This is a genomic window from Brachybacterium sp. B718/18, from assembly GCF_055454375.1.
This window is the reverse complement of record NZ_JBVDDO010000010.1, coordinates 1-112364: the sequence shown is the minus strand read 5'-3', so window position 1 is coordinate 112364 and position 112364 is coordinate 1. Positions and strand designations below refer to the sequence as shown.

89 protein-coding genes, 1 tRNA gene, 1 pseudogene and 1 riboswitch are annotated in these 112364 nt (G+C 71.8%); of the genes and pseudogenes, 46 read left to right on the top strand and 45 right to left on the bottom strand.

The genetic code is table 11. The features are described from left to right. From ACZCAH_RS13695 to ACZCAH_RS13680, 4 genes and pseudogenes are all read left to right on the top strand, one after another. Positions 1-122: pseudogene (locus ACZCAH_RS13695) on the top strand (aminotransferase DegT); the annotation flags it as partial. A gap of 2 nt (positions 123-124) precedes the next feature. After that, the gene (locus ACZCAH_RS13690) at positions 125-1126 is read left to right on the top strand and encodes a Gfo/Idh/MocA family protein (RefSeq protein ID WP_464341606.1); all 1002 of its coding nucleotides are present in this window, start codon (positions 125-127) and stop codon (positions 1124-1126) included. 101 nt (positions 1127-1227) lie between these two features. Continuing rightward, positions 1228-2226, top strand: coding sequence for a hypothetical protein (locus ACZCAH_RS13685; protein ID WP_464341605.1), 999 nt, complete (start codon positions 1228-1230; stop codon positions 2224-2226). Between the two features lie 45 nt (positions 2227-2271). Next, the gene (locus ACZCAH_RS13680) at positions 2272-3087 is read left to right on the top strand and encodes an alpha/beta fold hydrolase (RefSeq protein WP_464341604.1); all 816 of its coding nucleotides are present in this window, start codon (positions 2272-2274) and stop codon (positions 3085-3087) included. Between the two features lie 3 nt (positions 3088-3090). On the opposite strand, the gene ACZCAH_RS13675 is transcribed toward ACZCAH_RS13680, so the two are convergent. The 6 genes from ACZCAH_RS13675 to ACZCAH_RS13650 form a co-directional block, all read right to left on the bottom strand. Then, positions 3091-4599 carry a hypothetical protein gene (locus ACZCAH_RS13675; protein ID WP_464341603.1) on the bottom strand — a complete coding sequence of 503 codons (1509 nt, stop codon included), beginning with the start codon at positions 4597-4599 and terminating at the stop codon, positions 3091-3093. Between the two features lie 47 nt (positions 4600-4646). Beyond that, positions 4647-6260 (bottom strand): hypothetical protein, encoded by a 1614-nt coding sequence (locus ACZCAH_RS13670; RefSeq protein WP_464341602.1) that lies wholly within the window; start codon positions 6258-6260, stop codon positions 4647-4649. A 60-nt stretch (positions 6261-6320) separates the two neighbouring features. Continuing rightward, positions 6321-8459 carry a glycosyltransferase gene (locus ACZCAH_RS13665; protein WP_464341601.1) on the bottom strand — a complete coding sequence of 713 codons (2139 nt, stop codon included), beginning with the start codon at positions 8457-8459 and terminating at the stop codon, positions 6321-6323. Beyond that, positions 8456-9709, bottom strand: coding sequence for a UDP-N-acetyl-D-mannosamine dehydrogenase (gene wecC, locus ACZCAH_RS13660; RefSeq protein WP_464341600.1), 1254 nt, complete (start codon positions 9707-9709; stop codon positions 8456-8458). The genes ACZCAH_RS13665 and wecC overlap by 4 nt, the downstream gene beginning before the upstream one ends. Before the next feature lie 182 nt (positions 9710-9891). Then, the gene (locus ACZCAH_RS13655; RefSeq protein WP_464341599.1) at positions 9892-11349 is read right to left on the bottom strand and encodes a glycoside hydrolase 5 family protein; all 1458 of its coding nucleotides are present in this window, start codon (positions 11347-11349) and stop codon (positions 9892-9894) included. 285 nt (positions 11350-11634) lie between these two features. Then, the gene (locus ACZCAH_RS13650) at positions 11635-13554 is read right to left on the bottom strand and encodes a glycosyltransferase family protein (protein WP_464341598.1); all 1920 of its coding nucleotides are present in this window, start codon (positions 13552-13554) and stop codon (positions 11635-11637) included. A 197-nt stretch (positions 13555-13751) separates the two neighbouring features. Between ACZCAH_RS13650 and ACZCAH_RS13645 the strand changes: the two genes are divergently transcribed. Continuing rightward, on the top strand, positions 13752-14513 hold the full coding sequence (locus tag ACZCAH_RS13645) for a DUF6270 domain-containing protein (RefSeq protein WP_464341597.1): 762 nt from the start codon (positions 13752-13754) through the stop codon (positions 14511-14513). Positions 14514-14562: 49 nt separating this feature from the next. On the opposite strand, the gene ACZCAH_RS13640 is transcribed toward ACZCAH_RS13645, so the two are convergent. The 3 genes from ACZCAH_RS13640 to ACZCAH_RS13630 form a co-directional block, all read right to left on the bottom strand. Next, complete coding sequence (locus ACZCAH_RS13640) at positions 14563-16212, bottom strand: sensor histidine kinase (protein WP_464341596.1); 1650 nt, start codon at positions 16210-16212, stop codon at positions 14563-14565. Positions 16213-16328: 116 nt separating this feature from the next. Beyond that, positions 16329-16661, bottom strand: a complete 333-nt coding sequence (locus ACZCAH_RS13635) for a hypothetical protein (RefSeq protein WP_464341595.1) — start codon at positions 16659-16661, stop codon at positions 16329-16331. Continuing rightward, on the bottom strand, positions 16658-17959 hold the full coding sequence (locus ACZCAH_RS13630) for an ATP/GTP-binding protein (RefSeq protein ID WP_464341594.1): 1302 nt from the start codon (positions 17957-17959) through the stop codon (positions 16658-16660). Before ACZCAH_RS13630 ends, ACZCAH_RS13635 begins: the two co-directional genes overlap by 4 nt. A 229-nt stretch (positions 17960-18188) precedes the next feature. Between ACZCAH_RS13630 and ACZCAH_RS13625 the strand changes: the two genes are divergently transcribed. Continuing rightward, entirely contained in the window at positions 18189-18605 is a 417-nt protein-coding gene (locus tag ACZCAH_RS13625) for a response regulator transcription factor (RefSeq protein ID WP_464341593.1), read from the top strand. 74 nt (positions 18606-18679) lie between these two features. On the opposite strand, the gene ACZCAH_RS13620 is transcribed toward ACZCAH_RS13625, so the two are convergent. Continuing rightward, the gene (locus ACZCAH_RS13620; protein WP_464341592.1) at positions 18680-21463 is read right to left on the bottom strand and encodes a glycosyltransferase family 2 protein; all 2784 of its coding nucleotides are present in this window, start codon (positions 21461-21463) and stop codon (positions 18680-18682) included. 166 nt (positions 21464-21629) lie between these two features. Between ACZCAH_RS13620 and ACZCAH_RS13615 the strand changes: the two genes are divergently transcribed. Continuing rightward, a complete protein-coding gene (locus tag ACZCAH_RS13615; RefSeq protein ID WP_464341591.1) occupies positions 21630-23195 on the top strand; it encodes a chitinase in 1566 nt (521 codons plus the stop codon). 211 nt (positions 23196-23406) lie between these two features. Here ACZCAH_RS13615 and ACZCAH_RS13610 read toward each other — a convergent pair whose 3' ends face one another. The 4 genes from ACZCAH_RS13610 to ACZCAH_RS13595 all read right to left on the bottom strand — a co-directional run bounded on the left by ACZCAH_RS13610 (position 23407) and on the right by ACZCAH_RS13595 (position 26524). Further along, positions 23407-23691, bottom strand: coding sequence for a GlsB/YeaQ/YmgE family stress response membrane protein (locus ACZCAH_RS13610; RefSeq protein WP_464341590.1), 285 nt, complete (start codon positions 23689-23691; stop codon positions 23407-23409). 89 nt (positions 23692-23780) lie between these two features. Next, entirely contained in the window at positions 23781-24869 is a 1089-nt protein-coding gene (locus ACZCAH_RS13605; RefSeq protein WP_464341589.1) for a hypothetical protein, read from the bottom strand. A gap of 136 nt (positions 24870-25005) precedes the next feature. Further along, the gene (locus tag ACZCAH_RS13600; protein WP_464341588.1) at positions 25006-25509 is read right to left on the bottom strand and encodes a pyridoxamine 5'-phosphate oxidase family protein; all 504 of its coding nucleotides are present in this window, start codon (positions 25507-25509) and stop codon (positions 25006-25008) included. Between the two features lie 487 nt (positions 25510-25996). Next, on the bottom strand, positions 25997-26524 hold the full coding sequence (locus tag ACZCAH_RS13595) for a Dps family protein (protein WP_464341587.1): 528 nt from the start codon (positions 26522-26524) through the stop codon (positions 25997-25999). 228 nt (positions 26525-26752) lie between these two features. On the opposite strand from ACZCAH_RS13595, the gene sbnA reads away from it, so the two are divergent. Genes sbnA through ACZCAH_RS13580 form a run of 3 tightly spaced genes read left to right on the top strand, consistent with a single transcriptional unit; the run spans position 26753 to position 31192 of the window. Further along, on the top strand, positions 26753-27853 hold the full coding sequence (gene sbnA / locus ACZCAH_RS13590; protein WP_464341586.1) for a 2,3-diaminopropionate biosynthesis protein SbnA: 1101 nt from the start codon (positions 26753-26755) through the stop codon (positions 27851-27853). Next, a complete protein-coding gene (locus tag ACZCAH_RS13585) occupies positions 27846-29672 on the top strand; it encodes an FAD/NAD(P)-binding protein (protein WP_464341585.1) in 1827 nt (608 codons plus the stop codon). The genes sbnA and ACZCAH_RS13585 overlap by 8 nt, the downstream gene beginning before the upstream one ends. Continuing rightward, complete coding sequence (locus ACZCAH_RS13580) at positions 29669-31192, top strand: type III PLP-dependent enzyme domain-containing protein (protein ID WP_464341584.1); 1524 nt, start codon at positions 29669-29671, stop codon at positions 31190-31192. Before ACZCAH_RS13585 ends, ACZCAH_RS13580 begins: the two co-directional genes overlap by 4 nt. A 58-nt stretch (positions 31193-31250) precedes the next feature. Here the strand turns inward: ACZCAH_RS13580 and ACZCAH_RS13575 are convergent, their stop codons facing one another. Then, positions 31251-31850 carry a TetR/AcrR family transcriptional regulator gene (locus ACZCAH_RS13575; RefSeq protein ID WP_464341583.1) on the bottom strand — a complete coding sequence of 200 codons (600 nt, stop codon included), beginning with the start codon at positions 31848-31850 and terminating at the stop codon, positions 31251-31253. 60 nt (positions 31851-31910) lie between these two features. Here ACZCAH_RS13575 and ACZCAH_RS13570 point away from each other — a divergent pair, with 60 nt between their 5' ends. Beyond that, the gene (locus tag ACZCAH_RS13570; RefSeq protein ID WP_464341582.1) at positions 31911-32822 is read left to right on the top strand and encodes an oxidoreductase; all 912 of its coding nucleotides are present in this window, start codon (positions 31911-31913) and stop codon (positions 32820-32822) included. 22 nt (positions 32823-32844) lie between these two features. On the opposite strand, the gene ACZCAH_RS13565 is transcribed toward ACZCAH_RS13570, so the two are convergent. Continuing rightward, entirely contained in the window at positions 32845-34554 is a 1710-nt protein-coding gene (locus ACZCAH_RS13565; protein ID WP_464341581.1) for a sensor histidine kinase, read from the bottom strand. A 61-nt stretch (positions 34555-34615) separates the two neighbouring features. Beyond that, positions 34616-35755, bottom strand: coding sequence for a hypothetical protein (locus tag ACZCAH_RS13560; RefSeq protein ID WP_464341580.1), 1140 nt, complete (start codon positions 35753-35755; stop codon positions 34616-34618). A gap of 133 nt (positions 35756-35888) precedes the next feature. Between ACZCAH_RS13560 and ACZCAH_RS13555 the strand changes: the two genes are divergently transcribed. The 3 genes from ACZCAH_RS13555 to ACZCAH_RS13545 are packed head-to-tail and all read left to right on the top strand — an operon-like array spanning position 35889 to position 40908. Continuing rightward, positions 35889-36977 carry an AAA family ATPase gene (locus ACZCAH_RS13555; protein WP_464341579.1) on the top strand — a complete coding sequence of 363 codons (1089 nt, stop codon included), beginning with the start codon at positions 35889-35891 and terminating at the stop codon, positions 36975-36977. Further along, a complete protein-coding gene (locus tag ACZCAH_RS13550) occupies positions 36974-38245 on the top strand; it encodes a DUF58 domain-containing protein (protein ID WP_464341578.1) in 1272 nt (423 codons plus the stop codon). Before ACZCAH_RS13555 ends, ACZCAH_RS13550 begins: the two co-directional genes overlap by 4 nt. After that, entirely contained in the window at positions 38242-40908 is a 2667-nt protein-coding gene (locus ACZCAH_RS13545; protein ID WP_464341577.1) for a transglutaminase TgpA family protein, read from the top strand. The genes ACZCAH_RS13550 and ACZCAH_RS13545 overlap by 4 nt, the downstream gene beginning before the upstream one ends. Before the next feature lie 229 nt (positions 40909-41137). Here ACZCAH_RS13545 and ACZCAH_RS13540 read toward each other — a convergent pair whose 3' ends face one another. The 3 genes from ACZCAH_RS13540 to ACZCAH_RS13530 are packed head-to-tail and all read right to left on the bottom strand — an operon-like array spanning position 41138 to position 45172. Beyond that, the gene (locus tag ACZCAH_RS13540; RefSeq protein ID WP_464341576.1) at positions 41138-42658 is read right to left on the bottom strand and encodes a sulfatase family protein; all 1521 of its coding nucleotides are present in this window, start codon (positions 42656-42658) and stop codon (positions 41138-41140) included. 22 nt (positions 42659-42680) lie between these two features. Continuing rightward, positions 42681-43745: a LacI family DNA-binding transcriptional regulator gene (locus ACZCAH_RS13535; RefSeq protein ID WP_464341575.1), complete on the bottom strand. Its 1065-nt coding sequence runs from the start codon at positions 43743-43745 to the stop codon at positions 42681-42683. Between the two features lie 5 nt (positions 43746-43750). After that, complete coding sequence (locus ACZCAH_RS13530) at positions 43751-45172, bottom strand: MFS transporter (RefSeq protein ID WP_464341574.1); 1422 nt, start codon at positions 45170-45172, stop codon at positions 43751-43753. 608 nt (positions 45173-45780) lie between these two features. Here ACZCAH_RS13530 and ACZCAH_RS13525 point away from each other — a divergent pair. The 8 genes from ACZCAH_RS13525 to ACZCAH_RS13490 all read left to right on the top strand — a co-directional run bounded on the left by ACZCAH_RS13525 (position 45781) and on the right by ACZCAH_RS13490 (position 56955). After that, positions 45781-46233: a YidH family protein gene (locus ACZCAH_RS13525; RefSeq protein WP_464341573.1), complete on the top strand. Its 453-nt coding sequence runs from the start codon at positions 45781-45783 to the stop codon at positions 46231-46233. After that, positions 46230-46640: a DUF202 domain-containing protein gene (locus tag ACZCAH_RS13520; RefSeq protein ID WP_464341572.1), complete on the top strand. Its 411-nt coding sequence runs from the start codon at positions 46230-46232 to the stop codon at positions 46638-46640. The genes ACZCAH_RS13525 and ACZCAH_RS13520 overlap by 4 nt, the downstream gene beginning before the upstream one ends. Before the next feature lie 285 nt (positions 46641-46925). Continuing rightward, the gene (locus tag ACZCAH_RS13515) at positions 46926-48299 is read left to right on the top strand and encodes an NAD(P)/FAD-dependent oxidoreductase (RefSeq protein WP_464341571.1); all 1374 of its coding nucleotides are present in this window, start codon (positions 46926-46928) and stop codon (positions 48297-48299) included. Positions 48300-48557: 258 nt separating this feature from the next. After that, positions 48558-50957, top strand: a complete 2400-nt coding sequence (locus ACZCAH_RS13510) for a 5'-nucleotidase C-terminal domain-containing protein (protein WP_464341570.1) — start codon at positions 48558-48560, stop codon at positions 50955-50957. Positions 50958-51076: 119 nt separating this feature from the next. Next, positions 51077-53875, top strand: a complete 2799-nt coding sequence (locus tag ACZCAH_RS13505) for an ExeM/NucH family extracellular endonuclease (protein ID WP_464341569.1) — start codon at positions 51077-51079, stop codon at positions 53873-53875. 169 nt (positions 53876-54044) lie between these two features. After that, on the top strand, positions 54045-55436 hold the full coding sequence (locus tag ACZCAH_RS13500) for an APC family permease (RefSeq protein WP_464341568.1): 1392 nt from the start codon (positions 54045-54047) through the stop codon (positions 55434-55436). A gap of 316 nt (positions 55437-55752) precedes the next feature. Then, positions 55753-56169 (top strand): ArsR/SmtB family transcription factor, encoded by a 417-nt coding sequence (locus tag ACZCAH_RS13495; RefSeq protein ID WP_464341567.1) that lies wholly within the window; start codon positions 55753-55755, stop codon positions 56167-56169. 120 nt (positions 56170-56289) lie between these two features. Next, positions 56290-56955, top strand: coding sequence for an SRPBCC domain-containing protein (locus tag ACZCAH_RS13490; RefSeq protein WP_464341566.1), 666 nt, complete (start codon positions 56290-56292; stop codon positions 56953-56955). A 13-nt stretch (positions 56956-56968) separates the two neighbouring features. Here the strand turns inward: ACZCAH_RS13490 and ACZCAH_RS13485 are convergent, their stop codons facing one another. The 7 genes from ACZCAH_RS13485 to ACZCAH_RS13455 all read right to left on the bottom strand — a co-directional run bounded on the left by ACZCAH_RS13485 (position 56969) and on the right by ACZCAH_RS13455 (position 64461). After that, entirely contained in the window at positions 56969-57703 is a 735-nt protein-coding gene (locus ACZCAH_RS13485; protein ID WP_464341565.1) for a class I SAM-dependent methyltransferase, read from the bottom strand. A gap of 10 nt (positions 57704-57713) precedes the next feature. Continuing rightward, a complete protein-coding gene (locus ACZCAH_RS13480; RefSeq protein ID WP_464341564.1) occupies positions 57714-58409 on the bottom strand; it encodes a P-loop NTPase family protein in 696 nt (231 codons plus the stop codon). A gap of 95 nt (positions 58410-58504) precedes the next feature. Then, positions 58505-59935 (bottom strand): dihydrolipoyl dehydrogenase family protein, encoded by a 1431-nt coding sequence (locus ACZCAH_RS13475; protein ID WP_464341563.1) that lies wholly within the window; start codon positions 59933-59935, stop codon positions 58505-58507. Between the two features lie 9 nt (positions 59936-59944). Then, positions 59945-60592, bottom strand: a complete 648-nt coding sequence (locus ACZCAH_RS13470) for a thiamine phosphate synthase (protein ID WP_464341562.1) — start codon at positions 60590-60592, stop codon at positions 59945-59947. Position 60593: 1 nt separating this feature from the next. Continuing rightward, on the bottom strand, positions 60594-61379 hold the full coding sequence (thiM, locus tag ACZCAH_RS13465; RefSeq protein ID WP_464341561.1) for a hydroxyethylthiazole kinase: 786 nt from the start codon (positions 61377-61379) through the stop codon (positions 60594-60596). Then, positions 61376-62728 (bottom strand): MFS transporter, encoded by a 1353-nt coding sequence (locus ACZCAH_RS13460; RefSeq protein ID WP_464341560.1) that lies wholly within the window; start codon positions 62726-62728, stop codon positions 61376-61378. Before ACZCAH_RS13460 ends, thiM begins: the two co-directional genes overlap by 4 nt. After that, the gene (locus ACZCAH_RS13455) at positions 62725-64461 is read right to left on the bottom strand and encodes a bifunctional hydroxymethylpyrimidine kinase/phosphomethylpyrimidine kinase (protein ID WP_464341559.1); all 1737 of its coding nucleotides are present in this window, start codon (positions 64459-64461) and stop codon (positions 62725-62727) included. Before ACZCAH_RS13455 ends, ACZCAH_RS13460 begins: the two co-directional genes overlap by 4 nt. Next, positions 64452-64544: riboswitch (TPP riboswitch) on the bottom strand. Its footprint overlaps the gene before it by 10 nt. A 304-nt stretch (positions 64545-64848) precedes the next feature. On the opposite strand from ACZCAH_RS13455, the gene ACZCAH_RS13450 reads away from it, so the two are divergent. The 3 genes from ACZCAH_RS13450 to ACZCAH_RS13440 are packed head-to-tail and all read left to right on the top strand — an operon-like array spanning position 64849 to position 70916. After that, positions 64849-66642: an HNH endonuclease signature motif containing protein gene (locus tag ACZCAH_RS13450; RefSeq protein ID WP_464341558.1), complete on the top strand. Its 1794-nt coding sequence runs from the start codon at positions 64849-64851 to the stop codon at positions 66640-66642. A 60-nt stretch (positions 66643-66702) separates the two neighbouring features. After that, positions 66703-67866, top strand: coding sequence for an exonuclease SbcCD subunit D (locus tag ACZCAH_RS13445; RefSeq protein ID WP_464341557.1), 1164 nt, complete (start codon positions 66703-66705; stop codon positions 67864-67866). Then, a complete protein-coding gene (locus tag ACZCAH_RS13440) occupies positions 67863-70916 on the top strand; it encodes an AAA family ATPase (RefSeq protein ID WP_464341556.1) in 3054 nt (1017 codons plus the stop codon). Before ACZCAH_RS13445 ends, ACZCAH_RS13440 begins: the two co-directional genes overlap by 4 nt. 3 nt (positions 70917-70919) lie before the next feature. On the opposite strand, the gene ACZCAH_RS13435 is transcribed toward ACZCAH_RS13440, so the two are convergent. Further along, the gene (locus ACZCAH_RS13435) at positions 70920-71552 is read right to left on the bottom strand and encodes a VanZ family protein (protein ID WP_464341555.1); all 633 of its coding nucleotides are present in this window, start codon (positions 71550-71552) and stop codon (positions 70920-70922) included. Between the two features lie 42 nt (positions 71553-71594). Here ACZCAH_RS13435 and ACZCAH_RS13430 point away from each other — a divergent pair, with 42 nt between their 5' ends. From ACZCAH_RS13430 to ACZCAH_RS13405, 6 genes are all read left to right on the top strand, one after another. Continuing rightward, positions 71595-72572 carry a beta-ketoacyl-ACP synthase III gene (locus tag ACZCAH_RS13430; RefSeq protein ID WP_464341554.1) on the top strand — a complete coding sequence of 326 codons (978 nt, stop codon included), beginning with the start codon at positions 71595-71597 and terminating at the stop codon, positions 72570-72572. Positions 72573-72617: 45 nt separating this feature from the next. Then, a complete protein-coding gene (locus tag ACZCAH_RS13425) occupies positions 72618-73007 on the top strand; it encodes a tautomerase family protein (protein WP_464341553.1) in 390 nt (129 codons plus the stop codon). A gap of 192 nt (positions 73008-73199) precedes the next feature. Then, positions 73200-73712 (top strand): DUF456 domain-containing protein, encoded by a 513-nt coding sequence (locus ACZCAH_RS13420; RefSeq protein ID WP_464341552.1) that lies wholly within the window; start codon positions 73200-73202, stop codon positions 73710-73712. Further along, positions 73709-75694, top strand: coding sequence for an ABC transporter ATP-binding protein (locus ACZCAH_RS13415; RefSeq protein WP_464341551.1), 1986 nt, complete (start codon positions 73709-73711; stop codon positions 75692-75694). The genes ACZCAH_RS13420 and ACZCAH_RS13415 overlap by 4 nt, the downstream gene beginning before the upstream one ends. Continuing rightward, positions 75691-77565 carry an ABC transporter ATP-binding protein gene (locus ACZCAH_RS13410; RefSeq protein ID WP_464341550.1) on the top strand — a complete coding sequence of 625 codons (1875 nt, stop codon included), beginning with the start codon at positions 75691-75693 and terminating at the stop codon, positions 77563-77565. The genes ACZCAH_RS13415 and ACZCAH_RS13410 overlap by 4 nt, the downstream gene beginning before the upstream one ends. A 17-nt stretch (positions 77566-77582) precedes the next feature. Next, positions 77583-78389, top strand: coding sequence for a class I SAM-dependent methyltransferase (locus ACZCAH_RS13405; RefSeq protein ID WP_464341549.1), 807 nt, complete (start codon positions 77583-77585; stop codon positions 78387-78389). Positions 78390-78399: 10 nt separating this feature from the next. On the opposite strand, the gene ACZCAH_RS13400 is transcribed toward ACZCAH_RS13405, so the two are convergent. Next, positions 78400-79029, bottom strand: coding sequence for a DUF6318 family protein (locus ACZCAH_RS13400; RefSeq protein WP_464341548.1), 630 nt, complete (start codon positions 79027-79029; stop codon positions 78400-78402). Between the two features lie 119 nt (positions 79030-79148). Here ACZCAH_RS13400 and ACZCAH_RS13395 point away from each other — a divergent pair, with 119 nt between their 5' ends. From ACZCAH_RS13395 to ACZCAH_RS13375, 5 genes are all read left to right on the top strand, one after another. Further along, positions 79149-80885 (top strand): ABC transporter ATP-binding protein, encoded by a 1737-nt coding sequence (locus tag ACZCAH_RS13395; RefSeq protein ID WP_464341547.1) that lies wholly within the window; start codon positions 79149-79151, stop codon positions 80883-80885. After that, the gene (locus tag ACZCAH_RS13390) at positions 80885-82912 is read left to right on the top strand and encodes an ABC transporter ATP-binding protein (protein WP_464341546.1); all 2028 of its coding nucleotides are present in this window, start codon (positions 80885-80887) and stop codon (positions 82910-82912) included. The genes ACZCAH_RS13395 and ACZCAH_RS13390 overlap by 1 nt, the downstream gene beginning before the upstream one ends. Before the next feature lie 83 nt (positions 82913-82995). Beyond that, complete coding sequence (locus tag ACZCAH_RS13385) at positions 82996-83928, top strand: ABC transporter substrate-binding protein (RefSeq protein ID WP_464341545.1); 933 nt, start codon at positions 82996-82998, stop codon at positions 83926-83928. After that, positions 83925-84902 (top strand): amino acid ABC transporter permease, encoded by a 978-nt coding sequence (locus tag ACZCAH_RS13380; RefSeq protein ID WP_464341544.1) that lies wholly within the window; start codon positions 83925-83927, stop codon positions 84900-84902. The genes ACZCAH_RS13385 and ACZCAH_RS13380 overlap by 4 nt, the downstream gene beginning before the upstream one ends. Continuing rightward, positions 84902-85705 (top strand): amino acid ABC transporter ATP-binding protein, encoded by an 804-nt coding sequence (locus ACZCAH_RS13375; RefSeq protein WP_464341543.1) that lies wholly within the window; start codon positions 84902-84904, stop codon positions 85703-85705. The genes ACZCAH_RS13380 and ACZCAH_RS13375 overlap by 1 nt, the downstream gene beginning before the upstream one ends. 255 nt (positions 85706-85960) lie before the next feature. Here the strand turns inward: ACZCAH_RS13375 and ACZCAH_RS13370 are convergent, their stop codons facing one another. The 3 genes from ACZCAH_RS13370 to ACZCAH_RS13360 form a co-directional block, all read right to left on the bottom strand. Further along, entirely contained in the window at positions 85961-86932 is a 972-nt protein-coding gene (locus ACZCAH_RS13370; RefSeq protein WP_464341542.1) for a hypothetical protein, read from the bottom strand. 260 nt (positions 86933-87192) lie between these two features. Continuing rightward, on the bottom strand, positions 87193-87903 hold the full coding sequence (locus ACZCAH_RS13365; protein ID WP_464341541.1) for a hypothetical protein: 711 nt from the start codon (positions 87901-87903) through the stop codon (positions 87193-87195). Positions 87904-88167: 264 nt separating this feature from the next. Continuing rightward, on the bottom strand, positions 88168-90477 hold the full coding sequence (locus tag ACZCAH_RS13360) for an HAD-IB family hydrolase (RefSeq protein ID WP_464341540.1): 2310 nt from the start codon (positions 90475-90477) through the stop codon (positions 88168-88170). 147 nt (positions 90478-90624) lie between these two features. Between ACZCAH_RS13360 and ACZCAH_RS13355 the strand changes: the two genes are divergently transcribed. From ACZCAH_RS13355 to ACZCAH_RS13325, 7 genes are all read left to right on the top strand, one after another. Continuing rightward, positions 90625-91401 carry an SDR family NAD(P)-dependent oxidoreductase gene (locus tag ACZCAH_RS13355; protein ID WP_329748767.1) on the top strand — a complete coding sequence of 259 codons (777 nt, stop codon included), beginning with the start codon at positions 90625-90627 and terminating at the stop codon, positions 91399-91401. Between the two features lie 4 nt (positions 91402-91405). Next, complete coding sequence (locus ACZCAH_RS13350) at positions 91406-92194, top strand: lysophospholipid acyltransferase family protein (protein ID WP_464341539.1); 789 nt, start codon at positions 91406-91408, stop codon at positions 92192-92194. Then, a complete protein-coding gene (locus tag ACZCAH_RS13345) occupies positions 92191-93900 on the top strand; it encodes an FAD-binding oxidoreductase (RefSeq protein WP_464341538.1) in 1710 nt (569 codons plus the stop codon). Before ACZCAH_RS13350 ends, ACZCAH_RS13345 begins: the two co-directional genes overlap by 4 nt. A gap of 7 nt (positions 93901-93907) precedes the next feature. Continuing rightward, positions 93908-94513, top strand: coding sequence for a histidine phosphatase family protein (locus ACZCAH_RS13340; RefSeq protein WP_464341537.1), 606 nt, complete (start codon positions 93908-93910; stop codon positions 94511-94513). Continuing rightward, positions 94510-94899, top strand: coding sequence for a hypothetical protein (locus tag ACZCAH_RS13335; protein WP_464341536.1), 390 nt, complete (start codon positions 94510-94512; stop codon positions 94897-94899). The genes ACZCAH_RS13340 and ACZCAH_RS13335 overlap by 4 nt, the downstream gene beginning before the upstream one ends. 255 nt (positions 94900-95154) lie before the next feature. Further along, a complete protein-coding gene (locus ACZCAH_RS13330) occupies positions 95155-95946 on the top strand; it encodes a ThuA domain-containing protein (protein WP_464341535.1) in 792 nt (263 codons plus the stop codon). Further along, on the top strand, positions 95936-97150 hold the full coding sequence (locus ACZCAH_RS13325; protein ID WP_464341534.1) for a Gfo/Idh/MocA family protein: 1215 nt from the start codon (positions 95936-95938) through the stop codon (positions 97148-97150). The genes ACZCAH_RS13330 and ACZCAH_RS13325 overlap by 11 nt, the downstream gene beginning before the upstream one ends. Positions 97151-97164: 14 nt before the next feature. Here the strand turns inward: ACZCAH_RS13325 and ACZCAH_RS13320 are convergent, their stop codons facing one another. The 5 genes from ACZCAH_RS13320 to ACZCAH_RS13300 form a co-directional block, all read right to left on the bottom strand. Next, a complete protein-coding gene (locus tag ACZCAH_RS13320) occupies positions 97165-98103 on the bottom strand; it encodes a sulfite exporter TauE/SafE family protein (RefSeq protein WP_464341533.1) in 939 nt (312 codons plus the stop codon). A 127-nt stretch (positions 98104-98230) separates the two neighbouring features. Further along, positions 98231-98689 (bottom strand): RrF2 family transcriptional regulator, encoded by a 459-nt coding sequence (locus ACZCAH_RS13315; RefSeq protein ID WP_464341532.1) that lies wholly within the window; start codon positions 98687-98689, stop codon positions 98231-98233. A gap of 100 nt (positions 98690-98789) precedes the next feature. After that, positions 98790-98865, bottom strand: a tRNA-Arg gene (locus ACZCAH_RS13310). 116 nt (positions 98866-98981) lie between these two features. Then, entirely contained in the window at positions 98982-99956 is a 975-nt protein-coding gene (locus ACZCAH_RS13305) for an LppM family (lipo)protein (protein WP_464341531.1), read from the bottom strand. A gap of 147 nt (positions 99957-100103) precedes the next feature. Next, entirely contained in the window at positions 100104-100742 is a 639-nt protein-coding gene (locus ACZCAH_RS13300) for a cell division protein CrgA (RefSeq protein ID WP_464341530.1), read from the bottom strand. Between the two features lie 115 nt (positions 100743-100857). Here ACZCAH_RS13300 and ACZCAH_RS13295 point away from each other — a divergent pair, with 115 nt between their 5' ends. Genes ACZCAH_RS13295 through ACZCAH_RS13285 form a run of 3 tightly spaced genes read left to right on the top strand, consistent with a single transcriptional unit; the run spans position 100858 to position 102509 of the window. Next, positions 100858-101604: a DUF881 domain-containing protein gene (locus tag ACZCAH_RS13295; RefSeq protein ID WP_464341529.1), complete on the top strand. Its 747-nt coding sequence runs from the start codon at positions 100858-100860 to the stop codon at positions 101602-101604. Beyond that, positions 101605-102339, top strand: a complete 735-nt coding sequence (locus ACZCAH_RS13290) for a class E sortase (RefSeq protein WP_464341528.1) — start codon at positions 101605-101607, stop codon at positions 102337-102339. Then, positions 102339-102509, top strand: a complete 171-nt coding sequence (locus ACZCAH_RS13285) for a hypothetical protein (protein ID WP_464341527.1) — start codon at positions 102339-102341, stop codon at positions 102507-102509. The genes ACZCAH_RS13290 and ACZCAH_RS13285 overlap by 1 nt, the downstream gene beginning before the upstream one ends. Positions 102510-102518: 9 nt before the next feature. On the opposite strand, the gene ACZCAH_RS13280 is transcribed toward ACZCAH_RS13285, so the two are convergent. The 8 genes from ACZCAH_RS13280 to ACZCAH_RS13245 are packed head-to-tail and all read right to left on the bottom strand — an operon-like array spanning position 102519 to position 112196. After that, the gene (locus ACZCAH_RS13280; protein WP_464341526.1) at positions 102519-103181 is read right to left on the bottom strand and encodes an anthranilate synthase component II; all 663 of its coding nucleotides are present in this window, start codon (positions 103179-103181) and stop codon (positions 102519-102521) included. Next, entirely contained in the window at positions 103171-105348 is a 2178-nt protein-coding gene (gene pknB, locus ACZCAH_RS13275; protein WP_464341525.1) for a Stk1 family PASTA domain-containing Ser/Thr kinase, read from the bottom strand. The genes ACZCAH_RS13280 and pknB overlap by 11 nt, the downstream gene beginning before the upstream one ends. Continuing rightward, positions 105345-106823 (bottom strand): serine/threonine-protein kinase, encoded by a 1479-nt coding sequence (locus tag ACZCAH_RS13270; protein WP_464341524.1) that lies wholly within the window; start codon positions 106821-106823, stop codon positions 105345-105347. Before ACZCAH_RS13270 ends, pknB begins: the two co-directional genes overlap by 4 nt. Then, positions 106820-108265 carry a peptidoglycan D,D-transpeptidase FtsI family protein gene (locus tag ACZCAH_RS13265; protein WP_464341523.1) on the bottom strand — a complete coding sequence of 482 codons (1446 nt, stop codon included), beginning with the start codon at positions 108263-108265 and terminating at the stop codon, positions 106820-106822. Before ACZCAH_RS13265 ends, ACZCAH_RS13270 begins: the two co-directional genes overlap by 4 nt. Next, positions 108262-109650 (bottom strand): FtsW/RodA/SpoVE family cell cycle protein, encoded by a 1389-nt coding sequence (locus ACZCAH_RS13260; RefSeq protein ID WP_464341522.1) that lies wholly within the window; start codon positions 109648-109650, stop codon positions 108262-108264. The genes ACZCAH_RS13265 and ACZCAH_RS13260 overlap by 4 nt, the downstream gene beginning before the upstream one ends. Beyond that, positions 109650-110954: a PP2C family protein-serine/threonine phosphatase gene (locus tag ACZCAH_RS13255; RefSeq protein WP_464341521.1), complete on the bottom strand. Its 1305-nt coding sequence runs from the start codon at positions 110952-110954 to the stop codon at positions 109650-109652. The genes ACZCAH_RS13260 and ACZCAH_RS13255 overlap by 1 nt, the downstream gene beginning before the upstream one ends. Then, entirely contained in the window at positions 110951-111475 is a 525-nt protein-coding gene (locus tag ACZCAH_RS13250) for an FHA domain-containing protein FhaB/FipA (RefSeq protein ID WP_464341520.1), read from the bottom strand. The genes ACZCAH_RS13255 and ACZCAH_RS13250 overlap by 4 nt, the downstream gene beginning before the upstream one ends. Positions 111476-111482: 7 nt before the next feature. Further along, entirely contained in the window at positions 111483-112196 is a 714-nt protein-coding gene (locus ACZCAH_RS13245; protein WP_464341519.1) for an FhaA domain-containing protein, read from the bottom strand. Positions 112197-112364: the final 168 nt, after the last annotated feature.

Sequence of the window (112364 nt, the reverse complement as noted above, 5' to 3'; positions counted from 1 at the left end):
TCCCGGTCACCGAGATGCTGGCCCGCGAGGTGCTGTCCCTCCCGGTGCATCCGAGCGTGTCCGATGCGGACCGCGACCGGATTGTCGCCGCCGTCAACACCGTCGCCGCCGCAGGAGTGTGAGCATGAGTGAGAAGAGGCCCCTGCGGGCCGGACTGATCGGCCTGGGCATGATGGGACGCCACCACGCCCGCAACCTCCGCGCCCTCGAGGGCGTCGAGCTGGTCGCGGTCGCCGACGCCTACGGCGATCCGCACGGCGCCGCCCCCGGCCTCGAGGTGCTGCCCGACGTGGACGCGCTGATCGCCGCGGGTATCGACTACGCGGTCGTGGCCGTGCCCACCCAGTTCCACAAGGATGTCGCCCTCTCCCTCGCGGCGGCCGGGGTGCACACCCTGGTGGAGAAGCCCCTGGCCTTCGACATCGGGGAGGCGGAGGAGATCACCGCCGCCTTCGAGTCGGCGGGCCTGGTCGGAGCGGTCGGCTACATCGAGCGCTTCAACCCCGCGCTGCAGGAGATGCGGCGCCGGATCGCCGACGGGCAGCTCGGTGAGATCTACCAGATCGCGACTCGGCGACAAGGAGCATTCCCTGCGCGGATCCGCGATGTGGGCGTGGTCAAGGACCTCGCGACCCACGACCTGGACCTCACCGCCTGGGCCGCGCAGTCTACGTACTCCGAGCTCGCGGCGCACTCGACTCGCCGGTCCGGGCGCGAGGACGAGGACATGGTCTCTATCAGCGGAATTCTTGCAGATGGCACGATCACGAACCACCTCGTGAACTGGCTGTCCCCATTCAAGGAGCGGGTGACGATCGTGACGGGGGAGAAGGGCGCCCTGGTCGCCGACACGGTCACTGCCGATCTCTCCTTCCACAGCAATGCAGACGCCGAGGCGAACGTCTGGGACACGATGGCGTCCTTCCGTGGGGTCAGCGAAGGGGACAGGGTGCGCTACGCGCTGCGCCGCAAGGAGCCACTCGCTGCGGAGCACGAGGCGTTCCGTGACGCGGTGAACGGGAACGGCACCAACATCGTCACGATGCGGGAAGGCCTGCACACGGTGCGCGCGGTCGAAGGAGTGCTGGAGTCCGCGAAGACCGGGACTGCGTACCGCCTGGTCTGAGGAAGGCATGAGGGGATCCAGTGACCGTCGTTCTGGCCTTTCTGTGTTCGGGTCACCCGGTGGCCCCAACCTCCTGATCCACGGGACTTAGGCTGGCGAGCGTGAAGAACGGGAAGAACCTGCTCATCGCGGCACTGGCCGTGGTGTCCGTCGCCGTGCTCGGGTTCCACTTCGTGACCGTCCAGGATGCGGGTCCAGACCAGGCAGATCTGCCTTCTGGAGCTTCTCCTGACGCCGGCAATATGCGCTCGGAGCAGTCCGGCACGCTGGAGATCCCGGGCAGAGTCGCTCTTGCTCCGACAGCATTGCCGGTTCTCGACGCCGACCGAAAGTATCTCGTCGAACTCACGATTCGGGCGGAGAAACCCGAGGATTCTCCGGGGAGGGCGACCTACTTCGGCTACAACCTCAACTGCAAACTGGGGGACGGCGAGAGCCAGACGGTCAGCGTCGGTGGTACTGAGAATCTCGTGAACGGAAAGGAGGTGACGCTCAGCGCCGCGGCTCTGCTCCCAGCAGCGGAACATGCCGAGTACTCCTGCCGCGTCCAGGTCGCCAACGAATATGAAGGGGTGGCATCCGTAGGGTCGAAGGTGCCGTTCACTGCCCTGTGGACCGCTACTCCTGTCCTTGCAGACAGCGAAAGGGTCAACGTGGACGAGGTGCTGCCGGCGGTTGTCGAGCCGCGGAATTCTGTCGACCTCCACCGCGAGCAGATCTCTATGTCGGAGGGCGGTCTCGACGAGATGTCGGTGATTGCGAACATCCACGCCACGACCTGCACGACTGTGAGCGGATCCAGCGAAGACGGGCGAACCTGGTGCGACGAGGAGTCGCTTGACGACGGAGGGAGCGAGGCCGAGTTCCGGATCAATCTCGAACGGGACGGGGACTCAACCACGTGCTCCTCGGAGGCGCGCCACATCGCTCATATCGATGGCTTGGTGCATCACTACGTAGCGTCAATCGGTCAGGATCTGGCGCGTGACCCTCGGTGCCATGGTGACATCGACCTGCGCGTCTCTGTGTTGAACGACGGGCCGGCGCCATTGGTGCTCCACCGACAGAACACCGAGATACTGATCGTGCATCACGGCTGAGCGAGGGCCCGTACCCGCACTCGCAGCAGCGTGTAGCATCGGCGGATGCGAGAGCGGTGCATCAACGAGTCGAATCAGACGATCTATGGCTCGTTGGCAAAGTTCTTGGAGTCACCTGGCCACCCCAGCGGCGTCCTGACTGTCATGTACGGCGGCATCCCTATCGACATCAAGTATGAGCCGCGCGGTTTCGGGACCACCACAGTCTTCTTCCACCCGGCCGTAGTGCGCGCGAAGTTTCCGGTCTTCATTGGCGGTGGAGTCAGCGAACAGCTCGCCACCAACCGCATTTTCATCAGTGATCCGAGCCTCTACTTGTCCGAAGATCTTCGCTTGGCGTGGTATGCGGGTAATCATCGGCAGGGCAAGCTGCAGTGGGCATTGCGAGGAATCCTGAAAGCACTCATCCCGAGCTCACAGCGAGTCGTGATGTTCGGCGCGTCAGGTGGGGGCTTTGCTGCGCTTTACTTTGCGGCAAACTACCCGGGGGCGGTGGCCGTCCCGATCAATCCCCAGACGAACCTAGCGGAGTACACCCGTAGCGCGGTAGACAACTATGGGCGCATCGGGTGGCAGCTTTCCGGCAACGGCCTGGCCTCCCAGATTCCTGCTACGACCGATCTGGTCGGCCTCTATCGGCAGTTGCGCGACGTCTCGGTGTTCTATCTCCAGAATCGTAACGATCTGACTCATATGAGCGGTCACTTCGAGCCCTTCATGGACGCCTTGCAGGACGGGCATCGTGTACGACCGCTACTTATCGATGGGCCACAGGGCCATCACCCTCCGCCCAAGGACATCACCAAGGCCGTGCTGTCCGCCGCCGTGCTCGGCGAGGAACCACCTCAGGTGTCACCGTAATCATCACTGCGGCCAAGGTCGCGACTCTCCCCGCGAGACGTGGGTCCGGTACAGATCGGCGATCTCGTTGATCCCGATGAACGTGAGAAAGGGATTGCCTCGGTAGATGAGCTCGCGTTGCATCAGCCCTGCCTTCCGGTCGGTGGGGTGGAGCGCGAGAAAGGAGTCGATGATTCGACGCGTGTTGAATGGGGTGAAGGTGTCGAAGGCGACATCGGTCTCGTTGAGTAGCTGTGCGTACCAGCGTGCGAGGCGGTTCTCCCAATACCACACGTCGGTTAGCTCGTAGTCTGGATGAACAGCGTCATACTGCGTCTGCACAGGTGCGGAGTCGTGAATCTGCAGCGCGAGGGAGCTCAGGTCGCCCCCCGCTTTAGAGCGGCTCACGATGAGCCTGCGGAGCCGGCCTGGCGGATCTTGGAGAGTGGAGGGGTTCGCCAGCACCAGCCGTCCCAGTCCAACGATGTTCCCCCGGTAGTGAAAGGTGTTTCGGGATGGGAACAACTCCAAGTAGCTCGGAAGCAGCCACTGTCCGTGGGTACCTTCCGAGTTGCGGCGGAGGGTTGCGGCGTGAGCGGCTCGCCAGGAGTCACGGGGATCATCTGGCTTGGTGATGAAAGTGTGCCGGGTCGGCAGGAACGGGCGTAGCCGCTGCACGATGTTGTAATCCATCTCCATGGACTTGTCCCATGCGGTCTTCGGTGCTGCCCCGGACTCAGCTCCTGAGTACGTGTACGTGAACGAGTCGAGTCGGTCGCGATGTGTGCCCGCGAGTGCCAGGAGGAGCCGCGAGTCGATTCCGCCGGTCATGGAGAACGCGACCTCGTCCGCCTGGCCGAGTGCACTGGCGAGCTGTGACTCCCATGCCCCGATCACGTTGTGGAGAGACGTCTCGAAGTCGAGCGCTCGCGCGCGGTTCGGACCAGACAGGTGAAAGCGCTCTTGGACCATCGATTTCGCATGAAGGCGATGGTTCGGAAGGAGGCACTCGATCTCAGTGTGGGCGGTGTACCGGTTGCGAAGATCGAGCCGAAGCTTTCCCACGGTCGCGGTGTGCTCGTCAGGGCGGTGATTGAGACTCGCCAACATGTCGTAGTGGGAGCCAACATTACCGTTCGACGTGTCGTAATAGATTGCTCGCGAACCGGCTGCATCGTGGTAGATCCAGGTGTCCCGGCCGTCCGAGGCGATCACCGCGTAGCGGCCACCGAGGTCGTAGAGCTCGTCTTCCAACGCTTTCAGTCCACGATCATGAAACGCATGCCACAACTCTTCTGCGACATCGGTCTGGGGGCGTGACCCGGAGGTTGTATTCGACGGGAGTGTCGTGCCGATCGTTGCGAGCGATCCCTCCGGTGTGTGGAAGACGTCGAGTCGATTCGCGACATCGAGGTACAGGAGCGCATCGCCGAGAGTCGTCGACGTGTAGTGATCCAAGTTCTCCAGCAGGGGCTGCACGGACCGCGAGAGAAGGAAGCCACGGGGGTACAGCAAGGGCGCGGGGGTCGGCATGTCGTTCTCCAGGTCTCGATGGCGCCGGGGGTGGTTCGGCAGAGACTTCACACGGAAGGGCGAGTGATGCTACCGGCGATGAGGCCAGCGAGGATGACGTGCTGGACCCCGACGGAGTGCTTCGGGTGAGAGAGCTTGCCGTCGGCTTCGACGGATCGCCACGCCTCATCAGCGTGACTCAAGGTCTCCGGCGGGAGCGGCATCTCCCGAGCTGCGGGCACCGCGGCCTGGAACAGGTCCGCTAGACGCGACCATGGCTGCGGCATCGACGGCGGCCGTGGGGACTTCCGTGCTGAGGCGCCGAAGAGGTCGCCACGCAGAGGATAGATGGGCTCGGCATAGCAGAGCTCGCGGAGGACTGTGTCGTTCGGCTCCTTGGCGACCTTGTCGAATGGCTGCCGAAGAAGGCCCGGTGCGGAGTTCCCGATCACGTCGTAGAGGAACTGTCCTCGCTCGAGGGCATCTGGCGAGAGCAGTGTCGTCGCCATGTAGCTCGTATTGCTCGAGAGTGGCTGCAGGCGAACAGAGTTCTGTGCGTGGAGGCCGCTGTGGATGCGGTCCCGGAATTCTCTGTAATGGGCGACCGTCCGCGGCACTCCCGGGTAGGCGGCATCCAGGAGCTCCCTGGTGCGGTCGAAGGCAGCGCCCATGGCGCGCCTTCCGGGTGCTGCAGCGTACTGCTTCTCGAGCTCCTCGAGCTTCCGGTGGGGGGAGTCGATCTGCCAGTAGGAACGGTGACCCTCGCCGCCGTGGCCTCCCACGGTGAATTGCCCCACCGTGCTGCTCCGGGGGGCGAAGTAGATCGGCGTGTAGGCGCCGAGGGAAATGTCCCACCATCTGGCGACGGGGTCGTAGAACTCCACGCCGAGCTCTCCTCGAGGAGGAGTCTTATTCAGGTTCAATCGGTACACGTTGCATAGGCGTGTCGCGACCTTGAAATCGTCATCCTGAGATGGATTAGACTTCATGAAGAGTTGCCGTGAGAAGTCGGTGGGAAAATGCTGTCGAAGGCTGAGCAGCAGTGAAAGTACTACTCTCGAGTCCAGTCCACCGGTGATCTCCGCGGAAAGGAGATTCTCCGAATGTCGAATTGTGGTGCCGAGGCGCCCGATCCATAGCCTCTGGAAGTTCGCGAGGGCCTCGTCGTATTCATCCGTAAACGCTGCGTCACTGGGGTGAGGGTTGGGCCGAGTGGTGAGCGCGCCTTCGGCTGAAATGTCGATCAGGTGGGTTCGAGGCAGGAGAGTAATCTCCTTGACCGAGGTCTCGAAAGTGGCGTGCTGCTGCCAGAAGGCTCCCGGCAGTGAGTGGGTGTAGAAGATATGCTCGTTGAGTGTGACCTTCCATCTCTTCGAGTGCGCAAACTCCACGAGAGTGCTGAAAGAATTGGACACCGCCCATCGCTGGCCGCTCTCGTAAATATAGAGCTTGCAGTACCCCTTGTAGTCGCCACCGATGCGGTAGCCGTCGCTGGCGGGCAGGCCGAGGATGTAACAGCCGTCTTGGTGGAAGTCGAGTTCGACCCGCCTTGACTGTGCCCACGCGGCATGACCTTGAGTGCTGATGATCAGGTCCTGCCCGCTGAATGCGTAGCCAGAGAACCTGGTCTCGTTGAAGTCTGACGCGTTGTGTATGACCAGGGGCTCCAGATGCGACAGCACGCGTGCCTCCCCTCCGAGGATGAGTAGATTCGGTGATCGGGCGGCGGACCGCTCTGCGGGTCAGGCCAGTTCCCGGTAGGTATCCGCGATGATAGCCGCGAGCTGCTTCCAGTCCCGGTTCGCGACCACCCAGTCGCGGGCCTGGAGGCCGATGGCCCGAGTGTGCTCGGCGTCGTCCAGAAGCTTCGTGAGCTGCTCGATGAGCGACTCCACGCTGCCCTTCTCGTGCAGGTATCCGTTCAGTCCCGGCGTCACGATCTCCTTGAGCGCAGCGACGTCGGAGGCGATCACGGCCTTGCCCATCGCCATTGCCTCGAAGGGCTTCAGCGGGGAGACCATCTCGCACACGGGCAGGGGCAGACGGGGGAACGGCGTGATGTCCACGAGCGAGTAGTAGCGCTCGACGTACTCGTGCGGCACGCGCCCGGTGAAGGTGACGACGTGGTCGAGGGAGTTCTCCTCGACATGGTTCTGGAACCGTTCGAGCTCGGCGCCGTCCCCGACGATGAGCACGTGGAAGTCCTCGCGGGTGCGGTCGAGGACCTCGGCGGCCTGGAGGATTAGCTCGATCCCTTCGTAGTCGAGCACCGAGCCCACGTAGCCGATGACTGTCTTGCCGGCGACGCCCAGCTCGGAGGCGAGCTCCTCGTCCCGGGGGATGGGAGTGAAGCGTTCGGTGTCGACCCCGTTGGGGACCACGCTGATCTTCTCCCCGTCCACGCCGCGGCGGATCATCTCCTCGCGCAGCGCCTCCGTGATCGCGAAGACGCGCGTGGCGCCCTTCGCAGCGTCGGCCTCCATCCGGGCGATGTACTGGAACATGTTGCTCTTCGCCCACTCGGGGCTCCGAGACCCACGAGTGACCTCCCACAGGCCGCGCACCTCGTAGATCGAGGGGAGGCCCAGCTGCCGGGCGGTCTTGACGGCCGTGAGCCCGTTCCAGTGGTTCGAGGCGGCGTGGATGATCGCGGGGCGCTCCTCCTGCGCGAGCGCCAGCAGGGCGCGGGAGTATCGCTCGGTGTAGTCGAAGAGCGGGTTCTTCTTCTCGATCTCGCGGCCTTTGAGTAGCCGCCGGTAGTCGACCTCGCCCACGAGCTCGTGGCGCGGGACATCGGGGAGATCGCCCTTACCGGGCATGTCGTAGGGGTAGCCCAGGCGGGTCACCCCGTCGACGTCCCAGCCGATCCGGTTCAGCTCGGAGAGCAGGCCGTGGGTGCGGGTCGCGTAGCCGGCGGAGTTGTGCGGGAGCGAGTTGTGCAGGAGGTAGAAGACGTGGTCCTTGCGCGGCTCATAGACCGGGGAGCTCTTCGCCTTTGGGAACGGGAAGCCCGTCTTGCCGAGCTGGTAGTTGCTGACCGCGTTCCGATGGACCTCATTCTGCAGCTTCTTCGCCCAGCCATCCTGGGGATCGAACTTCAGATACGTCTCGAGGTAGAGCAGGAGCTGCTTCTGCTTGCCGGCTGCCCGTGCCCGGCGGATCGCGCGGCGCAGCGCATTGAGCGGGACGGACTTCGGATCGGCGTCCTTCAGCAGCTCGGCCGCGACGCTCCGGTTCCCTCGCGCGAGGACGACGGTCAGGTGCGCGCGGCGGCTGTCGTTCTCGCCGAGACCCGAGGTGGCGTCGGCGAGCAGCTCCTCGGAGACCGTCTTGCAGATGTAGGCGCGATTGATCGTCACGATCGCACGGTTGACCGCATCGGGGCCCCTGCCGATCACGTCGAGGGCGTGGGTCAGACGATGGGGGATCGCGTAGTCGAGGGCACCGCGCTGCTCCTTCGGATGCGACTCGATATCGGCCTCGAGCCGCCCCAGCGCCCAGGAGTTCCGGTTGGTGGGAAGCTCGAGCTCGCGCACGAGCTCGAGGTAGAGCTCCAGCGCGTCGATCTGCGCGCCGTTGTGCGCGAGCGAGAGAGCGAGGAGCTCCTCGGCCGCGGTTCCGTACGAGCGCGCGATGAGGTGTCGAGCGTACTCGAGTGCGAGGCCGCCATCGCGCGGTGCCGCAGCGACGGCTTCGCGGTACAGCGCGCGAGCCTCCTCGGATCTCTCCCCGGTCGCTGCCGCAGCGCGAGCGGCCTCTCGCAGCGTCGCCGCATGGCTCTGATGGTCGGCGCTGTGCCCTCCGGCGAGTGTGGATCGGCTGGTTGGCGAGCTGCCGAGCAATCGACGGAAGATGGACGACGAGCTGTTGTTCTGCGTCACCGCCAAAGCCCCTTGCTGTCGATGACGACCTTCTCCTGGAGCCTCGTGCGGTCGAGCTCCTTGAAGGGGTCGTGGTCGACCATGACCAGCACGATGTCGGCGCGCTCCACGGCATCCTCGAGGGTGGCGAACTCGACGTTGGTCCTGCCCGCGAACTCCTTCGGGAGCTCGTCGATGTTCGGCTCGACCACGAGCACCTGGCCCTCCGGCAGACGATCGGCGAGGGCGACGGCGATGTCCTTGGAGGGGGACTCGCGCAGGTCGTCGATGTTGGCCTTGAAGGCGATGCCGAGCGCCGCGACCACGGGGGTCTTGAACTTGTCCGCCTTCGCCAGGACCTTCTCGAGGACCAGCTCGGGTTTGGAGTCGTTGACCTCGCGGGCGGTGCGGATCAGGTTCGAGAACTCGCGGTCCGCGGAGACGATGAACCAGGGGTCCACGGCGATGCAGTGGCCGCCCACGCCCGGGCCGGGCTGGAGGATGTTCACGCGCGGGTGGTGGTTGGCGAGCTCGATTAGCTCCCACACGTCGATGCCCTGGCGCTCGGAGATGATCGACAGCTCGTTCGCGAAGGCGATGTTCACATCGCGGAAGGCGTTCTCGGTCAGCTTCGCCATCTCGGCGGTGCGGGCATCGGTGAGCAGCAGCTCGCCCTTGCAGAAGCTCGCGTAGAGGTCGCGGTTCAGCTGCGCAGCCTCGGGGGAGAGGCCGCCGATGATCCGGTCGTTGTCGACCATCTCGATCATGATGCGGCCGGGCAGCACCCGCTCCGGGGCGTGCGAGAAGTACACCGAGTTCGGGAGGTTCGGCTCCTTGGTGAACTCGGGGCGCAGCTCGAGGATCACATCGGCCATGTGCTCGGTCGCGCCGGGGGGCGAGGTCGACTCGAGCACCACCAGCTCACCGCCGGTCAGCTTCGGGGCGATGCCGCGAGCGGCCGCCTCGATGTAGGAGAGATCTGCATCGTGGTCGCCCTTGAAGGGCGTGGGGACGGAGACGATGTAGGCGTCGGCCTCGGGAGTCTCCGTCTGCGCGGAGAGCTTGCCCTGGGCGACGGTGCCCGCGACTACGGTCTCGAGACCCTCCTCGACGAACGGCACCTTGCCGGCGTTGATCGCATCGACGTTGCTCTGCTTGATGTCCACGCCGATCACCGTCTTGCCCGCTTGGGCGAGCACGGCGGCCGTGGGGAGGCCGATGTATCCGAGGCCGATCACGGCAACGGTGTCGAGGGGGACGTTCGGGCTCACGGAGACTCCTGGGAAGCGAGGGGCGACCAGTCGGTCAGAGATTCTCGACCACCGTAGTCGGTGATGGGCATGACCGGCCACGGGAGCCCACTGGTTTCCGCGCCACGAAGCGCCGAAATTGTCACATGTCTCAGAAAGCCGTAGTTCGCGCATCGGTCGTTCGCCGGACCGTCACGCGGCGTTCATCCGCCATTGCTCACGGCCGTTGCCGGCTCCAGGCGGAGCAACAGCGACTCGCCGGGAGAGCTGGGCACCGTGAGCGGAGCGCCGGGCCCCAGTCTCGCCCCCGCGAATGTCCCGGTGATCGGTCCGGGGGCGGTCAATGTGCTCGTCGTGGAGTCGAGCGAACCAGACGAGAGCAGGGAGCCGGTGGAGAGCACCCACTCTTTCGACGCGCTCGCCCCGAGGCCACTAGGGGCGCCGATCTGGACTACCTGATCGTTAGTCTCCGTCGATGGATCGCGGAAGTCGACGACGACGAGAGTCAGGCTGCCATCGTCTCCCAGCACGCCGTGCACAGCGATGGAGCCGTCACCGTCGAGGGTGCTTTCGAGTACCTCCCCCTGAGCGATCTGGCCCAGCTGGATCAGGGCGAGGTAACTCGTCCTGCCCTGGACGGTGGAGCCTGGTTCCTCGAGGGTTCCCCGTGAACAAATCGGACTCATCGGAGCTCCACCGCGGCAGGACTGCAGCGTCGAGTGAAAGGCGATTCTCGAAACCCCCTCCTCCATCGCGGTCAAGGCGTAGTCCACAGTCCACAGCGCTTGCGCGTGGGTTCGGGACGTCGCGTTGCTGCCAGGACAAGACGTCGGGCCCGTCTCCTCTAACCAGAGGGGGAGGCCGTGCTCGTCAGCGATGTCCCGGCCCATCCCGATGATCTTCCGAGCCCGCGACCGGAGCGCCGGCGAGCTGAGGTCCTCGACGGTCGGGTTGGCGATCGAGGTCGCGGGACCTGAACAGTCCCACAGCGGGTACCAATGCATGGTGAGCGCGGCCGGGTCACGGATATCGGATTCGGCGAAGGCACGCCACCAAGTCGCGTCGTACGCACCAGGACCCGAGACCTTCACACCGGGAGCGGCATCGTCGATCGCTGAGGAATACTCACGAAGTGAAACCTGATAGGCCTGGGGACCCCACGAGGCGTCGCGCACGGCGAGCTGCGGCTGGTTCTCGTGGTGATACCCGTTGGGCTCATTGCCGATCGAGACGGCGAGCAGGCGGTCACCGAAGGCACTCTGCGCCGCGGCGGCCATGTCCGCTGCACGTTCGGGATCATCGTGCCCAAGATCGAGTGTGATGGTCACGCTCGCGTCGACTGACTCGGCCGTGCGGGCGACAGCTTCCAGCGAGTCGGGCGTCACCGTCGCTTCCGCCCACGCGGGTGCTGGCTCCCCGGAGGACGTCCACCACATCCTCCGGTCCACGCCGTTGCCCCCGAAACGGAGTACGGGTCGGTCCAGCTGCTGCAACGTGAGCGTCAGGTTTGAGTCCGAGGCACCCCACTGGCTGTTCGCTAGTTCTGTCGCGTCGAAGCTGAGCCCCACGGCGCCGCCGGTTTGCACCCTGTGGACGGGCAGCTGGAGGGTCGCGATTACTGGCTCCACGTCTCCTGCGTCGAGCCCCAGCTCCAGTGACATCGGTGCGGGAGAGTAGCCGGCGAGGAAGACAGTCTCCTCGGGCGGCCGCGCTGAGTCAGCCGTGGTCGACGGGACAGGTGGATCGTCAGGGGCCCGCCAGTGCACCGGGACGAGAACGACGACCGCCACCAATGCGGTGATCGCTGCTGCTGCTGCAGCAGCAGCGGACAGGAGCCGTCGTCGTGCCCGATGTCCAGAGCCGTCCGGTTCAGGCCTCACGCCGCCCGCACCCGTCTGCAATCCTCGTCGGTGCCCAGTTGCCGCTGTGGCGTGACATTAGCGTGCTCACCGGAGGACCTGTGTGTCGTTGCGGCCGAACCAGGCAACGTCGGCGCTGGCGAGGAGTTCGCGGTCGCTCGCGGACCAGGCGTGGTTCCCGGCGAGACCGTTCCGCATCTGTGTGAAGCCGAAGCGGTCCGCGGAGTAGACCGTGCCTCCTGCCTGGACGACATCGGCCAGGAATGTCGTGTCCTCGCCCCGGGAGCGGTCGCTGAACGGGTGGCTCGAGAACACATCCCGAGCGGCGGTGATCGTGGGTCCCATGACGCGGTCGCTGAAGCGGTGCTCCATCCACGGGAACCGAAGAAGGGTTGTGTCGGTGCCGGCCAGATACATGTAGTGCGCGTGCTTCCCGACGACGTCGGCGCCGGAGAAACCTCGGGCGTGGAGGAGGTCCTGAAGGTAAAGGGGGCCGTACAGGTCGTCGTCATCCATCTTCGAGCACACATCACCGTCGGCACGGCCTACAGCTTCGTTGAGACACGCGCCCAGTGACCAGCCAGCGGGGGCTTCGTGTATCACGAGGTTCTCGATTCCGAGCTCGCGGGACAGCGTGCGGATGGTGGCGTCGGCTTCGAAACCGTGAGTGGTCACGATGAGCTGCTTCTGCACGCCGCTCTGGGAGGCGACCTGCTGCAGCAGGTGCTCGATCTGCGCGGGCCGGTTCGTGACGGCGAGGATGGAGATTGTCGGCAGTCCGGCCGCCCCACGTAGTCCGTGCCGGCCTGCGCGGTCGCCGAGCCCCACGGCGTCGAGAACCGCGCGGGCCCGATGGGTGTAGGTGTGCTCGCTCCAGATCCGACGCTGCGCCTGGTGGACGGTCCGGTCACGGAGCTCGGGCGAACGCACGAGCGCGCGCACGAGGTGCGCGGCGTCCTCACGATCTGTGGCGACGAGGACCTCGTCGGGCGGGAAGAAGTTCTCGAGTGCGGGGGATGGGGCGGAGACGACCGGCGTGCCGGAGGCCGTGATCTCGAAGATTCGGCGGGCGCACATCGAGGGGCTGGTGACGACGGAGTTCACGTTGAGGAACACCTTGTACGCCTGGTACGCGGTGAGCATTCGGTCGTAGCTGAGCGATCCGACGACGCGCTCGCTGAGCTCGCCGGGGAACTGATAGCGCTGGTCGTCCCCGAGGAATCGGGAGAAGATCTCCAGCCCGTTCCCCATCGCGCGCGAAGCGTCCAGGGCGCCTCCCAGGAGGAAGTCCATCTGCTCTCTTCGCTCCGGGAACTTGTGGGCGAAGTACATGCCGGCGAAGGCGACGTCACGGGCCTGATGGCCGTGGCGAGGCCGGACTGGATTGTGTACGGCGGGCTGGGCTGCGAAGGGCAGCACGGACACCCGATCATGACCGAGCTCCTCGCGATATCGCGGAAGCAGGGTCACGTCCGTCGTGAACACCTGGTCGAAGAGCCGGGCTGTGTCGAGGAAGTCCTCGAAGTGAGGGGGGTCCTCCTTGTTCCAGAAGACGCAGGGAACACCGAGGTCACGGCAGTTATCGACGAGGTCACGCAGAGCCGCGCTCGGGGCCTGGGAGCCGGTGAGCTGGTACTGCCACGCGTCCTGATTCCCGTGCCAGGCGGATTCGACGAGGAGGAGATCCACGGGTTCCTTGTCGAGCTGCTCCCGCCACTTCCCCGGGGTGACGGCGACAGTCGAGAACTCGCGCGACCACGCGAGCATCGAGAAGTCGTCGAGGATCACGGCTGCACGGAGACCGGGCAGGTGCGGTGGGCCGTGCAGTAGCTTCTTGGGCGGGAAGCTGAGTTGGCCGTCCGCGCCACGGCTACCGAGTCCATCGCCGACACCGGGACGGTTGATCCTGCGGCGACTATTCCACGTGCGGAGCTCGGAAAGTCCGCCGTTGCGCAGGTGCCACAGGCCCGTGCGGAAGGTCCGAAGGATGGTGTCGGTCTGCGGCATCGACGTCTCCAGAAGGCGGGGGAGGGGGCCGTCTCATCGTAGGGGCTCGCGCGTGTGAGTCCCGCCGCGGCGGAGGATCGCCTGGTCTGTCAGGATGACCACCACTTCACCTCGGTGGCGCGGGTGCCACGATAAAGTGATCGGCGGTCTCCACTTGCGAGGCCCTGCCAGCATCGAACACCTCTGGAGGACTGCCCGTGGCCGAAGAGCCGACCCGTGCTGCGCCTCTGCGCGTCACGGTCTACGGAAGCTGTGTCGCCCGGGACACCATCGATCTTGCGGGCGGACAGGACGTGAAGGTCGTCGACTACGTCGCCCGGCAGTCACTCCTCTCGTCCGGACTCGATGCCTCGGCGCACTTTCCAGAGGATGCAGAGGTTGCGCACCGCTTCCAGCGGAGGATGCTCGAGGCAGATTTTCGCGGCGATCTTGAGGATCGGCTGCGCCGATCTGCCTCAGCTACGGATGTCCTGCTCTGGGACCTCACCGACGAGCGGCACGGCGTGCACTCACTCGACGATGGCACGATCATCACCCGTAGCATCGATCTGCTCGCAGTACCCGAAGCACTGGCGGCCATCGAAGACGCTGAGCTTCTGACTTTCGGCTCGGATGAGCACTTTGACGCTTGGTCGCAGCGTGCTCGGGCTTTCCAAGCTGTCCTCACGAAGCTGGGACTTTTCGAGAAGACTCTCGTCATCAGGCTGCCGTGGGCTTCGGAGAGTTACAGCGGTGAGCCGACCCCGCTCAGCATGGGCGTCTCCGCCGAGGAGGCGAACGCGAAGTTCGAGAGGTACTACGTTCTGCTCGAGGGGCTGGGATTCGAACTGATCGAGATCGATGAGGGGTCAGTGGTGGCCGATCCGCGACATCGCTGGGGCTTTGCTCCGTTCCATTACACGCAGAGCGTTTACGACCAGATCATGAAGCAGGTTCTTGCGAATGTCTTGCACGGTTGATCGTCCCGTAGGTGTTTGCTCCGCGCTGCTCGTCGGCTCCTGAGGCGCCCTACTCCGCCGCGAGGCGGATCCAGAAGGTCGAGCCCTCCCCGGGCTGGGAGCGCACGCTGATCTGCCCGTTGTGGGAGACGACGATCCGCCGCGTGAGCGAAAGGCCGATGCCGTGACCGGGGATGTCGCTGTTGCGGGCGGTCTCGGTGCGGTAAAAGTCGGTGAACAGGTTGGTCTGCTCCTGCGCGGTCATGCCGATCCCGGTGTCGGTGACCCGCAGCTCCGCGTGCCCCTCGAGCATCTCGGTGGCGACCGTGACGGTGCCGCCGCGGCGCGTGTACTTCACGGCGTTGGAGAGCAGGTTGTCGACCGCCTGCCGCATGCGGGCGGCGTCGAGGGGCCGCTCCGCGGTCTCGCGCAGCTCGCGCACCAGGGTGATCCCCGCCTCCTGCGCGCGCAGCGCGAAGGCGTCGGCGGACTCCGCGGCGATGTCGGAGAGGCGAGCGGGCCGCAGCACCAGCTTCTCCGCGCCGGAGCGGCTCACCTGGTCCTGGAGCAGGTCCTCCACGATCACCAGCAGCTGCTCGGCATTGCGCTGCGCGACCTGCAGGTAGCTCGCCGTTTCCTTGGACAGGTCCAGGTCGTCCTGGGTCAGCTCCAGATAGCCGATGACGGAGGTGAGCGGCGTGCGCAGCTCATGGGACACCGAGGCGACGAACTGCTCCTGCGAGCGGACCATCTCGAGGTACGAGGTGACGTCGGAGAACACCACCACCGCCCCGGCCCGTTCGCCGTTCCGGTCCAGGATCTGCCGCGCCGAGGCGGAGAAGGCGGTGCCGTCCTCTCCGAGAGGCCCCATCGCCACCAGGTAGTTGCTGAAGGACTCCTGCAGCACCGCGCGGCGCACCGGCCGCTCTTCCGCCGGGATCGGCAGGGCGGTGCCCGGGTAGCGCAGCAGCAGCTCCGCCTCGTTCGGGTCCGGGTTGTCCGGCGGGGTGGCGAGGGAGTGGATCTGTCGTTGCCGGGCGTTCATGAGCACGTCGTGGCCGTCCGCGTCGACGACGACGATGCCGACGTCCACCGTGTCCAGGATGCTCTGCAGCAGCTGCGCGGACGCGTCGATCTCGTCGATCACCGTCTCCCGCTCCGTGACGGTCTCCTGCAGCCGCTCGTTGCGCCGATCTAGCAGGCTCAACGCCCCCACGGTGAGCAGACCGATCTGCAGCACGGTGAGGGGCAGCAGCAGCGCGTGCGCGAGGATCATCGAGTCCAGCTCCCCGCCGCGCACGAGCGAGGGCACCGTAATCGCCAGGGTGACCGCGAACAGCGAGATCAGCACGCCCGTCCGGCGCAGCCGGCCGGACAGCCACATCACCGGGATTAGCGCGAGCAGCGACGGGGACATCGACACCTCGCGCATGTGGTCGCGCAGCAGGGCGACCGCCGCGATGTCCAGCAACGGGATCAGCGCCGCCCAGGCCAGCGGACGACTGTCCCAGCGCACCGTGAGGGTCAGCACCGTGGTCACCGCGATCAGTCCCAGCGCCGCGAGGAACTGCGGCTGCACCACCATCTCCAGGGCCGAGGCCGCCACCAGAAGCGTGTAGCCGAGCACCAGCCCCGCGAAGTACAGCTGCTTCGGCCGCGTGCCCGAAGACGGGGCGACGACGGCCGCCAGCGGCGCGGTGGGGTGAGGTCGATCGGCCACGACGTGCTTCCTTCTCAGCGGGCGGGGACTCGGGGAAGCGTCCGGACCGGGACATTATCGGCAAGTCCGGGGAGCAGGGGGAGTCCCCCGGGGCGATAGATGCCGCTCACATCACATCATGCGGGGGAGGGGTGATCCCAGATCGCCGCGTACTCCTCCCCGACCAGGGGCCACAGCCGCTCCCGGGCGCCCTCGAGGCTGTCGACCCCGTCGGCGTCCGGCCCGTCGGCCACGAACTCGTGGGGGATCGGCCGACCGGACCGGTCGCTGCGGCCCTCAGGGTCGAGGAGGCGGAGGGCGATCATGCCGCCCTCGCGGCGGAATCCCTCCGCGGCGTCGCCGAGCGCGGCGAGCGCCGGGCTGTAGGTGCGCAACGGATCACCGGGGAAGGTGCAGCGCAGGACGCGGAATCCCCAGGTGTGGCCGCGGGTCGCCCAGAGCAAACTCATCGCGGGCTCCGCACCAGGGTGCCGTCCCGCTCGCCCCGCTCGAGGTCCAGCAGGAAGCCGGTGAGCACCTCGGAGAGGCGGTCCTTCCGCGCCATCGCCCGACGGTTCGCCGCGACCAGATCGTCCCCGACGAGGTCCAGCAGCTGCACGACAGCGCCGGCGGAGACCGCGACCGAGGCGCCCTTGAGCACCGTCCGGATCTGCGGGGGCAGCGGGGCGCGGGCCGCCACGCCGAGCCCGGTCGCGAGGACCGGCAGCACGGCCTTCACCCCGTCCGCGCCGCTGAGCAGGTCATCGACCACCCTGCGCGGCATCTCCAGCGTGCGGGCCCAGCGCAGGTGCCGCTGCATCGGCAGCATCGCCGCGACCGGCAGCAGCAGATCCAGCCCCACCCGGGTGCTCACGTCGATCGTGCCCGGCTCGAAGCGGGCGGAGGACAGCCGCAGGAAGTCCTCGCCCACGGCGAGGGCGTCCCCGGCCCGCACGAAGCTGCGCAGGGTCTCGCGCAGCAGGCCCAGCTCGTCGGCCGCCTTCTCGATCACCAGCTCCTGGAAGTCGCGGGTGCTCATCTCCGGCAGCAGGTCCGCCTTCGACAGCGCGAGCATCCAGATCCGCGGCGCATCGACGAGCGGCTCCCCCTTCGGGAGGATCTCGGTGCGCAAGCTGAGCAGGCCGTTCTGGATCCCGGTGAACAGGGGGCGGAGGTAGCGCTCCTCCTCGCCGCGGTGCTCGAGCAGCCGCTGCCCGTCGATGAGCAGCACCGCCACATCGGAGACCAGCAGGGAGCGGAAGGTCGCGATGCGGCGGGCGGCCTCCTCGGGGCCGCTCACGTCCTGCTCGAACCATTCGCCCGGGTAGTCGTGCCACACGATCCGGGCCAGCGGCGTCCCGGCCGGGGCGCTCTTGCCGGCCTTCGGTGGCTTGGCCGGCTTGGGTGCCTTGGCCGTCGTGGCGGACGAAGACGACTCGGGCGCCATCGGGGCGGCGACGCCGGGGCTCCCGGCCGCGGGCTGCGCCGAGCCGTCGGCGTCCAGCCCCGGCCGCAGCCGCAGGGAGAAGGCGTAGCTGCTCGCGTCGAAGCGGGTGGCGGCGGGCAGCTGCGTGGCCCGCTTCATCCCGTAGTAATTCTTCAGCAGCCGCTGCCCCTGCCCGATGTCGTCCGCGACCACGTGGAAGGGGCTGGCGGACTGGAACGCCGCCTCCTGGTACGCGCCGTAGAACGAGGAGAGCAGGACCGTCTTGCCGCTGCCCGACTCGCCGAAGACCGCGATGTGCTGTTCCCTGAGGGGTTTCGCCATGCTCGCGAGTGTAGGGGCGGGTGCCGACGACTCCCCGTCGATCGGCGGTTTCGACGCCCTGGGAAGTGACACTTTCGTGTTACCCGTAAGTACCCCGAAACGGATGTGTCGGACATCTCTGCGTAGGCGTCGAGAGGGGACCTTCACCCCCTGGGCGGGGACGAATATGGACAGTAGTCTGGCCCGGCGAGCGTGCGGAGAGACCGCGCGCACGGCGTGAGGAGGCCTCGTGAGAACCGCACTGGTGGTCGAGGACGATGACGACATCCGCATGCTCCTGCGGGTCATCCTCACGCAGGACGACTACAGCGTGACGGTCGTGGAGAACGGCCAGGCGGGCATCGATGCCGCCCTCTCGCTCCGCCCCGACCTCTGCGTCGTCGACGTGGGCCTGCCCGATATGGAGGGCTACCAGGTCGTCGCCGAGCTGACCGGCATCGTCGCCGGCCACATCGTGATGCTCTCCGCCCGCTCCACCGAGGACGACGCCCGCAAGGGCCTCGAGGCCGGCGCCGACGACTACCTCACCAAGCCCTTCCGCCCCCGCATGCTCCGCGAGCAGCTGCAGGCGATCGTCGCCCGCCCCGCCCGCGCCGCCGCGGAGTCGGATGTCCCGGCCGCCGACGCGGAGTCCGAGGCCAGCTGAGCTCAGCAGAGGCCAGCTGAGCTCAGCAGAGGCCAGCTGAGCTCAGCAGAGGCCGGCGGAGCCCGGCCGGGAGCTCAGCTCCCGTCGGCCGCCCGCGCCTCCTCGGCCGCATGCCGGCCGTGCGCGCCGGACTCCTCGCGGAAGAACTCCGCGCGCATCGCGCGCACCGTCGCCTCGCCCACCTCGACCAGCTCGGCCAGCGGTTGGCGCGCCGCCGCCGGGCCCTCCGTCTCCGCCTCCACGAGCAGGTGATCGGCCGCGCTCTCCAGCCGATCGGCACCGATCATCATCGCGGAGACGCGCACCGAGCCGGCCGCATCCCGGATCGCCGGGAGGTCCTCGGCGACGACCGCCTCGCGGAGGTTGTGCAGCCGCTTCGGCCACATCGACACGAAGGCCGCCGCGAACTCGACCGCGACGTCCTCGAAGCCCTCCAGCTCCGATCCCAGCTCCGTGATCTCGGCGCTGCGCACCAGCGGTGCCGCGCCCGGCGTCGAGGCGTAGCGGTGGATCGGCCGGTCCCAGGTGCGGGAGCGGCTCGAGGCTCGCCGCTGACGCTCCAGGTGCGCGGTGGGCCGCGGCATGTCCGGGGTGCCGTCGCCGTGGTAGAGCAGCGCCCGCCAGTCCAGCTCCGGCTCCGCTGCGGCCCCCGCCTCCGCCCGCTTACCGTGCGCCGGACGCTTGCGCACGGGGACGAACATCCAGTCGACCAGGCCCAGCACCACGTCCACGACCGAGTTGCGCAGGCCGATGTAGGAGAGGATCGCGAGCAGGCACAGCGTCGCGTTCAGGGTCGCGAAGGCGGCGTTGCCCCAGTTCTGCGCGTTCACGTCGCGGTAGATCGTCACCACGGAGAACACCACGATCGCCCACGGCACCAGGATGTAGAGGGCCGGGGCCGCGGTGCGATCGGCGACCTTCGGGGTGCGGGCGAAGGGGATCTTCTCCCCGGAGAGCATCTGCTGCAGCGACTTCAGCACGCCCGCGAGGTTCACGGCGAGCAGCACCAGGTTGAAGCCGTAGATCCGGAAGATGTCGCTGAAGCGGTAGCCGGAGTAGCGCAGGTCCGCGCCCATGCAGCAGAAGTACGGCACCGCCGCGAGGAACACCCACACGCTCAGCAGCCGCGAGTCGTACGGGTAGGCCAGCAGGAACAGTAGGCCGAAGCTGGCCCAGGTGATCGAGGCCATGTAGTTCGTGCGCAGCAGCACCTCGCGCAGCAGCACCGGCTCCCGGCGTCGGCGCCGCTCCGCGACGAGCGAGGCGAGCTTGGGCCAGATGATCAGGCCGCCGTTCGCCCAGCGGCGCCGCTGCACCACGAGCGAGCCGAAGTCCGGCGGGGTCGCCGAGTAGGAGAGCCGCTCCGGGTAGTTCTCGAGCGTCCAGCCGTGCGCGCCGATGTCGATCGAGGACTCGGTGTCCTCGATGACCGTGCGGTCCTGGATGTAGGTGGTGATCGGGAAGCCGCCCACGGTCTCGGTGTGCGCGATGTCCTCGAGCGCCTCGGTGCGGATCACCGCGTTCGCCCCCACCCAGAACGTCGCCCCGTAGTAGGTCATGCCCTGGTGCTGGATGTGCTGGATGTCCGTGGTCGCCCCGGCCAGCCGCTCGATCCGGGTCGGCGCCCCGCGGTACGAGGAGTACGGGGTCTGGGTGACCGCGACCCGCTCGTTGCCGGGCTGCTCGAGGAACTCGACCAGGCGCAGGCAGTAGTCGCGCAGCAGCATCGAGTCCGCGTCGAGGGTGAGCAGGTACTGGCTCGGCGGGACCGAGAGGGCCACCTCGTCGCCGGGCTCCGCGGGGCGCAGGGCCGGCCCGTCGGCCGTGTCCTCCTGCCGCCAGTCCCGGCCGATCAGCGAGATGTACGAGTTCACGTTCATCGCCTTGTTCGCCTCGTGGGAGAGGGAGGCGTAGGCCTTCCGCTCGAAGGAGGTGACCTCCGCGGTGAAGATCCGCACCAGCCGGTCGTACAGCTGGCCCAGCCGCTCGCGGCTCGGCGACTCGCTCTGGGCGGCGGCGGTGCGCAGCGCCAGCTCGGTGATCCCGAGGTCCGCGGCGAGGCCCCGCAGCACCTCGTCCACGAAGAAGTTGTCGGTGTGGTCCTCGATCCGCTCCGCGGCGGCCATCTCCTCGAGCCACTGCGCGGCGTACTGGTACTGCTCCGCCAGACGGGCGGCCTCCGCGGGGCCGTCGGTCCGCGCGGGGTCCTCCCTCTCGGCGAAGGCCGCGGCGGCCTGGGCGAGGCGCTGGCGCGGCTCCTGCAGCGCCGCCTCGATCTCGGGGCCCAGCAGACGGGTCGCCTCGAGGGAGGCGATCCGCTCGGGCGCCGTGGGGTGGGGCGGGTCGTCCACCAGCAGCACCACCCGCAGCCGCGGGAACTCCTGCAGCGCCGCGGACCACAGCGTCTTGCGGACCACGCCCACCTCCTCCACGTAGGAGGGGATGAGCACCGTGACCAGCTTGTCGTAGCCGTCGCTGAAGTGGCGGTCGAGCTCCTCCCGCGGCGTGCGCAGATGATCCCGGAAGCGGTACAGCGCTCCCTGTCGCGCGAGCATGTACATGAGCGCCGAGAAGGTCAGGAAGGTGACGGTGACCAGGTAGGAGACCAGCTCGAGGGTGAGTCGCAGGTCGAAGTCGTCGTTCTCCACCAGCTGGCGCAGCACCGTGGTGATCACGTAGATCGCCCAGCACATCACCGTGGCCAGGATCGCGAGCCGGCCCAGCGTGATCGTGGAGGAGCGCGGGCGGCGGTGCAGGATCGGCAGCGGCCGGGTGGACCGCTCGGCGCCCCACTGGTGGGCGCGGACGCGGGTCGGGGCCTCTTCCGCCTGCACGGACTGGTCCTGAAGCGCGGTCATGGCACTCCTCGGGTCGATCGCCGCCGTCCGGGGCGCTCGCGCACGCGCGCGAAGAGCCGAGGACCGCAGGGAGATGAGAGCGCTGGACGCGCCCGGTGCGCTGCTGCGCTGTCGCTACTATAGGCATCTGTCCGACTTGGACGAATTCGTGTCGGATGGAGGCGAGATGAGCGGTCGTTTCGAGGGGCGTCGGCTGTCGGTTCCGCGACTGGTCGCGGTGCTGGTGGTGTTCGCCGTGGTGATCACTGCGGGGTGGATCTTCGTGCGGAACGAGCGGGACGCGGCGCAGGCCCGATCCCACGGCTCGCCCTGGTTCGCCGGCTACGTCGACGTCACCGCGACCCCCACCTACGCCTTCGAGGCGGAGACCGGCGAGGGCAGCGAGTCGGCCGTCCTCTCCTTCATCGTCGCCGCGGACCCGCAGAGCTGCACCCCCACCTGGGGCACCGCCTACACCCTCGACCAGGCCGGCACCGATCTCGATCTCGACCGCCGCATCGAGCGGCTGCGCGATCAGGACCGGGACGTGGTGGTCAGCTTCGGCGGCCTGCTCAACACCGAGCTGGGCGACGCCTGCACCGATGTTGAGCAGCTCGCCGCCGCCTACGAGCAGGTCATCGACCGCTACACGCTCACCACCATCGACCTCGACCTCGAGGGTGAGGCGCTCAAGGACCCCGCGGCGATGGCCCGCCGCGCCGAGGCCGTCGCCCAGCTGCAGACCGAGAAGCGGGCCGACGGCGAGGAGCTCGCCGTCTGGCTGACCCTCCCGATCGCCACCACCGGCCTCACCGAGGACGGCACGAACACGGTCGCCGCCTTCCTCGACGCGGGCGTGGACCTCGCCGGCATCAACGCCATGACGATGAACCTCGATGCCGAGGACGATCTCGCCGCGGCGGCCGAGGAGTCCCTCACCTCCCTGCACCGCCAGCTCGGCATCCTCTACGACGCGGCCGGCATGCACCAGGGCCCCGCCTCGCTGTGGACCAAGATCGGTGCGACCCCGATGATCGGCCAGAACGACCTCCCGCAGGACGTCCTCAGCCTCGAGGACGCCCGCCGCCTCAACGCCTTCGCCCGCGAGAACGGAGTGGGGCGGATGTCGATGTGGTCGATGAACCGTGACCGCACCTGCGGTGCGAACTACCCGGACACGAGCGTCGTCTCCGATTCGTGCAGCGGCGTGGACCAGGGCGACGCGAGCTACGCCGAGCTCCTCTCCGCCGGGTTCACGGGCACCCCCGACGACTCCGCCGCCGCCCGCACCCGGGAGGAGGCCGCGGAGGCGGTGGTCGAGGACGATCCGGAGACCAGCCCCTATCCGGTCTGGAACGAGGACTCGCCGTACACCGCGGGCTCCAAGGTGGTGTGGCACGGCAACGTCTACATCGCGAAGTGGTGGAACCAGGGCGAGGCCCCGGACAATCCCGTGCTGCAGGACTTCGAGGCCCCGTGGACCCTCGTGGGCCCGGTCATGCCGGGGGAGACCCCCGCCCCGAAGGTCGAGATCCCCGCGGGCACCGCCCCCGCGTGGGACGGCGAGACAGTCTACGAGGCCGGGTCGATGGTCCTCTTCGACGGGACCCTCTACGTCGCCCGCTGGTGGACCCAGGGCGACAGCCCTGAGGGCGCCTACGCCAACGCCGACTCCTCGCCCTGGCGGGCCCTCGACCAGGACGAGGTGCGCACGGTGCTCGCCGGCGGCTCGCCGTCCGACGGCGGAGCCTGAGAGTCGGACGGGGAGCGCCCGCCGGCCGGCTGCGGGATCCGCGTCGCCGGCATCGGCCGCCCGAGCAGGAGACCGAGAACCTGCATCGCTCCGCCGTCCACCTCTCACCGACGAACCGTCCGGGATGAGGCGCTGTCTGCAGACGCAGGCTCAGACGACGCCGCGCCCCCGTCCCGGAAGGGACGGGGCGCGGCGAGGAGTGCTTGACCGCTCAGCGGCGACGGCCCGTGGCCAGGCCGTAGACGACCATGACGATCAGTGCGCCGATGACGGAGAGCACGATCGTCCACACGCTCCACGGGTCCGAGAAGACGCCGCTGACGCCCTTGGGTCCGAAGAGCCCGCCGATGAACCCGCCGACCAGAGCGCCCACGACGCCGAGAAGGATGGTGCTGCCGATGCCCATGTGCTGCTTGCCGGGCATGATCGCGCGGGCGATCAGACCGACGACCGCGCCGATGATGAGCCACGAGATGAGAGCTCCGATGAAGCCCATGATGATCACTCCTGTAGGGGTGGGGAAAGGAGGGGACGTCTCTGCCGCCCGCTCCGGGACCTGTCGACCCTACGGCATCCGGAGCAGGATCACGACGTTTGATGGGTTGACCCGGGCTCGCTCTCCTCGGTGTATCGGCGCTGGCGCTCACGCTGACCGTGTGTGAGGGAGCGGAGATTCGTCTCGCGGTCGAAGCTCGAACCGAGGGCACCGGCGACGACACCCATGGCCGCGCTGAGCCACGCGATGTCCAGGTAGGTCGTGAAGGTCGGTTCCTGACCGATGATCTCGGTCATGTACTCCGGCGAGATCACGATCAGTCCACCTATCAGGATGAGGAGGACGAGAGCCAGGTAGAGGGCGGCCACGCAGACCAGCAGCGTCATGACCGTGGAGAGGTTGTACAGCAGCACGACTCGGGCCAGAGAGCTCCGTTTCGGCGAATCCCATAACACGTTGCTGAGGATCAGCCAGAGGATCATCGCACCGATCGCGAGGGCCCCGATGCTGAGCAGGCGAGGTGTGGAGAGGAACGTGGACATCGCCCAGATCGAGCTGTAGAAGATCCCGAAGGCCCCCGTGGCGGAGGCCGCTGCCAGGGCGCTCGAGAGTCGCGGAGCGGTCTTGAGGGGCTCATTGCCGGCGACCATCCCGAGGACCATCCTGACGCCGCCGAGCGCCATGCCGGCGTGGAGAGTCGAGTGGGCTCCCGCGTCGTCGGCGTCGTTCCAGTGACGCCATGATCGACCGAACCGCGACGGACCCCTCGGGCCAGCCGGATGAGTCATCCTGAGGATGCAGTCCATGAGGGCGTCCAGGATCCGTCGCCGGGTCGCGAACGCTCCCAGCGTCGGACACGAGATCACCGCGACGTTCTCCTCAGGGAAGATCTCCGCGATCAGAGGTCGTCCATCCGTGAGCCGGGGAAGCTCCGTCAACAGCAGCACGACGTCCGGGTGCCCGAACTCCCGCGCGATCTGCACGGCATCATCGAGGTCGAGGGAGTCATCGGGCCTCAGGCGGAGCATCGCCGTGCGCGTATGCACCTCCACCGGTGGGCGGAATTCCTCCGTCAGATACTTCTCCAGGTCATCCCTGAGCGCGTGTGCGCGTCGGGTCGGGAGCCCCGGATCCGACACCAGGAGAACGCGCACACCATGGGGCGTGTCATCTGCCATCGCTGATCTCCACCTCCCGCGGACACTCGCCCCCAGTCTCTCAGGTGCTGTCGGAGGTGCTTTCCCCTGACTCCGGCGCGACGAGTTCCGGGAACGAGCGAGACGGGGGCAGCGTCGACTTCGGCGGTCGTGCGGCTCAGAGTTCCGTCGTGCCGGTCCCGCCCGGCGCGCGCTCCTTCGTGACCATCGCCTTGACCATGTGGACCGCGCCGGCGATCCGACCACCCGGCAGGCCCCAGAACTGCGCGGACTCGGTCCTGACGAGGAGCAGGCCCAGCGTCGGATCGGTGGGGCCCTCGGGGAAGTAGCCCTCGGCGGAGTCGTCCCACAGCTCCTGCACCTTCGCCCGGTCGTCCACGAATTCGGCCGTCCCGGCGACCGACAGCCAGGACCCGGAGCGCGCTACCGAGATGTTCACCGCGTTCCCGCCCGAGAGCGCCTTCGCCTGGTCCCCCTCGAGTCCGACGAAGAACCAGACGTCCGCGTCGTCGGTGACACCCTGGATGGTCATCGGGTGGGAGACGAGCTTGTCTCCGCCCGCGGAGGTCGTCAGCATGACGACCCGAGAGTCCCGCAGCGTGGCGGCGACGTCGTGACGGGTGAGTTCCTGCGTTCGCGAGCTGTCCTCGTTGCTGGTCATGCTCGTCTCCTTCGTCCGTTGGCGGAATCCACTGGTGGTCTGATCATGGCGGTGAGGGGAGGGGGCGTGCTCCCTGTCAGAGGGCATCGAACTTCTTCCGCCCCGCCCAAGCGCGTCCGGGATCGCCGCCCCACGCATCCCACGCGACACGTCCGGGCGACGGGTAGCCCTCCTCCCCCCGGCGAAAGCCCTGCGCCTCCGAGTCATGCTGGTGACGGGAGAAGTATCGCTTCATCTTCCCGACCTCTTGGTCGGTCAGGCCATCGCGAGCCGCGAGCTGGCGAGCGCGGTGGTCCCCGGTGTCCGTGAAACCTCTCCCGGCTCTTCCCTCGGAGATCCACCGGACCGCTCGCTGAGCGGCGGCGGCGACGTCTCGAGGAGGCACGTGCGTGTTCAAGGTCGCTGTCCTTTCCATCCGGCACGGGACCGACCGGGCCCCGGTCGATGCGAGCCCGCCCTCGAGGGGCGAGTGTCGCCGTGAGCGGCGTCAGGAGCTCGGCGTACGCGTCTCGGCGCTGATGAACCAGGCCTGCTGCTCGAGCTTCTCGATGACGCCGTGGAGGATGTCGGCCGAGGTCGGATCGGCCTCGTCGACCTCGTCGTGGACGTCGCGCATGCTGGCCACGGTCGCCTCGATCGCCGAGGTCACCAGATCGATCGCGTCGTGCGTGAGCACCTCTCCCTGCGGAAACTCGGGCAGGGAGCTCTGTTCCGCCACGACCGCTGGGCGACCGTCGGGCGTGGCATGAAGTGCGCGCATCCGCTCGGCCACGTCATCCGCGGCTTCCCGCGCGATGTCCACGACCTCATCGAGGTTGAGGTGCAGGTCGCGGAAGTTGGGACCCACGATGTTCCAGTGGGCCTGCTTGCCCACGAGGTGCAGGGCGGTGAGCTCCACGAGCACCCGCTGCAGGTTCTTGGCCAGGGCGTCGGACGCGAGGAAACCGCCCTCCGCGTTCTCGGGCCGCGTTCGCTTAGCTCCCGACGGATTCGGGACGTCAACGGTCTTGTTCATCGCACAGCTCCTTCGTCTCGATCTAGCCTCTGCGGGGACCACGGATGCCGTCCTGGGTGGCGCAGACCACAGCACGTTATCACCGGCGCATCGGCGCCCACTACGAGGTGAGGCGCCGGGCCCGCGTGGTCCGCCCGAAGCACCGGGCGCTCCGGTTGCTGACTGTAGGGTGAGCGGACGCGACGAATCTCCCCTGTTCGCCGCGCTCTTCGCGAGGGAGATGTTTCGATGACCGAACGTGATCAGCCCGTCGTGGCGCGGGCTGAGTCTGGCGACTTCGCCCCTGTCGGTCCCGATCGATCCCCGACGCCACCCCGCACCATCGTGGAGGGAATCGGCGGAGCGATCGGGGGGACGCCGCTCGTGCGGCTCAGGTCGCTGTTCCCCGAGTCGGGCGTCGAGATCCTGGCGAAGCTCGAGTCCGTCAATCCCGGCGGTTCCACGAAGGATCGTCCCGCCCTGGGCATGGTCCGCGAGGCGCTGCAGTCGGGCCGCCTGTCGCCGGGCGGCACGGTGGTGGAATCCTCGTCCGGGAATCTGGGCGTCGCGCTGGCACGTGCCTGCCGCGCCCATGACCTGCGTTTCGTGTGCGTCCTCGATGCCCGGACCAACGCGACCACGGTGCGCACCATCGAGGCCCTCGGCGGAGAGGTCTCCATGGTCTCGGAGCCCGATCCGGAGACCGGGGACCTGCTCACGGCGCGCTTCCACCGGGTCGAGCAGCTCCTCGAGGAGATCCCCGGCGCGGTCAACCTGTACCAGTACGGCAATCCTGCGAACCCGCGCGCCCACTACGAGGGGACCATGCGGGAGATCGCGGAGGCCACCGGCGGAGACCTGGACGTGCTGATGGCGGCCGTCTCCACGACGGGCACGATCGGCGGCTGCTCCGCCTACATCCGGGACCATTCCCTGGCGACGCGCACCGTCGCGGTCGATGCGGTGGGGTCCGTGCTCTTCGGGGGGAAGGCGGCCCCGCGCCCCCTGCCCGGTATGGGTGCGGGACTGGTCACCGATCTCTCGAGGCAGGTCGAGCCCGACCAGGTCATCCGCGTCTCCGCTTTCGAGAGCGTGGTCGGGGCTCGGCATCTGGCACGCAGCGAGGGCATCCTCGCGGGCGCATCGACCGGGGGGATCGTCCACGCCCTCGGCGGCCTGGTGCCCACGCTCGAGGTCGGATCCCGCGTCGTCCTCATCGTGCACGACGGCGGCGTCCCCTATCTCGACACGGTCTACGACGATGCCTGGACGCTGAAGACTCTGGAGGCCGACGGACAGCGGATCCGCCGGGGGATCGACGACCTGCGCAGGACCGCACGACGTGACTGACGGGCGTCGGCTCGCCGAGCCCCGGCACGCCCTGCGGATCGCCGTGGTAGGCGCCGGGCCGAAGGCGCTCTACGCCCTGGAGGAGCTCACCGCGCAGCTGGCGTCCGCGGCAGGCCCCGAGGTCGCGGCGCCGGGCGGCCTGGAGGTGACGGTGATCGATGACGTGCGCATCCCCGGGACGGGCTCGGCCTACGACCCCCGGCAGCCCCACCATCTGCGGCTGAACGTCACGGCCGCGATCCTGGACGAGCCGGCGACCGAAGACTTCCCGGCGTTCAGCGACTGGGTCGCCGGCCCCTATCCGGACCTGGCCTCGGACCCCTTCCCCCCGCGTGCGGTGGTGGGCGAGTACCTGGCCCAGCGATGGCAGCGCATGGAGCGCGGCCTCTCCCGGCACGCGGGTCTGCACCGGATACCGGCGCGCGTCAGCGACCTCGAGCGTGGTGAGGCCGGATGGCATCTCGTGGCCGGGGTGGAACACGTCGACGAGGTGGACGAGGTGCTGCTGGCCACCGGGCATGCCACCGATCACCCGGGGGCGCTGAGTCGGAGCTGGAGCTCCCGCACCCCGTTGATCCCCGCCGTGCTCCCGACCGAGGAGATGCTCTCGCTCGACCGCGTTCCGCCCGGATCCCGCGTGGCCGTGAGAGGAGCGGCGCTGACCTTCCTCGACGCCTGCCTGTCCCTCACGGAGGCGCGGGGCACGGTCTTCACGGAGGTCGGCGGGCGAGCACCGCGGCTCGCGATGGCGCGCGGGGGGCGGGAGCCGGCCGTGATCCGCCCCGTCTCCCGGGAGGGGTTGCTGCTGGACTCGAAGCCGGACCCGGGCTCGCCTCTCCCCGCCGGCGCGGAGCGAGCGGCCGCCCGCGCCCGCGCCCGACTCGCCTCCGCACAGGGGCGAGGACCCGGCGCCGGCACGGACACCGGCAGGCCCGAGGCTCCCGGACGCGCCGGGATCGGCCCGGATGACGTGCTGGAGATCGTGGTCGACGCCGCGACCGCCATGCTCGGCGACGGTGCTCGCGACGAGGTCGAGCACACCCTGCTCACCGGAGCGGAACCCGATCTCCCGCGAGGGAGCGGCCGGGCCGTGACCGCTCTGCGTCGCAGCGTCGAGATCGCCCAGGGAACCCGGCCCCCTGGACCCGCGTGGGCGCTGGGCCGAATGTGGCAGACCCTCTATCCGGAGATCTCGCGCCGTCTGCGGGGCACCGAGGCGCCCGAGGACGAATGGCGGCGCCTTCACCGCTCCGCGCGGACGCTCGAACGGTTCGCCTTCGGGCCGCCGCTCGTCTCCGCGCGCAAGCTCCTGGCCCTGATCGATGGCGGCCTGGTGGACCTCAGCTGGATGGATGCCGGCACCCGCATCGACGGCGGCGGGGTGCATGACTCACCGCACGGACCTGAGCAGTGCACCGCGAAGTGCGTGGAGCGGGGGAGGGAGGTCGACGTGGTGATCGATGCGGTGCTCGCGCCGCCCGGGGTCACGCAGGTGGACGATGAGCTGATCACCGCACTGCGGCGCCGCGGGCTGGTGCGGACGCGCCCCGGTCGACGGGGTGCACGGACCGACGAGGCCGGATCCGTCGAGGCCTCCGTCTCCGCCACCGGGGCCCCCACGAGCGCGTCACCGGGGCTGGCGCTCATCGGACGCCCCACCGAGGACCACGTGATCGGCAATGACACGCTCAACCGGCACCTGCACGACGACGCGCAGCGCTGGGCGCTGCGGATCATGGAGAGACTCCGCGCCCCCGGTCCGCGAGACCCCCTCCCGGGTCTCCGGGCCGTCGCTGACAACCGGAAGGACCCTGCGTGAACCACGAGACCGCCCTGCGGAGCGCCTGCCACGGCGATCCGCCGCTCTCCGCCCGGCTCGAGCCCTGGATGCTCGAGCTGCTGGCTGACCCCGCCGCGTGCACGGAGCTCCTCGAGGAGTTCGGGAGCCCGCTGAACGTCCACGACTTCACCGCGCTCCCGCGCAATGCCCGGGACCTCACGTCCGTGGCGGAGGCGCAGGGCGTGGACCTCCGCATCTTCGTCGCCCGCAAGGCGAACAAGACGCTCGGCCTCGTGCGAGCGGCCCATCGCGCCGGACTGGGCCTGGACGTCGGCAGCGAGCGTGAGCTGAGCCAGGTGCTGGACGCCGGGGTGCCGCCGCAGGACGTCGTGGTCACGGCCGCCATCAAGCCCGATCCGCTGCTGCGCCTCGTGCTGGAGTCGCGCTCCCTGCTCGTCCTGGACAACCTCGACGAGGTCATCGCCGCGCGCCGCCTCGCGGACGAGCTCGCGGCAGATGCTCAGGACGGTGCGGGCGGGGGAGCGGTCGATCCCTTCCCCGTCGCGCTGCGCCTGGCGCCCCGTCCCAGTGACCTGATCCCGGCCACGCGGTTCGGGGAATCCGCCGAGACCTGGCTGCGCCTCATCGATGCGGGCGGGATCGGCGATCGGTTCGAGGTCCAGGGCGTGCACTTCCATCTGCACGGCTACGACCCGGCTGCTCGAGCCGAGGCGCTCGGGGAGGCGCTGGAGTTGATCGACAGCCTTCGTCATCGCGGGCTGGCCACGCACGACGCCTTCGTCGACATCGGCGGCGGCGTGCCCATGAGCTATCTCGAGTCCGCTGAGGAGTGGGAGGCATTCTGGACCGCACACGACGCGGTCACGGCGGCGCCGGTTCCTCCGTCGGCGCCCGCTCCGCACGCGCTGGACAGCAGCGGGGAACCGCGCGAGTCGCCGGTGTGGAGGGGCGAGCCGTTGCGCCAGGTGTACCCGTACCATCAGCGCATACTCCGCGGCGGCTGGTTGGAGGCCCTGCTGGTTCAGGAGATCCGCCCCGGCACGACGGCCCGACGCGCGCTGCGGGATCGGCGGGTGCAGCTGCGCTGCGAGCCCGGCAGGTCCATGCTGGACGGCTGCGGACTCACGCTCGCCCGCGTCATCCAGCGCACCAGCACCAGCGATGACGTCCCGCTGGTGGGGCTCGAGATGAACCGCACCCAGTGCCGGTCCACCTCCGATGACTTCCTCGTGGACCCGGTGCTGGTCCGAGCCGGCATCGACCGATCAGAACCCCTCGCGGGCTACCTCGTGGGTGCCTACTGCATCGAGGCGGAGCTGATCCTGCGCAGGCGGCTCGTGTTCCCCCAGGGTGTGGCCGTGGGGGATGTGATCGCTCTGCCCAACACCGCCGGTTACCTGATGCACATCCTCGAGAGCGCCTCCCACCAGATCCCTCTGGCCTCCAACGTCGAGCGCGTGCCCGACGAGGTGCGCGGCGTCGTCCGCGACGAGATCGACCTCGTCTCTCCCACGCGGCCGTGGCGGGTGGGTCCCTGAACGCTGGGCCGCCGTGCGCGGCGTGGAGACGTGGCGTCTCCTCGGAAGGGGTGCGCGTTCAGCCCGCCGCGCACCCGAGCAGGAACTGCTCCACCGCCTGATCGGTGAGCTCCTCGAGCAGCTCGGGCTCGACCATGCCGCCGTTGATCATCGTCGCGATGCCCTGCAGCGAGGCGACCAGCACGATGCCGCCGCGGGCACGGTCGGTGAGGTCCAGGGCGCCGGTCTCCCGGCCCTGCTCGATGACCTCGTCGAGCGAGGAGAAGGCGTGGCGCGCTGAGGCCCGCACCTCCTCGGCGCCCTCGCGGTGCTTGCTCGAGAACATCAGCTCGAGCAGCGCGGCGTCCCGCGTCGCGAAGCGCACGAAGGCGTGGGCGAGGGCGCGCAGGCGGGAGGGGAAGTCCGCGTCGGCCCGCTCGACGGCGGCGGTGACCTGCGCGCCGAGCCGCTCGAAACCGGTGATCGCGAGGGCGTCCAGGAGGGCCTGGCGGTCGGCGAAATGCCGCCTCGGCGCCGCATGGCTCACCCCGGCCTTGCGGGCGAGCTCCCGCAGGGACAGCTCCTCCTGGCCCTGCGCGCGCAGGGTCTCCTCGGCGGCGCGGAGCAGGGTGTCGCGCAGGCTGCCGTGGTGGTAGGGGCGGTCGGCGGTGTCGGTCACGTCTGGATCCTACCCATGTTTTCGTTGACAACACTGTTGACGCTGTCTACATTGTGGTCCATGGCAACATTCACCGCCGATTCGCTCCCCGATCTGACCGGACGCACCGCCATCGTCACCGGGGCCAACACCGGCCTCGGCAAGTCCACTGCCCACCAGCTCGCCGCCCACGGCGCGCACGTGATCCTCGCCGTCCGCGACGTGCGCAAGGGGATCTTCGCCGCCTCGACCATGTCCGGCGACGTCGAGGTGCGCCGCCTCGACCTCGCCGACCTCGCCTCGATCGAGATCTTCGCCGACGGCGTCGACCGCCCCGTCGACCTGCTCCTCAACAACGCCGGGCTGATGACCCCGCCACTCGGCCGCACCGCCGATGGCTTCGAGCTGCAGTTCGGCACCAACCACCTGGGCCACTTCGCGCTCACCGGCCGCCTGCTCCCGCAGATCACCGGGCGCGTGGTCACGGTGTCCTCGATCGCGCACCGTTCCGGGGCGATCAACCTCCACGACCCCAACTGGGAGCGGCGCGAGTACCGCCCCTTCCCCGCCTACGCCCAGTCCAAGCTCGCGAACCTGCTGTTCACCGCCGAGCTGCAGCGTCGGCTGGCGGAGGCCGGCTCCCCGGTGCTCTCGATGGCCGCGCATCCCGGCCTCGCCGGCACCGAGCTGCTGCGCCGCGACCGACGCGGCGGGATCGTCTCCGCCGTGGAGCAGCGGCTGATCTCCCTCGTCGGTCAGGACGCCGACGCCGGGGCGCTGCCCACCCTCCGCGCCGCCGTCGACCCGGACCTGCCGGGTGACAGCTTCGTGGGGCCGACGGGCCGCTTCGGCACCCGCGGCGCTCCCGGTCTCGTCGAGCGCTCCGACCGCGCCCGCGACACCGAGATGGCCCGGCTGCTCTGGGAGGCCTCCGAGGAGCTGACCGGAGTGCGCTTCGACGTGCGGGCTCCTGCCGCGGCGGCCTCCGCCTGAGCCGCGGCCCGCGCACCGGTGCTCAGCCCCCGAGCTCCATCGCGCCGGTGCGCGTGCCCGGCTCGGGGGGCTGCTCGAGCATGATCCCCTCCTCGAAGGGGATCCACAGCGTGAACGACGAGCCCTCGTCGACCTTCGAGCGGACCGACAGCTGGCCGCCGTGGTCGAGCACGATCTGCCGCGTGTGCGCGAGCCCGATGCCGTGCCCCGGGATGTGCTGCTCCCTCGAGGTGCCCGTGCGGTAGTACCGGGTGAACAGCTTGGACTGCTCCGAGGGCGTCATCCCGATGCCGGTGTCCCGCACGGAGACCGCCACCGCTCCGTCCACGTCGCGGGCCCGCACCGTGATCGTCCCGCCGCGCGGGGTGTACTTCACCGCGTTGGAGAGCAGGTTGTTCAGCGCCTGCACCATCAGGTCCCGGTTCATCGGCACCGGCCGCGTCTCCTGCACGTGCCGCTCCAAGGTCAGTCCCGCCCCCGCGATCGCGGGACCGAGCGAGTCGCAGGCCTCGTCCACCAGATCGCTGAGCCGCAGCGGCGTGCGCTCGATCGGGGCGCGGGCTGTGCGCTGCACATGCGTGAACAGCAGCGTCTCCACCAGCTGCTGCAGCTGGTCGGCGTTGCGACTCGCGATCTGGAGGTAGTGGGCGGTGTCCTCCGCGAGGGCCTCGTCATCCTGGGCCAGCTCGAGGAAGCCGATTACCGAGGTCAGCGGGGTGCGGAGCTCGTGGGACACGGTCGCCACGAACTGCTCCTGTGCCGAGACGGTTTCGTACAGCTCGGTGACGTCGGAGAACACCACCACCGCGCCGTCGGAGTGGCCGAGATGGTCGGTGATCTGCCGGGCCGAGGCCGAGAGCTTGAGGCTGTCCCCGTCGGGACCCACGGCGACGATGTAGTTCGAGAAGCTCTCCCCGGCGATGGCCCGCGCCACCGGCCGACGGTCCAGCGGGATCTCCCGCGTGGTCCCCGGGAAGCGCAGCAGCAGGTCCCGCTCCTGGGTGCTCGCTGCGCCGGACAGCTGCTGCGCGCGGAGGCCTTGTTCGATCATCGCCGGGTTCTGCGTCTCGAAGGTTCCGTCGCGGTCGACCACCACGACGGCCAGGTCGATGCTGTGCAGGACGGCTTCGAGCTGCGACTCCTGCGCCGCGCTGGCCTCGAGCAGCTGGGTCTGGATGGTCAGCGCGTGCCGGGCCCGTGCGGACTCGCGGTCGATCGAGGTCAGCGCGCCCAGCACCAGCAGGCCCATCCCCAGCACGGTCGTCGGCAGCAGCAGCGAGCTGACCACCGCGAGCGACCCGTCGAGCGGCACGTTCCGCACCATCGCCGGGACCGAGAACAGCAGCGTCACCAGGAGCGTGGACAGCCACACCCCGCGGGCGCGCAACGTGCCGACGAGCCACAGGGTCGGCACGAACACCAGCAGCGAGAACGCGATGGTCACGTCGCGCATGCTGTCCCGCAGCAGCGCCACCAGCACCACGTCCAGCAGCGGCACCGCCGCGACCGCCGTCGCGGGCAGTCGATCCCAGGGCACGCAGACCGCGAGCACGGTCGTCCCCAGCAGCATCGCGAGGCCCGCCAGGAACTCGTACAGGACCAGCTGCTCCGCGGCAGAGAGCCACACGGTCACCGAGAAGAGCAGGGTGAAGGTGCCGAAGAACAGCTGCTTCCACGTCGCGCCGCCCGTCGGCCGCACGATGAGGGCGAGGACGTCCTGCACACGGGTCATGGGCACAGTGTGGGTCCTGCAGGGGCGTCCGTGCGCGATTGGACGAACATCGCGCGGCGGATCAGCGGCTCAGACGGGCCCGAACCCACAGTGCCGCCCCTCCGGCGCCCAGGGCGAGCAGCGCGGCGGCCGCGACGGGGCCGACGGGGAAGCCGGTGGCGGCGAGATCCTCGCGCGGGGCGTCCTGCTGCGCGTCGTCGGAGCTCTCGGGGGAGGTGGAGGGGATCGCGGGGGAGGGCCCCTCGAGGACGATGTCCTCGCCGTCGGCGGTGCCGTCCCCGGTGCTGTCGGATTCCTCGGCGGACTCGTCCTCGGTCGTGCCGTCCGCGGACGCGCCGTCCTCGGCGGACGCGCCGTCCTCGGCGGAGTCGTCGGCGGAGTCGGAGCCGTCCTCGGTCGTGCCGTCCTCGTCGGCGCCGGCCTCGGCCGAGCCGTCCTGGTCGGCCAGTCCGGAATCGGCGCCGGCGTCGGACCCGTCCGCGCCGCTCTCGTCCGTGCCGTTCCCGGCCTCGTCCGTGCCGTCGCCGCCCTCGGCGGAGGTGTCCCCGCCCTGCGGGTCCTCCTCGCCCGGCGCGGGAACGGCCGAACCGTCGTCGGTGCCGGAGTCGTCGGCGCCGTCATCGCCCGGGGTCTCCCCGTCCGACGGTGCGTCCTCGTCCGAAGGCGGCTCCACCGGATCGGTGGGCTCGGCAGGATCAGCGGGGTCCGCCGGATCACTGGGCTCCGCAGGCTGCTCCGGCTCCGAGCCGCCGTCCGTCCCGTCGCCGCCGTCGCCGCCGTCCGTCCCGTCGCCCTCGTCCTCCCCGGGCGTGGCCACGAACTGGGCCGTCTCCTGGACCCCGTCCACCTCGACCATCACCGTGTACTCCCCGGCGGAGCTCGCGGTCACGGAGGCGACCACCGTCCCCGACTCGTCACTGGTCACGGCCTGAGTGGTGTTGCCGTCGGGGCCGATCAGGGTGAGCTGGCCCGTGCCGCGCGGCGTGAAGCACACGCCCTCCACGGCGAGGGTCTGCCCCACCTCGGCGGTGGATGCGCTCACGCTCAGCTGCGCGCCCTGGCACACCGCCGGCGGTGCGGCCGGTGCGGGACCCTCCGCCGACGCCGGTGCGGCCACCCCGGTCAGGGCGGCGACGGCGCAGGTCAGCGAGAGGGTGAGGCCTGCGCCGAGACGAACGGCGGGCAGGCGGCGGGCTGTCACAGGAAGACTCCTCGGAAAGCAGAAAGGACCAGTCATACTCTAGGGGAGCCCAGCGCGCCGGGGGTCCGACGCCGTTCATGGTCGGGCAAAGCCTTCGTGCGCACCTCGCGGCGGAGAACCGGAGGAGCACGCGATGACCCAGCCCACCCCGTCGGACCCCATCCCGTCGGCCGCCGGGGCGCCCTCGACCGAATCCCCCGCCGACCCGACCGCCGCTCCGACCGCCCGCCGCCGCGCCGGCGGCCCGTCGGCGGCCCTCTCCGAGGCGGACGTCCGCGAGATCGCCACCACTGCCCAGGCGGTCATGGACGAGATCGCGACCGTCGTGGAGGGCAAGCCCGAGGTCACGCGCCTGGCGCTGCTGGTGCTGCTGGCCGGGGGCCACCTCCTCGTCGAGGACATCCCCGGCGTCGGCAAGACGATGCTCGCCAAGTCCCTCGCCGCGGCCCTCGGCGCCGAACGGCACCGCATCCAGTTCACCCCCGACCTCCTCCCCGGCGATGTCACCGGCGCGAGCGTCTTCAACCAGGCCACCAGCCAGTTCGAGTTCCGGCCCGGCGCTGTCTTCACCCAGGTGCTGCTGGCCGACGAGATCAACCGCGCCTCCCCGAAGACCCAGTCCGCCCTCCTCGAGGCTATGGAGGAGCGGCAGGTCAGCGTCGACGGCACCACCTACGCGCTGGCCGAGCCGTTCATGGTGGTCGCGACCGCGAACCCCGTGGAGATGGAGGGCACCTACCGCCTGCCCGAGGCGCAGCGCGACCGCTTCCTGGCGCAGACCTCCATGGGCTATCCGCTGCGCTCCGCCGAGACCCGCATGCTCGGCGTCCAGGCCGGGCCCGTGCCCGACGGCGATCGCGAGGTGATCGACGCGCTGCGCGCCCGCACCAGCCCCGAGGTGATCGCCGCCCACGTCCGGGCCGTCCGCCGGATCCACGCCGCCCCGCCGCTGCTCGAGTACGTGGTCCGCCTCGCCGACGCCACCCGCCGCCACCCCCAGGTCACCCTCGGCGCCTCGCCCCGCGCCGCGGTGCACCTGGTCCGCGCCGCGAAGGCCAACGCCGCCCTCGACGGCCGGGTCTTCGTCGAGCCGGCTGACGTCCGCTCGGTGATCTTCCCCGTCTGGCGCCACCGCCTCCACCTGACCCCGCAGGCCCTGTCCCGCGGCGCGAGCGCCGGGGAGCTGCTCGACCAGGTCCTCTCCGACACCCCGCAGTCGTGAGCGCCCGGCCGGGGACAGTGCTGCGCCCCACCGCCCGGGGCACACTCCTCGCCGTCCTCGCCGTCGTCTGCTGGATCCTCGCCGACCTCACGAGCCTCGTGCCGCTGCGCTCGGTCGCCGCGGCGCTGCTCCTGCTGCTCGTGCTCGGCGCCGTCGCGATCCTCCTGGCGGGGACCGGGCTGCGGGTCCGCCGACGGGTGCTGGACGACGCCGTCGCCGTCGGCGGTCGCGCCCGAGTGCAGATCGAGCTGACCGGTCGGCCGCTGCTGCCGCTGGGCCGCGGGGTCCTCCGCCAGCACCTCCCCGAGGCGCTCGGCGGAGAGCAGGACCTGCCGCTGCAGACCCGCATGCCGCACGCCCTCACCGTCGGCCGTCGCGGCGCGCACCGCCTCGGCCCCTGCTCGCTGCTGCTCCGCGACCTCTTCGGCCTCTTCCAGCTCCGCCGCACGACGGTCGACGCCCAGCGCATCACCGGCGTCCCCGTCATCACCGCGCTCACGCCCCTCGCCGCGCGGACCGCCGGCCTGGGCGGCCGCGCCGACCAGGGCGCCGGGATCGGCATCGGCGAAATCGGCCCGATCGCCCGCCCCTACGTCGCCGGGGACGACATCCGCCGCATCCACTGGCGGGCCAGCGCCCGCTCCGGCCAGCTGATGACCCGCGAGGACGAGCCCGTCAGCGGCCGCAGCGCCATGGTCGTCCTGGACACCACCTCGCGGCCCGGCATGACGCCCGCGGTCGAGGACCGTCTCATCTCCCACGCCGCGACGCTCCTGGACGTGCTCTGCGCGCACGGCTGGGAGGTGCGGATCCTCGACGCCTCGGGCGACGAGATCACCCGCACCGGCCGCCGCCGCGGGCTCGAGTCCGCCTCGCCGCTCGGCGGGGAGGCCGACGCCCTCGAGCTGCGCGCGGGCCTGCTCGCGCTCGCCGAGGTCGACTTCGACGACGAGCCGGCCCGTGTGGGCCACGACCACGCCGCGGGCCTGACGTCGCTTGCCCTGGCCCTCGGCCTCGACGACGGCGAACCCTTCGCGGGCCTCGACCTCGACCGCTTCGCGGGCCGCTCGAGCCACCGCACCGCGCTCGCCCTGCGGCCCGAGCCCGCGGCGCCGGGGGGAGGGACCGCGCCGGAGACCGCGCTGGGATCCGAGCCCCCGTCGGCCCCCACCCGGCGCCGGCTCGGCGCCTGGACGCTCGTGACCGGCACCCTCGCACACAGCCTCGACGACCTCCTCACCGCGCCCGAGGCGGGAGGCCCCGCATGAGTCCCCTCATCGGCCGCCCCGTCCCGACCGGCGGGCACCTCGTGACCCGCTCCCTGCTCCTCCTCGCCGCCGTGCTGCTCGCCTCGACCCCGCTGTCCCTGCTGCTGGACGGCAGCGCCTGGCTGCAGCTGACCGCGGCGGCCGCAGGCATCGTCATCGTCTCCGGCATGGTGCTGCGGATGCTCTTGCCCCGGCCCGCGCTCGTGCCGGTGCTGCAGCTGGCGGTGGTGGCGCTGCTGGTGCTCGCGATGGAGCTCAGCCAGGGGCTCGTGAGCCTCGCCGACCTGCCGCTGCGGATCTTCACCGCCCAGGTCGACATCCTCCCCGCCGCGGCCGCGGACCTCACCGCCTCGATGGCCCCGGTGGTGCTCGGCGCCCGCGCCACCGTGCTGGTGGTGCTGCTGCTGGCCCTCGGCGCGCTCGTGCTCGACCTGGTCTACGTGGACCTCGGCTGGCACACCCCGGTGGGCCTCGCGCTGCTCGGCACGATCCTGCTGCCCGCACTGCAGGTCCCCGCCGGCGGCGGCTGGCTCACCGTCGCCGGGCCGGTCCTCGCCGCCGCCCTCATCCTCGGCACCCGCACGCTCCACCCCGATCCGGTGCCCCCTCGTGCGCCCGGCTCCGACCCTGCGGCCGACGCCGGCCCCCGCGCCGCAGCGGCCCCGCGCCCGCCGGGCGCGCTGACCGCCCCCGTCGGCCCCGGCGCGGTGACCGCGATCGCCGCCGTGCTCGTCGCGGCCCTCGCCCTGCCGCTCGGCGCGGCCCTCCCGCAGCTCGTCGCCCCGCGCATGGCGCTGTCGATGGACCTCGTCAACCAGTGGCAGAACCGGGACCTGCCGCAGCTCGGCCCCGTGATGATCGACGACGACGTCTCCGTGCGCCGCACCCTGCTCGACCAGGGCAACACCGAGGTGCTGCGCTACACCACCGACGCCGCCCCGCCCGGCTACCTGCGGGTGCGCACCCTGAACAGCTTCGACGGGGAGACCTTCCGGGCCACCGGCGCGGGGGAGGAGCTGGAGGTCGGCGCGACCGTCTTCTCCGACGCGCGCGCCGACGGCACCCTCCTCGGCGGGACCGGCGCGGAGACCGCCAGCACCCGGATCGAAGTGCTCGAGTACTACGGGGACCGGCTCCCGGTGCCCGCCAACATCCGCTCCCTCGAGACCGCCGAGCCGGCCCTCGCCGAGGCCCTCACGCTGCGCGCGGCCCCGGGCGAGGTCGACTCCTCCGGGCTGCGCGCGGGGCTCGTGGGGCTCGAGTACACCGTCACCAGCGAGGAGGACGACGCCACCGCCGACGAGCTGCGCGCCGTGGACCCCGCGGTCTTCGCCCAGCCGCTCGACGCCGGCTACACCGACGTGTCCGAGGTGCCGCAGGTCGCCGTCGACCTCGCCGACCAGGTCGCGGCCGACGCCGGGGCGGAGAACGCCTTCGACACCGCCCTCGCCTACCAGGAGTACTTCCGCGGCTTCCGCTACTCGCTGACCGTGCAGACCCCCGCCGGCGAGGACCCCCTCGAGAGCTTCCTCGCCGACCGCATCGGCTACTGCGAGCAGTTCGCGAGCGTGTTCGCGCTGATGATGACCTCGCAGGGCTACCCGACGCGGGTGGTCATCGGCTTCACCGCGGGCAGCCAGAGCGCCGACGGATGGACCGTGCGGTCCTCGAACGCGCACGCCTGGCCCGAGGTGTGGTTCGGCCCCGAGCACGGCTGGGTGCGCTTCGAGCCGACACCCTCCGCCGCTGCGAACGGCGTCACCGAGCCCGGCTTCGAGGAGACGGCGACGGGCGGCGGGGCGAGCGAGCCGACCACCCCGGTGGAGGACACGCCCACCGAGGAGACCCCGAGCGAGACCCCGTCGACGGAGGAGACCGAGAGCGCCGAGCCCACCGAGTCCGCGGCCACGGCCTCCGGCGGCGGCGGCGGCGCCCTCCTCACCCCCGAGAACGCCGACCGGGTCGAGGGCGGGCTGCTGCTCACGCTGACTCTCGCCGCGCTCGGCGCGACCGCCGCGGTGGGCGGCGTGGTGCTGCTGCGCCGCCGACGGATGCGCCGCCGCGACGCCCGCTGGGCCGCCTTCCTCGAGCGGGCCGGGGGAGTGGGGGCAGGCGGTGGCGGTGCCGATAAGGCCGGTGGTGGCGGTGCCGCCACGATCGAGACGGAGCGGCTGCGTCGCGGTGCAGGCCGGATGGCGTGGACCGAGGTGTCCTGGGAGCTGCGGGTCCGCACCCGGGTGATGCGGCTGCTGGGCTGGACCGGGGCCTGGGGGAATCCGCCGCGGCCGCTCGAGCTGGACCGCGCGCTCCCGCCCCGCGAGGCCCTCGCGGACCTCCTCGACCAGATCGCCGCCGGGGACCAGGAGGTCACCGCCGAGCACCGCGCCGCCGCCGACCGCATCGCCGCCGCCCACACCGCCGCCCGCTACGCCGCCCCGCTCCCGGAGGCGGGGGATGGGGTGGAGGGTGCTGCGGTGGCCGGTGGGGCGGCTGGTGAGGTGGCTGATGGGGCGGCCGGTGAGGTGGCTGCTGCGGCGGCGGCGAGCACGGATGTTGCCTCGGCTCCTGACCCGGAGGCGGGTTCGGACGACGCCCCGCCCACCCAGCACCCCCTCCGCGACGACGCCGACCTCCTCATCGCCCTCATCCGCCGCGCCCGCTGACCCCGCCGACTTTGCGGACTGAAACTCCGCGCCTGGCGTGACCCCAACGCCCCACAGGACGTGAGCTCACGCCAGGCGCAGAGTTTCAGCAGCAGAGGCCGGACCAAGTGGCTCCGGCCGGCCCCAGCTGAGCCCCGGCCAGCAGCCAGTCCGGACCAGGCAGCCTCAGCCCGGCCCAGCTGGGTTCCGGCTTCGCCAAGCCCGGCCACGCCCCGCCAAACCCCGGGGCTCAGCGCCCGCTGGCGTCGATCTGCGCCACGTACTCGCGCACCCGGGCGAAGACCTCCTCGTCGTACGGGCCCCACTCGGGGTGCGGCGTGCCCTCGCCGCGATAGGGCTCGTCGGCGTAGCGGGCCTGGTACTCGGCGAGCTTCTGCTCGAGCTCAGCACGGATCCCCGCGTAGGCGGGGTCATCGGCGACGTTGCGGACCTCGGTCGGGTCGGCGCTGAGGTCATAGAGCTCCCACTCGGGGGCGAAGATCTGGTCCGAGGCACCGGGGACGCCGAGACCGGCGCCGTAGAAGTGGATCAGCTTGTGGTCCCGCGTGCGGATGCCGTAGTGGGCGGGAGCGTGGTGGATCGGGTCGTCGTGTTCCCAGTACCGGTAGTAGGCGGCGTCGGGCCAGTCCGCGACCTGCTCGCCGCGCACGAGTCGGCGGAAGCTGCGGCCCTGGGACGTGGGCAGCACCTCGGCGGCATCCAGACCGCACATGTCGAGGAAGGTCGCGGCGAAGTCGACGTTGGTGATGATGTCCTCGCAGCGCGAGCCGGGTGCGATCTCCGCGGGCCAGCGGATCATCATCGGCATCTGCAGGGACTGGTCGTACATGAGGCGCTTGTCGAACCAGCCGTGGTCGCCGAGGAAGAAGCCCTGGTCGGAGGTGTAGACGACGATCGTGTTCTCGGCGAGCCCCGTCTCGTCGAGGTGGTCCAGCAGGCGGCCGACGTTGTCGTCGATGGACTGGATGCACTGCAGGTAGTCGCGCATGTAGATCTGGTACTTCCACCGCATGCGGGCCTCACGGTTCTCCTCGCCGCGCAGGTGCTCGGGCACCTCCTGCTTGAGGTCCTCGGAGCCCATGTCGTCGGCGATGGTCATGTGCACCCCGCGGACGGCCTGGGAGCGGGACTCGAGGTCGTCGAAGAAGGTCTGGGGCTCGGGGATGGTGCCGTCGGCGTAGAGATGCTTGTGCTTCTCGTCGGGGATCCAGGGCCGGTGGGGCGCCTTGTGGTGGACCATCATGGCGAAGGGCGCCCCCGGGTCGGCGGCGACCCGCTGGTCGATCCAGTCGATCGACAGGTCGGTGACGATGTCGGTCGCGTAGCCGGGCACCACTCGGGGGCCGTCGGCGTCGATCATCTCGGGATCGACGTAGTCGCCCTGGCCGGGGAAGATCTGCCAGGCGTCGAAGCCGCGGGGGAGCGACCGGCCGTGCTCGCCGAGGTGCCATTTGCCGAACATGGCGGTGGCGTAGCCGTCGTCGTGGAGGACGTCGATGAAGGTGGGGACGCGGTAGTCCATCTCGGTCCAGATGGAGGAGACCCCGTTCATGTGACTGTAGGTGCCGGTCAGGATCGAGGCGCGCGAGGGGCTGCAGATGGAGTTCGTGCAGAACACGGCGTCCATGCGGGTGCCCTCGGCGGCGATCCGGTCGAGCTGCGGGGTGCAGTTGACGCGGCTGCCGTAGGCGGAGATCGCGTGGGCGGCGTGGTCGTCGCTCATGATGAACACGAGGTTCGGGCGGGTCATGCGGGGGTCCTTCCGGGAGGGGTCAGTCGGCCGACGGGGCGTCGGCGGGGTACGGGTCGAGCCGCGGGCGGAGCAGCGCGCGCTCGTGGAGGGGGTCGGGGCCGAGCTCGGCGAGCAGCATCCCGGCCGCACGCCGTCCGGCCTCGGCCAGCGGCAGGCGCGAGTAGACGAGGTCGGGCCAGATGGTGGTGGCGGGCCAGCCGGCCGCGAGCGCTGCGACCGTGACGCCGGGTGTGCGGCGCTGCACGGTCGCGAGCGCGAGCTCGACGTCGGCGCCCCAGGAGCACAGCACCGCCACCTGATCCGGCGGGGAGGCGAGATCCCCGAGGGCGGCCTCGAGGGCTTCGGCCGTGCGGCCGAGATAGTCGGCGGAGGCACGCTGGTCACCGCGGTCCACCCGGTCGATGTGCGCATCGTCGAGCCGGGTGGAGACCACCTGCAGGGTCAGCGAGGAGGCCTCGCCGAGCGCCTGCATGAGGGAGGAGCGTCGCTCCCGCTCGGCGCGCGAGGGCAGCTCCGGGCGGAGGTGCAGCACCGTCGTGATCCCGCGGCCCGCCAGGTGCTGGACCATCTCGGCGGCGCCCCGGGCGTAGTCAAAGTCGACGCTCGAGTAGGCGGCGCCCTCCGGGCCCGCACCGCAGTCGATCGTGACCAGCGGCGCGGTCCCGTCGGCCGCCGCCTCGACGAGCGCGACCGGCGGCACGGCGTCGTCATGCCCCACGAACACCAGGCCGTCGAGCAGCCCGCCGCGGCAGTCGGCGAGGATCGAGTCGGCCGACGGGTCCGGCAGCACCGCCATCCGCATCCCGCGCTCGGACAGCTCCGCGGCGACGCCGTGCACGATCGTCGCGTAGCGCAGGTTGGTCAGCGGCTTGGAGACCACCACCCCGACGGTCCGGGTGCCGCGCCCCTGCAGGGAGCGGGCGATCGCGTTGGGCGTGTAGCCGAGCTCCTTCGCGATCCGCCGCACCCTCGCCCGCGTCTCCGGGGCGAGCTGCACGTGCGAGGCGTCGTTGAGCGCGTAGGACACGGTCGAGATCGAGACCTGGGCGCGCTCGGCGACGTCCTTCAGGGTGGTGCGGGGCATGGGGCTCAGGCCTCCTCGGCGGTGCGCCGGGCGGCGAGGGTCTGCACGTTCTGGGCCACCACCCGGCGGGAGAGCGGGTACGCGAACAGCAGTATCGCGGCCGCGATCAGGTACAGCACCCCGGGGACCAGGGTCGAGAAGGTGTAGATCCCCTCGACCGTCCCCGCGGACTGCGCGGTCTCGCCGGAGCGGAAGCCGACCCAGGCCAGGGCGTAGCCGCCGAGACCGCCCGCGACCGCCTGGCCGACCTTGCGGGCCCAGGTGTTCACCGCGTAGACGGTGCCGTCGTCGCGCTCGCCGGAGCGGACCTCCTCGGCGTCGATGATGTCGCCCACGAGCGCCCAGATCAGCAGGTTGTAGAAGCCGAGCCCGAAGCCGGCGAGGAAGGCGAGGCCGATGAACGTCCAGGCGCCCTCGAGCTGCAGGGCGAACAGGACGAGGTAGAGCACGCCCGTGCCGATCAGCGCCGCGGCGACGACCTCCTTCTTGCCGAAGCGCGCCGCGAGCCGGGCCGCGATCGGGGACAGCAGCAGCCCCGGGAGGAAGCCGGCGAGCTGTGCGGGACCGGAGAGCGTGCCGTCGTTGAAGTGGTAGAGCCACAGGTACGCGGCCATCGTCCCGTAGAACAGGGAGGCGAGCATGATCATCACGTTCGCGCTGATCAGGGCCAGCAGCGGGCGGCTGGACACAAGGGAGCGGAGCAGGCTCAGGAGGCTGCGCGAGGTGGCGTCGCGCGGCGGGGCGGCCACCCGCTCCTGCACGTTGCGCACGCACAGGAGATACCAGAGCGCGGCCAGGCCCGAGAAGACGATCGCGACCGCGAAGAGGCGGCCAGGCAGCAGCTGCGAGGTGCCGTCGACCATGCCGTACACGATCAGCGGCGGCACCAGCGACACCAGCAGGCCCGCGCTGTTCGCGCCGATGCCGCGGAACACCGAGAGGGAGGCGCGCTCGCCGGGGACGATCGTGATCACCGAGGCCATCGAGCCGTACGAGATGTTCGCGACCGTGTAGCAGACCGATCCCCACAGCAGGTAGGTGATCGCCGCGTAGGCGAGCTTCGCGCCGTAGGCCCAGTCGGCGATGAAGGGCGCGTAGAGCAGCGCGCTCGCGACGGCGACGGGGATCGCGATGCGGGCGATCCAGGGGCGGAAGCGGCCGCCGCTCCCGGGCGTGTGGGAGTCCAGGAAGCGTCCCCAGCCGACGTCGGTGAAGGCGTCGATCAGTCGGGCGGCCAGGAAGAGGGTGCCCACGTGCGCGGGGTTCAGGCCGGCGACGTTCGTGTAGTAGACCATCAGGTAGGCCGAGGCGAGCAGAAACGTGAAGTCGTTCCCGAGGTCGCCGAACATGTAGCCGATCCGGTCGCGCACGCCGAAGGGGCGGGGGGAGGCCAGCGGGCGGGCCGTGGCAGCTGCAGTGGTGCTCATCGATCTCTCTCCGTCGAGGGACCGCCAGGGGAGGGGAGGCGGGCTCCGGCAACCGTAGGGACTCAAACGTTTGAACAGAAGACTCAAACCTTTGAGGGTTTGGCGGCGCAGGTCAGCGCGGGGTGGGGAGGCGCGGGGCAGTCGGGTCCGGTCCCGCCCCCTCGGCCGCCGACCCGACTGGATCTCCGCGCCAGGCGTGACCTCAGCTCCTCACAGCGGTTGAGGTCACGCCAAGCGCGGAGTTTCAGCAGAGCCGGCCGCGGGCAGACCGGTACAGGCCCGGCGTGGCCCGGCATGGCCCGGCGTGGCCCGGCACCGGCCAGCTGATCGACGAAGCGGTCTCGGACGGCGGTACCGGAGGTCGATCAGCGTGGCCGGGTGGTGCGGGAGGTCGACAGTGTCGGCTCACGAACCAGAACCACCTCTGATCTGGCTCGCCAGCCGACACTGTCGACCGCGATGCCTCGAGAGGCGTGCGTGTCGGCTGAGGGCGTCGGCAGGTCGAGCGGGGAGCGAGGCCGGGAAACCCGATCGGATCGGTGGGATGGCCGCGTGGAACGATGGATGCAGCCGCCCCCTGCCGACCCCGACGATCCCGAGGAGCCCCCGTGACCCCGCCTCCTGACGCCGCCGCACCTCAGGACCCCGCCGCGCCCGCCTCCGCCGTCCAGTCGGCCACCCCCGCCCCGGCCGACCCCGCCCCCGTCGACCGCCGGTTCCCCGCCTCGGTCTACCGCCAGGGGGCGGAGCCCGACCCCCGATTCAGCCTCGCCAACGAGCGCACCTTCCTCGCCTGGCTGCGCACCTCCCTGGCGATGTACGCCGGCGCCTTCGCCCTCGAGGCCCTCGCCCTGCCCGCGGCGACCGGCTGGCGCCTCGCCGCGGCCGGCGTGTTCCTGGTCCTCGGCACCCTCTGCGCCCTGCAGGCCTGGTGGGGCTGGCGCGCGACCGAGGGTTCGCTGCGTCGGGCCGCCCCGCTGCCGGGACTCGGCGCGGGCGCCGTGATCGTCGTCGGCGTTCTGGTCGCGGCGGCGCTGGTGAGCATCGGGATGTGGATGTGAGCGCCCCCGCCCCGCCGCCTCCCGCCCCGCCGCCTCCGCCTGCCGCCCCGCTTGCTCCGCCCGCCGACGCCGTCTTCGACCCCGGCCTGCAGCCCGAACGGACCCTCCTCGCCTGGCGCCGCACCTGCCTCTCCTTCGCCGTCGCAAGCCTCCTGGCCATGCGCTTCACCGTCTCGCACCTGGGGCCGGTGGCCGTCGTCGGCGGGATCCTCTGCGCGGGTCTGGCCGTCCTCGCCTATGCCCTCGCCGCGACGGGCTACCGCCGCGCCCATGACGACCTGCACACCGCGGGCGTGCTGCTCCGCGGCGGTCTGCCGATGCTCGCCGCGACCCTCGGCGTGCTCGCCATCGGCGCGCTCTGCGCTGCCTTCCTGGTCGTGGGAGCGGTGTCCGCCGGGACCCCGTGACCCCGTCCGCCGGGACCCCGTGACCCAGCAGACACGCTGTGAGCCGCGACCTCATCGGCCCCGCCCAGGTGTCCCCGCCCCGCGCGAGTGGGTAGCATCGGCGAGGACTCGGACGGCGCCCCGGCGCCCCCGTCCCCGGCGTCGGGCCCGACCCACGGGACCGTCCCCTGGGGGCCACCTCGTCGCCGCCCGCAGACCGCACGCTCCGCCGTCTCATCTCCCCGACGACCCGGCCCCGAGCTCCCGCCGCCCGTGGCCGACCGTCCCCCGAAGGAGTCCGCTCTCATGGTCATGCCGTTCCTCAGCCGTCGTCCGATCGTCCCCGCGAAGGACGGCGCGAGCTGGCCCCACGTGATCATCCTGGGCGGCGGCTTCGCCGGGGCGCACGCCGTCGGTGCCCTGCGCGATGCCCGCGTGCGCGTGACCCTGATCGACCGCAACGTCTACAAGACCTTCCAGCCGCTGCTGTACCAGGTCGCGACCGCGGGCCTGAACCCGGGCGACGTCACCATGTTCCTGCGCGGCCTGTCGCTGAAGATCCCCAACATGCGCTACCGCCAGGGCGAGGTCGTGGGCGTGGACCCGGAGCGGAAGGTCGTCTCCCTCGACGAGGGCACCAAGGGCACCCAGGAGCTCGAGTACGACTACCTGATCGTGGCCAACGGCTGCACCACCACCTACTTCGGCACCCCGGGCGCCGAGGAGCACGCGATGCCGATGTACACGCGCTCGCAGGCCCTCGCGATCCGGGACCGTCTCTTCTCCGAGCTCGAGCGGGCCACCCGCGAGATCACCTCGCACCACGACAAGCTGCACGTCTGCGTGGTCGGCGGTGGGCCGACGGGGGTCGAGATCGCGGGCGCTCTCGCGGACTTCCGCATGCAGGAACTGGACATCCTCTACCCGGAGATGGATCCGGGGACGCTGCAGGTGACGATCATCCAGCGCGGCACCGAGCTGATCAAGGAGTTCCGCCCCGACTTCCGCGAGTACGCCGCGCAGGAGCTCGCCGACCGCGGCGTCGTGCTGCGCCTCGGCCACGGCGTGAAGTCCGTGGGCTACGACCACGTGATCCTCGACGACGACACCGTGCTCGAGTCCGACGTGACCATCTGGGCGGCCGGCGTCGGCGTGCCCGAGGTCGTCTCCGACTGGGGCCTGCCCCAGGACAAGCGCGGCCGGATCATGGTCGACGACTACCTGCAGGTCAAGGGTGTTCCGGGGGTCTACGCCGCGGGCGACATCGCCGCGCAGGACGAGGCGCTGCCGCAGCTCGCGCAGCCCGCCGTGCAGATGGGCCGCGCCGCCGCGAAGGCGATCGCCGCGGAGGTCGCCGGCACGCCGCGCCAGAAGTTCCACTACACGGACCTCGGCACCATGGCCACCATCGGCCGCCACGCCGCGATCGCCGAGATCCCGCACCTGCCGGGCCTGACCGGCTCACTCGGCTGGGCCGCGTGGCTGGGCGTCCACGTCACCAAGATGCTCGGCCACCGCAACCAGCGCGCCGTCGCGATGAACCTGCTCTCCCTGTACGGCGGCACCCGCGCCACCCATCAGCCGAACCCCGTCGTGGGCGAGGTCAACTCGCTGCGCGCCGCGCGCCTGTTCGAGCAGCAGGCCGACCATCGCAAGTTCGGCCGCGGCGCCGAGGGCTGACCGCCACAGCAGGCTGACCGCCACACCGGGCAGCGCCCGGTATCGGGGCCCCGGCCGGCCGTCCAGACCTCGCTCGGTCAAGGATTCTCCAAGGCCCGGTCAAGGGATCGGGGCCTGTGAACACCAACCGTCATGCCTGGTGAACTCGAGGTGACAGAACGGTCCCAGCTCGGAGACGTCCGGGCGTGTCCTGCGCGACATGCGATGGAATGACGAAGCGCACTCCGTGTGCTCCCATCTCGCTCCCAGGAGACCTCCATGTTCGAACACTCCGTCCGGCGCGTCCCGCGCCGCGCGGCCGTCGGCCTCGGTGCCGCCGCCCTCGCCCTCTCCGGCGCCCTGGTGCCGCTCGGCGCCGTCGCCGCCGAGCCCGGTCAGCAGGTCACGCTGATGGGCTTCAACGACTTCCACGGCGCCCTCGGCGGCGCCTCGGCCCTCGCCTGCCAGGTGGAGAGCGTGCGCGCCGAGAGCGCGACCTCCTTCCTGCTCTCCGCGGGCGACAACGTCGGCGGCTCCTCCTTCGAGTCCGCCGTGCAGAACGACGAGCCGACGATCGACGTGCTCAACGCCCTCGGCGTCGACGCCTCCGCGATCGGCAACCACGAGTACGACCAGGGCCAGGACGACCTGTTCGAGCGCATCGAGCCGCGCACCGAGTTCCCGGACCTCGCCGCGAACGTCTACGACGCCTCGGGGGAGCGCGTCCACGAGGCGTACACCATCATCGAGCGCGACGGCGTGAAGGTCGCCGTGATCGGCGCCGTCACCACCAAGACCGTCGGCAAGGTCAGCCCCGCCGCGATCGAGGGCCTCACCTTCGGTGACCCGGTCGACGCGGTCAACGACGTGATCGACGAGCTGCAGGCCGAGGGGATCGAGTACGACCTTGCCGTCGCCGTCTACCACGAGGGCGCGAGCGCCGACGCCGAGGCCGGCGCCGCCCCGGCGAACACCGATCCGATCTTCGACAAGATCGTCACCGAGACCGACGCCGAGGTCGACGCGATCTTCAACGGCGACTCCCACCGCACCTACGCCTACGAGGCCGCCGTGCCCGGCGAGGACGGCGAGACCCGCGCGATCATCCAGACCGGTGCGAGCGCCGCGAACCTCGGCACCGTCACCCTCGAGCGCGACGCCGAGGGCGACTGGGACGCCGTGGGCGATCCCGAGCTCCGCTCGACCGAGGCCGAGTGCGCCACCGACACCGCCGTGACCCAGGAGGTCACCTCGATCGCCGATACCGCGATCGCGGACGCCGCCGAGGTGGGCGCCGAGCCCGTCGGCTCCGTCGCCGGGGACATCACCACCTCCTGGGACGACTCCAAGGCCGGCTACGTCGACGGCGTGCGCGTCCCGCTCGAGGAGGTCGGCAACCAGGCCACCACCAAGGGCGACAACCGCTACCGCCACTCCGCGGCCGGCAACATGCTCGCCGACTCCATGAAGTGGTACCTCGAGGACGCGGGTCTCGCCGGCGAGAACGAGGTCATCGGCTTCATGAACCCGGGCGGCATCCGCGCCGAGCTGTGGGACGCCGAGTCGACCCGCGGTGAGGGCGAGGGCGTGGTCACCTACGCCGAGGCCAACAGCATGGTGCCCTTCGCCAACACCCTGAACTCCGGTGAGGTCACCGGCGCCCAGTTCAAGCAGATGCTCGAGGAGCAGTGGCAGCGCACCGCCGACGGCGGCGGCGTCGACGAGGGCGACGAGTCCTTCCTCGCCTTCTCGGTCTCGGAGAACGTCGAGTACGTCTTCGACAGCACCCGCGGCACCGACGACCGGATCCTCGACATCCGCATCAACGGCGAGCCGATCGACCCCGACGCGACCTACACCATCGTCACCGCGAGCTTCCTCTTCGAGGGCGGCGACAACATGTGGGCCCTCTCCGAGGCGCAGAACGTCCGCGACTCCGGCGTGCTGGACCGCGACGCGTTCATCTCCTACCTCGAGGCGCACCCCGACCTCGCCCCCGACTACTCGCAGCGCCAGATCGACCTGCAGATCGTCGACGGCGGCGAGTACGACTCCGAGGCCGGCGTGGATCGCGATCCGGTGCTGCGCCTCGCGGGTCTCGAGTCGCAGAGCCTCGGCGCCCCCGAGATCACCTCGGTCACCGTCGATGCCGGCGAGTACGGCACCTTCGAGGCGCCCTACGCCGCGATCGACGGGGTCGACGGCCTCGCGGCCGATGTCACCCTCGCCGACTGGCTGTGCGTCCCCGAGGGCACCGACGTCCCGCTGACCATCACCGCCACCCCGGAGACCGGCACCGAGATCGTCTACGAGATCCCGGCCTTCACCTGGACCTCGGGCGGAGCGCCGACGGACGTCTGCGGCGACGATGACGACGACACCACCCCGCCCCCGAGCGACGGCGGCGGCGATGACACCCCGGCCCCGAGCGACGGCGGCGGCGATGACACCCCCGCCCCGAGCGACGGCGGCTCGTCGGACGACGACGCGACCGACGGCGGCTCGACCGCCGGCGGCAGCTCGACCGGCGGCTCCTCCTCGACCGGCGGTTCGTCCAACGGCCGCTCGGACCTGCCCCGCACCGGTGCGACCGTCGCCCCGCTGCTCGCGGTCGCCGGCTCCCTGTCCCTCGCGGGACTCGGCGCCCTCGGCCTGCGTCACCGGCTCTCCCGCCGCTGACCCGACCTGACGACGGAGGGGTCGCGCCCCCGCGGCGCGGACCCTCCGTCGTGCACGGCCCCCTGTCTCCTCCCTCGACTCGCTCGCACCGCTCTTCCCGTTTCCCAGGAGCTCTCCCCATGCCTCCCACCGTCTTCACGGCCTCCGATCTGCGCCCGCGCCTGCTGCGCGTCGGCGCCGCGGCGGCCGCGCTCGCGCTCGGCCTCTCCCTCGCCCCGTCCCTCACCCCCGCCGCCCAGGCCGCCGTGGTCACCCCCGGCGCCGTCCAGATCCAGGAGGTGTACGGCGGCGGCGGCAACTCCGGCGCGACCTACACCCACGACTTCGTCGAGCTGGTGAACACCTCCGACGCCGACGTCGACGTGACCGGCTGGACCCTGCAGTACTCCTCCTCCGGCGGGAGCTTCGGCGCCGGCAACTCCCTGACGCTCACCGGCACCGTCCCCGCGGGCGGCACCTTTCTGATCCAGCTCGCGCAGGGCAGCGGCGGCACCGAGGCGTTGCCCGCCCCGGACGCCACCGGCACCATCGCCGCGTCCGGCAGCAACGGCGCCTTCGCCCTCACCGACGCGAGCGGCACCCTCGCCTGCTCGGGCGTCACCTGCGCCGAGAACCCCGCGGTGGTCGACCTCGTCGGCTACGGCACCGCCGTGAGCTTCTCCGGCGAGGCCGCCGCCCCGGGCCTGTCCAACAGCACCTCCGCCTCGCGCATCGCCGCAACTGGCGAGAACTCCACCGACTTCGTCGCGGGCGAGCCCACCCCCACCAACTCCGGCGGCGCCGGCGGCGGGGACGACGACGAGGAGGAGCCCCCCGGCGAGGCCGTCGCGGCGACGATCGCCGAGATCCAGGGCACCGGGTCGACCTCCCCGCTGGTCGGGCAGCAGGTCACCACCGAGGGCGTCGTCACCGCCGTCTACGCGACCGGCGGCCTGAACGGCTACGTGATCCAGACCGCCGGCACCGGCGGGGCGCTGGATTTCTCCACCCACACCGGCTCCACCGCCGTGTTCGTCTACTCCCGCGACACCGCCCGCCAGGTCGCGATCGGCGACTCGGTGCGGGTCACCGGCGAGGTCTCCGAGTACTACGAGTCCACGCAGGTCACCGTCGGCGCCGACGGGCTCGAGATCCTCCCCGAGAGCGTCGGCACCGTCGAGCCGCTGACGCTCGAGAGCGGCTTCCCGACCGCCGCCGAGGAGCGCGAGACCCTCGAGCACATGCTGTACCTGCCCGGCGCCGGCGACTTCACCGTCACCGACGTCTACAACACGGGCCGCTACGGCGAGGTGGGCCTCGCGATCGGCGGCGAGCCGCTGCAGCAGGCCGGCGACATCATGCGCCCCGGCGCGGAGGCTACCGCCTACTTCGAGGCGCAGGCCGACAACCTGGTGCTGCTCGACGACGGCAAGTCCACCGACTTCTCCGCGAACCCGACCCAGCCGATGAGCTGGCTGAGCACCGAGGAGCCGATCCGCGTCGGCGCCGCCATCGACTTCACCGAGCCGGTCGTCGTCGCCTACTCCTTCGACCAGTGGCGGCTGAACACCACCACCCCGTGGGAGTCCGCGGAGACCGACGGGGTCGACGTCGAGAACACCCGCCAGGACGCGCCCGAGGAGGTGGGCGGCGACCTGCAGCTCGCCACCTTCAACGTGCTGAACTACTTCACCACCCTCGGTGAGGACACCCCCGGCTGCGAGCCGTACACGAACATGCACGGCGACGGCACCACCGTGCGCGGCGGCTGCGACCTGCGCGGCGCCTGGGGCGCCGATTACCTCGAGCGCCAGCAGTCCAAGATCGTCGCGGCGATCTCCGGCACCGGCGCCGACGTGGTGGGCCTGACCGAGATCGAGAACTCGGCCCGCCTCGGCGAGGAGGCCGACGAGGCGACGGCGACCCTCGTCGCCGCCCTCAACGCGCAGGACGGCGAGGGGACCTGGGCCTACATCCCGACCGGGGAGGCCTACGCCGCCCTCGGTCTGGACGGCGGCCAGGACGCCATCACGAACGCCATCATCTACAAGCCTGCGGAGGTCACCCCCGTCGGCTCCGTGCAGATCCTCGCCGACGACCCGGCCTTCGACAATGCCCGCGAGCCGATCGGCCAGGTGTTCGCCCCGCTGAGCGAGAGCGACGAGGCGGAGGGGACCGAGGAGGCCGGCGAGCCGGTGCAGGGCGAGCCCTTCTTCTTCACCATCAACCACTTCAAGTCCAAGGGCTCGGCCGACGCCGAGGACGCCGGGCTCGAGGCGGACCCGGTCCAGGGCAACGCCCGCACCTCCCGCCTCCAGCAGGCCGAGGCGCTGCTGGCCTGGGGCGAGCAGACCGCGGCCGCGGCGGGCGTCGAGGACGTCTTCCACGGCGGCGACTTCAACTCCTACACCCAGGAGGAGCCGCTGCAGCTCTTCTACGCCGAGGGCTTCGTGAACCTCGGCGAGACCCACCACCCCGAAGGCTGGTCCTACAGCTACTCCGGGATGGTCGGCTCCCTCGACCACGTGCTCGCGAGCCCGTCCGCCGCCGAGCGCGTCAGCGGTGCGACCGACTGGCAGATCAACGGCGCCGAGTCCGTGATGACCCAGTACGCGCGCTATAAGAACAACGCCACCGACCTTTTCGAGTCCGGTCCGTTCGGGTCCTCGGACCACGATCCGATCATCGTGGGCATTGGCGGCGAGTTCCCCGAGGTCGAGGAGCCGGGCGAGCCGGGTGAGCCGGGTGAGCCGGGCGAGTGCCGCGAGAACGGCGTCGGCACCGGCAAGGGCCGCGGCCAGGAGAACGGCAAGGGCCACGGCGTCCAGAAGTGCAACCCCGACTCCGAGCACCCGGGCAAGGGCCACGGCCATGGGAAGGGCCACGACAAGGGCAAGGGTCAGGGCCACGGGAAGGGTCGGGACCGCTCGGCCGCCTGATCCCCCGCTGATCCCCGCCTGAACTCCACCGGGTTCCTGTCCACCGACGGGACGTGAGCGGCCTGTTCCCTGCATATCGCAGGTCTCGGGCCGCTCACGTCCCGTTCATGGACACGGTTCCGCCGCCGCCCCTCAAGACCCCTAACCCCCCATGCACCCCAGGAGCCCGATGTCCGCCGCACCCGCTCTCTCCCGCCGACTCCGTCTCGGGGACGCCGTGGTGATCGGACTCGCCTCGATGATCGGGGCGGGGGCCTTCGTGTCCGTCGGCGCCGCGCAGGATCTCGCGGGCGCCCTGGCTCCGCTCGCGGTGCTGATCGCCGCCGTCGTCGCCCTGTGCAATGCCACCTCGACCGCGCAGCTCGCCGCCCAGCGCCCCAGCTCGGGCGGCACCTACCACTACGGCCGACAGCAGCTCGGGCCCTGGTGGGGCTTCCTCGCCGGCTGGTGCTTCGTGATCGGCAAGATCGCCTCCTGCGCCGCGATGGCCCTGGTCATCGCCGCGTACCTGGTGCCGGTGCCGTTCCAGCGACCGGTCGCGGCCGCCGTGGTGGTGCTGCTGACGGCCGTGAACCTCGTCGGCATCACCCGCACGGCCGCCCTCGCCCGGGTGCTCGTCACCGTCGCGATCGCGGCCCTGCTGCTCACCGCGGGACGTCTGATCGCCGGGGTGCTCGGCCGCGGGGCCGCCGGGCTGGGCGGCTCGGGAGCGGGCGCGGGGGCCGGCGAGCCGACGGGCGGCTTCCCCGAGCTCTCCGCTGTGCCGGGCCCGCTCGCGGGGCAGGCGACGGGGCTGTGGGACGGCGGCCTCGCGGCTCTCGCCGGGGCGGGCGCCGGCGGGAACGTCGGCCTGCTCCTCGCTCTCGCCCAGGCGGCGGCGCTGATGTTCTTCGCCTTCGCCGGGTACGCGCGCGTCGCGACCCTCGGCGAGGAGGTCGTGGATCCCCGTCGCACCATCCCGCGCGCGATCCTCGTGGCCCTCGCCGCGGTGTGCGCGCTCTACCTCGCGCTGTCGATCGTGCTGGTCCTGGTGGGGCTGGACCCCGACGGCGCCGGGTGGGGCCCCGCGCCGTTCCGGGCTGCCCTCGCCGCGGTCGGCGCGGGCGGGGTGTGGTTCGTGGTCGTCACGGTCGGGGCGGTCGCCGCGGCGTCCGGTGCCCTGCTCGCCCTCGTCGCGGGGGTGTCGCGGACCGTCCTCGCGATGGCCCGAGAGCGGGACCTGCCCGCGCCGCTCGCCGCTGTCGATGCGAAGCGCTCCGTCCCGCAGCGGGCGGAGATCGTCGCGGCCGTCGTGATCCTGCTGCTCGTGCTGCTCGCCGACAGCGTCCTGGTCGCGATCGCCGCGTCCTCCTTCGGGGTGCTGCTCTACTACGCAGTCGCGAACCTCGCGGCGCTGACGCAGGAGGGGGAGTGGCGGCTGTTCCCGAAGGCGATGCAGGTCATCGGCCTGGTCGGCTGCGTGCTCCTGGTCGCCGCCCTGCCCGGCAGCACGATCGTCGCGGGTCTCGCCCTGCTCGCGGCCGGCATCGCCTACCGAGCCATCCTCCTCGCCCGCCGCTGACCCCGCCCCGCCCATCCACCTGCCGCCACCCCCGCTGCTGAAACTCCGCGCCAGGCGTGACCTCGACGCCTCTGGAGCCTCGAGGTCACGCCAGACGCGGTATTCCAGCAGGGCGACCGGGAGAGGGCGGGCAGGTCGACCGGGAGAGGGCGGGCAGGCCGGGAGAGGGCGGGCAGGTCGACCGGGAGAGGGCGGGCAGGCCGGCTGGGTGAGGAGCGGAGGTGGCTGAGTGACATCCCCGCCCTGCCGGTCCGACCCACCCCTACCCCACGCATAAGTCTTGACTTATATGTCCCGGGTGGGGGAGCATGGCCGCATGCACGCGCTCGACGTCCTCGGCGATCCGGTGCGGCGAGGGATCCTCGAGCTCCTCGCCGAGTCCGGGGAGCGCAGCGCGGGCGAGATCGGCGAAGTGGTGCAGGGGGAGTTCGGCATCAGCCAGCCGGCCGTCTCCCAGCACCTGAAGGTCCTGCGCGACCACGGCTTCGTCGAGGTCCGGGCGGAGGGCCGCCGTCGGATGTACTCGGTCGGCGCCCGCGGCCCCCGCGAGGCGAGCGACTGGCTCACCCCCTTCGAGCGCTTCTGGCTCCCGAAGCTGGATGCGCTCGGCACCGAGCTCGCCCGCGGGAAACGCCGACGGCGCCTCGACGCGGAGCAGCCTGCGGCCGCCTCCGCCCCCGCCACCAACTCCGCCCCAGCCGCCGCTCACCCGCCCGCGGCCCGCAGCGCCTGACCCGCCCGACGCCCGCAGCGCCTGACCCCGCCCCGCCCCAGGGTCCCCGCCCCAGCCCGCCCCCCGCCGAACCATCCCACCCACCCCCGCGGCCCTGCCGCCCACCCGAAGGAGATCCCCATGGTCGACGTCCCGGCACAGCTCCGCTCCGTCACCCGCGGCTACCGCGTCGAGGAGCGCGACGGCGAGGAGATGCACGTCCAGTCGCTCGAGCAGATCTATCCCGCCGCGCTCGCCGACGTGTGGGAGGCGGTCACCAGCGTCGAGCGCATCCAGCGCTGGTTCCTGCCGGTCAGCGGCGACCTCCGCCTCGGCGGCCGCTACCAGTTCGAGGGCAACGCGGGCGGGGAGATCACCGTCTGCGAGCCGCCCGCCGAAGGGGCCGCCGAGTTCTCCGCGACCTGGGAGGCGATGGGTGGCGTCTCGTGGGTGACCGTGCGCCTGCAGGAGGTCGACGCCGAGCGCACCGCCTTCGAGCTCGAGCACTCCAGCCGCACCGCCGACGTCCCCGCCGAGATGTGGGAGACCTTCGGTCCGGGTGCGACGGGTGTGGGCTGGGACGGCGGGCTGCTGGGCCTGTCCCTGCACCTCGGCGGGGTCGAGGGCTCGCTCAGCCCCGCCGAGGCCGAGGCCTGGGCCGGCACCGACGAGGGTCGCTCCTTCTATCGCGGCGCGGCCGACGGCTGGGCCGTCGCCCACATCGCCTCCGGCGCCGAGGCCCCGCTCGCCGAGCGCAATGCCGACGCGACCTTCGGCTTCTACACCGGGACGACTCCCGAGGCCTGAGACCCGAACTCCTTCAGACCGCCCTGGCGATCACCACGTACTCGCGGCCCGGGCGGTCCGGCGCCTCGCGGATCTCCTCGACGTCGAAGCCGGTCGCCGCGAGCGTGTCCCGCAGCTCGGCCTCGTCCCGCCACCGCAGCGTGGAGGTCGAGGTGAGCACCGTGCCGTCCGCGAAGCGGAACTCGTCGGAGAAGGTCACGAGCGGCAGCGCGACCTCGACCCCCGTCGGCCGCTGGCGCACCGGGCCGATGCCCGGCACCTCGTGGAGCGTCTCCGCGGTGTCGGCCTGCCACTCCTCCCAGGCACGGCGCCCGGGCCGACGGGTCTCGAAGACCAGCACCCCGCCCGGCCGCAGCGCCCCGCGGATGCCGCGCAGCGTCGCCGCCCAGGACTCGTCGGTGACGAACACCTGCGCCACGTTCCCGGTCATCACCGCGGCATCCGCACCGAGGGGCGGCAGGTCCTCGGCGGTGCCGTGCCGCCAGGTCACGGCCTCGGCATGGGGCTTCCGCCGGGCCACGTCGAGGGAGGCGAGGGCCGGGTCGACTCCGGTCACCGTGAGGCCGTCGGCGGCGAGCAGCGTGGCGAGGGCGCCGGTGCCGCAGCCGACGTCGATCACGGTGCGGGCCGAGTGCTCGGCGAGGATCGCCCGGTACGGGGGCAGGTCGTCGCGTTCGCCGTCGAACGTGTCGTAGCACGCGGCCAGGCGCGGGTCGGCGAAGATCGGGTCGGGGGAGCTTGGGGTCATGGCGCCTTTCTCAGACGAACGAGGTCCAGGTGGTCTCGGCGTCGATCAGCCAGTGATTGCGCAGCGTGAGGGCCCGTTCGGTCGCCGCGAGCACCCCCGCGACGAGCAGGGAGGTGTTCAGCCACCCCGGCAGGCTGATCGGAGAGGTGAAGGTGCCGATCTGCTCGGCCACGGCCGGGATGCTCGTGATCAGCTCCGCCGCCTGCGGCAGCATCAGCACCACCCCGATCAGCAGGATCACTATCGCGAGCAGTCCGATCAGCCGGCTCGCGGCGGGATGCCGCCGCCCGAAGCGGGCGCGTCGGCCCTCGAGGGAGCGCGGGTGCGGAACGAGCGTCGTCGCCTCCGCGCCGTCCTCGGGCACGAGGTGCATCCGGGTGAGGCCGTAGTCGCCCACGGCCGCCTCGATCACTCCGCCCGGCACCTCGAAGGCGACGGGGGAATCGGCGATGTGGGTCCGGCGGCCGTCGCGGTACAGGGCGATCTTCGGATGCCGGGTGCCCTCGGCGAGCTTCCCGCCCTCGAGGTCGCTCGCGAGATGGTGCACGTCGACGACGTACAGCTCGGGTCGTCCGGCGGCGGTCGAGGAGGGCAGCGCGAACTGGGTGCGGGTGAGGATCTGCCACCAGCGCAGCTCGCTGAGCTCCCGGCCGTCACCGGGCTTCGCGCGGCGGAGCTGTCGGGTGCGCTGCATTCGGCGGAACATGATCCTCCTGGCTGGTGCGGGGCGGGGCCTTTGCTCCATCCCACCGGACGAGGCGGCCGAGCGCCACGTCCGATGGTCGATCGTCGGGGCGGGCGCTACGCGCGCAGCTCCGGCGGCAGCTCCTCGAGCAGGCGGAGCCACAGCTCCGAGGCGGCGGGATAGCTGGGCACGGCGTGGCGGAGCACGTGCACCGGCACGCGGCCGACGATCGCGACGGTCGCCGCGTGCACCAGCTCGGCCGCCTCGGGGCCGACGAAGGTCGCTCCGCACAGCACGCCCGTGCGGGCGTCGACGACGATCTTCGCCGTGCCCGTCACGTCGTCGCGCAGCAGCGCGGTGCCGGCCGCCGCGCCGTAGGGCACCTCGGCCGTGACCACCTCGACTCCCTGCCCCCGGGCCTCGCGCTCGGTGAGCCCGACGGCCGCGACCTGCGGATCCGTGAACACCACCTGCGGCACGGGCACCGCCGTCGGCCGCGGCTCGACCGCCTCGCCCGTCGCCGCCGCGCGGATCTCCTGCCCGATCACGCGGGCGCGGTACTTGCCCCAGTGCGTCAGCGGCGCCTCCCCGCTCGCGTCGCCGACGGCGTGCAGCCACGCGGGCAGCAGTCCGGCGAGCACGTTCTCGGGGGCGAGGCCGACCGCCTCGAGGCCGACGTCGTCCAGGCGCGGCCGTCGCCCGGTCGCCACCAGGATCTCGTCGGCCGTGACCTCGCGCGTCGCGTCGGCGTCCCGCACCTGCACGGCGACCCCGCCGCCGTGGATCCGGCCGAGCCCGGTGTCCTCCACCGCCTCGCGGGAGGCGGAGACGACCTCCGCCCCGAGCTCGACCTCGACCCCGAGGGACCGCAGCGCCTCGAGGACGTGCCGCCCCGCGGCGGGCTCGAGACCGGTGAGCAGCGCCTCCCCGCGCACCAGCATCCGCACCTGCGCGCCGAGGGCGGCCATCCACGTCGCGGCCTCGACGGCGACCACGCCGCCGCCCACGATCAGCAGCTGCGCGGGTACCTCCTGCACCCCGGTGGCATCGCGCGAGGTCCAGGGCGCGAGGTCGCGCAGCGGCTCCGGCACGACGGGCACCGAGCCGGTCGCGAGGACCACCGCCCGCCGCGCCCGCACCCGCGTGCTCGTCCCGTCGGCCGCCTCGACCTCGACCTCGCGCTCGCCGACGAGCCGGCCGTGACCGCGCAGCATGCGCAGCCCGGCGCCCTCCGCCCAGGAGACCTGGCCGGCGTCGTCGTAGTGGGACACCCAGTCGTCGCGCCGGGCCAGCAGCGCCTCCGGCTCGACGTGCGGGGTGCTGATCCCCGGCAGCTGCGCGGCGGCGCGGGCGACGTCGATCGGGCGCAGCAGCGCCTTCGACGGCATGCACGCGTAGTAGGAGCATTCGCCGCCGAGCAGTTCGCGCTCGAGGATCGCGCAGGTCAGGTCGGTGCCCTCGACGGCGTATTGGGCGACGTTCTCGCCGACGGGTCCACCGCCGATCACGAGCACGTCGACGGTGGTGTCGGCAGTCTGAGGAGTCATGGCTCGACGCTACGCCCGCAGCACCTCCCGCACCACCGCCGCGGGGTCCGCGGCGTCCATCACCGCCCGCACGAGCGCCACCCCGGCCACCCCGGTCGCCGTGAGGGCGGGGACGTCGGCGGGGGTGACGTCGCCGATCGCGACGATCGGCAGGCTGGTCGCGGCGACCAGCGCCGGATAGCCGGAGACGCCCAGCGGCTTCCGGCCCGAGTCCTTCGTGGGGGTGCGGCGGAAGGGGCCCGCGCCGAGGTAGTCGAGGCGGCGGGCGTCCGGCTCCGCCGCCCGCACCAGCTCGAGGGTCCCCGTGGTCAGGCCGATGATCGCGTCCTCTCCGAGCAGCGCCCGGGCGTCGGCGACCGGCAGGTCGTCCTGGCCCAGGTGCACCCCGTGGACGTGCGCGCCGCGGGCCCGGGCCGCCGCGGCGACGTCCGCCCGGTCGTCGACCAGCACCCGCGTCGCCGGATGTGCGGAGCGGACGGCCTCCGCGACGGCGAGGACCAGCTCGAGCAGCTCGGCGGTGCTCGCCTGCTTCGCCCGCACCTGCACGACGCCGGCTCCGGCCGCGGCGGCCCGCGCGGCGACGTCGACGGTACGGCGGCCCAGGCCGGAGGTGACCAGGTAGCAGCGCAGATCGAGGGGGAGGGGAGTGCGGGTCATGTCAGCGTCCGATCTCGTCGAGGGCGTCGAGCAGGTGCATCGGGAAGGAGCCGGGACCGGTGGCGCGGGTCGCCGCGAGCTCCCCGGCGAGGTCCATCCACACGGTCGCGGCGCGGGCGGCGACGAGGGCGTCCTCGGCGACGGCGGTGCAGGCCGCGGTGAGGGCACCGAGCAGGCAGCCGGTGCCGGTGACCCGCGCGAGCAGGGCGGAGCCGCGCGCGACCCGCTCCCGTCGGCCGACGCCGACCAGCAGGTCCACCGGCCCGGAGACGGCGACCGCGCCGCCGGTGCGCTCCGCGATCCGTGCCGCGGCCCGCTCGGCGGTCTCCGCGGTGTCGGTCGAGTCGGCGCCGCGACCCCCGGATCCCTCCCCGACCAGGGCGAGGATCTCCGAGGCATTGCCGCGCACCACCGTCGGCCGCTCGGCGAGGAGCCCTCGCGCGAGCGGGGTGCGGACCGGCGCGATCCCGATCGCCGTCGGATCCAGCACCCAGGGTCGGGCGTCCGCGCGCGCGACCCGGACCGTCGCGGGGATCCCGTCCATCGCATCGGTCGAGAGGGTGCCGAGGTTGATGAGCAGGGCTTCGGCGAGGGTGGTGACGACGGGCGCCTCGGCCAGCGTCTCGGTCATCATCGGCCGGGCGCCCGCGGCGAGCAGACCGTCCGCGACCAGGCCCATCGACACGGTCGCCATCAGGCAGTGCACGAGCGGCGCCCGCTCGCGGACCGCCGCGAGCACCGGCCGGACGGACTCCAGCAGCGGGTCGGGAGGAGGGATCGCGCTCATCGCCGACCCCGCTCCGCGACCGTGTCGAGATCGGCGTCGAGGTCGCGCGGGGACAGTCGCGGCCCGAGCAGCGCGCCGAGCACCACGAGCGACCCGCCGAGCACGACCATGCCGATCACCGTCCCGTCCCGGCCGAGCAGCGGCTCGAGCGCCGGCACGTAGAAGGGGTACAGCGCCGGCAGCACGAGCGAGAGGCTGTAGGCGGAGCCGTAGCCCGTCGACCGCACCGCCGCGGGGAACCGCTCGGAGAGGTACGCGGCGATCGGCCCGTAGGCGGAGACCGTCGCGACCTGCAGCAGCGCGGCGAAGAGGGCCGCCGCGGCGAGGGTCGGGGCGTGCACCGCCGCCCACCACAGCACCGGGCCGAGCACGGCGGCGACCGCTCCCCAGACCACCAGCAGCCGGCGTCGGCCGACGAGGCTCGACACATGCCCCGCGGCCGCCATCGCGAGCGCCTGCGCGATCGCGGCGACGCCCATCGCGAGCGGCACCGCCTCCGGGGAGAGGCTCGAGTCGGTCGCGAGCCTCGCCGTGAGCAGCAGCACCGTCGAGTCGGTGAGCAGCCACAGCCCCGTCATCAGCACGAACGCCTGCCAGAAGGCGGGCGCCCAGCCCCCGGCGAGCAGGCTGCGCAGGCCCGGGCGCGGGGCCGACGGGGCAGGGGCGGTGGGCGCGGGGGCCGTGGTCGTGCGGTGCAGGATCGGCGCGTCCACCACGTGCCGCCGGTAGTAGAGCATCATCCCGATCGACAGCGCGGCGCCGAGGACGAACAGCGCCCGCCAGCCCCAGACCGCGTAGTGGTCCGGTCCGAGCGCGGCGAGCAGCAGCGCGACCGCGAAGGCGATCGACGCCTGCGCCCACGGCGCCATCGACAGGATCAGCCCGCTCATCAGCCCCCGCCGGCGCGGCGCGGACCACTCCATGGCCAGCGGGATCGCCGCCGAGTACTCGCCGGCGACGAAGATCCCGCCGAGGAAACGCAGGATCAGCACCAGGGCGACGGTGCCGGGCCCGAGCAGCTCGTGCGTCGGGACGGCGGTGATCGCGAGCGCGCACGCGGCGGTCCCGGCGATCGCGACCTTCGTGGTGCGGGTGCGGCCCAGCCGGTCCGCGATCCGCCCGAACACCACCCCGCCGACGGGCCGGCCCAGCAGCATCGCGACGATGATCAGCGCCCCCGTCGACGCGGTCGCCGACGGTCCAGCGAGCACCAGCATCGCCGGGGCCAGCGCCGTGACCGGCAGGAACACGTGGATGTTGTCGATCCAGTTGCCGACCACGCCCGCACGCAGGGCGGCCCGGCCCTCGGCGGGGAGCGTGGTGGCGGCGGGGATCGTCGCGGCGCTCATCGGCGGGCCTGCTCGAAGAACTCGAGCTCGTGCCGGCACGCGAGGAGGAAGTCCCGCGCCGCCTCCGCCCGCACCTCGGGGCCCGCCGCGGCAAGCTCCCGCTCGACGATGCCGAGGGCTCCGCGCACCCCCTCGACGAAGTCCGGATCGCGGTAGGTCAGCAGCCAGTCCCGGTAGGGATGATCCGCCGGGACCTCCGGCAGTCCCGCGCCCACCTGCGCGTACAGCCAGAAGCAGGGCAGGGCCGCCGCCGCGCCGACCACGTGCGGGGAGCCGAGCGCCCGGGCGAGCAGGAAGTCGGTGTAGGCGCTGGTCACGGGGCCGACGGGGAGCGTCGCCGCCTCCGGCCGGGGGGCGAGCCAGCTGCGGTGCAGCTCCATCTCGGTCTCGACGCAGGTCCGCGAGGAGGCCGACCAGAACGCACGCGCCTCGTCGTCCGGGGCGGCAGCGGCCAGTGCCGCGAGCGCCCGCGAGTACCGCTGCAGGTAGTGGGCGTCCTGCGCGAGGTAGACGCTGAACTGCTCCTCCGGCAGGCTGCCGTCGACGAGGGCGGTGACGAAGCCCGAGTCGTCGATCGCGGCGGCGAGCGGCGCGCCCGCCTCCCAGAGCGCGGCGGTCCAGGGGCCGACGGGGGCGACGGCCGGGGCGGGCCCGTGGGCCGGGGCGGACTCGTGGGCGGGGGCGGGCCCGTGGGCGGGGGCGGGGCCTTCGGCGGGGGCGGGGCCTTCGGCGGGGGCTGGGCGGAGGTCTGCCGGCGTCTCGAGCCGGGTCGGCACCGCGCCCGGGCCGAGCCATGGTGCCGCGGATCCCGCCGCGGCGAGCCGGCGACCCAGATGCCCGTGGTCCACGGGCCCGTTCCCGTCGCCCACCTGCAGCGCTGCGCCGTGCTGGATCGCTTCGTGGAGCCAGCGGCTCGCCCAGGCGAGCGCCGTCCGGGGGTCGTCGCCGGCGCCCAGCCGCGTGGCGAGCGCGGCGGCGAGGGAGCAGCCGGTGCCGTGCGTGCTGGTGGTGTCGACGCGGGTGGTGCGCACCGCGTGGCCCGTGCCGCCGCCGGCGGGGACCCAGGTCGTGGTGATCGCGCGGGTGTCGAGGTGTCCGGTCTTCACGACGACGGCGACATCGGTCGCGGCGGCGAAGCGCTCGGCCTGCGCGAGGGCCTCGGACTCGGTGCGCGCGGGGGCCTCGCCGGTGAGGACGGCGAGCTCGTCGAGGTTCGGGGTGATGACGGTCGCGAGACGGCACAGGCGCTGCATCGCCTGCTCGGCCTCCGCGGCGAGGAGGCGATCACCGCTGGTCGCGACCATGACCGGGTCGATGACGAGCACCCGCGGCGGATGCGCGCGGAGCCAGGCCTCGACGGCGTCGATGATCTCGGCGGTGCCGAGCATGCCGGTCTTGACGGCCTCGAGCTCGACATCGTCGGAGACCGCCTCGAGCTGCGCGGTGAGGACGGCGGCGGGCGGGAGGTGGATGTCTCGCACGCCGTTCGTGTTCTGCGCGACGACGGCGGTGACCGCGGCCATGCCGTAACCGCCCGCGGCGGTGATCGACTTGAGGTCCGCCGCAGTGCCGGCTCCGCCCGTCGGGTCCGTCCCGGCGATCGAGAGGACCCGGGGGAGGGCGGGTGCGGGGCGGGGGCGGGGGTCGGGCTGGGCCGTGCGGGCGTGCTGGGCCGTGCGGGCGTGCTGGGCCGTGCGGGCGGGCGGAAAGAGGGTGCGAGAATCCGAGCTCATGCGGACATCCCTTCGCTAGTACGAACTAGATCAGGTTCCACGGGTGTGATCTCAGCGCCTCGGGCGCACCCCGTGTCCAGCGGCCGAGTGTAGGGGAACGGCGCGGAGCGGCGCGGCGGCGTCTGGCTCAGGTGTCGCGCCGGACCGTCGCTCGGTCCGCTCGCCGCCGCTCGTGCGGCCCACTGACCGGCCGGCTGTCGCTCCTGACCCCCTGTACACCCGGGGTCCGACACACGAAACCCTGTCCGCCGCGATATGGGGAAAAACTCTGTTGATAACCCTGTCCTGGGGAGGAACGATTCGGCCCCAGTGGTGTTCTTCGTCGATCACCAGCCGGGGCGACGAAGTTATCCACAAATGCGAGAGGAGGGCTTTCCGAGGTGGGTGATGATGATTAGGGTGGAGGTGTTCGAGGGGGAGTTCTCGGCGCGGGTCCCGCGCCCTCCCCGACGGGATGCAGAGGGGGTGGACGTGGTGAGCATCGTGCCGATCGACGGCTCCTCGTCGGGTTCCTCCTCCCGCGCCCCGAAGGCTGACGATGGGGCCGCGGTGGCGCCCTCGGCTGCCGGTCCGGCGCCCGTCGATCCTTACCTGCTCGCCTCTCTCCCGCTGCGCTTGCGCGCCGTCTCCGGCCGTACTCCCGGCACTCGCGAGGCCCTCCCAGCTCGCGGTGGCTGCGCAGATGATCCACAGCTCAGCGCGGCATCACAGCGCGTCTGGGATGCGGAGCGGGCTGCCGCCCGAGCTCTCGTCAGCCAGTACCGCGCCCTCGCCGCGCTCCACGAGCTCGAGGGAGAGTACGAGGAGTGCGAGGAGGTGAACGAGGTCGACACCCTGCGCGCCGCCCTCGCCCTCCGCGTGACCCGCGGTGCCGCGGGATGGCGGCTCCGGGACGCGCACCAGGCCGTCCATCTGCTCCCGCGAGCGCTCGCCCGGCTCGACTCCGGGGAGATCTCCGCCGCCTGGTTCGAGCGGATCCTGAAAGGCTCTCGGAGCCTGTCGGACGATTCCCGTCGACAGCTCGACGAGATCCTCTCCGCCTGGTCCGCGGATATCACGTCGGAACGATTCTTCACCCTGCTGAAAGGTCTCATCGAGCTGCTCCGTCAGCGGGAGGATCGCCCCGATCCGGAATCCTGTCTCGAGCGGTCCGTCGAGCTGCTCCCGTCGCCGCAGCCGGGCGTCGGGATCCTGCAGATCACCGGTCCGATCCCCGACATCCTCGCCTGCTTCACGGAGCTCGACGAGACGGCCCGCGCCGTCCAGGCCGCCCAGCGCGCCGCCCTCCGCGAGGGTGCCCCGATCCCGCATGACCCGGAGGGGACGGTCTTCGAGAGCGGGCGCGCCCTGTCGCTCACGCGCCTGCGCTTCGCTCTGCTCACCTCCGCACAGCTGGACCCCGACGGTGCCGACGTGCCTGCCCCGCGCTTCCGCCTCAACATCACGATCCCGGCGCTCACACTCCTCGGCGCGTCGGACGAGCCGGGCATGCTCGAGGGCACGACCCCGTTGCCGCCGTCGATGGCCCGCAGCCTCGCCGGCGCGGCGGACGTCTGGTACCGCGTGTTGACCGATCCCTGCAGCGGGGCCTTCCTGCCCCTGCCCGCCGAGCGGTACACGCCCAGCCCGGCGATGCTCGAGCACCTGCGCCTGCGCAGCGCCCAGTGCGCTGTGCCGGGCTGCACCCGCCCCAGCTCGTGGGCGTCCGAGTGCGACCACCTCGAGGAGTGCCGCCGCGGCACCCCCGGCGCGGGCGGGCCCACCGACCTCGAGAACCTGCACCTCCTGTGCTGGCAGCACCACCTCGACAAGACCACCGGACTCCTCGATCCCGTCCGGATCCCCACCGGCCCCACCGAACCGGGCCGCACCCGCTGGCGGATCGGCGGCGCCGGGGACGCGGTGACCGTGATCGACGACCTGGACGCGGCGAGCCTGCGCATGGTCGAGGCGCTCACCGCCGCCTGGTCCAGCTTCCTCCGCGGCACCTACGCCGGGGAGCCGGCGCCGGATCCCGGGGGAGGGGAGGGCGAGACACCCGCCGACTGGGACATCGCCGAGCTGCTCGACCCGCGCCCGTCGGCCGACCCTTCGCCCTGCCCCCCGCTCGAGCCCCCGCCCTACCCGCCGCTCGAGCCCCCGCTCGGGGGATGGGGCGACGCCGGGCCGCCGCCCTTCTGATCGCGCGACCCCGCGCGAGCCCAGCCTCGCTCGTCGCACCTCGCCCCTAGGCTCGGAGACATGAAGATCCTGCACACCTCGGACTGGCACCTGGGCCGCACCCTGCACAAGGTCGACCTGCACGAGCACCAGGCCGTCTTCCTCGACTGGCTCGTCGAGCTGGTCGAGGCCGAAGAGGTCGACGTGGTCGTCGTCCCCGGCGACGTCTATGACCGGGCGGTGCCCGCGGTGAGCAGCGTGACCCTCCTGGACCGGGCCCTCGCCCGCCTCGCCGCGACGGGCGCGACCGTGATCCTCACCAGCGGTAACCACGACTCGCCCGAGCGGCTCGGCTTCGGTCGCTCGCTCATGCGCGGCGGCATCCACCTCCTCACCGACCTCCCCGGCCTCGAGCACCCCGTGAGTGTCGAGGACGAGCACGGCGAGGTCCTCGTCTTCGGTCTGCCCTATCTCGAGCCGGACCGCGCCCGCGCCGAGCTCGGCGGCCCCGGCGGCGAGCCCCTCGCGCGCAGCCACGAGGCCGTCACCCGCGCCGCGCTCGACCGCGTCCGCGAGCGTGCCGCGACCCGCCCCTGCGCCCGCACCGTCGTCCTCGCCCACACCTTCGTCACCGGCGGCGAGGGCTCCGACTCCGAGCGAGACCTCTCCGTCGGCGGCGTCGATTCCGTGCCCGCAGGGGTCCTGGCCGGGCTCGACTACCTCGCGCTCGGCCACCTCCACGGCTGCCAGGACCTCACCGCCCTCGTCGGCGCGCCCGCCTGGTACTCCGGCTCCCCGCTCGCCTTCTCCTTCTCCGAGCGGAGCCACCGCAAGTCCGTGCTGCTCGTCGAGCTCGGCGCCCCCGGCACCACCGCCCGGGTGCGCCGGGTCGAGACCCCCGTCCCGCGCCGACTCACCGAACTGCGCGGCACCCTCGAGGAGATCCTCGCCCACCGCACCGAGCACGCCGGCGACTGGCTCAAGGCTGTCGTCACCGACCCCGCCCGTCCCGCCCACCTGCAGGAGCAGCTGCGCGAGGCCTTCCCGCACCTGCTGCTCACCGAGTACGCCCCCGAGGGTCGCGCCGCCCGCGAGGGCACCCCGGTGGTGCGCCGTGAGCAGAACCCTCTCGAGGTGATGGACGAGTTCCTCGCCCATGTCACGGGCGGCGACCCCACCGAGGCCGAGCACGCCGTGCTCGAGCGCGCCTACGCCGCCGTCCGCCGTGAGCAGGAGGCCTCGTGAAGCTCCACCACCTGCGCCTGACCGGCATCGGCCCCTTCGCGGGGACCGTCGAGATCGACTTCGCAGCCCTCGGCGCGAGCGGCACCTTCCTCCTCGAGGGCCCCACCGGCTCCGGCAAGTCCACCATCCTCGACGCGATCGTCTACGCGCTCTACGGGCAGGTCGCCGGCAGCGCCACGAGCGCCGACCGGATCCGCTCCCAGTTCGCCGCGCCCACCGCACCGAGCGTCGTCGACCTCGTCTTCGAGACCAGCTCCGGCCTGCACCGCGTGCGCCGCCAGCCCGAGTTCCAGCGTCCCAAGCTGCGCGGCAGCGGCACCACGAAGGAGCAGCCCAAGGCCGTCCTGTGGCGGATCGGCTCCCCGCAGGCGCTGCCCGCGGCGATCGCCGACGCCGCGGGCTCCGGGTCGGGCTCCGAGGTGATCGCGAGCCGCCTCGATGAGGTGGGCCGTGAGGTGCAGCGCGCCGTCGGCCTCACCCGCGAGCAGTTCACGCAGACCGTCCTGCTCCCGCAGAACGAGTTCGCGCGCTTCCTCCGCGCCGGCACCGGGGACCGCCAGCAGGTCCTCCAGCGCGTGTTCGGCACCGAGACCTACGCGGCCGTCGAGAAGCAGCTCGAGGGCATGCGCCAGCAGGCCAAGCGCCAGGTCGAGGCCGCCCAGCAGACCCTCTCCACCGCCGTCGCCCGCTTCACCGAGGCAGCGGCCCTCGAGGACGAGGAGAGCACCGCCCTCGTCGAGCACGCCGCGGCGCTGCGGCTCGACCCAATCGCCGAGTCGGCCGACGCGCAGCTCGCGTCCGTCGACGCCCGCGCGGAGTCCGCCCGCACCGCGGCCGATGCCGCCACCACCGCCGAGCAGACCGCGCGCATCGCGGCCGACGAGGCCGGCACCGTCCGCACCCGCCTCGAACGCCGCCACCGGCTCGACCAGCTCGCCGTCCGCCTCGAGCAGGAGTCTCCCCAGGTCGAACGGGCCCGCACCGCGCTCGCGGCCGACGAGACCGCCCGCCCCGTGGTCGACCTGCTGCGTCGCCGCGACACCGCCTCCGCGGCCGCCTCCCGCGCGATCGAAGCCCTCGCCGAGCTGGTCACGCGCACCCGCCCGGACCACCCCGACCTCGTCGACCTCCCCGCCGAGCAGCTCGCCGACGCCGCCTCGGAGGCGACCGCGACCGCCGGTGCCCTGACGGATCTCGTCGACCTCGAGACCGCCCTGCCCGCGCGGGAGGAGCGGCTGGTCGCGCGGCGTGAGAGCCTCGCCGGCCGGGTGGAGCACCTCGCCTCGCTCACCGCCGCGCTGGAGGAGCGCCCCGCGGCCCGCGCCGCGCTCGTCGACGACCGTGACCGGGCCCGCACCGCCGCCGCGGGACGGGCCGAGGCGCAGCTCGCCCTCGCCGCCGCCCAGGACGCGCACCGTGCCGCCATCGCCGCGGCCGCGCAGATCACGGCCGTCGAGAAGGCCCGGTCCGCCGCGGGGGCGGCCCTGCGTGCCGCCCAGGAGTGTGCCGCGGAGGAGGCGTCCCTGCGCAGCCGCCGCTTCGCCGGGATCGCCGCCGAGCTCGCCGCGGACCTCGAGACGGGGACCGCCTGCCCCGTCTGCGGCTCCACCGCACACCCCCGCCCCGCGGACCCCTCCGAGGACGCCGTCAGCCCCGAGCAGGTCGACGCCGCCGAGGCCGCCCGCCGCACCGCCGAGCAAGCCCAGGCAGCCTCCGCCCAAGCCCTCGCCCTCGCCGAGCGCGAGCTCGAGACCCTGCGCGAGGCGGCCGGCGCGCACACCCCCGACAGTGCCCGCGCCGAGGTGGAGACCCGTCAGGCCGTCGCCACCGCCGCCACCACGGCGGCGACCCGCGCCGAGCAGATCGAGGCCCGGCTCACCGCCTTCGACGCCGAGACCGAGACGTCCGCCGCCGCCCGTCAGCGGGAGGCCCTCGAGGTCGAGCGGGAGGACGCCGCGATCCGCGAGGTCGCCCAGGTGCTCGCGGCCGACCGCGACCGTCTCGCGGCCGCGCGGGGGGACGACGACTCGATCGCCGCCCGCCGCCGCGCCCACACCGCCCGTGCCCGCGCCGCGACCGCCCTGCTCGACGCGCTGCGCACCCGCACCACCGCCGAGGAGCAGGCCGACGAACTCGCCGCCGAGACCGACAGCGCCCTCGCCACCAGCGGTCTCGTCACCGCCGAGGCCGCCCGCGCCGCCGTGCTCCCCGCCGCGGAGCGCACCGCCCGGCAGAAGCAGCTCGAGACGCGCGCGGTCGAGGAGTCCCGACTCGCCGACGGCCTCGCCGAGGACGGCATCGCGGAGACCGCCTCCACCGAGGAGTCCCGTGCGCAGGCCGAGGCCGCGCTCCTCGCCGCGGGGGAGCGGCTCACCGCCGCCCGTGCCGCCTCCCGCGAGGCCGCCGGGGAGGCCGCCCGGCTCCGCGGCATCGCCCAGCGCACCGCCGAGGCCCGCGGCGCGCTCGCCGCCGCCTCTGCCCAGGTCCGCACCGTCAGCGAGGACGCCGGTGTGGTGGTGCGCGTCGCCGACCTCGCGACCGGCCGCTCCGCCGACGGCGACCGCGTGCAGCTCTCCACCTACGTGCTGATGTGGCGGCTCGACGCCGTGATCGACGCCGCGAACGCCCGCCTCGCCCTCTTCTCCGGCTCCGAGCTCGAGCTGCAGCGCGACACCGGTGCCCGCGGCGCGAAGAAGACCGGCCTCGACCTGCTGGTCCTCGACCGCCGCACCGATCAGGTGCGCGTCCCCGAGACCCTCTCCGGCGGCGAGACCTTCTTCGTCTCCCTCGCCCTCGCGCTCGGGCTCGCCGACATCGTCATGGGCGAGGCCGGCGGCGTGCAGATGGAGACCCTCTTCATCGACGAGGGCTTCGGATCCCTCGACCCCGAGACCCTCGAGACCGTCGTCCGCGAGATCGGGCGCCTCGCCGAGGCGGGGCGCACCGTCGGCATCGTCAGCCACGTCGGCGACATGAAAGCCCAGATCGCCGAGCAGATCCACGTGCGCCGCGGCGCCGACGACCGCTCGACGGTGACGATCACCGCCTGAGGGTCACAGCACGGAATCGGTCGGCCGGGTGTCTTCGTCCCCATGCACGAACAGCGGCACTCGCAGCCGCCGCGCGAGCGGGGCGAGGAGGACCCCCACGAAAGCGCCGAGCCAGTTCGCGAGCAGGTCCTCGATGTCCGCGATCCGCACCCCGCACGGGTAGATCCCGAACGCCCCGGTGAACTGGGTGACCTCGATCAGCGCCGAGAGCATCAGCCCGATCGCCACCGACGCCGTCGCATCCAGCCGGAACACGCCGCGCAGGATCATCCCCAGCGGCACGAACAGGGCCGTGTTCAGCGCGACCTGCACCACCGGGAAGCTCGTCGCGACCGCCCACCAGCTCCCGCCCGCACGGCGCAGCTCGAGGACCTCCCGCAGCGTGTGGAAGGGATCCGCCCGCAGCGCGCCGCCGGTGCGGGAGCGGCAGGTCAGCGCCACGTCGTAGGCCGGGGCGATCGTGAGCCCCGCGAGCGTCATGGTGTACACGCAGATCACGGCGATCGCCAGGAGCCGGTCCGGCCGGATCCGCCCGAAACGGCGCCGCTGCAACCAGCAAGCCGGCAGCAGGGCCACGGCGAAGACGCCGAGCCCGCCCACCACGCCCACCAGGGCCAGGCTCAGCAGCTCGCTCACGGGCCGCACGGTACACAGCCCACCCGGAATACCCTCGGGAGCATGAACGCCACCTCCGCCGCCACCCCCGCCACCCCCGCCGCTGGATCCCGCATCATCGGCACCGGCCACCACCGTCCCGACCGCATCATGACCAACGCGGACCTCGAGCAGCTGGTCGAGACCAGCGACGAGTGGATCCGCCAGCGCACCGGCATCCAGGAGCGCCGGATCGCGGCCGACGGCGTCGACGTCGGCGACCTCGCCACGCTCGCCGGGCGGTCCGCGCTCGCCGACGCCGGCGTCGATCCGGCCGAGGTCACCCAGGTCATCGTCGCCACCTGCTCCAACTACGAGCGCTCGCCGAGCGCCGCCGGCCGCGTCGCCCAGCAGCTCCGCCTGGCCGCCCCCGCGGCCTTCGACGTCGGCGCCGCCTGCTCCGGCTTCGAGCACGCCCTCGCCGTCGCCGACATGTCGATCCGCACCGGGGCGAGCACCACCAGCCTCGTGATCGGCGCCGAGAAGCTCTCCGCCGTCACCGACTACACCGACCGCACCACGTGCATCCTCACGGCCGACGGGGCGGGCGCCATGGTGCTGCGCGCCGCCGACGAGCCGGGAATCTCCCCGGTCGTGTGGGGCACCGTCCCCGAGCTCGCCGACGCCGTCACCATCAACGGCGAGGGCCCCGCCTTCGCGCAGCAGGGCCGCCAGGTGCTCGGCTGGGCGCTGCGCGAGGCACCGAAGATCTCGCAGCGGATCGTCGAGGCCTCCGGGCTCACCATGGCGGACATCGACGTCTTCGTCCCTCACCAGGCGAACCTGCGCATGATCGAGCCGCTCGCCGCCGCGCTCGGGCTGCGCGAGGACGCGATCGTCGCCGACGACATCATCACCTCCGGCAACACTTCCGCCGCCACGATCCCGCTGGCGATCTCGCGGATGCGCGAGGCCGGGCGGATCCCCTCCGGTGCGACGGCGCTGCTGGTCGGCTTCGGCGGCGGCTTCTCCTGGGCCGGCCAGGTGGTGCGCCTGCCCTGAGCGAGCGAGAGGACCCGCCGTGGAGCCCTGCGTATCGTGGGGCCCATGGCGCAGATCATCGTGTACGGGCATCGTGGATCGATCGAGCGCCGCCGGGCGGCCCTGTCCGAGGCCATACACGGTGCCGTCATGTCGGCCCTCGACTACCCGCCCGAGAAGAGATTCCAGCGGTTCATCGCGCTCTCGGACGAGGACTTCGTTCACCCGCCGGACCGAGGCGATGACTACACGATCATCGAGATCTCGATGTTCGAGGGACGCTCCGAGGCCGCCAAGCGCGCCCTGATACAGGAGCTCTTCGAGCGGATAGCGCGCGAGGCGGCTACCGCTCCGCACGCCGTCGAAGTGACGATCCACGAGACCCCGCGCGTGAACTGGGGGATCCGGGGGCGCAACGCCGAGGACATGTCGCTCGGCTACCGGGTCGACGTCTGAACGCAGACGCTCTGTGCACGGCCGACTGCCTGCCGAACACGACGGCCGCCCGATAGGATGGACGAGGCCCCGGTGGCGGGGTCGCCACCCCTGAACCACTGCTGCCGACGACACCGCCCCGCCGTCCCCGTGAACGATCACGCGGACGGCCGGTCCGCACGCGGCCACCCCCAGCTCCCCGGAGGACATCCCATGGTCGACTCCCTGACCGTCCAGATCATCGTGACCGTCCTCGTGGGCCTCGCCTACGTGGTGGGCCTCGCGGGGATCATCGTGCCCGTCCTGCCGGGCACCATCACCCTCGTCATCGCGACGCTGATCTGGGCGATCGTCGTCGGCGGGGCGCCCGGCTGGGTCGCCTTCGGGATCGTCCTCGTGCTCGGCGCGGCCGGGATGGTCACCAGCTACGTCCTCACCGGGAAGAAGCTCCACGCGGCCGAGGTGCCGATGTGGCCGATCTACGTCGGCATCGCGGCGGGCGTGGTCGGCATCTTCGTGATCCCCGTCGTCGGCCTGCCCGTCGGCTTCCTGGTGGGCCTGTACATCGCCGAGTCGCTGCGCCTGAAGGACTGGTCGCAGGGCCTCAGCTCCGCCTGGGTCGCGATCAAGGCCCTCGGCACCGGGATCCTCATCGAATTCGGCCTCGCCATGCTCTCCACCATCGTCTTCGCGCTCGCCGTCGTCTGGCACTTCGTCACCGCATGACCCCCGCCGACCCGACCCCGACCCGCCGCCCGTCCGTCCTCCTCCCCGGCCTCGCGCGCCTGCTCAAGGGCTCCTGGGAGCAGAAGGGCTGGTTCTCCCTCGCCGTCCTCGGCGCGATCGCCTTCGCCCTGCTGCAGATCGCGACCAGCTCGATCATCGGTCGCGTCACCGAGGACGTGGTGGTGCCGAGCTTCGCGACGGGCGAGCCGCAGCTCGGCCTCGTCGTCGCCGGCGGCCTCGCGATCCTCGGCATCGCCGTGGCCCGCGCCGTGACCGTCATGGCCCGCCGCATCTTCGCCGCCGCCACCCAGTTCGACCTCTTCCGCCTCTACCGCGAGCGGCTCACCGCCGTCTACGCGCGCGTGCCGCTGCTGTGGCACCGCCGCCAGTCAACCGGCACCCTGCTCAGCTCCGTCTACTCCGATGTCGAAGCGACCTTCTTCGCCATGGCGCCCTTCCCCTTCGCGCTGGCCACCGTCGTGCTGCTCGTCTACGCGACGATCGTGGTCGCCGCCATCGACCCGGTGATCCTGCTGGTCATGGTCGCGCTGATCCTCGCGCTGATCGTGCTGAACGTGGCCCTGCAGCACTATGCGACCCCGCTCGCCATGCGCTCCCAGCAGCTGCGCGCCGAGGTGGCCGAGATCGCCCACGAGTCCTTCGACGGCGCGAACGTCGTGAAGTCGCTCGGCCGCGAGGACGTCGAGGAGCAGCGCTTCACCCGCTCCGCGCACCGGCTGCGGGACACCGGCATCCGCTTCGGCTATGTGCGCGGCTGGTTCGACCCCGCGATCGACGCCCTCCCCAACCTCGGCATCCTCGCGATCGCCGTCCTCGGCGCGTGGCGGATCGGCGACGGGCACCTCACCACCGGCCAGCTCGTCGAGGTGTCCTACCTGTTCACGCTGATGTCGCTGCCCATCCGCTCCTTCGGCTGGGTGCTCGGCGACCTCTCCCGCACCGTGGTCGGCGGCGGCCGCGTGCAGCAGATCCTCGACGTCGCCGAGCGCCGCGAGTACGGCCCTGACGCCCTGCCCGCGGGCCCCGGTCGCTTCACCTTCAAGGACGTCTCCTTCGCCTACCACGACGACCCCGCCCAGGTGATCCTCGGCCGCGGCGGCGCGGAACGGCCCGCCGCCGCCCGCACCTCGGAGGCCCTGCACGACGTGACCCTCACCGCGGACCCCGTCGCCGGCACCCGCGTGCTCGCCGTCGTCGGCGCGACCGGCTCCGGGAAGTCGACCCTCGCCCTGCTCGCCGCGGGTCTGGTCCCGCCCACCTCCGGCGAGATCCGCCTCGACGGCGCCGAGCTGCGCTCCCTCTCCGCGGAGGCCCTCACGGCCGACGTCGCGCTCGTGCTCCAGCAGGCCTTCGTCTTCGACGACACGGTGCGCGGGAACGTCACCCTCGGCGAGGACATCGACGAGGAGACCGTGCGCTGGGCGCTGCGCGTCGCCCAGGCCGAGGACTTCGTCGACGCCCTGCCCGAGGGCCTCGACACCGAGCTGGGGGAGCGGGGCGGGTCCCTCTCCGGCGGCCAGCGCCAGCGCATCGCCCTCGCCCGGGCCCTCGCCCGTCGGCCGCGCCTGCTGATCCTCGACGACGCCACCAGCGCCTGCGACCCGAGCGTCGAGCTCGCGATCCTCGACGGGATCCGCCGCGAGATGACCGAGTCCACGCTGCTGCTGATCGCCTACCGCAAGTCGACCATCTCCCTCGCCGACCAGGTCGTCTTCCTCGACCACGGCCGGGTCGCCGCGACCGGCACGCACGAGGAGCTGCGCGCGGGGAGCGCCGGCTACCGCGCCCTCGTCGACGCCTACGACGAGGCCGCCATCTCCCACAGCCTGCTCGAGGCCTCCGGACCACCCCCGTCGGACGGCCCCGACCCGGCACTCGCGGTGCCCGCCGCCCGGCGCCGCACCCAGGAGCACGCTGAGGAGCGGCACCGCCACGACGACCACGAGGAGGACGACCGATGAGCACCGCCCCCGCCTCCTCCCGTCTCGGCGGCGAGACCCAGGCCGACGAGGGCGCGCTGACCACGATCCGCCGCGGCCTCGCCCTCACCCCCGAGCTGCTGCGCGGGCTGTGGATCACCCTGCTGCTCGCCGTCATCGCGACCGCCGGCAAGGTGGTCGTGCCGATCGCGGTGCAGTCCATCCTCGACCGCGGCATCATCGCGCCGGAGCGGCCCGACCTGCCCTTCGTCGCCTCCGCCGCGGGCCTCGCCGCCCTCGTCCTGCTGGTCACCGCGAGCTGCAACATGCTCATGAACCGGCGCCTGTTCCGCCTCGCCGAGACCTCGCTCGCGACCCTGCGCACCCGCGCCTTCCGCCACATCCACGACCTCTCCCTGCTCACCCAGGGCACCGAGCAGCGCGGCGCCCTCGTCTCGCGCGTGACCAGCGACGTCGACACCGTCAGCCAGTTCATGAGCTTCGGCGGGATCATGCTCGTGGTGATGAGCTTCCAGCTGCTGCTGGCCACCGGGGTGATGGTCGCGTACTCGTGGCCGCTCGCGCTCGCCGTGTGGATCTGCTACCTGCCGATCCTGCTGATCATGGGCGCCCTGCAGAAGCGGATCCGGGCCCGCTACCAGGAGGTCCGTACGCGGGTCGGCGGCATGCTCGGCGCCGTCTCCGAGTCCCTCGTGGGCGCCGCGACCGTGCGCGCCTACGGCACGGAGGAACGCACCCGCCGCGCCCAGCAGGAGCGGATCGGCAGCGTGCGCGACGCCCAGTTCTCGGTGCTGCGACCGCAGTCCGCCTCGTTCTTCCTCTCGGAGACGGCCGACGGGCTCGCGACCGCCGTCGTGGTCGTCGTCGGCATCCTCCTCGGCACCGGGGCGCTCGGCCTCGACCTGCCCGGCGCCGACCTCACCGCGGGCGGCGTCATCGCCTTCGTGTTCCTCGTGTCGCTGTTCAGCCAGCCCGTCCGCATGGGCATCGAGATGCTCTCCGAAGCGCAGAACGCGGTGGCCGGCTGGCGGCGCGTGCTCGGCGTGCTCGACACCCCGGCCGACGTCGCCGACCCCGCAGGCTCCATGGACCCGCACACCGGGCGCCGCTCCGCGCCCGTCCCCGGCGCGACGCCGCTGCCCGACGGGCCGCTCGACATCTCCGTGCGCGCGCTCCGCTACCGCTACCCGACCGGTCCCGAGGTGATCCACGGCGTCGACGTCGACATCCCCGCCCGTTCCCGCATCGCGATCGTGGGCGAGACCGGCTCCGGCAAGACCACCTTCGCCAAGCTGCTCACCCGCATGATGGACCCCGCCTCCGGGACGATCGAGGTGGGCGGGGTGCCGCTGAACTCGGTGCCCTACGCCTCCCTGCGCACGCGGGTGATCATGGTGCCGCAGGAGGGCTTCCTCTTCGACACCACCGTCGGCGGGAACCTGCGCTACGGCCGGCCGGAGGCGACGGAGGAGGAGATGCTCGCGGCCCTCGCCGAGCTGGGGCTCGACGCCTGGGCGGCCGAGCTGCCCGACGGCCTCGACACCCCCGTCGGCCAGCGCGGCGAGTCGCTCAGCGCCGGGGAGCGGCAGCTCGTGGCGCTCGCCCGCGCCTATCTCGCCGACCCCGACGTCATCGTCCTCGACGAGGCGACCAGCGCCGTCGACCCCGCGGCCGACGTCCGCCTCGCGCAGGCCATCGACGGCCTCGCCCGCGGCCGCACCACGATCACCATCGCGCACCGCCTCTCCACCGCCGAGCGGGCCGACCGGATCATGGTCCTGGACGGCGGGCACCTCGTCGAGCACGGCACCCACGCCGAGCTCGTCGCACTCCCCGGCGGGATCTACGCGGGACTGCACCGCTCCTGGGTCGCGCACCGGGAAGCGCGGTGAGCCCGGGGCGGGAGGCAGTGCCCCCGATCTCCTCCCGCGACGCCCCGCGCTTCGGCAGCGCCGAGCGCAAGAGCGTGCTGGCCGGGGCGTTCGCCGAGCAGGGCGAGGACTACGACCGGCTCCGCCCCGGCTACCCCGCATCCGCGCTCGACGAGATGCTCGCGGCGCTGCCCGCGGGGGCCGACGGGGCCGCCGGGACGCTGCGCGCGATCGACCTCGGGGCGGGGACCGGGAAGCTGTCCTGGGCGCTCGCCGAGCGGGGGCTCGAGGTCACCGCCGTCGACACGAGCGCGGCGATGCTCGAGACCGCCTGTCGACGCGGCCCCGAGGGACGGCTGCGGACGCACCTCGCCCCGGCCGAGGCGACCGGGCTGCCCGCGGCATCGGCCGAGCTGGTCACCGTCGCCCAGGCCTGGCACTGGTTCGACGCCCCCGCGGCGTCGGCCGAGGCGGTGCGGCTGCTCGCGCCCGGCGGCGTGCTCGCCCTGGTCTGGAACATGCTCGACGTGACGATCCCCTGGGTGCACCGTCTCAGCCGCATCATGCACGCGGGCGACATCCACCGGGAGGAGTTCGAGCCCGAGGTCGGCGCGGGACTGCGCCGGATCCACCGCGCCGCCCACGTGTGGGAGGACCCGATGCCCACCCAGGACGTCATCGACCTCGCCCGCACTCGCAGCTACGTCATCACCGCCCCCGAGGAGCGGCGCGCCACGGTGCTCGCGAACCTCGACTGGTACCTCCACGACCACCTCGGCCACCCGCGCGGAGCCACCGTCGGCGTGCCCTACCGGACCGACCTGTTCCTGTACCGAGTCGGGTGAGCGGGCCGCGTCACTCCGCCGCGTCGGGGGCGATGGACATGTCGGTGATGCGCCAGCGCTCGCCGTCCCAGGCGACCTGCGCGATGAGCTGCCCGGAGACCGCCTCGAGCTCGTTGGCCTGCAGCGTGGGGTCGTCCACCAGGATCGACGCCTCCTGCGAGAAGTCCGCCGTGACCTCGCCCGTCGCGGGCGGCTCCCCGGTGCCGGTGAAGCTCGTCCCGTGGACCGTGAACTCGCCGTCCACGAGGTAGCCGCCCTGCGCGGCGAGGGTCTCCGCATTGGCGAGGAAGGTCGTGCAGACCGAGCAGTTCGGGTCCACCGAGTTCTCCCACACGGAGATGTCGCCGCTGCTCATCATGTACGCGTAGGACTCGAGCACGTAGGTGAGCGTGGCCTCGGCCCCCGCCGCGCTCTGCTCCGTCATCCCGGCCGGCTCCTCCGGGCGAGGCAGCGAGGGGCGGATCGGCTGCTCGGCGGGATCCACCGTCGGCCGCTCCTCCGCGATCACGGTCTCCGGCGCCGCGTCCCCCGTCCCCTCGTCCCCACCGCCGAGCACTCCGCCGAGCCCCATCACCCCGACGGGGATGAGGAGCACGAGAGCGAGCACGACGAGCAGGATGCGCTGAGCGGGACGGTTCACGGCGACCACGGTAGATCACCGCCCCGGACACCCGTCGAGAACCTGAGGACCTTCCCACGATGGAGGACTACCCTGCTGCGAGTGCGCGGCCGGTCGGCCGGCGCCCCGGAAGGAGCATCGTGACCCTGCTGCGTCTGGCGCTGCGCGCCGTGAGGCCCTACTGGCTCTGGATCGCCCTCGTGGTGCTCTTCCAGATCGGCGGCGTCGTGGCAGCGCTCTACCTGCCCACGCTCAACGCCGACATCATCGACGACGGCGTCGCCCAGGCGGACGTCGACGTGATCTGGGAGCTCGGCCGGCTGATGCTGCTGATCTCGCTGGGGAACATCATCGCGCTGATCACCGCGAACTACTTCGCCGCCCGCTCGGCGATGCGCGTCGGGCAGGACCTGCGCTCGCAGGTCTTCGACCGGGTCTCCTCGTTCTCCCCGCGGGAGATGGCGGAGTTCGGCACGCCGTCCCTCGTCACCCGGTCCACGAACGACGTCCAGCAGGTCCAGATGCTGGTGTTCTTCACCCTCAACATGCTGGTCCAGGCCCCGGTCACCGGCATCGGCGGCGTGGTCCTGGCACTGCGGGTCGAGCCGGGGATGGCGTGGCTGATCGCCGTGATGGTGCCGGTCATGCTGGTCGCCGTCGGCACCCTCATCCTGCGGGCCGCCCCGCTGTTCAAGCAGATGCAGGGTCGGATCGACGACATCAACGGCGTGCTGCGCGAGCAGATCACCGGCATCCGCGTGCTGCGCGCCTTCGTGCGCGAGGACCGCGAGCGGGAGCGCTACGGCGAGGTCAACCACGAGCTGACCGAGCTGAACCGCCGCATCGGCCTGCTGATGATCCTCATCAACCCGATCATCATGTTCCTGCTCAACATCTCCAGCGTGCTGGTGCTGCTGGTCGCCGCGCCGCGCATCGACGCCGGCCAGATGGAGGTCGGCTCGATCACCGCCTTCATCGCCTACCTGATGCAGATCCTCATCGCGGTGATGATGGCGACCTTCATGACGATGATGATCCCGCGCGCGATGGTCTCCGCCGAGCGCATCAGCGCCGTGCTCGGCACCGAGACCTCCGTCGTCCAGCGCACCGACGGGGTGCGCGAGATCGAGGGGCCGATCGAGCTCAGCTTCGACAGCGTCTCCTTCACCTACCCCGGCGCCGAGCGGCCCGTCCTCGAGGACGTCTCCTTCACCGCCCGCGCGGGGCAGACCGTCGCGATCATCGGCGGCACCGGCGCCGGCAAGACCACCCTGCTGAACCTCGTCCCGCGGCTCATGGACGCGACCGAGGGGCGGGTGCTGCTGAACGGCCACGACGTGCGCGAACTCGACGCCCGCGTGCTCTGGGACCGCGTGGGCCTCGTCCCGCAGCGGCCCTACCTGTTCTCCGGCACCGTCGCGAGCAACCTCCGCTTCGGCCGCCCGGACGCCGACGAGCAGGAGCTGTGGCACGCCCTCACCGTCGCCCAGGGCCGCGACTTCGTGGCCGCCATGCCGCAGCAGCTGGAGTCCCCGATCGCGCAGGGCGGCACCAACGTCTCCGGCGGTCAGCGCCAGCGGCTGTGCATCGCCCGGGCCCTCGCGGCGAAGCCCTCGCTGTTCCTCTTCGACGACTCCTTCAGCGCGCTCGACCTCACCACCGATGCGCGGCTGCGCGCGGCGCTGGCCCCCGAGACGGAGGACGCGCTCGTGCTGATCGTCGCCCAGCGCGTCACCACCATCGTCGGCGCCGACCTGATCCTGGTGCTCGACAACGGCCGGGTCGTCGCCCAGGGCACCCACACCGAGCTCCTCGAGAGCTCCGAGACATACCGCGAGATCGTGCGCTCCCAGGGCGTCGAGGAGGAGGTCGCGTGATGAGCACCGACGAGACGACCCCCGTCGAGACCAGCCCCACCGAGACCAGCCCTGCCGACGAGATCGCCGCGGAGAAGGACGCCCAGCGCGGGCTGCGCCCCGGCCAGTCCGCGAAGAACTTCTGGCCCTCCGCGAAGCGGCTGCTCGGCGAGATGGGGCCCGAGCGGCCCTACCTCCTCGCCGCGATCGGCCTCGGCGTCATCTCCGTGGTGCTGTCCGTGGTGGGACCGAAGATTCTCGGCCGCGCCACCGACCTCATCTTCACCGGCCTGATCTCCCGCACCCTCCCCGCGGGCGCCGACCCCGAGCAGGTCATCGCCCAGCTGCGCGCCGAGGGCCAGGAGCAGTACGCGGACATGCTCTCCGGCATGACCCTCACCCCCGGGCAGGGCATCGACTTCTCGGCGCTGCACCAGGTGCTGCTGCTCGCGGTGCTGCTGTACATCGTCTCGGCCCTGTTCATGTGGCTGCAGGGACTCGCGCTGAACCGGATTCTGGTGCGGATGGTCTCCCGCCTGCGCCGCGAGGTCGAGGAGAAGCTGCACCGACTGCCGCTGGCCTACTTCGACCGGATGAAGCGCGGCGAGATCCTCTCCCGCGTCACCAACGACATCGACAACATCCAGAACACCCTCATGAACACCGTGACGGGCCTCGTGAACTCGATCCTCACGGTGCTCGGCGTGCTGATCATGATGCTCACCATCTCGTGGCAGCTCTCGCTCATCGCGCTCGCCGTGATCCCGGTGGCGCTGCTGGTCACCGGGCTCGTCGGCTCCCGCAGCCAGAAGCTGTTCGCGCAGCAGTGGGACGCGACGGGCGTGGTCAACGCCGAGGTGGAGGAGGCGTACACCGGCCACTCGCTGGTGACCGTCTTCGGCCGCCGCGAGCAGGTCGGCGCCCGCTTCGAGGAGCGCAACGACCGGCTGTTCCGCGCCACGTTCGGCGCGCAGTTCGTGTCCTCGCTGATCATGCCGCTGATGATGTTCGTGGGGAATGTCAGCTACGTCGTCATCGCGATCGTCGGCGGGCTGCGGATCGTCTCCGGGCAGATGACCCTCGGCGACGTGCAGGCCTTCATCCAGTACTCGCGCCAGTTCACGCAGCCGCTCTCGCAGGTCGCGTCGATGGCGACCATGCTGCAGTCCGGCGTGGCGAGCGCGGAGCGGGTCTTCGAGCTGCTCGACGCCGACGAGCAGGAGGCGGAGACCGAGGTGCCGGGCGCCGCCGCCGCGATCGGCGAGGGCCGGGTCGAGTTCGAGCACGTCCGCTTCTCCTACAGCCCCGAGCGGGAGCTGATCCGCGACCTCTCGCTCGTCGCGGACCCGGGGCACACGGTCGCGATCGTCGGGCCGACGGGGGCGGGCAAGACCACCCTGGTGAACCTCGTGATGCGCTTCTACGAGGTCGACGGCGGCCGGATCACTATCGACGGGACCGACATCCGCGACCTCACCCGCGCCCAGCTGCGCGAGCGCACCGGCATGGTCCTCCAGGACACCTGGCTGTTCAAGGGCTCCCTGCGGGAGAACATCCGCTACGGCCGGCTGGACGCGACCGACGCGGAGGTGCTCGAGGCGGCCCGCGCGACCCACGTCGACGACTTCGCGCGGCAGCTCCCCGAGGGCTACGACACGATCGTGGACGACGACGAGTCCACGCTCTCCGCGGGCGAGAAGCAGCTGGTCACGATCGCCCGCGCGTTCCTGGCCCGGCCCAGTCTGCTGATCCTCGACGAGGCCACCAGCTCCGTCGACACCCGCACCGAGGTGCTCGTGCAGCAGGCCATGAACCGGCTGCGCGAGGGCCGCACCAGCTTCGTCATCGCCCACCGCCTCTCCACCATCCGCGACGCGGACCTGATCCTGGTGATGGAGTCCGGGGACATCGTCGAGCAGGGCACCCACGAGCAGCTGCTCGAGGCCGACGGCGCCTATGCGCGGCTGTACCGCTCGCAGTTCGAGGGCGCGAGCGTGGACCTGGACGCGGAGGGGGAGCTCGCGGGAGGGGCACAGGCGGCGGACTGACGCTCCGCCGCGCGGAGAGTCCCGGTGAGGTCCACGCCTCATGGATTTCGCACTCATTCACCGGAGTGCATAAGCTTCCATGCGTGATTCGCACTCAGCCCCGTCGGCGCACCCTGCTGCGCGCGCTGCCGGTCGCCCTCGGCGGGGCGGCCCTCGCGCCCGCCCTCGCCGCCTGCACCGACGCCTCGGTCCGCCTCGACGAGGAGTCGAACGCGATCCCCGAGATCGACCTGACCGGGATCGAGGAGCAGAGCGACCTCGCCGCCCTCGTCCCGGACGAGATCCGCGAGCGGGGCGAGCTCGTCAACGGCGCCGCGCTGAACTACGCGCCCGGGGAGTTCGTCGGCTCCGACGGGGAGGCCGTCGGCTACGACATGGACATCCTCGCCGCCATCGGCAAGGTCCTGGGCCTGTCGACCCGCACCGAGTCCGCGGTGTTCGCGCAGATCATCCCGTCGATCGGGGCGAAGTACGACGTGGGCATCTCGAGCTTCACCATCAACCCCGAGCGGCTCGAGCAGGTCTCGATGGTGTCCTACTTCGCCGCGGGCATGAGCTACGCCGTCCGGCGGGGCAACCCCTACGACATCACTCCGCCCGACCTGTGCGGCAGCCGCGTCGCCCACCAGGTCGGCACCTACATGGACGACGTCGTCGTCGAGCGCGACGGGGAGTGCCGCGACGGCGGCGGGGCCGGGATCATCGACCAGCCCTACGTCGGCAACGCCGACGCCGCGACCGCGGTCGCGGGCGGCAAGGCCGACGTCCTCATCGGCGACTCGCCCGTCGTCGCCTACGCCGTGGACCGCTCGCGCGGCACCCTCGAACCGGTGGGCGAGATCGAGGACGCCGCCCTCAACGGCATCGTCGTCGCCCGGGACCAGCCCGAGCTGGCCGAGGCGATCCGCGGTGCCGTCCAGCACCTGATCGACACCGGCGCCCTCCGCGAGATCCTCGCGGCCTGGGGAAACGAGAACGGCATGATCGAGACCTCGGAAGTGGACCCGCAGCAGTGAGCACCGCACAGACCTCACCCCCCGTCGGCCACGACGCCGACCCGATCCCGGGACGGATCCGCGCCAAGCGGCCGCCGCGCCCCGGCACCTGGATCAGCGCCGTGGTCGTCGGCCTGCTCGCCCTCGCGCTGGCGAACTTCCTGGTCACCAACCCGGTCTTCGACTGGGGCACCGTCGCCGCCTACATCCTCGACGTGAAGGTGGTGCAGGGCGTCGGCTGGACGCTGCTGATCACGGTGCTCTCGATGGTGCTCGGCACCGTCGTCGCCCTCGCCGCGGCGATCGCGCGCCGCAGCGAGAACCCCGTGCTGCGCGGCGTGAGCTGGGCGTACATCTTCGTCTTCCGCGGCACCCCGGTGTACACCCAGCTCGTGTTCTGGGGCCTGTTCACCGTGATCGTCCCCAAGATCGCGCTCGGCGTCCCCTTCGGGCCGGAGCTCTTCGCCCTCGAGACCCGCGACTACTTCCCCGCCTTCTGGGCGGCGGTGGTGGGGCTCGGCCTCAACGAGGGCGCCTATCTCGCCGAGATCTTCCGCTCCGGCCTGAACTCCGTCGACAAGGGCCAGACCGAGGCGTCCAAGGCGCTCGGCATGCGGCCCGGCCGGATCCTGCGGCGGATCATCCTCCCGCAGGCCATGCGGGTGATCGTGCCGCCGCTCGGGAACGAGACCATCGGCATGCTGAAGACCACCTCGCTCGTGCTCGCGGTGCCCTTCACCCTCGACCTCACCTTCGCCACCAACGCGATCGCCAACAAGCTGTACGCGCCGATCCCGCTGCTGCTCGTCGCCGCGATCTGGTATCTCGCGATCACCTCGGTGCTGATGGTGGGGCAGCACTTCCTCGAGCGGTACTTCGGCCGCGGCTTCGATGACCGCCCCGGCGCCCCCGCGACCGGCCGCCGCTCCCGCCAGGCCGCCGTGAACCGCGCCGGCACGACCCCCAAGGACTCCCTCCCGGAGGTGGAGCTGTGATGACGACCGAGGACACCACGGACGGCGCGCCCGCCCCTGCCCTGATCCGCCTCGAGGGCATCCACAAGGCCTTCGGCGACCTGCACGTGCTCCAGGGCTGCGATCTGTCCGTCGCCGCCGGGGAGGTCGCCGTGCTCATCGGGCCCTCCGGCTCCGGCAAGTCCACCCTGCTGCGCTGCATCAACCAGCTCGAGGAGCCGACCGCCGGGCGGGTGCTCATCGACGGGGTCGTGCAGGGCTACGAGTCCGAGCCGCTGCCCGACGGACGCTGGCAGAAGCTCACCTCGGCGCGCATAGCCCAGCAGCGCTCCCGCATCGGGATGGTGTTCCAGCGCTTCCACCTGTTCCCGCACATGACGGCGCTGCAGAACGTCATGGAGGCACCGGTGCAGGTGCGGGGCCGCAGCACCACGCAGGCCCGCGAAGCGGCTCTCGGCCTGCTCGGGCGGGTGGGCCTCGCGGACCGCGCCGACCACTACCCCGCGGAGCTCTCCGGCGGCCAGCAGCAGCGGGTGGCGATCGCCCGGGCGCTGGCCATGGAGCCCGAGCTGATGCTCTTCGACGAGCCCACCTCCGCCCTGGACCCCGAGCTGGTGGCCGAGGTTCTCGCCGTACTGAAGGAGCTCGCCGAGGGCGGCATGACCATGATCGTGGTGACCCACGAGATGGGCTTCGCCCGCGAGGTCGCCGACCGGGTCGTGTTCATGGACGAGGGCCGGATCCTCGAGCAGGGCACCCCGGAGCAGGTCATCGACCACCCGCAGTCGGACCGCCTGAAGGGCTTCCTCGCCTCGGTGCTGTGAGGGGTGGGGCGGGGCGGGGCGTGCCCATCTGTCCCGCTCTGCCCCCGCCCGCCCTGTCCACCCGTCGGCCCCCGCCCCACCAGCCTCACCCTGCCCCCGCCCGCCCCGCTGCCCCCGCCCCGTCCGCCGCTCCACCCTGCCCCCGCTCGCCCCGCTGCTGAAACTCCGCACGCTGCGTGAGCTCAGCGCCCCAGGGCCCGTGAGGTCACGCCACGCGCGGAGTTTCAGCAGCTGCGGACCGCGCGGGCCGGCAGATCAGGCGGCGGCCGGCCGCTGACCGGCCAGCGCCCGGACCTTGGCCCGGCCGAACGGTCCGACCTCCCGGATCGCGGCGAGGATCTTCCGCTGCGTGCGGGGCCAGTCGAGCCAGACCTGCTGGTAGCTGATGCGCAGGACCTGCAGCCCGAGAGACGTCGCCGTGAGGTCGCGGGCGCGGTCGGCCTCGAAGACCTCCTGCGCGGTGTGGGGCCCGCGACCGTCGATCTCCAGGAAGATCCCGCCGACGTAGGCGTCGAGGTACCCGACACCGTCGAGGTACACCTGCTGCTCGACGGTGAATCCGCGGCGCCGCAGCCAGCGCACCACCCGGGTCTCCGATCCCGAGTCGCTCGCGGTCGAGAGGCGGCCGATCCGGGAGCGGACGGCGGCGGGGGCGGCGGTCAGCAGTACTGTCACCTCCACGGGGCCGAGCAGGCCCTGCGCCATCGCGGACTCGAGGAGGATCGCCGCCGTCTCGCCATCCTGGCAGCGCATCGCGTGCTCGAGGGCGAGGGGGAGCGAGGCCACCGGGTCCGGCTCGGGCCAGCCGCGGTGCGGCGTGGGATGCCCGGCCATCCTCGACGGGGTGCTGCGGGTGTCCTGGTACCGATAGACGTGCAGGCGGGAGATCGACTGGCCGGGACGGGCCGAGCTGTCGCCATGCGGAGTCCACAGGCCGTGCATCGGGGTCACGCTGATGCAGGTCAGGCGATGGCCGTGGCGGAGCGGCGCGACCGTCCGGGGCTCGGCACCGTCGAGGGCGTACCACCCTCGGGCGACGCGGCGGAGGATGCCGTCGCGGACCGCCGCCCGGATCGAGGCATCGGTCTCGCCGCGGGCCAGCATCTCCGTCCGGTTGATCAGCCCGGTGTCGGCGGAGGAGAGGTGGAGGATGCGGCGGGGTGCCCGGACGGGACGGAGCCGGGGCCGGGCATCAGCGGGCAGGATCAGGTCACTCGACGAGTACATCCGCTCACCGTGCCGGGGCCGGCCGCTCAGCGCCTTCGGGGCGGAGGAGTTGGGGACGGAGGCGCGGTGGGGAGGAACGGTCCAGGGAAGAGAGTGGCTCTGGCTCTGGCTCTGGCTCTGGCTCTGGGTTTGGCTCTGGCTCCGGCTCTGACTGGCTGCTGAAAGACCGCGCCAGGCGTGACCTCGAGACCTCTGAAGGCCTGAGGTCACGCCTGGCGCGGAGTTCCAGCAGGGGACCGCGAGATCCCCCGTGCAGACCGTCAGGCGGCGGGGATCTCGAACTCGCCGCGGAACTCCGGGATCGAGGTGTCCTCGCCGAGGATCTCGGTCTCCGGCCGGATGTAGGCGCCCTTGAGGGTCTCACCGGTCTGCTCGAGGTAGATCGGGATGAAGCCGGTGGCCTCGCCATCGCGTCGGGGCGCGCCGTCGAAGTACTCGAAGCCCGCGGCCGTCAGCTCGTCATCCGCGGTGGAGGCGTAGTTGACCTCCTCGCCGCCGTCGTCGAGGACGAAGTCCTGCTGGCTCACGACGCCGCCGTACTGCTCCCCGGGGACCACCTTCACCTCGAGGTAGATCATCTCCCCGTCGGGGTTGTCGTTGGCCAGGTAGTACTCGGTGGGCATGTTCCGCGAGGCGGAGACGATGGTGACGACGTCGCCGGTGTCGGGGTCGGTGAGCTCGGTGCCGATCTCGGTGACCGTCCCCTCGGCGACGGCCCCGGCGCCGGACGCGCTCTCCTCGGACTCCTCGCCCGCAGCCTCACCGGACTCGGACTCCTCCGCCTCGGCCTCCTCAGACTCCGCCTCGGACTCTCCCTCGGCCTCCGCGCCCTCGCCCTCGGCCGCGGGCTCCTGCTCGACGCCCTGCTCCGGCTGCTGCTCGGGCTCCTCGTCGGTGGCGCCGCAGGCGGTCAGGGCCAGCACGGCGGTGGCGGCGAGGGCGGCGCCTCGGGCGATGATCGAACGGGACATCGTGTCCTCCTCCAGTGGTCGGTCATCCGAGCCTAGGTGGCATCTGCCCAGGTCGCGATGGGGAGGACTACCCACCGGCGCGGCGCGGTCCGCAGCAGGGCAGTGCCGAGCCGAGCCAGGGCGGCGCGGGATCCGCAGCTGCTGGAACTCCGCGCCCAGCGTGACCTGGACGCCGCTCAGGGCGTGAGGTCACGCCTGACGCGGAGTTTCAGCAGGGGGGCGGCATGAATGGCGGGGCGAAACCGGCGCGCCCCACCCCCGCCGTCACCACTCCAGGATCTGCCAGCGCTTCTTCTTGGCGACGGCGTACAGGCCGAGGTCGGGGGAGACCGCCGCCGGGGTGCCGACGAGGTCGAGCCAGGCGGCGTCGGCGTGGGAGTCGCCGTAGCCGTAGGAGGCGCCGAGGTCGGCCCCGATCTGGGCGGCGTACTTCCGCAGCCAGTTGGCGCGGGCCTCGTCTACGACCGGCGGGGTCGCGAGATAGCCGGTCATCACACCGCCCGCGTCCTCGTCCATGTGGGTGGCGATGACCTCGTCGAACAGCTCGGCGAGCGGCTCGACGAGCACGTCGAGCGCGCCGGTGACGAGCACGGTGCGGTGGCCCGCGGCGCGGTGCCGCTCGAGGGTCTCGAGGGCCTCGGGGCGGATCGAGGCGCGGATCCGGCGCCCCGCCTCGCCGCGCATCAGCTCGCGCAGCTCCTCGGCGCGGAAGCCCTTGTAGCGGCGGTTGACCAGGCGGATCAGCTCGGAGCGGTCCCGCTTCTCGGCGCGCAGGTAGCCCGGCACGGCGGTGAGCAGGCCGCCCAGCTCGGCGGGCCAGGTGCGGCGCGGACGGGTCGCCCGTACCACCGCGATGTACTGCTGCACGATGTTGGTGGCGAGCACGGTGCCGTCGAGGTCGAAGACGGCGAGGGCGTCGGAGCGCTCGGCGAGCGGCTTCGCGGGACGCTCGGCGCGGCGCTTCTGCGCGGACTTCGCGCGCGAGTAGGCCTTGGTCAGCTCGGTGACCGCCGGCAGGTGCTGCTGCTGGAAGTAGTCCGTCCAGTCGATCGCGGTGACGTCGAACTCGTGCGTCGCGAGGAACTCGGCGGGCAGCGAGGCGCGCAGCGCCCGGGTGTTCGCGTCGTCGAAGACCATCTCCGTCTTCGTGTAGTGGCGGTACAGCTCGATGTACTTGCGCAGGGTCGACAGGCCCGAGGTCGCGCGGTGCAGGCTCGAGGTCCACTCCCGGGTGCGGCGGGTCGCCGGCAGGTAGGCGATCGCGGCGGAGCCGAGCTTCGCGGAGAGCTCCTTGGCGCGGAAGCGCTGCTCGACCATCTCCACCGCGGGGAAGGACCACTCCGGCACGGCGATCGGCCGGCCCTTGTCGTCCTCGAGGGGGTGCTCGAGGAAGTACTGGCGCACCGCGGTGACCATCTCGTGGAAGGGCAGCGGGTTCGACGCGCCGGAGACCACCTGGAAGTAGGCGTCGTCCCCGCGGCGGTCGACCTCCTGGGTGGCGAGGGCGACGATCACGTTGACCACGTGGTCCACGGGGATCACGTCGAGGATCGAGTCGGCGAGGCCCGGGAACTCGGGCAGCACGCCGCGGCCGTACGCCATGATCAGCGGGTCGGCGACCTTGTAGCCGTCGATCCAGCCGGGGTACGGCTTCTGCATCGCGGACTCGATGATCGAGGGGCGCACGAAGGAGACGCGGTGGCCGTTGCCGGCCCACATCTCCTCGGCGACCTGCTCGGCCATGGCCTTGGTGAAGGTGTAGATGTCGGTCCAGCCGACGGACTGGGCGCGGGTGCGGCCGAAGTCGACCAGGCGCTCGTCGACCCAGGCGCGGCGTGCCTCCTCGGAGGCGGCGGCGACGGCCTTGGGCCCCATGCGCCCGTCGCGCAGGGTCGCGGAACGGATCCGTGAGCGCAGGGTCTCCGGCCGACGGGACTCCGCGTCGACCCGCTCGCGGGCGGCGAGCGCGGCCTCGTACTCGGCGCGCCAGTCGACGTCGGCGTTGAGCGAGCCCTCCTGGCGGAGGCCCTTGGAGATGCCGCCGACGTACGCGGTGGACACGTGGATCACGTGCGGGTCCTGGCCGGAGTCGAGCAGCGCCTGGTACAGGTTGCGGGCACCGCCGACGTTGGTGCGGAAGGCCTCGTCGATGGGCGGGTCGAAGGACACCGAGGACGCGGAGTGGATCACCACGTCGAGCGGGACCTCGATCGCGGGCATGTCGGTGAGGTCGCCCTCGAGCACCTCGACGCGCGCGTCGAAGATCTCCTGCAGTGCGGCCTTCCCGTCGACGGCGGTCGCGCCGTGCTCCCCGCCGCCCGCCGTCGACAGCTCCTCGGCCCAGGAGGAGAAGACGGGCTTGCGCAGCAGCTGCTCGAGGCGCTTGCGGCCGGTGACGGAGCCCTTGGGGCGCACCACCGCGAGGACGCGGACGTCCTCGGTGGTCTCGAGCAGGGAGCGCAGCACGGCCTGGCCGAGGAAGCCGGTGACGCCGGTGAGGAGGATCCGACGCTCCCCGCGCGGTGCGCCTCCGGCGGTCGTCGTCGGAGCGGCAGGGGCGGGGGTGTTCGACATGGATTCCCTCGGTGGACGGGTGATGGAGAGCTGTCGCGCGAGCGCGTCCCGCGGGCGCGTCCCGCGGGGCGGGAGCGGGGTGGGGGGTGGCCCCACCTGGGGCGTCACCTGCGCTGGTCAGGGCGGCGCTAGTGTATCGTAGCCGCCATGCACAGGGCCCTGATCACAGGCGGCACCGCGGGCATCGGGGCCGCATTCGCCAGAGCATTCGCACGTCGTGGCACCGCGCTGGTGCTGGTCGCACGGGATGCCGACCGCCTCGCCGAGAGCGCCGCACAGCTGCGCGCCGAGCACGGTGTCGAGGTCGAGACGATCGTGGCGGATCTCGCGGACCGCGCGGCCCAGCAGCGCGTCGCCGATCGGATCGAGGCGAGCGCCGATCCCGTCGACGTGCTCGTCAACAACGCGGGCTTCTCGGTGCGGGCGGGGCTGCTGGACGAGGACATCTCCGCGCACGATCTCGGCTTCGAGGTGATGATCCGCGCGGTCCTCAAGCTCGGCGGCGCCGCCGGCCGCGCCATGCGGGACCGCGGCCACGGATGGATCATCAACGTCGGCTCGGTCTCCGCGCTCGTCACCCAGAACAACTACTCGGCCATCAAGGCGTGGGTGGGCAACTACTCCGAGTCCCTCGGGGTGCAGCTCTCCGGCACCGGTGTGCAGGTCACGGCGCTCATGCCCGGATGGGTGCGCACCGAGTTCCACTCGCGCGCCGGCATCAAGGGCTCCTCGATCCCGGGCGTGCTGTGGCTCGACGCCGATCGCCTCGTCGAGGACTGCCTGAAGGATGTCGCCCGGGGCCGCCCGGTCTCGATCCCCTCGACGCGCTGGAAGCTGATCTCCGCCGTGCTGCGCACCACGCCCCGCGGCCTGGTCGCACGGCTCAGCGCACTGCTCAGCCACCGCCGCAACCGGGAGCGCTGATCCGGTGAGCACGCCCGCGAACGATCCCGGCCGCCGCCTGATCCGCTCCCTCTCGGAGCGGTCCCGCGGGGAGGGATGGGAGTCACCCGAGGGCGACCTCGCCAAGTACCGCTCGCGCTGGCGCTCGGCGCTGCGCTTCGTGCTGCAGCGGGGCGTGTTCCGCCTCGTGGTCCGCTCGGCGATCACGCCCAGCACCGTCGTGCACCGCCGCGTGAAGACGGTCCGCGGGCCTTTCGTGCTGGTCGCGAACCACTCCAGCCACACCGATGCGCCGATGCTCGCCCAGGGCCTGCCCTGGGCGCAGGCGCGCTTCCTCTCCACCGGCGTCGCCGCGGACTACTTCTTCCGGGTCTGGTACCGGCGGTTCTTCGTCCGCGCGCTGTTCAACGCCTTCCCCATCGACCGTGACGGCTCGCGGAAGAACTCCGGCTTCTCGCGCCGCCTGCTGCGCTCGGGGGTGCCGATCCTGGTCTTCCCCGAGGGCGGGCGCCAGCAGACCGGCCGCATGGCCGACTTCAAGCCCGGCGGGGCCGCGCTCGCGATCTCCGTCGGCGTGCCCGTGATCCCCGCCGCGATGGTCGGCGCCCACGAGGCCATGCCCAAGGGCCGCAGCTGGCCCCTGCCCGGACGCCCGCCCGTCGGCGTGGTGTTCGGGGAGCCGATGCTCGCCGAGGAGGGCGAGTCGGCCGTCGGGTTCATGGGGCGCATCCGCGAGCGGGTGCAGACCCTGTACGACGAGAACTACGAGACGATCCTGGGGCGCCCGCTGCCGGGGGACGAGGAGTCCGCATGAGCAACACCACCGCCGCCGACGTCAAGCGTCACAAGTGGTGGGGGTGGGGGCTCGACGACGTCTCCTTCTCCGTCGAGAACCGTCCTGCCTTCGTCGAGCTCGCCCGGCGCGAGGTCGGCGTCGACCTGATCCACGCCCCGGCCGTCGCCGAGCCGGATCTCTCCGCCTTCGACGTCCCCGCCTCCCGCCTGCCGGAGCCGGCCCGCGAGGCGCTGATCGCCGCGCTCGGCGAGACCGAGGTGCGCACCGACGACGAGTTCCGCGTGCTGCACTCCTTCGGCCGCTCCCTGCCGGACCTCTTCCGCGTGCGCACCGGTGACTTCGGGCGCCTCGTCGACGCGATCGTCTACCCCGGCAGCGAGGAGGACATCGCCGCGGTGCTGCGCATCGTCCTCGAGCAGGACCTGGTGCTGATCCCCTACGGCGGCGGCTCCTGCATCTCCGGCTCCGTCACCCCGGACCTCGCCGAAGAGCGCCCGGTGGTGACCATGAACCTGGGTCGGATGAACCGGATCCTCGAGATCGACGACACCTCGGGCCTGGCCCGCATCCAGCCGGGCATGTACGGCCCGGACATGGAGGAGCAGCTGCAGGAGAAGGGCTGGACCGTCGGCCACTTCCCGGACTCCTTCACCTACTCGACCGTCGGCGGCTGGGCCGCGACCCGCTCCTCGGGCATGCAGTCCGACAAGTACGGGGACATCGAGGACATCGTGCGGGGCCTGCGCATGGTCCACCCCGACGGCGTCGCCGTCACCAAGCCCATCCCGGGCCGCGACTCGGGGCCCAGCGTGCACGAGATGATCCTCGGCTCGGAAGGGCGCCTCGGCGTGATCAGCGAGGTCACGGTGCAGGTGCACCGCCGCACCCCGGTCCGCCAGGTGATCGGCTACATGTATCCCGACTGGGAGCACGGCATCCGCGGGATGCACGCGATCGCGCGCAACACGGACGTCTCCCCGACCTTCACCCGTCTCTCCGACGGGCCGGAGACCAAGTTCTCCCTCGCCCTGTCGAGCAAGACCCCCACCACGACGAAGGCGAAGGTCTCCGCCAAGGTGCAGGACGGCATCTTCGCCTACCTCCGCTCGCAGGGCTGGGACACCTCCGAGGAGATGTGCCTGAGCTACGTCTGCTTCGAGGGGTCCAAGGCGTCCGTCGAGCAGCAGAAGGCGATCGTGAAGAAGATCGTCAAGGCCAACGGCGGCGTGACCCTCGGGGCGAGCGTCGGCAAGGTGTACGACCAGAAGAAGTTCGACACCCCCTACCTGCGCGACTTCCTGCTGAACCACCGCGTCTTCGGCGACGTCTGCGACACCGGTGCGACCTGGGGCTCGATCAACGAGGTCCACTCGAAGGTCTACGAGGCCTTCGAGCGGACCCAGGCAGAGCAGGACCTGCCCGGCTTCATGTTCTGCCACATGTCGCACAGCTACCACGCCGGGGCCTGCCTCTACTTCACGTTCGCCTTCCCGTACTCCTCCGAGGAGCAGGCGCTCGAGCAGTACTACCGGGCCAAGAGCGCGGTGCAGCAGACCTTCGTGGACCTCGGCTCGACCGTCTCCCACCATCACGCCGTGGGGATCGAGCACCGGCCGTGGATCGAGCAGGATCTCGGACCCGTCGGCCGGAAGATGGTCGAGGGTCTCTTCGCCGCCACCGACCCGGGACGGAACCTGAACCCGGGCAAGGTCGTCGAGGGCTGAGGACCCCGTGGGCGAGGTGCACGTGCTGCGGCACGGGGAGTCGACCGCGAACGTCGAGGGCGTGATCGTCTCCCTGCCGGGGACGCGCGCCCTGCAGGACGTGGGGCTGACCCCGCGCGGTCGGTTCCAGGTGCACGAGTGCGCCGCGGAGGCTCGAGCGGCCGGGTTCGACGCCTCCACGATCGTGGTCACGAGCGACTTCGCACGCGCCCGGGAGACCGCCGAGGTGTTCGCGGCCACGCTCGGCGCGGGGGCTCCGCGGGTGGACGAGCGCCTGCGCGAGCGCGGCTTCGGCGTCCACGACGAGGGTCCGACGGCGGCCTATGAGGCCGTGTGGGCGCTCGACGCCGCGCGCGCGGAGCAGAGCGGCTCCGTCGAGCCGGTCCAGTCCGTCGCGTCACGGGTCGGCGAGGCGCTCCGCGCGGCCGACGAGCTCGCCGCCGACGGCTACGGCCACCGCGTGGTGCTCGTCGCGCACGGCGACGTGCTGCAGATTGCGCTCGCGCTCGGGGCCGGCCGGGACCCGCACGAGCACCGCGACCAGCCGCACCTGGTCAACGCCGAGCTGCGCCGTCTGGGTCCTGCCCGACCGTCCGTCGGAGGAGTCGCGTGAACCAGCCCCGCGGGGACCAGCTGATCCTCACCCTCCGCGGCGACGGCGCGTCGACGCGCGCCCTGCTCGCAGACTTCTTCACGGGCCGCGGCTGGACCCTCGCGCGCGAGGACGGCACGCGGATCGACTACGAGCGGGGCAGCCGCGGACGCACCATCCTGCTCGGCGCCCTCGCGGGCGGGGCCTTCCACCTCACGGCCCAGCTCGAGGTGCGCGAGGGCGACCATGCGACGGACGTGGTGTACCGCTGGGGCCCGGGGGCGGGCCTGGTGCTCGGCGGGACGATGGGCCGCCAGCGGGCGATGCGCGTCCACGGCGAGACCGCGCAGGCTCTCCGCGAGCGGACCGAACGCGACGGCCTGCTCGAGCGCTCCCGCACCAGCTGAGCGCGGGGAAGAGGGGCAGGTTCCCTCGCCGTTGAGGGAACCTGCGGACGACCATAACCCAGCGGATATGAGGCGTCGGTCACGCCTTGGTCACGGTTCCTCTACCTCCTGGTAACCCGCCGGCGGTCGCGCCGATCGGGTGATGATGACGCGGCGATCCTCTGCTGACGCGCGCCCTCCGCGCCCCTACGATGGGCCGGACCGAACGCGCCGGGAACGTTCCCGACGCGGAGCACAGACCTCTGGAGGACTGGAATGACGGCGAGCAAGGATGCGCCGCTGCGCATCACCGTGTACGGCGAGAACCGCCACGAGAAGGTCGACCCCCGGGTGCAGGAGATCTATCCCGAGGGCATGCACACCACCATCGCGCAGGGCCTCACCCGGGTGCTCGCCGAGGACGGCGTCGCCGCCGAGGTGCGCATCGCCCTGCTCGACGACATCGAGGAGTCCCTCTCCGAGGAGGTCCTCGCCGAGACCGACGTGCTGACCTGGTGGGGGCACATGGCGCACGAGGACGTGCCCGACGCGGTCGTCGAGCGCGTCGTGCGCCGCGTCCACGAGGGCATGGGCCTGCTGCCCCTGCACTCCGCCCACTACTCGAAGGTATTCAAGGCCCTCATGGGCACCACCTGCAACCTGCTGTGGCGCAACGAGGGCGAGGAGGAGCGGGTGTGGACCGTCAACGGCTCCCACCCGATCGCCCGCGGAGTCCCGCATCCCCTGATCGTCCCCGCCCAGGAGATGTACGGCGAGATGTTCGACATCCCCGCCCCGGACGAGCTCGTGTTCGTCAGCTCCTTCACGGGCGGCGAGGTGTTCCGCTCGGGCTGCGTCTTCCGTCGCGGCAAGGGCAAGGTGTTCTACTTCAGCCCCGGCGACCAGGAGTACCCCGTCTACCACCAGGCGGAGATCCAGCGGGTGCTCGCCAACGCCGCGGTGTGGGCGCGCCCCGAGGAGCGCGAGGCCGCGCCGATCAAGATCGCCAACGCCCCCCGCGACTGGTTCCGCGGCGACGAGGCCGAGGGAGTCACGCGTGTCATCTGATCTCCGCACCGCTCCGGCCCCCAACATCGCCGATCCGAACGCCGCGCTCGCCGGCGCCGGTGACGCCGCCCCGCTGCGGGCCGTCGTCGTCGGCGCCGGTGGGATGGGGCAGTGGTGGTCCCGGGTGATCGCCGCCAGCCCCGTCACCGAGCTGGTGGGCGTCGCCGACCTCTCCGAGGGCCTCCCGGAGAAGGCGATCGCCCAGTCGGGCGTCGCCGACCCGTCGGCCGTGGCCGTCGGCACCGACGGGGTCGACCTCGCCGTCGAGCTGGGCGCGGAGATCCTCATCAACCCGACGGTGCCGGTCGCCCACCATCCGGTGACCGTCAAGGCCCTCCACGCCGGGATCCCGGTGCTCGGCGAGAAGCCGGTCACCGAGACCCTGCCGGAGGCGCTGAGCCTGATGGCGCATGCGGAGCTGACCGGGGTGCCGTTCATGGTGTCCCAGTCGCGGCGCTTCTTCCCACAGGTGCGGGAGCTCAAGCGCTTCGTCTCGGCTCACGGTCCGACGGCCCTGACCAGCGCCTTCTTCTCCCTGTTCACGGAGATGGAGGGCTTCCGCCGCACCCAGCAGCATCCGCTGCTGCGCGACATGGGCATCCACGCCTTCGACACGGCTCGTTACATCACGGGGACCGATCCGGTCGCGGTCACCGCGATCGGCGCGAGCCCGCAGTGGAGCGTGTACGCCGGGGACGCGACCGTGACCTGCACCTTCGAGATGGCCGACGGGGAGGGCACCAGCTCGCTCTTCGTCTACAACGGCTCGTGGAACGCGCGCGGGCTGCCGACCTTCTGGAACAGCGAGTGGCGGATCGGGGCCGAGCACGGCTCGGCCACCTGGGACGGCCGCGGCACCCCGCAGCTGGGCACCGAGGACGAGGCGGAGACCGCCGCGCTGCAGACCGCGATCGACCAGGCGATGCAGACCCCGGAGCCGGACCAGATCGACGCCTCGATCATCGAGTTCGTGACCTCCCTGCGCGAGGGCCGGACGCCGATGTGCGCGGTGCACGAGAACATCCTCAGCTTCGCGATGGTCGAGGCCGCGGTGGCCTCGGTCGAGCGAGGCGGGCGGGTCGTGGTCGACGATCTGCTCGAAGAGGCCGGCACCGAGGCGATCGCCGCGGAGGCGGACCCCGAGGCGCGGGAGATCCTGCAGGGCTGGGGCTCCGTGCGGGAGGCGATCGCCGCCCGCCGCTGAGTCAGGGGAGGGGCTCAGCGGGCCCTGTCGAGGGCGGCCTCGTCGCGCGAGGCCGCCTCGAGGGCTTCCGCTTCGGCATCGAGCGCGGCGCGGTCGCGCAGGTGGGCGCGGATCGACCAGGTGACGGCCGCGGCCCAGACGACGGCCACGGCGATCAGCGCCGCCGTGACGACGGCGGGGGCGGCGCCGACGAGGTCGCTGCGCAGGATGGTGCGCGTGTTGGTCAGCACGATCACGCCGCCGACGGCGGAGCCGAGCACCCGCGGCGGCACGAGGCGCACCAGCCAGGCCGCGATCGGGGCGGCGATCAGGCCGCCCACGAGCAGGGCCAGGACCCAGGCCAGGTCGATGCCCGCGGTGCCGAGGCCGATGAGGAAGCCGAGCGAGGCGGCGACCGAGACCACGAACTCGCTGGTGTCGATCGAGCCGACCACCTTGCGCGGCTCGATGCGGCCGCTCGCGAGCAGCGCGGGAGTGCCGACGGGCCCCCAGCCGCCGCCGCCCGTCGCGTCCATGAAGCCGGCGACGAGACCCAGCGGGGTGAGGAAGCGGCGGCGCAGGGGCTTGCCCAGGTTGCGCCGGTCGATGCCCTTGACGGTGAAGCGCAGCAGCACGTAGACGCCGAGGGCGAGCAGGATGCCGCTCATGAGCGGAGCGGCGACCTCGGTGGAGAGGTTCGCGAGGAAGGTCGCGCCGAGGAAGGCTCCGATCCCGCCCGGCAGCGCGATGCGCCGCACGACCTTCCAGTCCACGTTGCCGAAGCGCCAGTGCGAGGCGCCCGAGGCGAGGGTGGTGCCGATCTCGGCCAGGTGCACGGTCGCGGAGGCGGAGGCGGGGTTGGTGCCGATCGCGAGGAGCAGCGTGGTGGAGGTGACCCCGTAGGCCATGCCCAGGCTGCCGTCGACGAGCTGGGCCGCGAGGCCGACCAGGGCGAGCAGGACGAGTCGTCTCATGTCGCGACTCCTTCCGGGAGGGATGCGGACCGTCCGCACGAAGGAAGTTAATCCGACCGGAATGGTCGGAATCAAGTCCCCCGGTCATCGTGAGACATATGGGGTACTCGAAGCGGAGCTTATGCGCTCAGCGGTTCTGCCACGCCTCCTCGGCGGCGGTCAGCGCACGGACCGAGCGCGGCAGCTCATGCGCCACGAGGTCGGCGAGGGTGACCTGCTCGAGGACGTTGCGCACGCTCGCCCGCAGGGCGACCCAGACCTCGGGGAGGTCCTCGGCGGGGCCGGTGTACTCGAGCTGGTGCGGGCGCTCCCCGCGTACGTACACGAGGGGGCCGTCGACCGCCCGGATCACGTCGGCCACGGTGATCTCGGCGGCGGGACGGGCCAGCACGTAGCCGCCGCCTGCACCGCGACGACTGGTGACCAGGCCCTGGCGGCGCAGATCCCCGAGGATCCCCTCGAGGAAGCGGGCGGGCACGTCCTGGGCGAGGGCGAGGGCGTCCGCGGCGGTGGTGCGGCCGTCCGCCGCGGCGGCGAGCTGCGCGGCGGCGCGCACCGCATAGTCGGCCTTGGCCGAGATCCTCATGGCGGCCCCTCCTCCGGTCGGGGGAGCCCGACGACGGGTCGACGTGCGATCGACGAACGGGAAGAGCCCCGGCCCGACTCTCGTCGGACCGGGGCTCCCGTGGTGCGCCCGGAGGGATTCGAACCCCCAACCTTCTGATCCGTAGTCAGATGCTCTATCCGTTAAGCTACGGGCGCCTGCCGGTCAAACCGACCTCACCGATACTAGTACCTCGGCTGGTCGGACGCCAATCCGCGACCCATGACCCTGCTCACACGAGCGCGGGAGGTCCGGCGGCGCACCGGCCCCGGACTCACCAACCCGGGTTCTGGTTCTGGCCGGAATGCGGGTTCTGGCCGGGCTGCTGGTTCCACGGCTGCTGACCCTGTTGACCCTGCTGGCCCTGCTGACCCGGCTGGCCCCAGGGCTGCTGCGGCTGCTGCGGCGCGGGCGGGGCGAGGGGCGGCGAGGACTGGCCCCACTGCTGGCCCTGGCCCTGCTGCGGGGCCGGGGGCGGGGACTGCCCGAAGGCGGGGCTCTGCGGCGCCGACGGGGCCATCGGGGCGGCCGGGACGCCGCCGTAGCCGCCGGGGGCGCCCGGGGTGCCGGAGCCACCCTTCTTGCGGCTGCGCATCACGAAGAAGATGACTGCGGCGATCGCCAGCAGCAGCAGGAAGCCGAGCACGACCACGACGATGACGATGATCAGCCAGCCGAAGCCGCCGCCGGCCTCGGCGGTGATGTCCACGCCCTGGGTGAAGTCGATGACGTCGGTGTAGGTGACGGTGTTGCCGTCGATCGTCCCGCCGCGGGACTCGATGACGTCGCCGGGGAAGGTGAAGGAGACGCGGAACTCGAAGTCGTCGATCGCATCGCCGAACACCAGCTCGAGGTCCTCCTGGGAGAGCCCCGCGGAGTCGCCCATGTCGATCGTCAGGTGGATCTCGCCGTCCTCCTCGGTCACGGAGAACTCGGAGCCCAGCTGGGACATGTCCACCGGGCCCGAGGCGCGGCAGCCCCACAGGCCGTCCTCCTCGTACGCCTCGACCTCGACGGCCTCGGCGCCGGGGGCGAACTCGCCCTCCTCGGTGTCCGCGCACATCTCCTCGGCGGAGGAGTAGGTGCCCTCGAGATAGGTCGGATCGACCGCCATGTCGAAGCTGAGCGTCATGCTCTCGGCCGAGGAGACCTCGAAGTCGGCGGTAAAGCGGCCGCAGCCGGCCAGCACCAGCAGCAACGGCAGGACGAGGACGGCTGCCAGACGGCGCCGCACCGAGTTGGTGGTCATGGTCTCCCCCGGGGATCATGCGGTGTGCAGGTCAGCGCCCACCGTGATGTGGGGCACTCGCACAGGATACCCGTCGGGGGATCGCCGCGGGCGAGCGGCGGGAGCAGGGACCGGCAGGCAGGAGCCCGGGCCGGGCGCCGGAGAGGGCTACTTCCAGAACATGAACATGCCGCCGCCGACCATCAGCGCGCCGAAGCCCACCGCGAGGTTCCAGTCGCCGATCGGCAGGGGCAGCTGCCCCGAGGTCAGGTAGAAGGTGACCAGGTAGCACAGCCCCAGCAGCAGGAAGGTGAGGGCGGCCGGCACCAGCCAGCGCGGGTTCTGGGTGACCGTGGCGACGCGGCGCGGGCCGCGCCGGCTCTCCTGGGCCGCGGCCTTCTTCGCGCCGGTGCGGGTGGAGTCCTTCGCCTTCTCGGCGACCTCGCCGCCGCGGGGGCGGTCGGTGGAGCTCTTCGCGCCCGCCCTCTTCGTGTCGGCGGCCTTCTTCGCCCCCGCCTTCTTCCCCGCGGCGCCCTTCGTCGAGACTAAGTCCTTGCCGCCGGCGCGGGAGGGGCCGTCCTTCGCGCTCTTCGCGCCCGGGAAGCTCTTCGCGCTCTTCTGGTCCGCGGCGTCCTTCCCGTCCGAGGGCTCGGCGGCGTCCGGCTCGTCCGTCTGCGGCAGCTCATCGAGCTCGTCGAGATCAGTCTCCTCCGCCGGGGACTCCGCGGGGACGGCCTTCGCCGTGCTCGCGGGGCGCCTCCTCGCGGACTTCCCGCGGACGGACGACTTCCTCGTGCTCCTGGCCATGAAAACGGTGCTCCTCGGGGCGGCCGGACGCGCGGCGCTCCGCGCGGGTCCACAGGTGCGGACTGTGGCCTAGGGTAATGGTGGTTCACCGAGGGCGCGACGCGAGGAGGGGCCCATGGCGCAGGACGCGGACGGGGACGGCCCGAACCCGACCAGGCGCACCCCCCGCCCCGGGCGGCTCGGCGTCGCCCTGGTCATGGTGCTGTGCGGGGTGCTCTTCGCGACCACCGGCCGGCTCTCGGGCGGCGGCTCGATCCGCGACGAGTCCGGGGACGTCGCCGGGGTGCTGCGTGAGCGAGGACGCACCATCGAGCGGCTCACCGAGGACAACGCGGACAAGCGCGCCGAGATCGAGTCCCTGCGCGAGGACTCGGGCGGCGCCTCCGTGCAGCAGCGCACCGAGCGGGTCGGCGACGCCGTCGGCCTCAGCGAGGTGTCCGGACCGGCCCTGCGCATCACCCTCACCGACGCCCCCGAGGGGGCGATCGGCACCCGGGAGGGACTGGAGCCGGACGATCTCGTGGTCCACCAGCAGGACATGGAGGCGTACATCAACGCGCTCTGGGCCGGCGGGGCGGAGGCGATGATGCTGCAGGACCAGAGGGTGGTCAACGGATCCGCCTTCCGCTGCGCGGGCAATACGCTCCTGCTCGAGGGGCGCGTCTACTCGCCGCCCTTCGTGATCACCGTGATCGGACCGACCGACCAGATGCTCGCGGCCCTCGAGCAGGCGCCCGGGGTGCAGGTGTACCGGGAGTGGGTGGACTACGTGGGCCTCGGCGAGAAGGTCGAGACCCTCGAGACCGCGACCCTCCCGGCCTTCGAGGGGTCCCTCACGCTCGACTCGGCGAGAGCAGGCTGAATGACCCGCGGGACCCATCGCGCGCCCCGCCGCCGCGGCGGTGCCGCCTCGACCGTGGTCGGCGTGCTCGGCGAACTGCTGCTCACCGCCGGGGCGCTGCTGGCCCTGTTCCTTCTCTGGCAGCTGTGGTGGACCGACGTCCTCGCCGGCCGCGAGCAGGACGGCATCCTCACGGGCCTCGAGGAGCAGTGGGGCGGGGTCGACCAGCAGCAGATCGCGCCGCGCCAGGAGGGCCCGCCGCCGGTCCCCGCGACGCCCGCGGACACGATGGTCTTCGGTGCCCTGCACGTGCCGGCCTTCGACCGCGAGAGCGTCCCGCTCGCCGAGGGCGTGAGCCTCGAGGAGGTGCTCAACGTCAAGGGCGTGGGCCACTACCCCGAGACCGCGCTGCCCGGCCAGGTCGGGAACTTCTCCGTCGCAGGCCACCGCAACACCTACGGTCGCCCCCTCGAGGACATCGCCCGCCTCGAGGTCGGCGACCCGATCGTGGTGGAGACGGAGGAGGCGTTCTACGTCTACGAGGTCATCGAGACCCTGGTCGTGGACCCCTCGCAGGTCGAGGTGATCGCGCCCGTGCCGGGCAGCCCCGGCGAGGATCCCACGCAGGCGATGCTCACCCTCACCGCCTGCCACCCGATGTTCTCCGCGCGGGAGCGCTACATCGTGCACGCCGAGTTCGCGTACTGGACCGATCGCGCCGACGGGATCCCCGAAGCGCTCGCCGAGGAGAGCTGATGTACGCCGCCCTGTTCCGCTTGCTGCCCGGCCCGCTGTGGCTGCGCATCGTGCTCGCCGTGCTGACCCTGCTGGGGATCGTCGCGGTGCTCTTCACCTGGGTGTTCCCGGCGCTCGCCCCGTACCTGCCGTTCAACGACGGGCTGGTCGGGGCCGCACCCGGCTCCTGATCCCGGAGTTCAGCCAGCGGTCATCAGGGGCTTCAGGCCCGCCGAGCGTTCGGCGGCGTCGCGGCCGTCGCACAGCTCGAGGAAGCGCCCCAGCATCAGGTGCCCGTTCTCGGTGAGCACCGACTCGGGATGGAACTGCACCCCGTGCAGAGGCAGCTCGCGATGGGCGAGGCCCATGATCATCCCGTCGGCCGTGCGGGCGGTGACCTCGAGGACCTCCGGCACCGACTCCGGCACCACGGTGAGCGAGTGGTAACGAGTCGCGGTCATCGGCGAGGGGGCGCCTGCGAAGACGCTGCGACCCTCATGGGTGAGTTCGCTCGTGCGGCCGTGCATCAGCTGCGGCGCATGGTCGACGGTGCCGCCGAAGTACTGGCCGAGCGCCTGGTGGCCGAGGCACACGCCGAGCATCGGCACGGCACCCGCGGCGCAGGCGCCGATCACGTCGAGGGCGCGGCCCGCGGTGCTGGGCGTGCCCGGGCCGGGGGAGACGAGCACCCCGTCGAAGCCCGTGAGGTCCACCGAGCCGTCCGGCCCCTCGGGCACCTCGTCGTTGCGGACCACGACGGTCTCGGCGCCCATCTGCTGCAGGTAGCCGACGATCGTGTAGACGAAGCTGTCGTAATTGTCGATCACCAGTACGCGCGCGGCGCGCGCACCCTCAGCCGCCATTGCCGGCTCCGTTCCCGTTGCCGTTCTCATTCCCGTTCCCGTTGCCGTTGCCGTTGCCGTTCTCATTGCCGTTGCCGTTGCCGTTGACGTTGCCGTTGCCGGCCGACGGCTCGGTGGTCGGATCCGTCGTGGGCGTCTCCGTCGGCGTCGGCGTCGGCGTCTCGGTCGGCGTCTCGGTCGGCGTGGGCGTCGGCTCCGGGCCGGAGGAGACCACGATGACGATGGTCGTGCCTCGGTCCGCCTCCTCGTTCGCGCCCGGCTCGGTGCGGATCACCTGGCCCTCGGCGACCGAGTCCGAGGCCTCCACGGTCCGCGAAGTCCCGAAGCCCTGATCTTCGAGCAGCGTCTTCGCGTCCTCGTAGCTGCGACCCGTCACGTTCGGGACGGTCGCCGGCCCGGGGGCCTCCGCGATCACGAGCGCCACGGTCGATCCGACGGGGGCCTTGCCGTTCGAGGGCGGGGTCTGCGAGACAACGGTCCCGGCCGTCGCCTCGGCATCGACGCGGGTGGTGGAGTCGACCTCGAAGCCGCTGCTCTCGAGGCGCGTGGTGGCGTCCTCGAGGGTCAGCCCGCTCACGTCGGGGACGGTGAACTCGCCGGTCGCGACGGTGACCTCGATCGTGTCGCCGCGCTGAGCGGTGGAGCCGGCCTGCGGCGAGCTGCGGGTGATCTGCCCGGCCTCGCGCTCGGCGTCGTCCTCCTCGCCGGCGACCGTGAGGGTCAGACCCAGCGGCTCGAGCGCCGTGGTCGCCTCCTCCTCGGTCATGCCGGAGAGGTCGGGGACCTCGACCGCCTCGGGGCCCGCGGAGACGTTCACCGTCACCGTCGAGCCGACCTCGACCTCCCGTCCGGCGGGCGGATCGGTGTCGATGGCCAGCCCCTCCTCGACGTCCTCGGACTCGGTCGGCGAGAACTTCGCCTCCAGCCCCACCTCGTCGAGCGCGCTGCGCGCCTCGTCCTCGGTGGAGCCGGCCACGTCGGGTACGGGCACCATCTCGGGCCCCGCGGGCTCGCGGGGCATCAGGAACCAGGCGGCGGCGCCGATCACGGCGAGGGCCGCGACGATCAGCAGCGCGATCAGCCACCAGGGGCGGCGCCGGCGCTCGTCCTCGGCGACGGCGGTGCCCTGCCCCGTCGGCGGACCCTGACGCACCGGGGCGTGCTGGCCCGTGGACCAGCTGGTCGCCCCGAGCACGCCGGTCATCGCCGCGGCCGGGATCGCCTCGGTCGCATCGTCGACCGGGCTGAGCACCGTCGTCGTCTCGCCGTCGGCGCCCGTCGGCACCGCACCGCCCACCAGGGCGGGGGCGCGACCGGCCACGACCGCGGCGATGTCGCGGGAGAAGGCCACCGCGCTCGGGTAGCGCTGTTCGCGGTCCTTGGCCAGGCCCGTGAGGATCACCGCGTCCAGTGCGGGGGTGATCGCCGGGTTCAGGGCCGACGGCGGCTGCGGCTGCTCGCGGACGTGCTGGTAGGCGATCGAGACGGGGGTGTCGCCGGTGAACGGCGGGCGGCCCGTCAGCATCTCGAACATGACGCACGCGGCGGAGTAGATGTCGGAGCGGGCGTCGACCAGCTGGCCGCGCGCCTGCTCGGGGGAGAGGTACTGGGCGGTGCCCATGACGGCCTGGGTCGCGGTCATCGCGCTGGTGGCGTCGGCGATCGCGCGGGCGATGCCGAAGTCCATCACCTTCACCTGGCCGGAGTCGGTGATCATCACGTTGCCGGGCTTGATGTCGCGGTGCACGATGCCGGCGCGGTGCGAGTACTCGAGCGCGCTGAGCAGCGCCGCCATGATCTCCCCGGCGCGGTGCGCGTCCATCGGCTGCTCGGGGGAGATGTGCTCGCGCAGGGTCGTGCCGTGCACGTACTCCATGACGATGTACGGGATCGAGATCTCGGCCCCCGTCACGGTGGTCTGCTTCTCCTCGCCCGTGTCGTACACGGCGACGATCGAGGGGTGGTTCAGCGAGGCGGCGCTGTGCGCCTCCCGCCGGAACCGCTCCTGGAAGCTCTCATCGCGCGCCAGATCGGAGCGCAGCACCTTCACGGCGACCGTGCGGTGCAGTCGGGTGTCCTCCGCGAGGAACACCTCGGCCATGCCACCGTTCCCCAGGATCCTCCCCAGGGTGTAGCGGCCGCCCAGGACCACCTTCTCTTCGCTCACAGAACACCTGACCTCGTGCCGTGGTCCTCCACGGCTGATCCGACCATCGTAGTTGCTGACAGTTGTCCGCTCGTCATCGGTCCGGCACCGTCGCCGGCCCCCGTCCCTGCCGCGCCGAGCTCGCCGAGGGGCAGCAGCCCGAGCCCCGCGGCGACCGCCCCGGCGATCACCACCACCAGCAGCACCAGCAGGATCAGGCCGGGCACCGAGAACGGGCCGAGCCGGCGACCGGTCGAGGTGCCGCGGGTGGTCCGCCCGGAGGCGGCGGTGTCCACCGCGTCGAAGGAGCCCGCCGTGAACGCCCGGTCCGCGCCGCGCAGCGCCGGATCCGCCGCGGGGCGGGGCTCCGACGGGACGGGGGAGGGCGAAGCCGCCGAGCGGACCGTGGCGGCCGAGCGCGAGCGCGGGGCGCCGCCCGCGGAGCTCGCCGAGACCCCCGAGGGGGCCGACCGGGCCGACGGACCGGAGCGGTGCCGGATCCCGCGGCCGCGACCTGACATGGGCAGCGGCATCGCCGCGGTGCGGGTCGGCCCGCCGGAGGCGCCGCCGGAGCCCTCGCCGTCCCGGCGCTGCAGGGCGTTCTCCCCGGTCCAGTCGTGGTCCTCGACCCGGGTGACGGGGATCGCGCCGGTCGTGAAGCGGGGCTCGACGCCGCGCTGGATCGCCTCGAGGATCCGGGCGACCGCCGCCGCCGAGCGGGGCCGGTTCGCGGGCGCCTTTGCGAGCGACATCATCACCAGCTTGCGCAGATCGGCGCCGACGGAGTCCGGCAGCTCCTTCGGCTGCTGCTTGACCTGCGCCATCGCGATCTCCACCTGGCTCGAGCCGGTGAAGGGGCGGTGGCCGACCAGCATCTCGTAGGCCACGATCCCGAGCGCGTAGATGTCCGAGAGCGAGGTGGCCTGCTTGCCCATCGCCTGCTCGGGGGAGAGGTACTGGGCGGTGCCCATCACCAGCCCGGTCTTGGTCAGGCGGGCCTGGTCCTTGCTGCGGGCGATGCCGAAGTCGGTGATCTTCACGGCCCAGTCGCGCGTCTCGTCCACGAGCACGTTCTCGGGCTTCACGTCGCGGTGCACGACGCCCTTGGAGTGCGCGGCGTCCAGCGCCCGGGCCAGGTCGATCAGCACCGAGATGACCCGCTTCTCGGGCAGGCCCCCCGTGTTCTCCTCGATGATGTCCGAGAGCGGTCGGCCGGGGCAGAGCTCCATGACGATGTAGGCGCGGCCGTCGAGCTCGCCGTAGTCGTAGAGCGCCGCGATCGCGTCGTGCGAGAGCGCGGCGGTGTGCCGGGCCTCGGCGCGGAATCGCTTGAGGAAGCCCTCGTCGCCCGCGTACTCCTCGCGCAGCACCTTCACCGCGACCTCGCGGTCGAGCTCGCGGTCGAGGCCCTTCCACACCTGGCCCATGCCGCCGGTCGCGATCAGCGAGGTCAGCTCGTAACGTCCCTCGAGCACCAGCCCCGGTTCGGTCCTCATCCTCGGATCACCGCCTCCATCACGTCCTGGGCGATCGGCGCCGCCGTGCGCGAGCCGTATCCGCCCTCCTCGACGACGACGGCCACCGCCACCTGGCGGCCGTCGACCTTCGCATAGCCCACGAACCACGAGTGCGGATCGCGGTCCTCGCCCCACTCGGCGGTGCCCGTCTTGCCGCCCACCTCGACGCCGTCGATCGCGGCGGCCGTGCCGGTGCCGTCCTCGACCACGCCCACCATCATCTGGCGCATCTGCGCGGCGTTCGCGGCGGTCAGCGGCTGGCCCAGCTCCTGCGGGGTCAGCTCGGAGACCGTGGAGAGGTCCGCGGTGCGCACCGACTCCACCAGCTGCGGCTGCATGACCACGCCGTCGTTGGCGACGCCGGCCGCGACCATCGCCATCTGCAGCGGGGTCACCCGGGTCTCGAACTGGCCGATCGAGGTGGTCGCGAGCTGGGCGTCGTCGAGCTCCTCGCCGAGGGTCGACGGGGTCACCGAGAGCGGGATCTCGAGCCGCTGCCCGAAGCCGAACTCCTCGGCGGTCTCGCGCAGCTGCTGCTCGCCCACGGCGATGCCCAGCTGGGCGAAGGAGGTGTTGCACGACTGGCGCAGCGCCTCGGCGAGGCTCGAGCGGTCCTCGGGGCCGCAGGGGTCCTGACGGCCGCCCGAGAAGTTGTTCATCACCGAGGAGGAGTTCGGCAGGGTGAAGCTGCCCGGACCGGGGATCACCGTGTCCGCGGTGTACTCGCCGGACTCCAGCGCGGCGGCCGCGACCACCAGCTTGAAGGCGGAACCGGGCGGGTACAGGTCACCGGCGATCGCGCGGTTGGTCAGCGGGCGGTCGGGGTCGTCGTTGAGCGCCGCCCAGGCCTCCTGCACCGAGCCGCCGGCATGGGAGGCCAGCTCGTTGGGGTCGAAGCTCGGGGAGGAGACCAGGGCGAGCACTGCGCCGGTGGACGGGTCGATCGCCGCGACCGCGCCGCGGCGCCCGTCGAGCGCGTCCCACGCGGCCTGCTGGGCGCCGGCGTCGAGGGTCAGCTCGACGGTCGCGCCCTGGCCGTCGCGGCCCGAGAGGATGTCCGCGATGCGGTGGTAGAAGAGCGAGTCGGCGGAGCCGGTGAGGGTGTCGTTGAGGCTCCGCTCGAGACCCGTGTACCCGTAGATCACCGAGTAGTAGCCGGTGACCGGGGCGTACATCGCGCCCGGATCGTAGGTGCGCAGATAGCGGTAGTTGTCGTCGGACTCGAGGGACGTCGCGATCGCGGTGCCGTCCACGACGATCGCGCCGCGGTGCCGGCCGAACTCGCTGTACTGGGTGCGGCGGTTGTTCGCATTGTCGTTCAGCCGGTCCTGGGCGATCACCTGGAAGTAGGTGGTCGAGGTGAACAGCAGCATGAAGAGCACGCCGACGACGAGCCACACGTGGCGCAGGGGCTTGTTCATGCGCTCGCCTCCGCCTCGCGGCGGGCGGGCGGCGCCGCGGCGCCGGGCACCTGGCGGGCGGCGGGCCGACGGGCCGCGTCCGAGAGCCGCACCAGGATCCCCGCGATGATCCAGTTGCACACCAGCGAGCTGCCGCCCGCGGCGAGGAAGGGCAGGGTCAGACCGGTCAGCGGGATCACCCGGGTGAGCCCGCCGACGACCACGAAGACCTGCAGCGCGAGGACGAAGCCGAGCCCGCCGGCGAGGAGGGTGCCGAAGCCGTCGGAGATGCCGACGGCGGCGCGCAGCGCCCGCTGCACGAGCAGCAGGTACAGCAGCAGCAGGGCGAAGGAGCCCACCATGCCCATCTCCTCCGCGAAGGAGGTGAAGACGAAGTCGGACTCCGCATGGGGGACCACGTCGGGCCGCCCCTCCCCGAGCCCGGTGCCGAACAGGCCGCCGTTGGCCAAGCCGAACAGGCCCTGGCCGATCTGCTCGCAGCTGGGGAAGTTCTCCCGCGAGAGCGGGTCGAGCCAGCAGGTGATGCGGGTCTGCACGTGCGACATCTGGGTCGCGGCGAAGACCGCGGGCGGGAGGAACATGACCGCGCCGATCACGAGCCAGCTGAGCCGGTCCGTGGCGACGTAGAGCATCGCCACGAACAGGCCGAAGAACATCAGCGAGGTGCCGAGGTCGGTCTGGAAGACCAGCACGGCCATGGCGAAGCCCCAGGCCACGAGGATCGGTCCGAAGTCCGACCAACGGGGGAGCTGGATGCCGAGCACCTTCGGGCCCGCGAGCGCGAGGGTGTCGCGTCGGGAGACCAGGTAGCCGGCGAAGAAGATCGCGAAGGCGATCTTGGCGAGCTCGGCGGGCTGGAAGCTGTACCCGGCGATGTTGATCCAGATCTTCGAGCCGTTGCGGGAGTCGCCGATCACGGGGGCCAGCGGCAGCAGCAGCAGGATCGCGCCGACGACGGCGCTGATCCAGGTGTAGCGGCGCAGCGGGCGGTGGTCGCGCAGCAGCACGAGGACGGCGATGCACAGGGCGACGCCGATGATCGCCCACAGCATCTGCCGGTCGGCGCTCGCCGAGGTGCGGATCCCGTAGATGTCGTTGGCCGCGTGGACGCTCTCGATCACGGTGATGCCCAGCAGGTTCAGCAGCACCACGATCGGCAGGATCACCGGATCCGCGTAGGGGGCGCGCCACATGACGGCGACCTGGAGGAGCACGATCAGCACGCCCGTGCCGATCGCCACGGTCGCGAGGTGCTCGGGCAGCTGCTCGTAGCGGCCCAGCGCCACGAGGGAGTAGGCGCCCAGACCGATCGCCGCCGCGAGCACCAGGAGCAGCGCCTGGGTGAGGCGACGCGGGTGCGCGGTGTACGAGACGATCGTGGCCACTACGAGGTCCCGCCGTCGGAGGCCCCGCCCGCGTCGCTCGCACCGCCGCCGTCGGAGGGGGCCGGAGCCGGGACCGGCAGCGGGGCGTCGGCCGCGGCGGCCGCCTCGAGCCGCTCGACGATGCGGTCGGCGTCCTCCCGGTCATCGGCGGAGATGGTGGCCTCGACCTGTTCCCGGGTGATCTGGGGCAGGTCCTCGAGGGCGATGTCGGTGACCTCGAGCGGCTCGGACAGCGAGATCGGCCCGAGGTCCTGGGCGATCCCCTGGTAGATCACGACATGGGTGCCGTTGGTGCCCACGTAGAACTGGCGCTGGCTCCAGGCGTAGCCGGCGCCGAGCGCCCCGCCGATCAGGGCGAGGAGCAGGATCACTGCGGCGAGGGCCGGCCAGGGGCTGCGCCGCGGCGGCTCCTCCTCGCTGAAGTCCTCGTCCTCGTAGGGGATGTCCGGGGACTCGCGGGTCAGGGCCGCGGCCTTCGCGGCGGGGCCGGAGGCGCTCGTCGGGGCGTGCCGGTTCCGCGCCGCCGAACCCACGATCTGCGGGGTCGTCGACGGGGCCGCGGCCCCGCGGGGCAGGTCGTCCAGGTCGACCACGTCCGCGATGATGCAGGTGATGTTGTCCGGTCCGCCGCCCTTGAGGGCCAGCTGCACGAGCTCGTCGGCGCACTCGCCCGGGTCCTCGATCGCCTTGAGGGTCGCGTCGATGGTGTCGAGGGAGACGAGGCCCGAGAGCCCGTCGGAGCAGAGCATCCAGCGGTCCCCGGGATGGGCCGGGCGCAGGGAGAGGTCCAGCTCCGGCTCCGCGTCGACGTCGCCGAGCACGCGCATCAGCACCGAGCGCTGCGGATGGCGCTCGGCCTCGTCCTCGGTGAGGCGGCCCTCGTCGAGCAGGCGCTGGACGAAGGTGTGGTCCTTGGTGACCTGCACCGTCTCCTCGTCCCGCAGCAGATAGGCGCGGGAGTCCCCGATGTGGGCCAGGGCGAACTTGCCCTCGGCCCGCAGCAGGGCGGTGATGGTGGTGCCGAGGCCGCGCAGCTGCGGCTCGTCCCGGGCGCGGCGCAGGATCTCCTGGTTCGCGTCGAGCACCGTCTCCTCGAGGGAGGCGACGATGTCGGAGGCGGGGGTGTCGGAATCGAGGCGGGCGAGGCGGCCGATCGCGACCGAGGAGGCGACGTCCCCGCCGGCGTGACCGCCCATGCCGTCGGCCACCACCAGCAGGTGGCTGCCGGCGTAGCCGGAGTCCTGGTTGTTGGAGCGGACGAGGCCCACATCGGAGCGGGCGGCGTAGCGCAGGGCGATGCTCATCGCGGTCCTCGTCTCAGCTCGATCTCGGTGCGGCCGATCCGCACCTGGGCGCCCGGGCGGAAGGGGACGGCGCCCTCGATGCGCCGGCCCGAGACCAGGGTGCCGTTGGTGGACCCGAGGTCCTCGACCATCCACTCGCCCTCCCGCTGGAACACGCGAGCGTGCCGGTTGGAGGCGTAGTCGTCGTCGAGCACCAGGGTGCACTCGGGGGCGCGGCCGATCAGGATCGGGGTCGAGCCCAGGGTCAGGGAGGTGCCGCGCAGCGGACCGGCCGTGACCACCATGGCCGCCTGGGTGACCTCGGGATCGGTGCGTGCGCTGCCGTCGGCGCCCGTGCGGGCGGACGGATCGGCGGGCAGGGTGCTCGCGGGGCGCTGGTCCCGGCGCGGGTCCTTGCTCGACCGGGTCACGACGGTGGTGCCGAAGAGGTCGTTGCGCAGCACCAGCACGACCGCGACGACGAACAGCCACAGCGCCAGGACCAGGCCCAGGCGCAGCGCGATCAGGGTCAGTTCGCTCATCGGCCGCTCACCACTGGGCCTGACCGGCCGCGGGGAGCAGCACGGTCAGCCGGGTGCGCCCGATCTTCAGCAGCGACCGGTCGTGGAGGGTGACGGGCGTGCGGATCCGCTCGCCGTCGACGAAGGTGCCGTTCGTCGAGCCGAGGTCCGTCGCCACGAGGGCGCCGTCGACATCGGCCCGCAGCTCGAGGTGGTGCCGGGAGACGCCGGTGTCCTCGAGGATGATGTCCGCGTCGCCCCCGCGCCCGATCACGGTGACCGGCCCGGTGAGCAGGTACTGCTGGCCGTCGATCTCGATGATCGGGTTGCCGCCCGAGGCGGACTGCGCGGCGCCGGTCGCAGGCGCGACGGAGCCCCGTTCGGTGCGGGACTCGGTCTCGAAGCGGCCCGCACGGACCTCGTCGTCGCGCTCGAGGTCCACCGAGACCGCACCCACGAACATGTAACGCTGCTTGTCGGCGTGCTCCATGACCACCCGCTGCAGCTCGTCGAGCAGGGTGTCCTGCCACGAGTCGAAGCGGTCGTAGTCCTGGGAGTGGAGGTAGACCGTGTAGACGTTGGGGGCGAGGGTCCGGGTGCGGTCGAGCACCTGGATCTGGTCGTCGCACTCGCGCTTGAGCCCCTGCGCGAGGTCGAGCGGCTTCAGCTGCCCGCCGCCGCGCGAGAACACGCTCGTCACGCCGCGGTCGAGGCCGCGCTCGATCCGATCCAAGATCCCCACGGTGGTCCTTCGCTGTCCAGTCGGTCGCCCCAGGATGAGGGGCCGGTCGCCCTCCCGATCGTAGCGCGCGACCTGGTCACCGGACCGCCCCCGGCGCGGCGAGGCGGCGAGGGATTCGTGCAGGAGGCGTGAAAAGAGGGGCCCGTCGCGCGACGGGCCCCTCCCTTC

Coding starts and splice junctions, on each gene's coding strand:
- ACZCAH_RS13425 (WP_464341553.1), top strand. CDS start 72,618: ATGGCGCAGATCATCGTGTACGGGCATCGTGGATCGATCGAGCGCCGC.
- ACZCAH_RS13430 (WP_464341554.1), top strand. CDS start 71,595: ATGAACGCCACCTCCGCCGCCACCCCCGCCACCCCCGCCGCTGGATCC.
- ACZCAH_RS13250 (WP_464341520.1), bottom strand. CDS start 111,475: ATGAGCGAACTGACCCTGATCGCGCTGCGCCTGGGCCTGGTCCTGGCG.
- ACZCAH_RS13455 (WP_464341559.1), bottom strand. CDS start 64,461: ATGAGCTCGGATTCTCGCACCCTCTTTCCGCCCGCCCGCACGGCCCAG.
- ACZCAH_RS13320 (WP_464341533.1), bottom strand. CDS start 98,103: ATGAGACGACTCGTCCTGCTCGCCCTGGTCGGCCTCGCGGCCCAGCTC.
- ACZCAH_RS13530 (WP_464341574.1), bottom strand. CDS start 45,172: ATGAGCACCACTGCAGCTGCCACGGCCCGCCCGCTGGCCTCCCCCCGC.
- ACZCAH_RS13265 (WP_464341523.1), bottom strand. CDS start 108,265: ATGAACAAGCCCCTGCGCCACGTGTGGCTCGTCGTCGGCGTGCTCTTC.
- thiM (WP_464341561.1), bottom strand. CDS start 61,379: ATGAGCGCGATCCCTCCTCCCGACCCGCTGCTGGAGTCCGTCCGGCCG.
- ACZCAH_RS13450 (WP_464341558.1), top strand. CDS start 64,849: ATGATGATTAGGGTGGAGGTGTTCGAGGGGGAGTTCTCGGCGCGGGTC.
- ACZCAH_RS13680 (WP_464341604.1), top strand. CDS start 2,272: ATGCGAGAGCGGTGCATCAACGAGTCGAATCAGACGATCTATGGCTCG.
- sbnA (WP_464341586.1), top strand. CDS start 26,753: ATGACCGAACGTGATCAGCCCGTCGTGGCGCGGGCTGAGTCTGGCGAC.
- ACZCAH_RS13445 (WP_464341557.1), top strand. CDS start 66,703: ATGAAGATCCTGCACACCTCGGACTGGCACCTGGGCCGCACCCTGCAC.
- ACZCAH_RS13510 (WP_464341570.1), top strand. CDS start 48,558: ATGTTCGAACACTCCGTCCGGCGCGTCCCGCGCCGCGCGGCCGTCGGC.
- ACZCAH_RS13500 (WP_464341568.1), top strand. CDS start 54,045: ATGTCCGCCGCACCCGCTCTCTCCCGCCGACTCCGTCTCGGGGACGCC.
- ACZCAH_RS13375 (WP_464341543.1), top strand. CDS start 84,902: ATGACGACCGAGGACACCACGGACGGCGCGCCCGCCCCTGCCCTGATC.
- ACZCAH_RS13415 (WP_464341551.1), top strand. CDS start 73,709: ATGACCCCCGCCGACCCGACCCCGACCCGCCGCCCGTCCGTCCTCCTC.
- ACZCAH_RS13615 (WP_464341591.1), top strand. CDS start 21,630: ATGAGCGGTCGTTTCGAGGGGCGTCGGCTGTCGGTTCCGCGACTGGTC.
- ACZCAH_RS13490 (WP_464341566.1), top strand. CDS start 56,290: ATGGTCGACGTCCCGGCACAGCTCCGCTCCGTCACCCGCGGCTACCGC.
- ACZCAH_RS13650 (WP_464341598.1), bottom strand. CDS start 13,554: ATGCCGCAGACCGACACCATCCTTCGGACCTTCCGCACGGGCCTGTGG.
- ACZCAH_RS13605 (WP_464341589.1), bottom strand. CDS start 24,869: ATGGCAGATGACACGCCCCATGGTGTGCGCGTTCTCCTGGTGTCGGAT.
- ACZCAH_RS13485 (WP_464341565.1), bottom strand. CDS start 57,703: ATGACCCCAAGCTCCCCCGACCCGATCTTCGCCGACCCGCGCCTGGCC.
- ACZCAH_RS13635 (WP_464341595.1), bottom strand. CDS start 16,661: ATGAGTTTGCTCTGGGCGACCCGCGGCCACACCTGGGGATTCCGCGTC.
- ACZCAH_RS13420 (WP_464341552.1), top strand. CDS start 73,200: ATGGTCGACTCCCTGACCGTCCAGATCATCGTGACCGTCCTCGTGGGC.
- ACZCAH_RS13360 (WP_464341540.1), bottom strand. CDS start 90,477: ATGTCGAACACCCCCGCCCCTGCCGCTCCGACGACGACCGCCGGAGGC.
- ACZCAH_RS13505 (WP_464341569.1), top strand. CDS start 51,077: ATGCCTCCCACCGTCTTCACGGCCTCCGATCTGCGCCCGCGCCTGCTG.
- ACZCAH_RS13535 (WP_464341575.1), bottom strand. CDS start 43,745: ATGCCCCGCACCACCCTGAAGGACGTCGCCGAGCGCGCCCAGGTCTCG.
- ACZCAH_RS13285 (WP_464341527.1), top strand. CDS start 102,339: ATGTACGCCGCCCTGTTCCGCTTGCTGCCCGGCCCGCTGTGGCTGCGC.
- ACZCAH_RS13630 (WP_464341594.1), bottom strand. CDS start 17,959: ATGGCGAAACCCCTCAGGGAACAGCACATCGCGGTCTTCGGCGAGTCG.
- ACZCAH_RS13370 (WP_464341542.1), bottom strand. CDS start 86,932: ATGTACTCGTCGAGTGACCTGATCCTGCCCGCTGATGCCCGGCCCCGG.
- ACZCAH_RS13655 (WP_464341599.1), bottom strand. CDS start 11,349: ATGTCACTGGAGCTGGGGCTCGACGCAGGAGACGTGGAGCCAGTAATC.
- ACZCAH_RS13480 (WP_464341564.1), bottom strand. CDS start 58,409: ATGTTCCGCCGAATGCAGCGCACCCGACAGCTCCGCCGCGCGAAGCCC.
- ACZCAH_RS13540 (WP_464341576.1), bottom strand. CDS start 42,658: ATGACCCGCCCGAACCTCGTGTTCATCATGAGCGACGACCACGCCGCC.
- ACZCAH_RS13545 (WP_464341577.1), top strand. CDS start 38,242: ATGAGTCCCCTCATCGGCCGCCCCGTCCCGACCGGCGGGCACCTCGTG.
- ACZCAH_RS13270 (WP_464341524.1), bottom strand. CDS start 106,823: ATGAGGACCGAACCGGGGCTGGTGCTCGAGGGACGTTACGAGCTGACC.
- ACZCAH_RS13300 (WP_464341530.1), bottom strand. CDS start 100,742: ATGGCCAGGAGCACGAGGAAGTCGTCCGTCCGCGGGAAGTCCGCGAGG.
- ACZCAH_RS13355 (WP_329748767.1), top strand. CDS start 90,625: ATGCACAGGGCCCTGATCACAGGCGGCACCGCGGGCATCGGGGCCGCA.
- ACZCAH_RS13690 (WP_464341606.1), top strand. CDS start 125: ATGAGTGAGAAGAGGCCCCTGCGGGCCGGACTGATCGGCCTGGGCATG.
- ACZCAH_RS13495 (WP_464341567.1), top strand. CDS start 55,753: ATGCACGCGCTCGACGTCCTCGGCGATCCGGTGCGGCGAGGGATCCTC.
- ACZCAH_RS13620 (WP_464341592.1), bottom strand. CDS start 21,463: ATGACCGCGCTTCAGGACCAGTCCGTGCAGGCGGAAGAGGCCCCGACC.
- ACZCAH_RS13610 (WP_464341590.1), bottom strand. CDS start 23,691: ATGGGCTTCATCGGAGCTCTCATCTCGTGGCTCATCATCGGCGCGGTC.
- ACZCAH_RS13675 (WP_464341603.1), bottom strand. CDS start 4,599: ATGCCGACCCCCGCGCCCTTGCTGTACCCCCGTGGCTTCCTTCTCTCG.
- ACZCAH_RS13345 (WP_464341538.1), top strand. CDS start 92,191: ATGAGCAACACCACCGCCGCCGACGTCAAGCGTCACAAGTGGTGGGGG.
- ACZCAH_RS13365 (WP_464341541.1), bottom strand. CDS start 87,903: ATGTCCCGTTCGATCATCGCCCGAGGCGCCGCCCTCGCCGCCACCGCC.
- ACZCAH_RS13255 (WP_464341521.1), bottom strand. CDS start 110,954: ATGAGCATCGCCCTGCGCTACGCCGCCCGCTCCGATGTGGGCCTCGTC.
- ACZCAH_RS13470 (WP_464341562.1), bottom strand. CDS start 60,592: ATGACCCGCACTCCCCTCCCCCTCGATCTGCGCTGCTACCTGGTCACC.
- ACZCAH_RS13475 (WP_464341563.1), bottom strand. CDS start 59,935: ATGACTCCTCAGACTGCCGACACCACCGTCGACGTGCTCGTGATCGGC.
- ACZCAH_RS13555 (WP_464341579.1), top strand. CDS start 35,889: ATGACCCAGCCCACCCCGTCGGACCCCATCCCGTCGGCCGCCGGGGCG.
- ACZCAH_RS13295 (WP_464341529.1), top strand. CDS start 100,858: ATGGCGCAGGACGCGGACGGGGACGGCCCGAACCCGACCAGGCGCACC.
- ACZCAH_RS13600 (WP_464341588.1), bottom strand. CDS start 25,509: ATGACCAGCAACGAGGACAGCTCGCGAACGCAGGAACTCACCCGTCAC.
- ACZCAH_RS13315 (WP_464341532.1), bottom strand. CDS start 98,689: ATGAGGATCTCGGCCAAGGCCGACTATGCGGTGCGCGCCGCCGCGCAG.
- ACZCAH_RS13410 (WP_464341550.1), top strand. CDS start 75,691: ATGAGCACCGCCCCCGCCTCCTCCCGTCTCGGCGGCGAGACCCAGGCC.
- ACZCAH_RS13565 (WP_464341581.1), bottom strand. CDS start 34,554: ATGACCCGTGTGCAGGACGTCCTCGCCCTCATCGTGCGGCCGACGGGC.
- ACZCAH_RS13290 (WP_464341528.1), top strand. CDS start 101,605: ATGACCCGCGGGACCCATCGCGCGCCCCGCCGCCGCGGCGGTGCCGCC.
- ACZCAH_RS13280 (WP_464341526.1), bottom strand. CDS start 103,181: ATGGCGGCTGAGGGTGCGCGCGCCGCGCGCGTACTGGTGATCGACAAT.
- ACZCAH_RS13515 (WP_464341571.1), top strand. CDS start 46,926: ATGGTCATGCCGTTCCTCAGCCGTCGTCCGATCGTCCCCGCGAAGGAC.
- ACZCAH_RS13390 (WP_464341546.1), top strand. CDS start 80,885: ATGAGCACCGACGAGACGACCCCCGTCGAGACCAGCCCCACCGAGACC.
- ACZCAH_RS13330 (WP_464341535.1), top strand. CDS start 95,155: ATGACGGCGAGCAAGGATGCGCCGCTGCGCATCACCGTGTACGGCGAG.
- ACZCAH_RS13460 (WP_464341560.1), bottom strand. CDS start 62,728: ATGAGCGCCGCGACGATCCCCGCCGCCACCACGCTCCCCGCCGAGGGC.
- ACZCAH_RS13305 (WP_464341531.1), bottom strand. CDS start 99,956: ATGACCACCAACTCGGTGCGGCGCCGTCTGGCAGCCGTCCTCGTCCTG.
- ACZCAH_RS13595 (WP_464341587.1), bottom strand. CDS start 26,524: ATGAACAAGACCGTTGACGTCCCGAATCCGTCGGGAGCTAAGCGAACG.
- ACZCAH_RS13570 (WP_464341582.1), top strand. CDS start 31,911: ATGGCAACATTCACCGCCGATTCGCTCCCCGATCTGACCGGACGCACC.